This is a genomic window from Pelagibacterium sp. 26DY04 (assembly GCF_031202305.1).
Taxonomy (GTDB): domain Bacteria; phylum Pseudomonadota; class Alphaproteobacteria; order Rhizobiales; family Devosiaceae; genus Pelagibacterium.
The window spans coordinates 913776-1026407 of the sequence record NZ_CP101731.1 but is presented as its reverse complement, the minus strand read 5'-3'; the positions used below and the strand labels follow the sequence as shown (position 1 = coordinate 1026407).

Here is a 112632-nt window from a genome sequence, read left to right as displayed (position 1 = left end):
CCTCTTCAGCGGGACAGATCCTACCACCGGTAATGGGCGCCGCCGCGTTCCTTATGGCCGAGATCATCGGCGTGCCCTATTCGACCATCGCGCTCGCCGCCCTGGTGCCAGGGCTGCTCTACGTCTTCGCGCTGCTTGTCGCGGTGCGGCTCGAGGCGGGCAAGCTGAACCTGGCGCGGGATACGGCTGGGGGCATGGCGTTCCTTTGGGAAACGCTCAAGACCCGCGGCTATCTGTTGGTCCCGCTGATCGGCATCATCGTGCTCATGAGCCTGGGCATGACGCCGACCCGTGCCGCGGTGTTCTGCATCGTGCTGGCGCTGGCGATCAGCCCCTGGCGCAAGGATACGCGGCTGGGTCCGATCGGCCTGGTTCTGGTATGCCGCGATACGCTGATCTCGACCGTTCCCATCATCGCCGCCGTTGCCGCCGCGGGGATCGTAATCGGCGTGCTCAACCTCACGGGCCTGGGGCTGATGCTCTCGAGCCTGATCCTCGAAGTCGGGGCGGGCAATATCTGGCTGATCCTGATCCTCACTGCTCTGGCCTCGTTCGTTCTGGGCATGGGCCTGCCGACCTCGGCCGCCTATCTGCTGCTGGCCGTATTGATCGCGCCGGCGCTCACCCAGCTCGGCCTGCCTGCGATCTCGGCCCATATGTTCATCTTCTACTTCGGGCTCGTTTCGGCCATTACCCCACCCGTGGCGCTGGCCGCCTATGCCGCCGCCTCGATTTCGGGCGCCGGAGCCAACGAGACGGCAGCGGAATCGATCAGGCTGGGGTTCGTCAAACTTCTCGTGCCGTTCCTGTTCGTAACCATGCCGGGCATTTTGATGATCGGCACGCCGGTCCAGATCACGCTCGGGATCGTGTTCGCCACGATTGCGGTGGGCGTCCTTTCGGTGGCGTTCGCGGGCTGGATGGTGCGGCCGATGAGCTGGCTCGAACGGGGCCTGCTGATCGCGGGTGCGCTGCTGGTGTGCTGGCCGACCCCGGTCGATGCCACCGATCCGGTGACGGTCGGCGCACGGGTCATCGGGGTCGTGTTCGTGGCAGTGACGATGTTCCGCGTGGTCACCGCCACTCCGCGCCCGGCGGCGCAAGCCCAGATCAACTAAGCGAGTTCAAGTCGCTTTTTTAGAGCGGCAAGGCGGTTCCCGGTCCATGCGGCCGGGAACCGGCCGTGCCAGACTATCGAGAAAGAGCCCTATGTCGCAAAATCTTCCTCCCCACCCCAACCCCAAAAAGCCCGACCTCGTTCTTCCCGAGGGCGCGTGCGATGCCCATTGCCATGTGTTCGGGCCGGGCAACGTATTCCCCTATTCGGATGCGGCGACCTATCGCCCCGAAGACGCGCCCAAGGAAAAACTGTTCGCGCTGCACCGGCATCTGGGCCTGTCGCGCTCGGTGATCGTGCAGGCCAGCTGCCACGGCACCGACAACCGCGCCATGGTCGATGCGCTCCGGGCGGGTGGCGGCGCCTATCGCGGCATCGCCATGGTCGAGCGGGACGTGAGCGAGGAGGAATTGCGGGCGCTCCACGAAGCGGGTGTGCGTGGGGTTCGGTTCAACTTCGTGGCCCATCTGGGAGAAGCGGCCGACAAGGACGCGGTTCGCGAAATCGTCGCCAAGATCAAGCCGCTCGGCTGGCACATCGTCGTCCACTTCGATTCTCACTGGCTCGAAGATCTCGCCCCCTTCCTCGAGGAACTCGATATCGTGACCGTGATCGACCATATGGGGCGGGTCGATGCCAGCGCGGGCGTGGAACAGCAGGCCTTCCAGTTGCTGCTCCAGCTCATGGAAGACGAGCGCTTCTGGGTGAAGGTTTGCGGCTCGGAACGCATCTCCCGTGCGGGACCGCCATTCCACGACGCCGCCGAATATGGCCGCCTGCTGGTCGAGAAATTTCCCGATCGCGTCCTTTGGGGCACCGATTGGCCGCATCCCAATATCAAAAAGAACATGCCCGACGATGGCGAGTTGGTCGACCTGCTCAAGATCATCGCACCCGGCGCCGACAAACTCGAGGCGCTGCTCGTCACTAATCCGACGCGGCTTTACTGGCCCGAAACTCTGTGACAGCGTGAGGGGCGGGTTACCCCGCCCCCTCTTTCCAAGAAGGCCTGGCAAACACATTGGTCATTCCGGAGCTGAACCTGCGGCATCTGAGGCTCATGCTGAACGTTGCGCAAACCGGCTCGATCACCACCGCCGCCTCGCGATGCAATATCAGCCAGCCCGCCGCGACCCAGGCGCTCAAGAAGCTGGAGGCCGGTTTCGGCCAGCCGCTTTTCGACCGCACCACTAAAGGCATTTTTCCAACCCCGAGCGGCGCCATCCTGACGGCCCGCATCGAACGTGCTTTGGGGCTGCTCGATGCCGCGGCGACCCCCTTCGGCGCGCGCCTCCACCTTACGGCGAGCACAGCGCGTCTCAGGGCCCTGATTGAACTGGCTCATAGCCAGAATTTCAGCCTGGCTGCCCGCAACCTGGGCATTACGCAACCTACCGTGCACCGGGCCATAACCCAGCTCGAACAGGAACTGGGCCGTCCTCTGTTTCGGCGCACGCAGTTCGGGATTGTTCCAACGCGCGTGGGACATCAACTCGCGCAGGCCGCACAATTGGCCTTTGCCGAGCTAGCCCAGGCGCAAATGGAGCTTGAAGAGACGGGAGGGAACGCCCGCCTTACCATCACGATCGGCGGCATGCCGCTTTCACGGGCCTTTCTGCTGCCCAGGGCCATGGCCCAGTTCCAGCGTCGATACCCTCAGGTCAATTTCAGGATCGTCGAGGGCCCGTACGAAACGCTACTCGGGGGGCTATTGCGGGCAGAGATCGATCTGCTGCTCGGCGCGTTGCGGACCCCGCCCCCGGTCGCCGATATCGTCCAGGAGCATCTCTTTGAGGACGAGGTGGTCGTCGTCTCCGGACCCGGTCACCCGCTCGCCGGGGAAGTCGCTCCCGATTTGCGCCAGGCGCTGGACTTTCCCTGGGTGATTCCCTTTTCGGGCACGCCGGCGCGCCAGCACTTCGATGCACAGATCGAACGCGCTGGCCTTCCAACGCCCTTCACCATGGTCGAAACCAGTTCGATGATCCTGATGCGGGAACTCCTCCATCAAGGGCCGTATCTTGGCGTCGTTTCGCGCCTTCAGGCGACCGGTGAAATCGAAAAAGGTCTGATGAGCGCCCTGCCCATCGCAATCGAAGACAGCCGGCGCGCCATCGGACTTACGATGCGCAGCAATTGGCGCCCGACGCCCATGCAGAGGCAATTCCTCGATTCCGTGCGTGGGCAGTTCGGCCACCCGACACCAGCGGGTTAAAATACGTAGCCATCCATAAGCTTGCGCGCCGTGCGCAGAACGCCGGCAGATGCGAGTTCACCGCTCCCGTCGAGCCGGGCGATCACCGTGAATTCCCCTGTGGGATGTTCCACCGAAATCGACTTGTCGGCCCCAGGTCCGATCTTACCGTATCTGGCGGCGGGGCCACTCGGCAGCAGACACGCGCTGGCGACGCTGACGGCGGCCAAGACGCCGATCGCGTCGTGGCATTTATGGGGAATGAAGCTGCGGGTCGAGATCGCGCCGCCATTGGCCGCCGGGCTCACCAGGGTCATCTTGGGAACGGACTTCTCCGAGACATCGCCCAGATTCATCATCGGCCCGACCGCCAGGCGAATCTCCTCGAGCCGCGCTTTCAACGTCTGGTCTGCATCGAGCTCCGCCGGCGCCTCGGTGCCGGTGATCCCGAAATCGGCGGCATCGAGGATGACGCAGGGCATGCCGTTGTCGATCAGCGTCAGTTCGACGCCGTTGACGGTATCGATCGCATTGCCGGTGGGCAGCAGCGCGCCGCAGCTCGAGCCTGCCGTATCCTCGAAGACGATCGGAACAGGCGCCGCAGTGCCGGGCACGCCATCGATCCGGGCTTCCCCGGCATAGTCGACGACGCCGCCTGGGGTGGACACGGTGGCCGTCGCGATCTGACTGGTGTTTTCCATGAAGATGCGAACATCCGTGGTGCCATCCGCGGCCGCAACCAAGCCGCGTTCGATGGCGAAGGGGCCGACCCCGGCAAGAATGTTGCCGCAGTTCTGCGCATCGGTGACGATTGCCTTGTCGACGAACACCTGCAGGAAGAGGTAATCGACATCGACCCCGTCCCGCGTCGAGGGCTTGACCACCGCCACCTTGGAGGTGAGCGGATTGGCTCCGCCCATGCCGTCGATCTGGCGCGGATCGGGCGAGCCCATGATCCGAAGCAGCAACGCGTCGCGGACCGCGGGATCGGCGGGCAGATCCGAGGCGAGAAAATAGCCGCCCTTGGAAGTCCCGCCCCGCATCCACATGACGCGCGTACCGGCCTTAGACATATTTGAGACCCTTTTGCTCAAGGCGCTCGCGCATGCCGTAGATATCGAGGCCTAGCTCACCGGCCACCAGGCGCTTGCGCTTGGCCTCCTCGTTCTCGACGCGTTTGCGGGAGGCTTCGAGCACTTGCGCCGCTTCGTCGCGGCGCACCACGCAAACCCCGTCGTCATCGGCCACGATAACGTCGCCCGGATTGATGTAGGCTCCGGCGCAGACGATCGGCACGTTCACCGATCCGAGTGTTTCCTTAACGGTGCCCTGGGCGAAGATCGCCTTGGACCAGACCGGGAACTTCATGGCGGCGAGATCGGCCACGTCACGCACGCCGGCATCGATGATCAGTCCCTTGCACCCCCTGGCCAGCGCGGAGGTCGCCAGAAGATCGCCGAAATAGCCGGCGTCGGACGGCGAGGTGGGCGCGAGCACCAGAATGTCCCCGTCCTTGATCTGCTCGATGGCCACATGAACCATCCAGTTGTCGCAAGGGGGTGCGGAAATCGTGACCGCAGAAGCGGCAAGCCGGGCGCCCGAATAAATCGGCCGCATATAGGCCGCCAACAGCCCCTTGCGCCCCTGCGCCTCATGCACGGTGGCAACGCCGCATTCGGCCAGTCCGGCGATGATCGCGGGATCGGCCCGCTCGATGTTCTGGACGACGACGCTCATCAGAGTTCATCCACGGTGCGGGGGAAGATCGACTGGAAGCCTTCCGCATATTGGGCCTTGCGGCCTCCCGACTGACCACCGGAATTGCGCATGAAATGATTGGCGCGGTTCTGCGCCACGTTCTCATAATAGCGCCAGAGGTGTTCCTGGCCCTGCATGCACTGAATCGCCGCCCATTTCTTATCCCAGACAGGGGTGATGTCGAGGAAGGTATCGGGCTTCCATTCCATCTGCTCGGTCTGGTGCGGCTCGAACAGGTAGACCTGGGGCGCGCCCAGGATCTTCTCTCCCGGATTGTGCCCCCAGGCCTGGGCGATGGCGCGGCATTCCAAGGTCCACTGCGACACATACATGTGGTCGGTGTTGTAGGGGTCGTATTTGGAATGCGTCATCATAAAGCTGGGCTGGACAGCGCGCATGACGCCCACCAGCCGGTCCTTGGCTTCACGGGTCATTTCCAGCGGATAGTCGCCCAGGTCGAAGAACTCGATGTCGTGAACGTCGAGCGCCTTGGCCGCGTTTTCAGCTTCCTTGCGGCGCTCGGACTTCACGACGTCGAGGGTCATGCCCTCGTTCTTCCAGAGCTTGGCGCTTTCTCCGCGTTCGCCATAGGAAAGGCAAACCACGGTGACGTTATAGCCAAGTGAAGCATGCAGCGCGATCGCACCGCCGCAACGCCACACGAAATCGGCCGAATGCGCGGAAACAACTAAAGCGGTTTTGTTCATCTCTTCTCGTACCCTGTACCTGCATCGATCGGCAGGCGGCGGGGCGCCTGCGCAAAGTTCAGACAACAAGCTAGGGAAGCGCGCAGGAATGGGAAAATAGAATCGCGTCGCGCACCCATAAGTTCCGGCTATAGGGGAAGAAGCGACCACTTCGCGCCATAGACGCCAACGACCCTATCCCTGGGCGGGATGTGCGGGGAGATGATTTGGCTCTTGGAAAGGTTGGCTGGGGCGGCAGGATTCGAACCTGCGAATGTCGGTACCAAAAACCGATGCCTTACCACTTGGCGACGCCCCAAAAGCGGGTTGGTCCTACACTGTTTGCCCGTGCGCCGCAACACTGTCGAACGGGCTTGAACAGGCGCACGACGCACTATATAACGCCCCGAAACGACGACAACGCGCTGGGCGACTTTTCGCCGGACGCCTGCCGACGATGATATCGGAGTATAGCGCAGCCTGGTAGCGCACCTCGTTCGGGACGAGGGGGTCGGGTGTTCGAATCACCCTACTCCGACCACTTTAGACCCGGCTTCGGACAACCGAAGCCGGGTTTTGTTTTTCCCTCTTCGCAGCCTTCAGACGACGCGCTAGAATAGCCGGCGCTCCCGGACCGGGAGTTATGGGGGAACATTCGAAAATGAAGAGATTGCTTGCAGGTGCGGTCGCGCTGGCCGTCGCCGCGACGGCTGCAACGGCATGGGCTCAGAGCTATGACCGCCGAGTCCAGATCGTCAACGCCACATCCGAAACGATGATGTATTTCTATGCTTCGACGGTGGATGCGCCGACCTGGGAAGAAGACATCCTGGGCGATTCCGTGCTGCCGGCCGGCAATGCGGTGGTCATGAACATCGATGATGGCAGCGGCTATTGCCGCTATGATTTCAGAGCGGTTTTTGCCGACGGCACCGAAGCGATCCAAGCCGGCGTCAATGTCTGCGAGGTCGCGACCTTCACCTTTCACGAATGAGGCAATGGCGCGGAGCTCCGCGCCAAACCATCATTGCTGGACGTTGGCGACCGTCTTGTCCAACTCCTCATCGATAGCCTTGCGGCTGTCGATCGACTGGGTCGTGGCGGCCTCCGGGCCGGTGATGAGGCGCGCGCCCTTGGCGTAGGTGATCCAGGCCCAGAGCCAGTTGACCAGCACGTTGATCCGGTTACGGAATCCCACGAGATAGGCGATGTGGACCGCCCCCCACATCATCCAGGCCGGAAAGCCAGTGAGTTCGAACCTGCCGAATTTGCCCACCGCGGCCGAACGGCCAATGGTGGCCATGGTGCCCCAGTCGCGATAGCGGAACTGGCCTTGCGGTGAGCGGCCCTGGCGGGCCCGGATTATCGACTCGGCAACATATTTGCCCTGCTGCTTGGCGACGGGCGCGAGGGCGGGAAGCCGCTTGCCGTCGGCGTCATGGGCGGTGGCGGCATCGCCAATGACATAGACGCCCGGCAGGCTGGGAACCTGCAGGTCCGCGCCCACGCTGACGGTGCCGTTCTTTTCCGTACCGACACCGAGCCATTTGCCGACCGGTGTGGCCTCCACCCCCGCGCACCAGAAGACGTTGGAGGTGGCGATGAAGGTTTCGCCCGCCATGACACCTTCTTCGTCGATCTTTTTGACCGGCGAATTGGTAAGGACCTCGACGCCCAGATCGGTCAGCTTGCGTTCGGTATAGGCACCCAAATGCTTGGGATAAGCGCCCAGCAGGCCGCCAACCGCCTCAACCAGCACGACGCGGGCAGCGCGGGGGTCGATATTGGTGAAATCGCGGGCAAGGGTCGCCTTGGCCAACTCGGCCAGCGCGCCAGCGGTTTCAACGCCGGTGGGACCGCCCCCGATCACCACGAACGTCATCAGCCTTTCGCGCAAAGCCGGATCGTTTGTGGTTTCGGCACGCTCGAAAGCGAGCAGCACGCGGCGGCGGATGTTGACGGCATCGTCAATGGATTTGAGCGCGGGGGCAAAGGACGCCCACTCGTCCTCGTGGCCGAAATAGGTGTATTTCGAGCCTGTGGCGACGATCAGCGCGCTATAGGGAATTTCGTCACCGCTCACGCAGTGTACGATCTTTTTTTCCGTATCGATATCGCCCACTTCCTGCATCATGATCTCGATGGCGCGGCCCTTGCCCGGCGAGAGAACCGAGCGGATGGGGACGGCGATTTCGGCCGGGGAGAGCATGGCCGTCGCGACCTGGTAGAGCAGCGGCTGAAAAAGGTGGTGGTTGCGCTTGTCGATCAGCGTTATCGGCACACCGGCACGGGCGAGGGTCTTGGCCGCGCTCAGGCCGCCAAAGCCTGCTCCGACGATGACAACGCGGCGTTGGTCGTCACTCAATTCTTACTCTGGTCCTTATGGTATATTTCGTGAGCACCATGCTCGGCAGCATCTTTCTGCCGCGGCGTGGCTTTCGACGATTTGTATGCCCCGTAGGCAATCACGATGCCGAGGATGATGGCACCGCCGAGGACCGCGAACAACCAGGGATAGGGAAAGGGATCCATTTTTTTCTCCTGTAACCGTCATTTGCCTGTTGCAAACTCAACGGGGAGAACCCTGACCCGGTTGCAAAAACAAAAAGGGCCGGTCGCCCGACCGGCCCCCTGAAAAATAGGTTCTGGTGCTTATTTGCGTTCGAGCAGGGCCCAGCCGCCGACCACGGTCAACGCCGCAAAGGCCATCTTGACGATATCCCAGACGACGAACGGCTCGATGGCGCCCTTATAGGCGGACAGCACGACATTGCTCTGGTCAATCCAGCCGGCCTGACCGGAAAGCGCCAAAAGCCATAGGAAACCGGCGACGAGGCTCAACATGGCGGCACCGGTCATCACCAGGAAGAGCGGGACAACCTTACGCGAAAGGCCCTTGTCAGCGGCATAACCGATGATAGCGGCCATGGGCAGCCAGCTCAGGATGAACCCGCCGGTGGGGCCCATCAGATAGGGCAGCCCGGCGCCGGCGCCGGCAAAGACGGGAAGCCCGGCAAGGCCCTGGACGAGGTAGAGCGCAACGGTGGCCACGCCCAGGCGTGCACCCAGCGCGGCGGCGAGGGCCGCAACGGCCATAGCCTGAAGGGTGACCGGAACAGGCCAGACTGGCACGTTGATCTTGGCCGAAATGGTGAGCAGCACCGAACCCAGGAAGGCAACCGCAACCGCCGAGACCAGGCGTGCGGCTTGCGAGCGGGGCTGGTAAAGGCCGAGAAGCGTGTTGGAAGTGGCGAAAGTCGTGGCCATAACTTGTCCCTTTGCGTTAAAGCCGAAGCAAGAAGCTTTTGTTCTAGCCAGACATGCGAGCGTGCGCAATGCCCGCCTCCTTTCCCTCCCCGCCCTATTCGACCGACTTTGACCCGCAGACGGGCGAACCGGTGACGATAGTGCCCGGACTGGTGAGGGTGACGGCACCCAATGCGAGCCCCTATACCTTTACCGGCACCAACAGCTTTCTGATCGGCCACAATGCGGTTGCCGTTCTCGATCCCGGCCCTGATGATCCCGTTCACCTCTCGGCGCTGCTCGAAGCCATCGATGGAAGGGCCGTGTTGGCGGTGATTCTTACCCATACGCACCGCGACCATAGCGGCCTGGCGCAGCGGCTGATGGCCAAAACCGGGGCGCCGCTCTGGTCGGGCGGGCCGCACCGGCTGTCGCGGCCGCTCAAGCGGTTTGAGTTCAATCCCTTTGCTCGCTCCGGGGATTTCACGTTGGTGCCCGATCGTACACTTGCCGATGGCGAAACGATCGAGATCGACGGTATCGGCTACAAGGTCGTGGCGACGCCCGGCCATTGCGCCAACCATCTGGCCCTTGCGGCACGAGGCGGAAGCCATCTGTTGGTGGGCGACCACGTCATGGGGTGGAATTCGACCGTCGTGGCGACGCCCGACGGGGATCTGGGCGACTATCTTTCCTCGCTGGATCGGGTGATAGCGCTGCCGCAGACGCGATATGTGCCGGCCCATGGCGGGGAAATCGCCGACGGGCCTGGTTTTGCCCGCGCACTCAAGGCGCACCGGCTGATGCGGAATGGTCAGTTGCTCGACGTCCTGCGGCGAGGGCCGACGACGCTATCTGCGGCGACGCGGGCGATTTATCCGGCGCTCAAGGGCAAGCTGGCGATCGCGGCGCGGCGGACGCTGCTCTCGCACGCCGAATATCTCGAAAGACGCGGCGAAATCCTGCTCGAGCGCGGACTATTGGGCACCCGTCTCGCCCTCCGGCACTAGTCCGGGATCGACCGGCGCGGCCTCGGTTTCGGCCATGTTGTTCTGGATATGAACCGAGACAGCATCATCGAGCGCAAGAAGAAAGCTCTCGATGGCGCGGCCATTGTCGCCCAGATCGTGCAGCACGGGATCGACCGAGGCGGCGCGCAGGTCGATGAGCGCACCGATCGGGTTGGGCACAACGCGAAAAGCGATCTCGTTTTCAAAGCCGAGAAGCGAACGGCGCAGGGCGTTGAACTCACCGGCCTGCTCGGCGGTGGGCGGGGTTGAGGCGATCACCTCCCAGCCATTGGCGCCCGCCAGAGCCTCCCCAAGCGAGAACAGCGTTTGAGGCGGAATGCGGTAGATGCGGGTGATGAGATTGGGAAACGAGATCAGCACCGTCTCGGAATCGACCTGGGATTGACCAGGGTTGGCCATACGCAATTGCGGCGGATTGGACAGGGCGGTAGTGACGTCGGCGGTGGACGGATAGAGCTCGGCCAGCACCGCCGTGACCGCTGCGGGAGCCAGGCACAGAAGGCCCAGTGCGAACCCCACGGTCGCGGGCCCCCAGCCCCTGTCGCCGGTGAACCAGAGGCGGATATAGGCGGCAAGGCCCACAAGGAACGCGGCCGCTGCGCAGAGCGTCCCGATGATCAGGCTGATCTCGAACACGTCCGAAGCGACCTGGCCGATAACATGAAGACCGGCGGAAATAACGATCAGCGCGGCGGCAAAGAGCGCCAGGCGCCGGGCCCAGATCGCGAGCTTGGACGTGCGAACCAGAATGCGCATAGGCTAGGGATAAAGCCGCGTGCGGCCCCAGGACGCATCGGGCGCCGGACGGGAGAAAAGAACCCGGTCATGCAGGCGGAAGGCGCCATCCTTCCAGAATTCGATTTGCAGGGGGATGATACGGAAGCCTGACCAATGCGCCGGGCGATGGATATCGCCGTCCGAAAAGCGTTCGGTGAGGGCATCGACCCGATCCACCAGCACCTGACGGCTTTCGAGCGGGCGGGACTGGTCCGAGGCGTGAGCACCGATGCGCGATTGGGCCGGGCGCGTCGCGAAATAGGCATCGGCTTCGGCGGGTGGAACCTCTTGTGCGATGCCGCGCACGCGCACCTGGCGGCGCAGGCTCTTCCAGTGAAACAGGAGGGCGGCCCGGGGATGGGCGAGCAGTTCACGCCCCTTTGCCGATTCGAAATTGGTGAAGAACACAAAGCCCGCCGGGGAAAAGCCATTCAGCAGGACCATGCGGATATCGGGCAAGCCGGCTTCATCGACGCTTGCGACGGCCATGGCGTTGGGATCGTTCATCTCGCTGGCCCGCGCCTCGTCGAGCCAGAGAGGAAAGAGTTCCATGGGATCGATGTCACCCTTGTGGGCATCGTCAAAGAGCAGATCGGTCAGCGAGGCCATGACGGACAAATCCATCCCTTCTGGACAATAGCGGGGTGCGTGGCCATATAGAACGCAAACCTGCGGCGCTTCAACTGCCCGCAAATAATGGAATCGAAAGGACGTGGCGCCACCGGCCGACCGCCGGGGCGCCCTTTCAAGGTGATTTAAGCGAATGCGCGACCCTTACACAGTACTTGGGGTGCCAAAGAGCGCCAGCGAGAAGGAGATCAAGAGCGCCTATCGCAAGCTGGCCAAGACGCTGCACCCGGACCAGAACCCGAACGACAAGACGGCGCACGAAAAGTTCGCCGAAGTAACGGCCGCATACGACTTCCTGTCCGACAAGACCAAGCGCGGCCAGTATGATCGCGGCGAAATCGATGCCGACGGCAATCCGAAGTTCGCCGGGTTCGGCGGCTTCGACCCTTCAGGCATGCGCGGCGGACGGGCGGGCGCCAGTGCCGGAGGTTTTAATGCCGAGGATATTCTCAAGGAATTCATGAGCGGCTTCGGCGGCGCAAGGCGCTCGGCCGGCGGCAGCCATTTCAGCAGCGGAATGGGCGCGGGCGGTGCGGGATGGGACCCGTTCACCGGCTCGATGGGCGGCGGTGCGCCCGCGGGCGAAGACGTTGTCGTCAACCTCGCCGTTTCACTCGAAGATGCCCACAAGGGCGGCTCGGTGCCTGTGACGCTGCCTTCGGGCAAAACTGTTTCGGTCAAGCTCCCCTCTCCCATCGAAGAAGGCCAGCAGGTTCGCCTGCGCGGCCAGGGACGCCCCTCACCTCTCGGTGGGCAGCCGGGCGATGCGCTGATCACCATCAAATTTGCCAAGCACAAGCAGTTCCGCCGCGACGGCAACGATCTGCGGGTCGATGTGCCGATCACGCTCTATGAGGCCGTGCTTGGCGCCAAGGTGCGTGTACCTACGATCGACGGCGCGGTGGAACTCAACCTGCCGCCAGGCCCTGACACTGGCAAGGCGCTGCGGCTCAAGGGCAAAGGGCTGTTCGGCAAGGGCGATCTCTACGTCAACCTGCGGGTCGTCCTCCCTGAAGGCGGCGACCCCGACCTTGAGAGCCTGATGCGGTTCTGGCGCGACCAGAAGCCTTATAAGGTCCGCGATTAGCCGCGCGGCGCGGCGGCGCGTTCAAGCCTGTCGTTGATCGCTTCGCCCAAGCCGCTATGGGGAATGGGCGCCACGGCTATGGTTTTGGCGCCGGATGCATCGAGACGCGCCAGGAAAGCGAAAAGATTGCGCGCGGCTTCGCGCAGATCGCCCTCTGGCGAGAGGTTGAGGAGCGGGCCGTCATGGGCCGGAGCTTCACCGAAGGCGAGATAGGCTTCGCCCGGAGACGGGGCATTGGCATCAAGCCGCAAGGCCGCGCCCGGGGCGTAGTGGCTTTTGAGCATGCCTGGCGCGGTGATGGCAGCGTCATGCGAGGCCTGGGCAACAGGTCTGCCGAGAGCCGCTTCGATATTCTCCCGTGGCATGGCCCCTGCCCTGAGCTGGGTCACCCTGTCGTCTTCGACCGCCAGGATCGTGGATTCAACCCCGCTGTAGCACGGGCCACCGTCCAGCACGGGGACCGCGCTGCCGAAAGCGGCGCGCACGTGCTCGGCGGTGGTGGGGGAAAGCTTTCCCGAAGGATTGGCCGAGGGGCCGGCGACGGGACGTCCCAGCCCGGAGATCAGATCGCGCGCCATGGGGTGTGCCGGAACGCGAAGGCCCACGGTATTGAGGCCGGCGGTCACGAGGTCGGAAAGACTTCCGCCGGGTTTGACGGGCAAGACGAGCGTCAACGGGCCGGGCCAGAAGATTTCTGCGATCTCCCGCGCCAGGGGGGAGAACACGGCATAGCGCTCGGCCATTTCGAGATCGGCGCAATGGCAGATCAGCGGATTGAAGCGCGGGCGTCCCTTGGTTTCGTAGATCTTGAGCACGGCATTGGAATTGGTGGCATCGGCGCCCAGACCATAGACCGTCTCGGTGGCGAAAGCACAGAGCTCCCCCGCGCGCAGCAATGCGGCGGCCTCCTGAACTGTCTGGGGATCGGTGCGTTCAATAGCCATCGAGGGTGTTTGACAAGCGGTCCGGGCCACGTCAAGAAGAGACGCTAGCCGAGGCCCAAATGACCACGCTTCTCATCAGCCAGACCAATGGCGCCGCGCACCTTACGCCCAAGGGCCATGCCGAACGCCAGGAGCGACTGGAGGCGGCGGCTAAGGCGCTGAGCCACCCGCGCTTTGCCGGACTTGTGCGCGAAGCGGCGCCTGGCGGCGACCTGGAATTGGCCGAGCTGGTGCACAGCCCCAAGGTGATGGGCACCATCCGCGACATACGGCCCGCCGAAGGGATCGGGCAGATCGATGCCGACACCTTCGTTTCCGGCAAAAGCCTCGATGCCTCGGCTACTGCGTTGGGCGGGGTCTTGCGGGCGGTCGAGGCCGTGGTGCTGGGCGAGGCGGATAATGCGTTCGTGCTTTCTCGCCCGCCGGGACATCACGCCGAACGCGAACGCTCGATGGGGTTTTGCCTCGTCAACACCATCGCCATCGCAGCGCGGCAGGCGCAGCGGCTCTATGGGGCCGAGCGGATCGCCATCATCGATTTCGACGTACATCACGGCAATGGGACGCAGGATATATTCGCGGACGATCCAAGCGTTTTCTATGCCTCCTCGCACCAGATGCCGCTTTACCCATGGACCGGGGCGCCGCACGAAACTGGGGTCGGCAATATCGTCAACGTGGCGCTCGACGCGGGGACCGGGGGCGCCGAGATGCGCGCGGCCTACAAGGAGCGCATCCTGCCCGCGCTCGACAATTTCGCGCCGGACCTGATTCTGGTTTCCGCCGGGTTCGACGCCGAGCGCCGCGACCCGCTGGCCCAGCTCGAATGGGTGGGGAGCGACTATGCCTGGCTCACGGGAAAGTTGATGGACATTGCCGCCAAGCGCTGCTCAAACCGATTGGTCTCGATGCTCGAAGGCGGCTACGACCTGGGCGGGCTTGCCTCGGGGGTATCGGCGCATGTAGGCATGCTGCTGACCGGCGAAGCCGGACCCGAACACAACGAACACTAAGGGAGCAGCCATGACCGACATTGCCGATATGAGCTTTGAAGCGGCGCTGGACGAGCTTGAAAAGATCGTCGCGCAGCTCGAAGGCGGCAAGGCCCCGCTGCAGGAATCGATCGCGATCTATGAGCGCGGCGAAGCGCTCAAGCGCCATTGCGAAGCCCTCCTCAAGCAGGCCGAGGCGCGGATCGAAAAGATCACGCTGGCAAGGGATGGAACTCCAACCGGCGTCGAGCCGCTGGATCAATAGCTGGGAATTTAGGCCGTGCTGGCAAAAGTGCGCATCGTTTTGTGGGCCCTGGTGGCCCTCGCCGCGATTTCGGCGACGGTGATCTTCTTTACCCGCCCAATCACGCCGTCCGGCTCGATGTTCGGCGGGCCGTTCGAGATGGTCTCGACGGCGAGTGGGGAGACGTTCACCCAGGACGATCTGGTCGGTACGCCGACGCTGATGTTCTTCGGCTACACCTATTGCCCCGATGTCTGCCCGACGACGCTGGCCGAAGCGACGGGGTGGAAGGAACAGCTCGGGCTCAGTGACGACGAGCTGCGCATCATTTTCGTTTCCGTAGACCCGGCGCGCGATACGCTCGAGCACACCAAGGCCTATCTTTCCAATTTCGGGCCGGAGGTGATGGGGCTCGTGGGCGATGAAGCCCAAACCGAGCAGATCAAGCGCTCCTACGGCGTTTTTTCCGAGAAGGTCGAGTCCGAAAGTACGACCGAGTATCTCGTCAATCATACGGCCTCGGTGTTCATGATCGACGATGAGGGCGAATTCTTCGGCACCATCGCCTGGGGCGAGGACACCGATGCCGCGCTCGACAAGGTGAGACGGCTCACCGAAGCATGAGCCGCATCCGGCTCGACATTGCGCTGGAGCAGCGAGGGCTGGTCCCCTCCCGGGCGCGGGCACGCGATGCCATCTTGCGCGGCACGGTCACCATCAACGGACATCCAGCCTCCAAGCCCAACCAGCAGGTTTCCGAAAGCGACGTCATAGCGCTCGATGATCCTGCCGCAGCGTATGTCTCACGTTCAGCCCTCAAACTCGTTGCCGGGCTTGATAGCACGGGCTTTGACCCACGGGGAAAAGTCTGTCTCGATCTCGGTGCATCCACTGGCGGTTTCACGCAGGTGCTCGCCGAACGGGGAGCTGCCAAGATCTATGCCGTCGATGTCGGGCATGGGCAGTTGCATGCCGATGTGGCTGCACTGCCCAATGTCGTTTCGCTGGAGGGCACCAATGCCCGGGATCTGGGGCCGGAGGTGATCGGCGAGCCGATCGAGATGCTGGTTTGCGACATCAGCTTCGTGTCGCTCACCAAGGTGATCGAGGCACCGTCGGCACTTTGCGTGCCGGGGGCCGAAGCGGTGCTTTTGATCAAGCCGCAATTCGAGGTGGGGCGCGACCACATCGGCAAGGGCGGCATCGTGCGGGCTGGACCGCATGTGGAAGAGGCAATCGCAGCGGTTATCGCAAAAATGTCAAATCTGGGATGGATACTGGTCGCTCGGATGCCCTCCCCGCTCAAGGGCGGTGACGGCAATATCGAGCAACTCGCCGCCTTCAGGCGCGGCTGAACCCGAGACTGGCTGAATGCTGCGGATCGTCGTGGTCCCCTTTGCCCTTGTGCTGCTTTTGACCGGCGCCATCATCACGCCGACGCCGCTGCCGTTCGGCATTCCGATGATGGCGGTGGCGATCTTCTTGCTGATCGGCTCCTCCAAACTCGCCCTGCGGCTGGTGCGTCGGCTGCGCCGGCACTGGGGCTGGCTCGACAGCCTGCTTTCCATGTTCGAGGAACGAACCGCCGGATCGGTGGCGCGCACCTTCCGGCGGTCGCGGCCGAGGCGAAAACCCGCTATTCCGAGATCGTGATCCCGAACGCTTCCAGCCCGATATAGCGGCGCGAGCGCGACGAGAGGGGACGGATGGTCGTGATGCCCAGATCGCGCAGGATCTGCGCGCCGAGGCCGACTTCACGCCATTCGGCTTCGCGGTCGCGGGCCGAGGCGTGGTCCTCGCGCTCGGCAAGCGCTGCCTGGCTATCGTGTGCAACGCCGGCCGTGCCCTCACGCAGATACACGAGGACGCCGCCGGTTCGGGCGAGATCTTCGATGGACTGGTTGAGCTTGGAGGCGCCGCCGAACACGTCGGCGACAATATCCTCGCGCTGCAGGCGCACGGGGGTAGCCTCGGCGGGACTGGGGTTGCCGAAGACCAAGGCCAGGTGCTGCACGCGATCGAAGGGCGTGGAATAGGCGTGGGCGATGGCCCGGCCGGCGATGGTTTCGATATCGAAGGTCGCGACGCGCTCGACCAGTTTTTCGCGGCGCTGGCGATAGGTGATGAGGTCGGCGACCGAGATCAGCGGCAGATCGTGCTTTTGCGCGAAATCGGCAACCTGCTGGCCACGGGTGACTGTGCCGTCATCATTGACCAGCTCGCAAATGACACCGACATCGGGCAACTCGGCAAGCTTGCACAGATCGACGGCCGCTTCGGTGTGGCCCGAGCGCATGAGCACACCGCCGCGCCGGGCGATGAGCGGGAAGATATGGCCGGGGCGGGAGAAATCGTCAGCGCCGATATTGCCATTGGCCAGCGCCCGGACGGTCGCCGTACGGTCATCGGCCGAGATGCCGGTGGTGGTGCCGTGCTTGAAATCGATCGAGACGGTGAAAGCGGTCGTGTGAGCCGAATCGTTGACGGCGACCATGGGATCGAGGCGCAGCTTTGCGGCGCGCTCGCCGGTGATGGGCGCGCAGACGATGCCGGAGGTGTGGCGGACGATGAACGCCATCTGCTCGGGCGTGATGGTCGAGGCGGCGGCGATGATGTCGCCTTCCCCTTCCCGGTCGTGATCGTCGATGACCACGACCATGCCGCCATTTTTCATGGCCGCCAGAGCGGTTTCGACGCGGCGGTCGGATTCACTGGTCATGCGGACTTGTCCCCGGCACGGATCAAGGCCCCCTCACCCGGCCTTTGCTGCGCAAAGCCCGACCTCTCCCCCAAGGGAGAGGTGAAGGTCGGGCGACCGTGAATTGACCCGGTGAGAGGACCTTTCGTGAAACTCATTGGGAAAAACCTACTCCGCCCTCACGCCCGGTTTGGCCGCGATGGCGCAGGAAATGGTCGGCGAGGACGCAGGCCATCATGGCTTCGCCGATGGGGACGGCGCGGATGCCGACGCAAGGGTCGTGACGGCCCTTGGTGATGATGTCGGTATCCTCGTTTCCCGTGGTGACCGTCTGGCGCGGGGTGAGGATGGAGCTTGTGGGCTTGACCGCGAAACGGGCGACGATGGGTTCGCCCGTCGAAATGCCGCCCAAAATGCCGCCGGAGCGGTTGGAGAGGAATTGGGGCAGCGGCCGGTCCGAACGCATCTGGTCGGCGTTTTCCTCGCCGGTCAATTCAGCCGCGCCCATGCCCTCGCCGATCTCGACGCCTTTGACGGCGTTGATCGACATGAAGGCCGAGGCGATATCGGCGGAAAGCTTGCCGTAGATCGGGGCGCCCCAGCCGGCGGGCACGCCTTCGGCAACGACTTCGACCACGGCGCCGACCGATGAGCCGGCCTTGCGGATTCCGTCGAGATATTCCGCCCATGTTTCGGCGGCCCTGGGGTCGGCGCAAAAGAAGGGATTTTCGTCGACCTGATCCCAATCGAAATTGGCATAGTCGATCTTGTGCGGGCCGATCTGGACGAGGGAGGCGCGGATGGAAACCTGCGGGATCACCAGGCGCGCCACGGCGCCGGCGGCGACGCGGGCGGCGGTTTCGCGCGCCGAGGAGCGGCCGCCGCCGCGATAGTCGCGGATGCCGTATTTCTGGTGGTAGGTGTAATCGGCGTGGCCGGGACGGAATTTGTCGCGGATCTCGGAATAGTCCTTGGAGCGCTGATCGGTATTTTCGATCAGCAGCGAAATCGGCGTTCCGGTGGTGCGCAGACCGTCGGTGCGCTCGTCCTCGAAGATGCCGGAGAGGATTTTCACCTCATCGGCCTCGCGGCGCTGGGTGGTGTAGCGCGACTGGCCGGGCTTGCGACGGTCGAGATCGCGCTGGATCACTTCGGCGCTGATGGGGAGATTGGGCGGCACGCCATCGACGACCACCCCGAGCGCGGGCCCATGGCTTTCGCCCCAGGTGGTGAAGCGGAAAAGGTGGCCGAAGGTATTGTCGCTCATTGGGATGCCCCGAAATTGGTGAAGGTGTTCTAGGCAGCGCGGGAAAGCGGGTCAATCGTTCGATGGGAGGAGGTTGTGGTGATTTCCGGGGTTGTCCGCTGGGAGAGGCTGTCCCCTCACCGGCCTGCCGGACACCTCTCCCCGAGGGGGCGAGGTTCGGCACCGTGGCCAAGGGTACGAGCAAGCGCCCGACGGCCATGGGCCTCGGCTGATGATTGGATAGACGGCATGGGGCGATGAACGCCTCGTGCTGTATTTGTTAGTATGAAGCGATCATCGCCCCATGCGCTCGGGATTTTGGGCCTGGTCGTCCTCTCATGCTGGGGCCAATCCCCGCTGGCTTTCGCCAGTACACCCTCGGCCTTACCATGGGCTGGCGCTGGGAACGTTTCTGCCTCCGCTGGGACGACTCCCAACGGACCCGAACCGATCCCGCCCAAACGTTCGTAGCGCTTGCGTCCATATGCGCGGGATCGTGAGGGGGAGTATGGAGGAAGCGCAGAGGGCGGGGATAAGTTTTTTTTGCAAAGAGGGCGTGGAGGCCTTGCGGGTCTCCGGGTCGAGCCCGAAGACGACGAGGTGGGTGGGGCGGCGCGCATACCTCGCCCCGGGTCAAGCCCGGGGTGACACGGTGGGGGTGGAAGAGGTGAGTGAAAGCATCAAACATTTTTCGGCACTCCCACCTCTCGTTCGTCATTGTCGGGCTTGACCCGACAATCCGCAACGCTGCCGGCGGTGCGGGAGAGGTTTGAGGGCACACTCCATGCCAGACCGAATCCCCTACGTCAGCGCGAGTGCCGCGGTGTTCTGATTTCGCCGCGCATGGTGCCGATGGAGAGTTCGAAATTGTCGGCGATACGGCGGGCGCGGATCATGAATTCGTGGGTGATCTCGGGGCTGAAGATCTCGCTCGCGGTCTCTTCGAACAGGGCCAGCCAGCGGTCGAAATGGATGGGCTCGAGCGGGAGGCGGAGGTGCGGGTTGAGGGGGCGGCCGGAATAGCGGCCGGTGCGCAGCATGATCGAGGACCAGAAATCGGTGATCTGGGCAATGTGGTGATCCCAATCGTCAACGGCGCGATTGAAGATCGGGCCAAGCACTTCGTCCTCGCGGGCGCGGCCGTAGAAGGTGGCCACGAGCCGGGCGATATCGGGATCGGTGATGTCGGGATGGGCCGGACCCGGGCGGGTCAGCGGATTGTCGTCCACAAGCTCACCATGTCTTTTGCGCCGCGTGCAGGGTCATGTCGCCGCCGACGAAATGGGCGATGACGCCCTGAGGCGGCTGCCAGTTGAGCACTTCGGCGCGCTCGACACCTTCGACAAGATGGCGGAGGACGCGCAGCACGCCGCCATGGGCGACGATGATGGAATGGTCGGTCAATTCGCGCGCGAAATCGAGGAGCCGCGCGGCCACATCGTCGTAATTTTCACCATTGTCGGGGCGGAACGTCCAGTAGCTTGCATCGCGCTGGCCGGGGGCCAGGGCCTGGCGTTCACGGGCGATCTCGTCGTGCAGCATGCCCTCGAAAGCGCCGAAGGAAATCTCGACCAGCCGCTGGTCGTAGATCACTTCGGGCAGGTCGACATCGAAAGCGGCGCGCATGCGTTCCATGGTCTCGCGGGCGCGACTGAGCGGGGAGGCGTACCAATGGAATTTGCGCGGATCGGCCCCCGCTTCCTCGAGCAGGAAACGCAGAAGGTGGCCGTTGGAATCGGCCTGCTTGCGGCCGGTTTCGTTGAGCGGGATATCGCGGCTGCCCTGGTAGCGGCGTTCGCGGTTCCAGTCGGTTTCGCCGTGGCGCGCGAAATAGAAATCGGGCCAGGTGACCTGGTGCATGGCAGTTCCAAACGGTTGAAGAATGAGGGCGCGGCACCCCGCGCCCCGAAAGGCTTATTCGCCGGCCGGCGCATCCTTGGGCATGGCCTTCATGCCGATGATGTTGTAGCCGGAATCGACATAATGGACTTCGCCGGTCACCGCCGTCGAAAGATCGGAGAGGAGATAGAGGGCAGAATTGCCGACTTCCTCGATGGTGACGTTCTTGCGCAGGGGAGCGTTCTCCTCGTTCCACTTGAGCATTTCGCGCAGATCGGAAATGCCCGAAGCGGCAAGCGTCTTGATGGGGCCGGCGGAAATGGCGTTGACGCGGATATTCTGCGGGCCGAGGTCGGAGGCGAGGTAACGCACCGAGGCTTCGAGCGCGGCCTTGGCGACACCCATGACGTTATAGTTGGGCAGCACCTTTTCGGCGCCGTAATAGGTGAGCGTCAGGATCGAGCCGCCATCTTCCATGAGCGCTTCGGCGCGCTTGGCGAGCGCGGTCAAAGAGAACACCGAGATGTTCATGGTCAGCGCGAAATTGCCCGGAGTGGTGTCGACGTAGCGGCCCTCGAGCTCTTCCTTGTTGGAAAAGCCGATGGCGTGGACGAGGAAATCGAGCTTGCCCCATTTCGATTTCAGCACGTTGAACACCGCGTCCATGGCGTCGGGGTCGGTCACATCGCATGGCAGGACCAGATCGGAGCCGAACTCGGCGGCGATCGGTTCGACGCGGCGGTGCAGCGCCTCGCCCTGATAGGTGAAGGCCATTTCCGCTCCCTGCCCGTGCAGGGCCTTGGCGATGCCATAGGCAATCGAGCGGTTGTTGGCGACGCCCATGATGAGCCCGCGCTTGCCTTCCATCAAACCAGCCATGGTGTTCTCCGGTATCGGTTTCGTTACCGCCGGTTTTGGCACAGGGGATAGGAACGGGCAAGGTGGCACAGGGGTTGGAACATCTGGCCAGTGCCATTTGCCGCATGCGATAATGCGGGCGGATTCGAAGACGGGATTTTCATGACGCTTTCCAGAGACCAGATCGTTCCGGCCCTCATCCAGCTTCTCGGCGCCGAGAGCGTATTGGCCGAGCCAGCCGACATGGCGGGCTATCTCTCCGAACCGCGCCGACGGTTCCACAAAGAGGCGCAGGCGATCGCCCTGCCCCGCACGGTGGCCGAAGTGCAGGCGGTGATGGAGTGGGCCCATGAGGTGGGCGTGCATATCGTGCCGCAGGCGGGCAACACCGGGCTGGTGGGCGGCCAGGTGCCGCTTTATGGCGACGAGGTGATCGTTTCGATCTCCCGGCTCAGGGGCGTGCGATCGGTGGATGCGGCGGCGGGGCATATGACGCTCGACGCGGGGACGACGCTTGAGGAGGCCCATGAGGCCGCCGAGGAAGCCGGGATGATGTTCCCGCTCTATATCGCCTCGCAGGGCTCGGCGCGGATCGGGGGCGTCTTGGGATCGAACGCCGGCGGGGTGCAGGTGCTTTCCTATGGCAATGCGCGGGAATTGTGCCTCGGGGTCGAGGCGGTTTTGGCCGACGGGTCGATCTACAACGGGCTCAATGCGCTGCGGAAGGACAACACCGGATACGACCTCAAGGACCTGCTGGTGGGTTCGGAAGGAACGCTGGGGATCATCACGGCGGCGACGCTGAAGCTTTATCCCAAGCCCGAGACATACGAGACGGCGCTGCTCAATGTGGCTTCGCCACAGGCGGCGCTGGAGGTGTTCGCGCAATTGCGGGCGCGGGCGGGCAATACGCTCACGGCGTTCGAATTGATGCCGCGCATCGGGTTCGAGTTTCAGCTAAAGCACGGCATGATCGCGCAGGACCCGACGGCGGCGGTGTCGGGGTGGTATGTGCTGGCCGAGATTTCGGTGCCCAAGGGTGGCCGGGGCAGCGCGCTGTCCGAGGCGGTCGAGGATATGTTCGAGACCGGACTGGTCGGCAATGGGGTGATTGCGGACTCTCTGGCGCAACGGCAGGCGTTCTGGGTGGCGCGCGAGCAGATGAGCGAGGTGCAATCGCGCGAAGGGGCGTCGATCAAGCACGACGTTTCGGTGCCCGTGGCGGCAGTACCCGAGCTGATCGCACGCGGGAGCGAGGCGGCGGCGCGGGTGGTGCCGGGGATCAGGCCCGTGCCATTCGGGCATTTGGGGGATGGGAACATCCACTTCAATTTCTCGCAACCGGAGGGCGCGGACCCCAAGGCGTTCATGGACGGCGCGGAGGCCGTGCATGAGGTGGTTTACGCCGTGGTGCGCGAGTTGGGCGGATCGGTTTCGGCCGAGCACGGGATCGGGCAGCTCAAGACGGGACTGCTCAAGGCGGTGAAGGATCCGGTGGCGCTCAAGATGATGCGGGCGATCAAATCGGCGCTCGATCCCAAGGGCATTCTCAATCCGGGAAAACTGCTGGGGTAGAAATCGGGGCGGGAATGCATAGATTGGGGCTCAACCTCACAGACCCTAGATTCCCATGCTTCTCGACATCTCTTTTCTCGACGATTCCACGCGCCCGCGCGCGCCCAGGCTCGATACGACGCCGCAACAGAAGGTTTACGGCCAGCATTTGAAGGCGATCCACGATCATCTGCGGCAGAACACCAAGGTGCTGCGCACGATGATCGACGAGATCATGGCGGGCAGGAAGACGGCGGAAGAGGTCGAGGCGGAAGCCGAGGCGCTGACCATGGTCACCAATTTCCGCCGGTTCGGGAATTTGTGCGGCCAGCACTGCCAGGTGGTGCATACGCACCATTCGATCGAGGACGCTGGGTTTTTCCCGGTGCTGTCGCAAAAGGGCGAGGCCTGGAAGAAGGTCACCGACCGGCTTGCCGCCGAGCATGAGGTGGTCCATGCGCTGCTGGTCAAGCTGATCGGGGCGCTCAACACGCTGGTGCGCGAGCCCAATCAGGACAATTTCGCCGCCGCCGTCGAAATCAACGACGCGCTTGAGCGGGTGCTGCTCTCACATCTGAGCTACGAAGAAGATTCGATCGGGGATGCGCTGGGCTATTTCAACATCTGGGCCTGAACTCACCCCTCCTCGGGGAGGGGCGAGTTGGTGACCGAGATGTCGAAAGCTTCGAGAAACTGGCCGGGATCGGTTTCCATCAGCATGAAGGTGGACAGACCTGCCGCCCCCTCCCCGGCCGCCCGGCCTTCGACGATCAACCTGCCGCCCGTCTGGATGAAATCGACCACCGGCTGCCAGAGCGCCTGAAGCTCGGGGGCATCAGTGGTCAAGTCCTCGGACGCGGTCTTGGCCAATTGCGTGCGCGATTCCCGGACTGACAACCCGTCGGCGTAGCCCGCGACTTCGGCGACCAGGTCGATGAAACCTGTGTCGGTGGCTTCGGTCATGAAGGCGGCGAGCCCCAGTTGCAGCGCTGCGCCGAGCATTTCAGCCTCGTCGTAGGAGAACAGCTCCTCGGTGGCGTTGGCGATGGTGACCGAAGAGGTCATCGAACCCAAATCGCCCCATGTGTAGGACATGGAGTCGATCTCGATGGTCTCGGCCTCACGATCCCAATAGATGGCGCCGCTATAGTCTATCGGGGTAGAGGCCAGGCCCATGAGGGCAATGAATTCCTGCTCGGCCGGGTGGTCGAGTTGGAAATTCATCACCTGATCCTGGATGGAAAAGGAAATGCTGGTCGGCAGGCCGTTGAACCATTCGCCCACATCGACGCTCATTTCGCCCAGGCTTAAGGCGATGCGCTCGCCGGAGCTTCCGTCAGCAACGTCCATTTCGACGCCGGAAATCGAAAAGCCCGAGACATGCGGCATGGTCCTGCGAGCGGCTTCAAAGCTCGCGCTTTCGAGATCGAGGTCCTCCAATTGCAGCAGATGGCTGTAATCTGTGGCGCCCCAGCGCGCGGAAGCGATGCTCACCAGGGCCGGCTCCCCATCCTGAAAGCCCGAGACGAAAAGATCGGCGAGTTCGATTTCAGGCCACAGGCCGGGAGTGAAATTGCCCGCCGTCACGCCGCCAATCTGAAAATCTATCGGACGCCCATCTGCATTCGGGCCTTTGCACCGGAAGCCGCCGAACTCCAACCCATCGAGTTGGAAGCTGGACATGAAAGTGAGAACGGCTTCACCTTCCGCATCATCGCCCGCTTCGGCCAGCGCCTCCATGGCCGCCAACTCCTGCGGGTGGATGCTCAATGAGCCCAGATGGGTAGCATTGAATGCGCATTTAGCCTCGTCAGTCTCATGATGACCGCCTGAAAAGCTGAAACTGGAAAAGACGGGGACGAAAGCATCGGTTTCGAGCGGGGCGGTCTGACCGCTCAGGGCGAGGATGGCGCCGATATCGAGATCGGAGATTGTGACCAGCCCGAACTCGCCGATCAATTCTTCGCCTTCGGTGACAGTAATCGAATCGATGGCCGCCGTGCCCGCGACGCCGTCGACAACATTAGCCAGCACCAACTCGGAAAGCACCGTCACGGTGCCGTCGGGCGCAACGGCCTCCAGCCGATCGATGGTTATGGTCAGCGCGTCCAGCGCGGCGAGGCCGTCGAGATCGGCGTCCGGATCGCCATTGAGAATGGCGGTCAACGCGGCTTCGTCGAGGGCAGAATCGGTTACCTCGAAACCCGAGATTTCGATCTCTGCCTCCTGGGCCCAAGCGACCGAGGGCACAAGCGCGAGACCGAGAACAAGCGTTGCGGCGATAGCGCCGGATCGGGGTTTGGTCTGGCGCATGGCACACTCCTTACTGCAAAGGCAGGTGTCTTTGTGCCAGACCGGGTGCACCCTGATCAAGTTTTGGCGGAGAACCCGGTCAGGCCACCATTCCCTCATCGCCGCCATCGGCAGGCTTGAACGAACCGGCAAGGCTGGCCGCATCCTCGACCACTGCTTCGGCAGCGGCGCGCGCTGCCTCGATGGATTCGAAAATCTTGCCATCGAGCGGGAACACGCCGAGCTTGACGGCCATGAAGCGGAAGTCCGTGCCGTTGGGAACAACGACACCCTGGGGTTCACCGGCAACTGAAATAACGATTGGCTTGGTCATGATCGAAACACTCTGCGAAATGCGATGCCGCCCAGCCCAGGGGCGGTGCTAACAGTCTTATGTGAGGGTCTTGTGACGGGGCGGGCGGCGACTTCCGTCAGTCGCGCTTCCGAACCGCAAAAGTGGCGGCCACTTTTTCTGGAAGCGCTCTATTGTCGCGCTACGCGCCACATCCAGGAGCGACACATGAGACCGGTACGTTTGAGATTAAATCGTACGCAGGAGGTCTCGGACGCGGTCAGGCGTGCCCATGCAGTGTGTTTTACCATTTGCCGTTCTCCAGCCTGACCTCGGGGCACCTTAGCTGGTGCCACGAAGCAGAAATAACAAGGCTTGACGAAAAGATCGAGTGCGAATGTGCCAAATCGGCGACCGCTGGCGAAAATTCCTGCCCCCAGAACGGACAATGGAGGAACCGGTTCCGGGCACCGATGTCAAAAAAGGTCGAGCTGCGCCGACTTTTTTCCCTTGACGGTCATGGACTTGTCATTGGTCTCGGGTTGGAGATTCTCGCTGACCGGCTCGATAAGATCGGGACCTTCATTGACGGCGGAATTGACGCGTATCGAGACCGGATGGGAGGCCATCGTTCCTTGTGGCTGCGGGACCACGAACGATTCGACCTCACGGAATCTTACATTGCGGACATCGAGCCATTGGTCGATCTGCTCTCCGCGCATGATGGCGGGCATGCGATCATGGATGTGCTCCACATCCGGGCCGGCGGGGACGGTAATGGTCGCCACCGTATCGATCTCCTCCCCGTCGGGGCCCATCCAGCTCGAATACAGCCCGGCAAGGGCGATCGGCTCGCCGCTCTGGTGCGTGATGTAATAGGGCAGCTTTTTACCGTTCGGCAGCGTCTTCCACTCATAATAGCCCGAGGCCGGCAGGATGCAGCGCTTGTGCCTTACCGCGTCGCGGAAGGCGGGTTTTTCGGCCATGGTTTCAGCCCGGGCGTTGACCAGCAGGGGAAACTCGCGCGGGTCCTTGACCCAATGGGGCACAAGGCCCCAGCGCGCGAGCTTGGCCGTGCGCCGGCTCTCATCGTTCCAGATGGCGATGACGGGTTGAGTCGGGGCAATGTTGTAGCGCGGAACGGAGTGAATTAGGTTGTCCGTCATAAAGATCTGGCGCATCGCCTCATCAGGCAAGGTAACCGCGTATCGACCGCACATGATTCATCGTTCCCGTTCATTGCCCAATATAGACAAGGCAACCGCCAGATGAAGCCCGACGCCTGTTCTATCGGGCTTTTCCACGGAGACGAGGTGCTGCTGATCCAGCGCGCCTACGCTCCTTTCATGGGCCTTTGGACCTTTCCCGGCGGGCGGATGGAGCCTGGCGAGACGCCGATCGATTGCGTGCAGCGCGAGCTGTTCGAGGAAACAAGGCTCATCGTCGCCGATCCCATAGAAGTCCTCGTCGAAACGGTCGGCGAGGCGGAAAGGACCTATAGGCTGATGGTGTTCGCGGCGCGCTGCCCGATTTCGGCGCCGATCACCAGCCCGGAAATCACCGATTGGGAATGGGTGCATGTGGACGAGGTGCAGGCCTATCGCACCACGGAGGGCCTAGATCGAATCGTCAAGGACTGCGCCAGGACGCTGGGGCTTACGGGCATAGAGCCATGAGGCGAATCCGAGCGCTCGGTATGGCGCTGTGCATAGTGATCGCGCCGCTGCCCGTTCTGGCCGTCGACCCGCCCTATCAGGCGCAGATGGAGCGGCTGTCGGAAATCCTGGGCAGCCTTTACATGCTCAGCCCGCTCTGTGGCGACGTCACCACCGACTGGCGTGGGCAGATGGCTGAACTGATCGAACTCGATGAGCCGGACGAGGACCGGCGCGCCAGACTGGCCGGGGCGTTCAACGCCGGTTACGAAGCCTATGCGCGATTCTACCGAAGCTGCACGCCCTCGGCGCAGACGGCGATCGCCCGGCTTTTGGCCGAGGGCGACACGCTGGCGCGGGACATCCACCAGCGCTACGCCGAGTGAGATTTCCCCAATTTGGGGCGCCGCGTTAACCAATTGGTCATTTCCCCTTAGCAGCGCCATAAAGGCATGGTAACTAGCGGCCATGACCACGCGCACCACTTTTCCGTTTCCCACCGAGTCCACCGGCATCGAGGCCGAGCAGGAAGAGCGCCAGATCGCGCTCGAATACCTGGCGGACGCCTGGAATGCGGCCGACAGCGATGGAATCGACACCGAAGCGCTGGCCCATGCGGCGCTCTTCGCGGCGATCGCAACCCTGGTGCGCGATTATGGCGAAGAGGCCGTGGCGCAACTGATCGGCAACATTCCGGATCGAATCAGCAACGGGGAATACACCCTGGATCGCGTCTTGCAGTAGGGCTTCCCCGATCCGGTTTCCTCGCGCAACTTTGTCGGGCGCCGACGCAAGCGTCGGCTTGCACGTTGCGGTATGGAATCAGCAACGGCGAGTATTCCCTGGATCGCGCCTTGCAGTAGGGGCTTCCCCGATCCGGTTTCCTCGCGCAACTTTGTCGGCGCCGACGCAAGCGTCGGCTTGCACGTTGCGGTATCGAATCAGCAACGGCGAGTATTCCCTGGATCGCGTCTTGCAGTAGGGGCTTTCCCGATCCGGTTTCCTCGCGCAACTTTGTCGGGCGCCGACGCAGGGCGTCGGCTTGCACGTTGCGGGTATCGAATCAGCAACGGCGAGTATTCCCTGGATCGCGTCTTGCAGTAGGGGCTGACTGCCAACTCAGCCTCGGCGGCCCGGCGAGGTTCGGCTGCTGGGTTCCCGGGGCCTTTCGACCGTAGGTCTCAAGGCGTTCGTGCGCTGCCAAAGCTCCACCGGAGCTTTGCCTCCGGCCAAGGCCGAATCGCTTCTCACGCCCGGAATGACAGGGATTTGTTTGTGGAGACGGTGGGACTTCCGATGAGGAGTGGTCACGTTCTCCACCCTCTCCTTCGTCACCCTCGGGCTCGAGGGGTGTGGAAACAAACTCCTGCTGAGTTGCGTGGGAGCGTTGCGGGTCTCCGGGTCTAGCCCGAAGACGACGAGGGGAGAGGTGGTGTCCTTCGGGAGAACGCCGTGGCTGGGAGCGCCTGCTAAATTCGACCGCCTGATCGCTGTCCCTAGCGCTTGGCCACCGGCAATCCCTGCACATCCCGCAGCCAGAGTTGGCCGCAGGCGGCGGTGATGTCGCGGCCTTGGGTGTCGCGCACGACGACGGGGATGCCGGCGCGTTCGAGGCCGGCGCGGAACAGCGCGAGGGTGCGGTCATCGGTGCGGCCCAGCGCGATGCCATCGACGGGGTTCCAGCGCATCAGATTGATGCGGGCGGGCTGGTCGGCGAACATGGCGCAGAGCCGGTCGAGATCGGCGCGGGTGTCGTTGATGCCGGGCAGGACGAGATAAACGAAGGTTACGATCCGGTTGTGGCGCTCGGCCCAGGAGCGCGCGCGAGTGACGACTTCGGAGATGTCGTGCTTCTTGCTGCCGGGGATCAGCGTGGCGCGGCTTTCCTGGGTCGTGGCGTGGAGCGAGATGGTGAGGTTGAGCTTCAGATGCTCCTCGCGCAGGGCCTTGAGTGCCTTGGGAATACCGATGGTTGAGACCGTGATGCCCGAGGTGGGGAACGCCATGCCAGCGCGGTCGCGCAGGATGCGAATGGCCTTGAGCACGTTTTCGTAATTGTTGAGCGGTTCGCCAATGCCCATGAAGACGATGCGGTTGACCTTGGGGCCCAGGCGCAGGACCTGTTCGACAATCTCGCCGGACGTGAGATTGCGCTTCAAACCCGCCTGCCCCGAGGCGCAGAAACGGCAGGCGAAGGCGCAGCCGACCTGGGAGGAGACGCAGGCGGTGAAGCCATCATGCCGGCGGATGAGCACGGTTTCGATGGCGTAGCCGTCCGGCAGCGCGAAGAGAAATTTTTCAGACCGCGTGCCGCGCTCGCGCGAGCGCAGGGTGAGACGGCGCAACTCCACCCCCTGCTCTTCGGCCCAACGGCGCAGGGGCTTGGGCAGATCGGCGTGGGGCGTGAAGAGATCGCGATAGGTGATGGGTCGGGCCGAACGCGCGTTGAGGCGCTCGAACGCGGCGCGGTCGAGATCGAGGGCGAACGGAGGTGCAGCGGCGCGCGTTGAAGCGGCCGCGGTTCGGGTGAGAACGGCGGAGGTCATGGGGCATCAGGAGGTTCAGAATTCAGGCTATGCCTGCGATCCTTCATTTATAACCGTTATGACGGTTATATTCAAGCCCGGAGGGTTCAGAGCCGCTTTTCGAAGAAGAAGTCCGGATAGGGATCGTCGTTGTAGCGGTCGATCTCGGTCCAGCCGGATTTGCGATACATCGCTATGGCTTCTGGAAGGGCGCGGTTGGTGTCGAGACGGATGATCGTGTGTCCCAGTTCGCGAGCGGCGTCCTCGGTGGCGGCCATGAGGCGCTTGGCGAGGCCGAGCCCGCGGGCCGAAGGCGCGACCCAGAGGCGTTTGGCCTCGGCGTAATCGATCCCGCCCTTGAGCCCGACACAGCCGATGGGCAGACCATCGGAAAAGGCGACGAGGAAGCTGCCGCGTGGGCGGATCATGTCGTTGGCGTCGGGATCGCGGGACAGCGAAACCTCGAAGCCGTTTTCGAAGCGGCGGGCGAGTTCGGCATAATATTCGCCGAGGCAATAGCGGGCGGGTTCGCAACGGGGATCGACTTCTTCGAACACGATACGATCGCGGCCCAGGGCGGAGGCGACAAGGTCCATGGCGGCGAGCAGCGCTTCAGGGTGCGGGTGGCGGGAGAGGAGGGCTTTGGCGCGGGTGTTGGAGATATTCTCATAGGCCTCGAATTCACGCTGGCCTGCCTGGGTGAGCGCGGCGATGCGGCGGCGGCCGTCGGCGGGATCGGGGCGGGTTTCGATCAGCCCTTCATCCTCAAGGCCACGCAGCAGGCGACTCATGAGGCCGGAATCGAGGCCGAGATAGTCGCGGACTTCGGCTATGTCGGTGCGGCCATGGCCAACGGCGTTCAGGACTCGCGCCGAGCCGAGGGGGCGGCCTCGCCCCAAGAAAGACGTATCGAGGGCGCCGACCTCCGAGGTGACGGCGCGGGAGAAACGGCGGAAGCGGGCGACGGGATCGAGTGACATAATATCTGACTTAGGTCAGATATCCGGCGTCGTCAATCGAATGCGTGATCGGGATAGAGGATTTGCAGCAGGTGCCGGGTCCGGTCGATGACGAAGCTGTTGAGCGCACCCGGCTTGTCGATCAGCCACTGCATGGTGGCGCCCTGGATCACCGATTGAATGAGGCCGGCGGCGGTTTCGGGATCGTGCGGACCAGCGGGAAGACGCTCGAGGATGGCGGCTCGGACGAGATGGTTGCGTTCTTGCGCCAGGGCGTTGAGGCGGTCATCGACCACATCGCTCCATTCGAGCAGCAGGTAACCGGCAAAGCCATCCCCTGCCCCCATGCCGTCGATCAGGTCCTTGAGCATGGTCCAGAGAGGAGTAAGCCCAACATCGTTGGGGGCGGCAGCAAAATAGTCGCGCACCTCCTGGGTGGAGCGCTCCATGACCTTGAGATGCAGGGTCGCCTTGTCCGAGAAGCGCTGGATGAGCGCGGCGCGGGATATGCCGACGGCGTTGGCGACATCGTTCAGGGTGAAGTTGGACGGGCCGCGGGTGAGGAGCACCTGCTGGGCGGCGGCGAGAATGGTGTCGTCGGAATGGAGCTTGGGTCTGGGCATTGCCGTATCCGGTGGTCAGGGCCTTGGATGACAGACAAGCGCCGTCTTTGGCAAGGCTTCAGGAATAGGCATAGCTGGGCGGCACGAAGACGGTGATGGCTTTGGGGCGTATCTCGAAGCGGGCCGGGGTTTCGGTCACGAGGTCTCCATCGAGGTTGACCGGTTGGGGACGCCGGGTGCGGATTTCGAAGACGTCACCCTTTGCCGTGCGAACCTCGGTCCAGGTGCCATGCGTGCCATTGCGGAAGGCGCGGAGCATCAAAAAGAGTTTCAGCACGTCGCCGGTTTCGAGGCTGTAGAGATCGAGCGTGCCGTCATCGATCTTGGCGTCGGCCTCGACCACGGTGCCGCCACCATAATAGCGGCCGTTGCCCACTGCGATCTGGAGCGATTTGACCTTGGTGACCTCGTCGCCTGAGACGATTTCAGCGGAGAAGGGACGCACCGTGGTGACCAGTTGCAGCGCCGTCAGCGCATAGCCGAGCTTGCCCCAGCGGCGTTTGACGTCCGGGGAGAGCTTGTTGGCGAGCTGGGCCGAAAGCCCGATGCTGGCGACGTTGAAGAACGGGCGGCCATTGACCACCCCCACATCGATGGCGCGGGTATGGCCGTCGGCGATGATGTCGGCGGCTTGCTGGAAGCTTTCGGGAATATGCAGCGTGCGGGCAAGATCGTTGGCGGTGCCCATGGGAATGATGCCCATGGGCAGGCCGGTCTCGATGATGGCCGGGGCAGCCGCGTTCATGGTGCCATCACCGCCGCAGACGATGGCGAGATCGACCTCGTGCCGGCGGCGGGCGATGTCGGTGGCCAATTCGTCAGGGGATTTGAACCGCTCCACGGTGACGTCGAGTCCGCGAAAGCGCAACCGCTTGGCGATGGGCTCGACGGCCTGGCTGCCCCGGCGCGCGTTGGGATTGACCAGCATCAGGGCGCGCCGGATTTTCGGAGGGGAAGCTTCAGTCATCAAATCGTTTTCCGGCCACGCGGTGGATCATAAAAGCGAATACCTCGCCTGTTGATCCACCCTATAGGGAGAAATTGCGGCGCGGACGTTACGATTTGGTCATGGCAGGTCTACCAATCAAGGACGATCTTGCCTGCGCCGCCCTGAATGGCGCTTTGGAAGGCGGTATCGAACTGGTCGGCCGGGAAGCGGTTGGTGATGACCGAGCGGATATCGAGGCCCGATTGCAGCATGGCCAGCATCTTATGCCAGGTCTCGAACATTTCGCGGCCGTAGATGCCTTTGATGGTGATCATCTTGAGGACCATCTTTGCGAAATCATATTCGAACGGTTTCGACGGCAGGCCGAGCATGGCGATCTTGCCGCCCATCACCAGATGCTCGGTGAGGCTTGCCATGGCGGCCGGGGCGCCGCTCATTTCGAAGCCCACGTCGAAGCCTTCACTCATGCCGAGGGATTGCGCTACCGCTCGCAGGTCTTCCGAGGTGTTGATGGTGATGACGGTGGGCTCGGTCTTTTTGGCGAGTTCGAGCCGGTTGTCGTTGGGATCGGTGATGACGACGTGACGGGCGCCCACATGCTTGGCGACCGCCGCGCTCATGATGCCGATTGGGCCGGCGCCGGTGATCAGCACGTCCTCGCCTACCAGATCGAAGGCGAGCGCGGTGTGGACCGCATTGCCCAGCGGATCGAGGATCGAGGCGAGTTCGTCATCGACGCTGTCGGGCAAGGGCACGATGTTGAAGGCTGGGATCTTCACATATTCGGCGAAGGCACCGGGGAGGTTGACGCCCACGCCCTTGGTCTCGGGATCGAGATGGAAGCGCCCTGCCCGGCTCGCGCGGGATTTAAAGCCAATCACATGGCCTTCGCCCGAGACGCGCTGGCCGAGCTTGAGATGGCGCACATTGGCGCCCAGTTCGGCGATGGTGCCCGAATATTCGTGGCCGACGGTCATGGGCACGGGGATGACGCTCTGGGCCCATTGGTCCCATTTGTAGATGTGCAGATCGGTGCCGCAGATGCCGGTCTTGGTGACCTTGACCAGCACGTCGTCGGGGCCGATCTCGGGGATGGGAACCTCTTCCATCCACAGGCCCGGCTCGGCCTTGGCTTTGACGAGGGCTTTCATGGTGCGGGTCATGGGTATTCTCCGACGATGGTGTAGGGGGCAAGCGCTGCGCCCCCCTCATCCGTCTCGCTTCGCGAGCCACCTTCTCCCACCAGGGGAGAAGGGTAGACAGTGGCAGCGTTTCGGCTGGAAACTCGAGAGCAGTCAAGGAAGCCCCCTTCTCCCCTGACAGGAAAAGGGCCGGGGATGAGGGGGGCGCTGAGCTTCAGCATCAAATCACCCCAAGCTCTTTCCCCGCACCGACGAAGGCGTCGATGGCGAAGGTGATGTTGTCTTCCGAGAGCCCAGCCGACATCTGGGTGCGGATGCGGGCCTTGCCCTTGGGAACCACGGGGAAGGAGAAGGCCGAGACGAGGACGCCGCGATCCTGGAGAGCCTTGGCCATTTGCTGCGCCTTGACGGCGTCGTAGAGCATGACCGGGATGATCGGGGTTTCGCCCGGAACCAGATCGAAGCCCGCTTCGGTCAGGGCTGTACGGAAACGGGTGGTGTGCGCTTCGAGCCTGGCGCGGCGGTCATCGGCTTTTTCCGCGATCTCGATGGCCTTTATGGCGCCGGCGGCGACCGAGGGCGGCAGGGCGTTGGAAAACAGATAGGGCCGGGCGCGTTGGCGAAGCAGGCCCACCACCGGCTGCGGGCCGGCGATGAAGCCGCCCATGGCGCCACCGAGCGTCTTGCCGAAGGTGCCAGAGATGATGTCGACGCGGTTGCCGGCGCCAGTGAGGGCTGGCGTGCCTCTGCCCTTTTCACCCAGATGGCCAGTGGCGTGGCATTCGTCGATCAGAACAGCGGCCTTGTATTCTTCGGCCAGGTCGCAGATTTCGGGCAGTTTGGCGATGTAGCCATCCATTGAGAACACGCCATCGGTGACGATGAGCTTGAAGCGCGCGCCATCATCATCGGCGGCCTGGAGCTGGAGGCGGAGATCGTCCATGTCCGAAGTCGAAAAGCGGTAGCGCTTGGCTTTGGACAACCGCACGCCGTCGATGATCGAGGCGTGGTTAAGCGTATCGGAGACGACCGCATCTTCCGGACCGAGCAGCGTTTCGAAAATGCCGCCATTGGCATCGAAACATGAGCCGAAAAGGATGGCATCGTCCTTTTCGAGATAGCGCGCCACGGCCTGCTCGAGCTCCTTGTGCAGTTCGTGGGTGCCGCAGATGAAGCGCACGGAGGCCATGCCGGAGCCGTACTTTTCCAGCGCCTGGATGCTGACCTCGACCACTTCAGGATCGTTGGCCAAGCCGAGATAATTGTTGGCGCAGAGATTGACCATGGCGCGCCCGCCGACGGTCACTTCGCCCTGCTGGGGCGAGCCGATCACCATTTCGGATTTGTAGAGTCCCTCGTCGCGAATCTCATCGAGCGTGCGGCTGAGATGCCTGGCAAAGCCGTCCATCATGATGGTCTCTCCTGTTTGCTGGAGGCAATTTCCAATATATCGGATTTCATGTCAACGCTGTTGGAAGAATGCGCGTGAAGCGGCCAGCGTTGCGGGATCAGTTGTAAAGGACGACCAGCCAGCCGCTTGCCACAGCGTCCGAGGTATTGGAAATGGCGTGCGGAACGTCGGCGGCATAGCGGGCAACTTCGCCGACGGTGAGCGCGGTGGTGGTTTCGGCGCTGGTGACGGCCAGCCCGTCGGTCAGCGCCGTTAAGTGCTCGCGGGTGCGCGGGGCGTGGGGCGCGCTGGTCAGCGCCCCACCGGGATCGATCTCGACAAGATACCATTCGGTCTTGCCGGCCAGTGCCGGGGGCGAAAGTATCTTCAGCCGGCACATACCATCGGGCGAGGCGATCAGGGGAACATGATCGGCGGGGACGATATCGATCAGCGCCGATTTGCGCGCCACCGCATCGCCGGAAACCAGATCGGAAAATTCGATGTTGAGCGCCTGGGTGAGGCTCCAGACCACGGCGAAGGTGGGGTTGGTTTCACTGCGCTCGATCTGGCTCAGCATGGAGCGCGAAACCCCCGACAGCCGGGCGAGCTGCTCCAGCGTCAGATGCCGCGCCTTGCGCGCCTGCTGGATCACCGGGCCGATCTGGGGAGGTGTGACATCGCTCATGGCACACAGATAGAGAGGAAAGCGGGACGCCGCAATTCAGATTGGCAGCGGCGCGTCCGATTTGACCTCTTCCATCACCGGATAGGTGCGGGTTTCCGAAACGCCCGGAAGGTTGAGTAGCACGTCGCCAAGGAAGGCGCGGTAGTGGCCCATGTCGGTGACGCGGGCCTTGACGAGATAGTCGAAACCGCCGGCCACCATGTGGCATTCGAGAACTTCCGGCGCCAGACGGACGGCTTTGGAGAATTTGTCGAAGGCGTCGGGGGTGGTCTTGTCGAGGGAGACTTCGACGAACACCAGAAGCTCCAGCCCGACCATATGCGGATCGATGCGGGCGGTGAAACCGGTGATGTAGCCCGCCTTTTGCAGACGCTTCAGACGATCGCTCATCGAGGTGGGTGGCAGGCCGACGCGGGCGGCGAGTTCGGCGTTGGTGATGCGGCCATCCGCCTGGAGTTCGTTGAGAATGCGGCGGTCAGTGCGGTCGAGCTGAGACATGTTCAAATCCTTGGCGGCAGTTCCGTATATTCTACGGAAATGGCTCTTTTTGAACAGTGGTTATCCGGCGGAACTTCTCTAGCTTCGCGAAATTGCCGTCATGCCTATGGAGCCTGAAACACCTATGTCGGACCCTCGACCGTTTGCGCAGTTTTCGGATCGAAAGCTTACTCGCGACAGCGATTTGCGCGAGGCGATCACCTCCGCTTATCGATTGGCTGAAACCGAAGTGGTGCCGCCGCTGATCGAGGCGGCAGCGGTTTCCGCCGAGCAGGCGAAGGCGATCCGGGGCGTTGCCGAAAAGGCGGTCAAGGCCATCCGGGCCAAGGGCGCCGGGGCGGGCGTCGAGGGGCTGATGCATGAATATGCGCTCTCGAGTCAGGAGGGCATTGCGCTGATGTGCCTGGCCGAGGCGCTGCTGCGCACGCCCGACAATTCCACGCGCGACCTGTTGATCGCCGACAAGATCGCGCCGGGCAACTGGCAGAAGCATCTGGGGCTCGATCGCTCGGTGTTCGTCAACGCGGCGACCTGGGGGCTGGTGGTGACCGGCAAACTGGTGACGCCGGTGGATGAAAAAGGGCTCTCCAGCGCCCTCTCCCGGCTCGTTGCCCGTTCCGGCGAGCCGGTGATCCGCGCCGGCGTCAAAATGGCGATGCGCATGCTGGGCGAGCAATTCGTCGCCGGCCAGACCATCGGGGAAGCGCTCAAGCATGCCAGGGATTGGGAGGCCAAGGGGTTCGGCTATTCCTACGACATGCTGGGAGAAGCGGCGACCACGGCAGCCGACGCGGATCGCTACATGGCCGACTATGTCGGGGCGATCAACGCCATCGGCAAGGCCGCCAACAGACGCGGACCCTATGCGGGTCCAGGCATTTCGATCAAGCTTTCAGCGCTCCATCCACGCTATACGCGAGCGCAATACGCGCGCGTGATGGGCGAATTGCTGCCGCGCCTCAAGGAATTGGCCCGGCTGGCCAAGGGTTATGATATCGGGCTCAATATCGATGCCGAGGAGATGGACCGGCTCGAACTCTCGCTCGACCTGCTCGAAGCGCTGGCGACAGATCCGGAATTCGACGGCTGGAACGGCATCGGGTTCGTGGTGCAGGCCTATTCCAAGCGCTGCCCGTTCGTCATCGACTGGATCATCGATCTGGCGCGCCGTTCGGGGCACCGGATCATGGTGCGGCTGGTCAAGGGCGCCTATTGGGACAGCGAGATCAAGCGGGCGCAGCTTGATGGGCAGACCGATTTCCCGGTGTTCACCCGCAAGGTACATACCGATGTGAGCTATCTTGCCTGCGCGAAAAAGCTGCTGGCGGCACGGGAGCTGGTGTTCCCCCAGTTTGCGACTCACAACGCGCAGACCATGGCGACGATCTACACGCTGGCCGGGGCCGACTTCAAAATCGGGGACTATGAGTTCCAGTGCCTGCACGGAATGGGCGAACCGCTCTACGAACAGGTGGTGCCCAAGGACAAGCTCAATCGCCCGTGCCGTATCTATGCGCCAGTGGGGAGCCATGAGACGCTACTGGCTTATCTGGTACGGCGGCTGCTGGAGAACGGGGCAAATTCGAGCTTCGTCAACCAGATCGCCGATGAGGACATTCCGGTCGAAGGGCTGATTGCCGATCCGGTGGAACAGGCGCGGCAGGTTTCCCCGCTCGGGGCGCCGCATGAGCAGATCGACCTGCCCAGGAATATACTCGCCAAAGGCCGCTGCAATTCGCGCGGGCTGGACCTTGCCAATGAGCAGGCGCTGCGCGGGCTCGACAAGCAGTTGCGCGGCAGCCTGAGCCGCGACTGGAAGGCTCGGGCGGACGAGAAAGGCGGGGTTGCGCGCAAGGTGGTGAACCCCGCCGACCATCGCGACGTGGTGGGCGAGGTGATCGAACCCACCGAGGATATGGCGGGCGTGATGGTGACGCGGGCGCTGAAGGCCGCTTCGGCCTGGGCCGGGGTGTCGCCGGCCGAACGAGCCGCCATGCTGCATCGTGCGGCGGGAGCAATGGAAGCACGCATGGAGCTGTTCATGTCGCTCGCCATGCGCGAGGCGGGCAAGACGGCGACAAACGCCATCGCCGAAGTGCGCGAAGCGGTGGATTTCCTGCGCTATTATGGTCAGCAGGTCAAAGAGAGCTTCGCCAATGACACCCACCGCCCGCTGGGACCGGTGGTGTGCATTTCGCCCTGGAACTTCCCGCTGGCCATCTTCACCGGCCAGGTCGCGGCGGCGCTGGCGGCGGGCAATCCGGTGATCGCCAAGCCGGCCGAGGAGACGCCGCTGATCGCGCAACTGGCCGTGGACCTGCTGCATGCGGCGGGCATTCCCGCCGATGTGCTGCAGCTTGCGCCAGGCGACGGCAAGATCGGCGCGGCTCTGGTGGGGCACGAGGCGATTTGCGGGGTGATGTTCACCGGCTCGACCGAGGTGGCGCGGCTGATCCAGAAGCAATTGGCGGGGCGGACGCTTTCCAATGGCGCGCCTGTGCCGCTGATCGCCGAGACGGGCGGGCAGAATGCGCTTGTGGTGGATTCCTCGGCGCTCACCGAACAGGTGGTGCTCGATGTGCTGACCTCGGCCTTCGACAGTGCCGGGCAGCGCTGTTCGGCCCTGCGGGTGCTGTGCCTGCAAGAGGAAGTGGCCGACAAGACGCTGGAGATGATCAAGGGCGCGATGGCTCAGTTGACCATCGGCAATCCGGACCGGCTTGCCACCGATGTGGGGCCGGTGATCACCGCCGAAGCGCGGGACGGCATTAACGCGCATATCGCGGCCATGCAGGACAAGGGGCATGCGGTTACGCAATCGCCGCTGCCGCAGGAGGCCGGGCACGGCACCTTCGTTCCGCCGACGATCATAGAACTCGACGACATCTCCGAATTGGGCCGCGAGGTGTTCGGGCCGGTGCTGCATGTGGTGCGCTTCAAGCGCAGGGCGCTCGGCGCGCTGATCGAGAAGATCAATGCGCTGGGGTATGGGCTGACCTTCGGGCTGCATACGCGCATCGACAGCACCATTGCCGAAGTCACTTCGGCGATCGAGGTGGGCAATATCTATGTCAACCGCAATCAGATCGGTGCCGTTGTGGGCGTGCAGCCCTTTGGCGGGCACGGACTTTCGGGCACCGGCCCCAAGGCGGGCGGGCCGCTCTACCTGCGGCGGCTGGTCGAAACGACGAGTCGAACCGTTTGGGGCCTGCCGGGCCGTGAGCCGGGGCCGACCCTGCTGACGTTGGCCGAGTGGGTACGCGGGCTTGGGCACGGCAAGGTGGCCGAGCAGGTTCTGGCCTATGGCCACCATCCCGCAATCAATGCCTTTGCCGAACTCGACGGCCCGGTGGGCGAACGCAACACCTACCGCACCAAGCCCAAGGGCACAGTGCTGGTTTGCGCCCACAGCCCCGTGGGACTGGCGCATGGGCTGGCGGCAGGGCTGGCTGCCGGCAACAGTGTGCTGGTCCGGCATGGAGCTGAGCTTGCAAGCCTGATGAAACATCTTCCCGAAGACCTGGCGCAGCGAGTCAGAGTGATCGAGGACCTGAGCCCCGGCGCGGCACGAGCAGTGGTGGTTGAAGGTGATGTGAGGGAAATCGCCTGCACCGTGGCAGAATGGGCTGGGCCGATTGTTTCCGTACAGGGTGCGACGACGGAGAGTCTGGCGAGCGGCGAGGCGGTCTTTGCGATCGACCTTCTTGTCGATGAAGTCTCGACCAGCGTCAACACGGCCGCTGCTGGCGGGAACGCATCGCTGATGGCGCTAGCCTAGGACTTGATCGTTTCGCGATGAGGGCTACCTATGCGACTCATGGCATAGGTAGCCGCAACGGCAAGGGACGCTCACATGACAATCGAAAAGCGCGGCGATCGCGTGGCATTCCGCTTCTCCGGTCCTGATGCGACGCGGCTGCTGGGTGACGTGCTGACGCCGCCGGTGCTGGAAGAAAATGGCCCGGCGCGCTGGTTCGCCCTGCTCGCGCCGCAGGGCAAGATCCTCGCCGAGGGGCTGATCGGATGGGCGGACGGCGCCCATTGGGTGGATGTGCATGCATCGGTCGCCGAGAACTTTTTCAAGCGCATGAGGATGTATCGGCTGCGCGCCAAGATGGAGATCGAGTCGCTGGCCGAAACGCACGCGGTCGGCTGGTCGCCCGAAGCACCGGAGACAGGCATCGTCCATTGCGACGGGCGGGCCGAAGGGCTGGGCTATCGGGTCATCGCGCCAATTGCAGAAGCGGAGAGCTGGGACGAAGGCGATGGACAAGCGCGTGCCCGGATCGCGACGGGCATTGCCGAGATGGGCCCCGATTTCGATGCCGAAGATGGATTTCCGCACGACATCGGCATGGATCATCTGGGCGGCGTCGATTTCAAGAAGGGCTGCTATGTCGGCCAGGAGGTCGTCTCGCGCATGCAGCATCGCGGCACCGCCCGGCGGCGGCCGGCGATCGTTTCAGGCATCGCGTCGGGGGCGCGCGGCGATGCCATCATGCTCGATGGCAAAAACGTGGGCACGATCGGCGATGTGGTGGATGGCACGGCAGTGGCGATCGTGCGGATCGACAAGGTGAGCGATCCGAACGCGGCCTCCGTCAATGGCGGGCCAGTCTCGCTTGCCCTGCCCCAATGGGCGCGTTACGATTTTGCGCAATCGGGCAGCGATTCCCAAGATCAATAAGGGCACATCGGGGGCACAATGGCACGCGCACAATCCCGCGCCTGGCAGCGCATGCTTTCGGGCCGCCGTCTCGATCTGCTCGATCCTTCCCCGCTCGATGTGGAGCTTTCCGATATCGCCCATGGCCTGGCGCGCGTTGCCCGCTGGAACGGGCAGACCAAGGGCGATTATGCCTTTTCGGTCGCCCAGCATTCGGTGCTGGTGTTCGAGATCGCCTCGGCAATGGAGCCCGAGATGGACGATCGCGGGCGGCTCTATGCTCTGCTGCATGACGCGCCCGAATATGTGATGGGCGATATCATCTCCCCTTTCAAAGCCGCGATGGGGGGCAACTACCGCGATGTCGAGGCCCGCTTGCTGGGTGCCATCCATGTCCGCTTCGGCCTACCGGCCATCGCGCCGGCCGCACTCGGCAAACTCATCAAGCGCGCCGACCGCGAGGCCGCGTTCTTCGAGGCGGTCAATCTGGCGGGCTTTTCGCCCGATGAAGCGCGCAAGTTCTTCGGTGAACCGACACTGGCGGGCTTTGATCTGCCCGGGTTCGATCGGTTGATCCGGCCGTGGCCCACCCAGCAGGCGCACGATCAGTTCGTGGCGGTGTTCGAGAGCTTGAGCGCTTAACGGGCTCACTGAGCGCGTCGCTACGCCTCTTCTCCCCGAGGGCTGGAACTGGGGCGAGGAGTTCCTGAGCTTCGATTGGAATGCGGTGGATCAGGAAGCTCAGCGCACCCCTCATCCGTCTCGCCCTTCGGCGATCCACCTTCTCCCTCAAGGGGAGAAGGACATCTGGAGCAGGCCTCGATGCGCCATTCCTAATCCGTTCTGGCTCTTACAATTTTAATCTCATTTTACCTGTTAACCCTAGCGCGCGGGAGGCTTTGCGTTAACGGATCGGAAAGGTTGATAAAGCGTTAAGACGCAGCGAAACGGGGAGTCGTCTCATGCGCTTTGATCGTCAGCCACGGCCGAGCCGGACCATCGCCCTGCACTATCGCGTGGGCGCAGTGGCATTGCTGATGCTGGCGGCAATTCTGGGTGCCGGAACGGTGCGCGCCGACGGGCTGATCAACACCGATCCTCCACCGCTTTCCATGCTGGTCAAGTTCGATGACCGGCAATATCAGATCGCATATTCGGACCAGGTTTCTCTCGAGCCGATCTCAACGGCCGTCGTGCGGAAGGTCGGCTATGGCCATGTGACCGAGGTCAACATCGCAACGACCTCCACCGGCACCTATTCGAGCGACGGCCTGGCGTCCCCGCATGTGCTCTATCCGGGGATCGAGGTTGCCCGCGTCTATGAGGATGAAGGCCATTATCACTGGCCGTACCATCAGCCGCCCGGACCGGGCTTTTCGATTTTTTCGCTCGGGCGCGATCCGGTGGGCGGTGGGCTGGTGGTCAATGCGGTCAACGAGCGCGGCGTCCGCTCCTGTTCGGTGAGCGGCTCGTTCGCTTCATGCTACCGCACCTATTGAGCTACCCGAACCGCCAGCCGGCCTTGAATTTATAGAAGACGTGCAGGCCCACCTGGGTCACTTTGTCCATGTTGCGAGCCCAGTGGGGGCGCACATAGGTGGCGTGGTAGTGGGTCGCGTCGGCAACTTCGGTCAGGTAGATTTCCCTGTTGAGCACCGATTGGGTGATTTCCTGCGCCTTGGCCCAGGCCGAAGGTTCGTTGATGCGATCGGGGATGCCGTCGCAGGCGAATGAGAATTGGCAGGCATTGCGGCGATGCTGGTTCTGGTACACCACGCCGCAAATGGTGTCGGGATAGTTGGGGTGCTCGACGCGGTTCATGATGGTCTGAGCCACCGCGACCTGGCCGCGATAGCTCTCGCCGCGCGCCTCGAAATAAATGCCCGTGGACAGGCACCATTGCTCACGCTCGGAATAGGTGTGCTTGGGCGTAAAATCCGTGGCCGGAGTCGTCGACCGACCATAGGCCAGGGTTTCGGGAATGGCAGCGGGACGCGGAATGGTCGGATCGACATCGGCACCATCGGCAAAGGCATCGATGGCCGCCAAGCCGTCGGTGCGCATCGTGCCGGGATCGGCCGCGGCGACCGAGATGCGAGGGCCTTCCTCCGGCGTCTCTTCGTTTTCGGCGACCATCACGCTCGAGCTCTGGGAGACGTAGGGATTGCCGGCATCGCGCGCTGCGGCGATCGAAAGGCGGACCGCGTCGAAGGCCTGGGAAAAGGCGACGAGATTGACTTCGGGCCGTGCACGGTCGGTCTTGTCGGTACGATTGACACCCGAAAACACCGGCGTTTCGAACAGCGCCGCGACAGTGCCGGAGATAACCGGCTCGCCTGATTGATAATCGAGGGATGCTGCCCGTGCGGGAGGTAGGTCCGTCAGCGGATCAACGGCGCGATAGCCACCGGTGCCGGGAACCGAAAACCCGTATGCCGCGGCGGAAAGTGCCACTGCCCCTACGGCTTTCAAAATTCTGCTCGAGGCACGCGCCCGACCGGCACGTACCGGGGAGATTCCGTACGCCATACTAACGCTTTTTCTACGCCACAACCACTGACCCGCCGGCGCTACGCCGAGCACCGGAAACCCTTGATGAATAACGCCATCGTTCCAGTGCCGAAGATGATCTGGCTCGCGATGCAGTTGTGCAACACTAACCCGATCAAATACCGACAATTTCGATGATCGGTTATTAAGGTTAGAAAGGTGTAAACACGGGTAAAACGGCGCGGAAAAGTTCAGAATGCGGCAGAGAAGTGGAAACCAACCTGACCAGGTTGGTTAATTTGACGCATCCGCCTGGGCCAGCACCATGCGCGCGACGGGCACGCGGTAGGGCGAGCAGCTGACGTAGTCGACCTCAAGCCCGGCGAAAAAGCGCAGCGAATTGGTTTCGCCCGCATGCTCGCCGCAGATGCCGACCTTCAGGTGAGGATTGACCGCCCTGCCCCGCTCGATGGCGATCCGGATCAATTCGCCCACGCCGCGCTGGTCGATGGTGACGAACGGATCGACATCGTAAAGCGCGCGACGATGGTAGGTGGCCAGAAACGCCGGCGCATCATCGCGGGAGATGCCGTAGGTGGTCTGAGTCAGATCGTTGGTGCCGAAGGAGATGAAATCCACGTCTCTGGCGATGTCACCGGCCCGCAGGCAGGCGCGCGGCAATTCTATCATGGCGCCGATAGCCAGATTGGCGCCGCGCCGGAACACAGGAGCATTGGCGGCGATATCCATGATCCGTTGCTTGACCCAGGCGACCTCACGCGCGGAGGTGACGAAGGGGACCATGATTTCCAGATTGACCGGCAGATCCTGATTGTCCATGGCCGCTTCGACGCCGGCCACCAGGGCGCGGATCTGCATGGCCAGGATTTCCGGATAGGTGATCACCAGCCGCACGCCTCTGTGGCCCAGCATGGGATTGACCTCGTCGAGCCGCTGCAGACGCGCCTTGAGTGCCTTCAATGACAGGCCGAGCGCCTGGGCGGTATCCTCGATATCGTCCTCGCTGCGCGGCAGGAATTCGTGCAGCGGAGGATCGAACAGGCGGACGGTGACCGGCTTGTTCTGCATGGTCTGGAACAGGGCGGCATAATCGGCGGCCTGATAATCGACCAACCCTTCGAGCGCCGTGGCGCGGTCCTCCTCGTTTTCCGAAAGGATCAGGCGGCGCAGGGCACGCATGCGATCGCCGGAAAAGAACATGTGCTCGGATCGGGCCAGCCCGATACCCTCGGCACCGAAGCTCAGCGCGGTGCGCGCCGCCTCGATGGTTTCGGCATTGGTGCGCACCGAAATGGTGCGGCTATCGTCAGCCCAATCGAGCAGGCGCGAGAGCGCGCCGCCGATATGGGGGCGCGACAGCGGCAAGGCGCCGGCATAGATGGCGCCTTCCGAGCCATCGATGGTGATGCGCTCGCCGGCCGAAACGATCCTGTCGCCAAGCTTGCAGACGCCGTTTTCGATATCGATCTGGAGGTTCCGCAACCCGGCGACGCAAGGCTTGCCGGTAATGCGGGCAACTACAGCGGCGTGACTGGTCATGCCGCCGCGGGCGGTGACGAATCCGGTTGCGGCCTTCATGCCCTCGATATCGCCTGGGCCGGTCTCCATGACCACGAGAATGCAATGGCGTCCGCGCGCCTTGCAGCGGGCGGCATCGTCGGCGGTGAAGACCACCTCGCCACTGGCTGCGCCCGGGGAGACGCCCAGGCCGGACGCGATCGGCGCCGCCCTGTCCTGATCCGTCAGGCGCGGGTGAAGCAGTTGCGGCAATTGCGCGGGGTTGAAGCGCTGAACAGCCTCGCCCGGCGTCCAGACCTTGGCGTCGACGCGTTCGACCGATGCCTCGAGTTGCGCGCCGGCGCTCACCTGTACCGGGCGCGCCGACAGGAATACGGCCCGTCCCGCCTCTATGGCGATAAGGCAGGCCATGTGCTGACCCGACACGGCATCGACGACCCTGATGAGATCGGTGGTATTGGGCGGCAGATCGGGGAGGGACTCGCCAGGCATCGCCACCGGACCCAACCGCCCGGACGCCGTGTTGCGGGTGACGAACCGCTCGAGCTTTCCCGTGGCTGTCGCCTGAACGATCACCACCTGATTGTCGCGCATCTCGCGCTCGGCCTCGGCGGCCCAGCCGGCAGGCTCGGGCCCATAACTGGCAAAAGCGGCGGTGATCGCCTTGCCCAAAGCGCCGCGCGGATCGACGGCTTCGAGCGCGTTGGCGGGGGCGGGAATGTCGGTGCGGGCTGGAGAGAGGCCCGTGATGTAGTGGGGCGCGGACGTACGGACAACGAGCTCGGGCGGGCGGGAGCCGGGGCTCACAAGCTTGAAGAGCGTGGTCACCCAGACCTTGCGCAGCGCATCGGAGCCGGCCTTACGCTCGGATTGCAGTGCATCCCAGGCGGCGCGGGTGATGGCGATGGTCGGAACGACGTCCAGCCCCGCCTCGGCAACGGCATGGAGCCATTTCGCCTTGCCCGCCAAAAGCCGTGCCTGTGCGCGGCTCAGAGAGGGTTTTCCCTGAGCCGGGACGATCGCGAACATCTGATGGGAGGGCGCCACCAAAAGAAAAATCCCAACTGAATCGGTGCCATATTGCCTGCGACGGCCATTTCCGGCAACTGGGCTTGCCGGTTGCAAAAGGTCACATGATGGTGGCTTGACTTGGGCGGTGCCAGCCCGCATGTGAATGCCATGACCGACAAGCCCTCCCTCGAAATCCTTCTGTGCGCGCCGCGCGGCTTTTGCGCGGGCGTCGATCGGGCTATCCAGATCGTCGATCTGGCGCTCAAGAAGTATGGTGCGCCGGTCTATGTGCGCCACGAGATCGTGCACAACAAATTCGTCGTGGACGGCCTGCGCGCCAAGGGCGCGATCTTTGTCGAAGAGCTCGAGGAAATCCCGCAAGGAACCGAGGCGCCGGTGATCTTTTCGGCCCATGGGGTCGCCAAATCGGTGCCGGCCGAGGCCAAGCACCGCAACATGTTCTATCTCGACGCCACCTGCCCCCTGGTCACCAAGGTGCATGTGGAGGCCCAGCGGCATGCGGAAGAAGGACGGGATATCGTTCTGATCGGTCATAAGGGCCACCCGGAAGTCATCGGCACTATGGGCCAGTTGCCGCCGGGGAGGATAAGTCTCATCGAAACGGTCGAGGACGCCGAAGCTTTTACGCCGCGCGATCCCGACAACCTGGCGCTCGTGACGCAGACCACCCTTTCGGTGGACGACACCGGCGCCATCGTGCTGGTTTTGAAGAGCCGGTTCCCGCAGATCGCGGTGCCGCACAAGGAAGACATCTGCTATGCGACCACCAACCGACAGGAAGCGGTGAAGGCCGTGGCGCCGAAGGTGGACGCGATGATCGTCGTGGGTGCGCCCAATTCATCGAACTCGATGCGGCTGGTCGAAGTGGGCGAGCGGGCCGGCTGCAAGGTTTCGGTGCTGGTGCAGCGGGCCGAAGATATCGACTGGAGCCTCTTCGATGGCATCTCCTCGCTGGGGATCACGGCTGGAGCGTCCGCGCCCGAAGCGCTGGTCGAAGAGGTGATCGAGGCCTTTGCCAGCCGGTTCGACGTCAATGTCGAGATCGCGGTGACGGCGGAAGAAAATATCGCCTTCAACATCCCCCGCGTGCTGCGCCAGCTCGAAGAAGCGAGCGGGCGGTGAGCGATACCGTCGTTATCCACACCGACGGCGCGTGTTCGGGCAATCCCGGCCCCGGAGGCTGGGGCGCGGTGCTCGAATATGGCGGGCACGTCAAGGAGTTGAAGGGCGGCGCGGCGGAGACCACCAACAACCAGATGGAACTGACCGCCGCCATCGAAGCGCTCAATGCGCTCAAACGGCCTTGTGCGGTGGAGCTTTATACCGACAGCCAGTATGTCAAGAACGGCATTCAGGGGTGGCTTTTTTCCTGGAAGAAGAATGGCTGGAAGACAGCCGCCAAAAAGCCGGTCAAGAATGTCGAACTCTGGCAGGCGCTCGATGAGGCGGTGAAGCGCCATACGGTGACCTGGCACTGGGTCAAGGGCCATGCCGGCCACGACCTCAACGAGCGCGCCGACCGGCTGGCCAATGAGGGCATGGCGCCGTTCAAGAAGAACGGGAAGGCTGCCGCCGGCTGATCAATGCGCGGCAGGTTTTTGCTTGCGGAACATGCCCAGCACCGGCGCGATGACGTGTTCGGCGACAGGGATGAGGATGAAGCCCAGGATCACGCCCAGAACGCCATAGAGGAATGCTTCGGTGAGCCAGTGGAGGACTCCGGCGATGGCCGGGATCACGCCTTCGACCACATGGGCTATATCGAGGATCACGTGCTCGAGCCAATCAAAGCCCATGCCGGCCAAGCCATGGACGATGATGCCGCCGCCCACCCAGAGCATGGCGGCAGTGCCCACGATGGCAAGGGTTTGCATGAAGCCGGGCATGGCCTTGACGATGCCGCGTCCGAAGGCGCGGCCAAAGCCGGTGCGGCCGTTCTTGGCGAGGTAGACGCCGAAATCGTCGGCCTTGACGATCAGCGCCACGCCGCCATAGACGGCGGCGGTGATGCCGATGGCGACCACGAAGAGGATCACGGCCTGATAGACCACGTTGCCGGCGGGAATGGTCGAGAGGGCGATGGTCATGATCTCGGCCGAGAGGATGAAGTCGGTCTTGATGGCGCCGGCCACCTTTTCTTCTTCCAGAGCCTGGGCGTTGGCGGCTGAGGGCTCGACCTTCTGCTCATGGCCATGGGCCGCGTGCGGCGCGATCATGGCGTAGAGCTTTTCGGCACCCTCGTAGCAGAGATAGGCGCCGCCGATCATCAGCAGCGGATTGATCAGCCAAGGCAGGAAAAACGAAAGGATCAGCGCGGCCGGGAGCAGGAAGATCAGCTTGTTCTTGATCGACCCCAAGGCGATCTTGCCGACGATTGGCAGCTCGCGATCGGCGGAAAAGCCGTGGACATAGCGCGGGGTGACCGCCGCATCGTCGATGACCGCCCCGGCGGCCTTGGCACCCGCCTTCATCGCCTGGCCGGCGATATCGTCGAGGGAAGCAGCGGCGACCTTGGCAAGGGCCGCGACGTCATCGAGAAGGGCGAGAAGACCGACGCTCATGGGATGCTCCGTGTGGCAGGGGCTTAGATAACCAAGTTTCGTTCGACCGGTTCCCTACCCTGCCACCTTACCGAAATCGGCGACAAGATGCATCGTGTCACGCAGGCGAGCGAGAAGGTTGAGGCGGTTGGCGCGGATCGCCGGATCGGGATCGTTGACCAGCACCTTGTCGAAGAACGCATCGACCGGCGCGCGAAGGCCGGCAAGGGCCGTGATGGCGCTGGCGTAATCGTCCTTGGCCAAGCGGGCGGCGACGCCGTCATGAGTCATCCCGATGAGCGATGCGAGTTCACTTTCCTCCGGGGCCATCGGGGCGGCGGAGTCGACATCTCCGGTGTAGGTCTTGCCGTCCTTCTTTTCCTCGGCGGCGAGGATATTGGCGGCGCGCTTATAGCCGGCGAGCAGCGCCTTACCGTCTTCGGTATCGAGGAGCGAGCCGAGAGCATTCACGCGGGCGACGATCTGGAGGATATCGTCGCTGTCGGCCGAGATCACCGCATCGACAAGGTCGTGACGGGCGCCGGAATCGCGGAGCGAGACTTTCAGGCGGTCGTGGAAAAAGGAGAGCAGGTCCGGATCGGAAACGAATTGCTTGAGCGTGATGCGCAGCTTGTTGTCGACGATCAGACGGATCACCCCGAGCGCGGCGCGGCGCAAGGCGTAGGGGTCCTTCGAGCCCGTCGGCTTTTCGTCGATGGCCCAGAAGCCAGCGAGAATATCCAGCTTGTCGGCCAGGGCCACGGCGACCGAAATCGGGTTGGACGGCACGCGATCGGACGGGCCGAGGGGCTTATAGTGTTCCTCGATGGCGGTAGCGACTTCAGGCTTCTCGCCCTGGGCAAGCGCATAGTAGCGGCCCATCAGGCCTTGCAGTTCGGGGAATTCGCCGACCATGCCGGTGGGAAGATCCGCCTTGGCAAGACGGGCGGCGCGCTTGGCGTCTTCCACATCGGCGCCGACCAGCGGGGCGATCTCGGCGGCGAGCTTTTCGATGCGCGCGACGCGCTCGGCCTGGGTGCCGAGCTTGGCGTGGAAGACCACGTCCTCGAGCTTGGGCAAATTGTCGGCGAGCGGAGCTTCGAGGTCGGTTTCGTAGAAGAATTTCGCGTCCGACAGCCGGGCGCGGATAACGCGCTCATTGCCCGCCACGATGGTCTTGCCGTCGTCCTCGGCGATGAGGTTGGAAGTGAGGATGAATTTGTTGGCAAGCTTTCCGGTCGCCGCATCGCGCAAGCAGAAGCATTTCTGGTTGGCGCGGATGGTGGCGATGATCGCCTCCTCGGGCACGGAGAGGAAGGTTTCGTCGAACGTCCCCATCATGACGACCGGCCATTCGACCAGCCCGGCCACCTCTTCGAGGAGGCCTTCATCGACGATCAGGTCCAGCCCCTGGGCGAAAGCGAGCTGTTCGGCGTCGGTTTTGATGATTTCCTTGCGGCGGTAGATATCGAGGACGACCTTGGCCTTTTCGAGCGCCTGCACGTAATCGTCGAAGCGGCGGACCTTGATGGCATCGGGCGCCATGAAGCGGTGGCCGAATGTGGTGTTGCCCGCGGAAATCGCATCGAGTTCGAAGGACACGATTTCGGGCTCCTCACCTTCGGGGCCGAAGGTTGCGGTGATGGCGCGCAGCGGGCGCACCCATTCGAGCCGGCCACTGCCCCAGCGCATGGGCTTGCCCCAGGGGAAGGATCTGACGGTCGAAGGCAGCACGTCCTTGAGGATGTCGAGGGCGGGAGCGCCCTTTTTTTCGATCACCGCGACGTAGAAATCGCCCTTTTTCTCGTCGGACTGGACCTTGGCCTGATCGATGCTTTCGAGACCGGCGGCGCGCAGGAAGCCATCGATCGCCTGCTGCGGTGCGCCGACCTTGGGGCCCTTGCGCTCCTCGCGGGTATCGGGCGAAGCGGCGGGCAGCCCGGTGACCGTCAGGGCGAGGCGGCGCGGGGTCGCGAAGGCGCCAGCGCTTTCATAGACCAGCCCCTTTTCGACCAGCGCATCGGTGACGGCCTTCTTGAGGTCCTCGGCCGCCCGGCGCTGCAGGCGCGCGGGGATTTCCTCGGAGAAAAGCTCAAGCAGCAATTCGGGCATGGTCGGGGCCTTGGAAACTGGAATTCGTGCGGGCCGAACGGGTAGCAGGGGAGCGGGAAAATGTCCATTGGCGCATACGGAGATGGCCGACGGCCATGGGCCTCGGTTGATGATTGGATAGACGGCATGGGGCGATGAACGCCTCGTGCTGAGTTTGTTAGTATGAAGCGATCATCGCCCCATGCGTCCGGGATTTTGGGCCTGGTCGTCCTCTCATGCTGGGGCCAATCCCCGCTGGCTTTCGCCAGTACACCCTCGGCCTTACCGTGGGCTGGCGCTGGGAACGTTTCTGCCTCCGCTGACGCGACCGCCAACGGACCCGAACCGATCCCGCCCAAACGTTCGTAGCGCTTGCGTCCATATGCGCGGGATCGTGAGGGGGAGTATGGGGGAAGTGCAGAGGGCGGGGATAAGTTTTTGCGCGGGTGTTTGTGGAAGCTCAGCGCCCCCCTCATCCCGGGCCCTTCCCCCACCAGGGGAGAAGGGGGCTCTTGGGGAAGCTTTGCGGCTTGGGCTCAGGCGCTGTGATCGCGTTGTCCCTCTTACCCTTCTCCCCCGGTGGGAGAAGGGGCGATTGGCGCAAGCGTTACGGTAAGGATTTCTTCGCTCGTCGTCTCCAGCCTCTCTATCGTCATCGCCTTCGTCCCCGGACTTGATCCGGAGACGAAGGTGACGAAGGGAGGCAGGAGAAAGAGCCGGGAGCGGCGCGCATACCTCGCCCCGGGTCAAGCCCGGGGCGACACGGTGGGAGCGGAGGAGGCGGGTGAAAGCTTCAAACGTCTTTCACTCCAGTTCGTCACCGTCGGCTTGACCCGACAATCCGCAGCGCTGCCTGTGGTGCGGGAGAGGTTTGGGGGACTCACTGCTGATGAGCTGCTTGGAAGCCTTGCGGGTCTTCGGGTCGAGCCCGAAGACGACGAAGTGGAGGTGTGAGTGCGTGTGCTGTGACCCTGCGCTTGCGCTCCGGGCGCGCAGGGGGAGAGGGTGCGGCAAGAGTCGGGAGCCGGCGCGCATACCTTGTCCCGGGTCAAGTCCGGGGACACGGTGGGGGTGGAGGAGGTGAGTGAAAACATCAAACGTTTTTCGGCGCTCCACCTCTCGTTCGTCATTGTCGGGCTTGACCCGACAATCCGCAAGACTGCCGGCGGTGCGGGAGAAGAGCGGGACCTTCAACGGAGAGCGGTTACTGTCCATGCCGCGGCCTGCGCTATGCCTCGGGTGCGCGTTTGCCCGAGAGCAGGGCGTAGATGGCCATGGCGTGGCCGTGGCCGAGGTCGAAATCGGACTTGATCCATTCGACTACCGCGCCGGCCTTGACGCCGGGTTTGAGGCGTCCGTTTTCCGACAGGCCCCGTTCGTCGGCCATGCGCATGAAATCGTCCGGCCCCTGACCGGTTTTGGCCTTGATGGTGTTGAGGTATCCCTGAAACGACATTGCTGTTCCCTTGCGTTGGACGTGTCACACGCCAGGACGTTCCATAGCGCGTACACCCGACAGACGATTGGGAAATTATTCGACGTATCGCGCCAGATTGGCGAGACTGGAGGCAAGGCCGGCGGCGTGGTCGGCTGCCGAGATGCCCGAGGGGACGTTTTCTGCGGTGACGGTCACCAATGTGCTCTCACCCTCGGGTTCGAGCGACCAGGTCATGGTCATGGTGCCGGAAAAGGCATCGTCCTCGGAATCGAAATCGATGTACTGGACGACGCGGCGGCCAGGTTCGAGGGCGCCGTAGCGGGCGGTGGCGATATCGGAGTTCTCAGTGCTCTTGGCCGAGGCTGGCGCGGGATCGCCATAGATCAGTTCCATGCGATAACCGCCGCCCTCGCGGGCATCGAAGGCGTGCATGACCCCACGCATGCCCTCCGGCGGCAGCCAGGCGACAAGCGCGTCGGGATCGATCATGGCGGCGTAGACGAGTTCGGGCGAAGCATGGATAAGGCGCGAAGCAGTATCGGTGCGCCCTGCTCCGGTCATGGCTCAGTAAGCCCGCGCCGTGCAGAATTCGGGGACGCCGAAGAGGATGTCGCGCTCGAGCGAGGCGGGGATGTCGGCGAGCGCAGCTCGGGCGGCTTCCGCGTGGCGTTCGGCCTTGGCCATGGTGTCGCGCAACGTGCCGTAATTGGTGAGGATGGCGCCGATTTCGGCCAGCTCGGCATCGCCGGAGTTGGCGTTGCCAAGCGCGGTTTCGATGGTGCGGCGCTCGGCGGCGGTGGCGTGCTGGAGGGCGAGGATGATCGGCAGGGTCATCTTGCCCTCGCGCAGATCGTCGCCGGTGTTCTTGCCCAGGGCGCCCCGCGCGCCGCCATAATCGAGCACGTCGTCGACGAGCTGGAAGGCCATGCCCAGCTCGCGGCCATAGCTGGCCAGAGCCAGCCGGGCGGTGTTATCGGCTCCGCCGGCCATGGCGCCCACTTCGGTGGCCGCTTCAAAGAGTGTCGCGGTCTTGGCGTGGATGATCTTTTCGTAGTCCTCGGGCGTCGTCGAAAGATCGCCGGCCTTGGCGAGCTGGAAGACCTCGCCCTCGGCGATGATCGCGGCGGCGCGGGACAGCACGCCCAGGGCCTCAAGATCGCCCGATTCCACCATCATCAAAAATGCCTGGCCGAGCAGGAAATCGCCCACCAGCACCGAGGCCTGATTGCCCCAGATGGTGCGGGCGGCGGGGCGGCCCCGGCGCATGTCGCTCTCATCGACCACATCGTCGTGCAGGAGCGTGGCGTTGTGCATGAATTCGACGGCGGCGGCGAAGCGGATTTCATTGCCATGGGCGCGGCCGAACAGGGCGGAAGCGGCCAGGGTGAGCATGGGGCGCAGGCGCTTGCCGCCGGCCTCGATCAGGTGATTGGCGACTTCGGGCACCATATCCACCGGGCTATCGGAGCGCGACAGAATCAGGCGATTGACCGCCTCCATGCCTGCGGCGGTTGCCCCGGTCAGGTGATCGATCACAGCCGAGGCATCGTCCACGGGTCTGGGCGCCAGATTCTCAACCGCCATGAGCCTACATTCTCCAGTAAGGCGCGCGCTGGCCCGCCTTGACGCAGTGATTTAATACTGGCCCGAACACCAGCAGGACTGTTGCGCCTATGTCGGTAAACCAGCCGCCCGGATTTGTAAAACGCCAAGAGCGCAAGGCGGATGCGTTTCTTGGTGGTAAATTGTCGATAATCCAGCCCGAAAAGGGATTCCGCGCGGGGCTCGACTCGGTGCTGCTGGGGGCCAGCGTGCCCGAGGGGACGCATCGACTGCTCGACCTGGGCGCCGGCGTCGGGGTGGCAGCACTCTGCGCCCTCGCCCATTCGGATGCCCTTTCGGCAACGCTTGTCGAAAACAATGGCGACATGGCCGCGCTGGCGACGGAAAACATCGCCGCCAACGGCCTTTCGGACCGCGCCGGGGTTCTGGAAATCAACGCCACGGCCACAGGAGCCGAACGCAGGGCGCTGGGGTTGGCCACCGACAGCTTCGACGTTGTGATCGCCAATCCGCCGTTTTTCGAGGCCGGAACGCAGGCGCCCGATCCGGGCCGGGCGGCGGCGCGGCACACGGATGGCGAAGTGGGCGGCTGGATACGCACGGCGGTCTCGTGCGCCCATGCCAAGGGCGAGGTGATCTTCGTCCATCTCGCCCAGGTGCTGCCGCAACTTCTGGCTGCGTTCGATGCGCGCATGGGCGCAATAAACGTGCTGCCGATCGCATCACGCCCAGGCCAGCCGGCCAGCCGCGTTCTCGTGCGGGGGCGAAAGGGCTCGCGCGCGCCCATGCGGCTGCTGCCGCCACTGGTGGTGCATGGGGAAAGCGGCAACGGGTTTGCCGAACCGGTGCGATCGATCCTGCGCGGAGAGGCGCGGCTGGACTGGCACGAATAGAAATCAATGCCTAAATGGAAGCGATAAAGCCCCGCTGGAGAGGATGATGACCGCATTGGCCGACACCGAAACCGACGCCCCCAAGCGTCCCTGGTATAAAAGGCTGTTCGGCAATAGAGGGCCGATCATTCCCGTGGTGCGGCTACAGGGAGTGATTTCCCACGAACTCAAGCCTGGCCGGCTCAACATCGCCAGCGTCGCGCCGATGCTCAAGAAGGCGTTTGCGATCAAGAAGGCGCCGGTGGTGGCGATCGTCGTCAACTCGCCGGGCGGATCGGCGGTGCAATCGCGGCTGATCGCCGAGCACATCCGCCAGCTTGCGGCGGAAAACGACAAGAAGGTGCTGGTCTTCGTCGAGGATGCGGCCGCTTCGGGCGGCTATTTCATCGCGACGGCCGGCGATGAGATCATCGCCGACCCCTCCTCGCTGGTGGGCTCGATCGGGGTGATCTATGCGGGGTTCGGGTTCGTCGAGGCGCTGGAAAAGCTTGGCGTCACGCGCCGGCTCTATACGGCGGGGCAGAACAAATCGACGCTCGATCCCTTCCTGCCGGAGAAGGAGGAGGATATCGAGCGGATCAAGCGGATGGAGCTCGATATCCACGAAGTGTTCATCGACTACGTCAAGGCGCGGCGCGGGGGCAAGATCGCCCTGCCCGACGACGAGGTGTTCACAGGCGAATTCTGGACGGCCAAGCGCGGCGTGGCGATGGGGCTGGTGGATGCGCTGGGCGATCTGCACGGCACGCTGCGCGAGCGGTTCGGCAAGGACTACCAGGTCAAGCCGATCAGCCAGAAGAAGGGACTGATCCAGCTTCCGAGCTTCGGGCTCTCCGCGAGCCTTTCGCCCGATCTGGCCGGCGAGTTGCTGGCCCGGGTGGAGGACCGGGCGCTCTGGTCACGTCTGGGGCTGTGATATGTCGCTGAGCTTTCTCGTCACATTGCTGGTGGTGCTGCTGATCGGACTGGGCGTTCGGTCGATCCTGCGCGATTGGCGCAAGAAATTCGCCGAGGACGATGCCCAGACCGAAGCGCGGCGGCGGGCGCAGATCGAGCGCAACAAGGCCGAGGTCAAATCGGGCGGCGTCGTGACGCTCGAGCGCGGCGAGGACGGGGTCTACCGGCCGGGGAAGGAATAGCGCGCGCTTGACCTCTTCGTGAGCCGCAACTACGGTCGCGCCGCTTTCCCCAACGCCATGGTTTTGGACCCCCGATGAGCAACGCGCCCCAGCCCCATATGGACCCCAGGAATTCGTTCCAGGGGCTTATCCTGACCCTGCAGAAGTTCTGGGCGGATCAGGGCTGCGTCATTCTGCAACCCTATGACATGCAGATGGGCGCCGGGACGTTCCATACGGCGACGACCTTGCGGGCGCTGGGGCCCAAGCCGTGGAACGCGGCCTATGTGCAGCCGTCGCGCCGGCCGACGGACGGGCGGTATGGGGAAAACCCCAACCGGCTGCAGCACTATTATCAGTTCCAGGTGATTTTGAAGCCCTCGCCGGCCAATATCCAGGAGCTCTACCTGCAATCGCTGGCCGCGATCGGGCTCGATGCCAAGCTGCACGACATCCGGTTCGTCGAGGACGATTGGGAAAGCCCCACGCTGGGCGCCTGGGGGCTGGGCTGGGAGTGCTGGTGCGACGGCATGGAAGTGAGCCAGTTCACCTATTTCCAGCAGGTGGCCGGGTTCGAATGCTCGCCCGTACCCGGCGAGATCACCTACGGACTGGAACGGCTCGCCATGTATGTGCAGGGGGTAGAGAACGTCTACGACCTCAATTTCAACGGCCGCGAGGGGGACCGCAAGGTCACCTATGGCGATGTGTTCCTGCAAAACGAGCAGGAGTTCTCGAAATACAATTTCGAGGCCGCCGATACCGAGATGCTGTTCCGGCACTTCAAGGATGCCGAGGATGAATGCAAGACGATCCTTGCCAAGGGGGTGGATGGCGAGCGCCAGACCATGGCGGTGCCGGCCTATGAACAGGTGATCAAGGCCAGCCACACCTTCAACCTGCTCGACGCGCGCGGGGTGATCTCGGTGACCGAGCGGCAGAGCTATATCCTGCGCATTCGCGAATTGGCCAAGGCCTGCGGCGAGGCGTGGCTGAAAACCGCCGGCGGCGGGGCAGCCTAAAGCCGGTCGTTCCAACCCGTTGATATTACGCGCCCATGGTGCCACTCTCCCCGCATCGGGGACGCGGGCGAAAGAGTGCGGCGATGGAATGGATTATCCTGATCTTGGCCGTGGCCGTTATCGGCTACGCCATCTATGTCTACAACATGCTGGTGCGGAACCGGCAGCTTGTGGGTGAGGGCTGGTCGGGAATCGATGTGCAGCTCAAGCGCCGCGCCGATCTCATTCCCAACATGCTCGAAACCGTCAAAGGCTATATGGCCCATGAGCGCGAGACGCTGCAGGCGGTGACCGATGCGCGTGCCGCGGTGCAGGCGGCGCAGAACGGATCGCCCGCCGAGCGCGGCCAGGCCGAAGGGCTTCTGTCGGGCGCGCTGGGGCGGCTGTTTGCCGTGGCGGAGGCCTATCCCGACCTCAAGGCCAACACCAATTTCATCGAATTCCAGACCGCGCTCCAGACGGTGGAAGACGAAATCCAGATGTCGCGGCGCTATTACAATGGCGCGGTTCGCAATCTCAATATCGCCGTGGAATCGTTCCCTTCCAATCTGGTTGCCGGCACGTTCCGGTTCGAAAAGGCCGAATATTTCGAGCTGGAGAACGAAGCCGATCGCGCGGTTCCGCAGGTCAAATTCTGACGGCAATGGTGCGACTGCTTTTCGCCCTGCTGCTCGTCCTTACCGCCGGCCCGGTGCTGGCGCGAGAGGAAATCCGGCAGTTCGACGTGACCTTCGAGGTCGCGGCGGATGGCTCGGTCACCATTACCGAGGCGATCACCGTCAACGCCGAGGGCAACAGCATAAGGCGCGGCATTTTCCGCGACGTGCCGACGCGCCTTGCCACCCCCGATGGCCGGACGATCCGGCTGCCGTTCGAGGTGATCTCGGTGACGCGCAACGGGGCGAGCGAGCCCTATGAGGTCGAAGGCATCGATGGCGGACAGCGGATCCGGATCGGGTCGGCAGACGCCCTGCTCCGCCCCGGCATTCACGAGTACCAGATCACCTATCGCATGGGCCGGGCGGCGCGCATGTTCGCCGATCATGACGAATTCTATTGGAACGCGACGGGCAATTACTGGGACTTCCCCATCGTGCGGGCCAGCGCGCTGGTGGTCCTGCCTGAGGGAGCGAACATCACCGAACTCAACGCCTATACCAGCGAATTCGGCGTCAGAAGCTCCGACAATTCGGCTGTGCGGATCGACGACCGGCGCGCGCGCTTTACCGTCACCCGGACGCTGGCACCGCGCGAAGGGCTGACCGTTTCGGTGGCGTTCGAAAAGGGAATACTGACGCCGCCGCAGGGCACCGATGCCGCCCTGTTCTGGCTCTCGGACTATCGCGACTATGTGGCGCCGCTGGTGCTGCTGCTGATCGTCGTCGCCTATAACGCATTGGCGTGGAATGCCGTCGGGCGTGATCCGGCCAAGGGCGTCATCATCCCGCGCTTTTACCCGCCCAAGGATTTTTCGCCGGCGCTGGTTCACTATGTCCACCGCATGGGCTGGGGCAAATCGGGCTGGACTGCCTTTTCGGCGGCGCTGGTCTCGCTGGCGGTCAAGGAACTCGTCGAGATCGGCAAGGCGGGCAAAAAGACCACTCTGACGGTCACCGGCAAGCAGCCGGCCGGAGCGCTGCCGCCCGGCGAGGCGGTGATTTTCGGCGACCTCAAGGCCATGAGCCCGATAACGATCGACAAGACCTCCGGCCCGCGCCTCAACAAGATCCGCTCCGCCTTTATCGCCGCGCTCGAGGCCGAGAACCGCCGGGTCTATTTCAACAACCATCTGGTCTATACGATTATCGGGGTGGCGATCGGGCTCGCCAGCCTGGTTATCATGGTGCTGTTGGGCGTGCTCGATCCGGTCTTCGTGTTCGTTGCCGCCTTTGCCGCGATCTTTCTTTCAAGCGTCGGGCTGGGCGCGCGCACCCTCTGGCAGGGAAGAGGCATCGGGCGGTTTCTGGCGGCGGCCATTGTGGGCATCTTCCTGTTCAATGCGGGCGCCTTCGCCGTCGATGTTTTCGACGCCCGCTGGATCGACTTTCCCTTCGTTGCAGCCATCACCATCATTGCGGTGACCCTGCTTTTCGGCATCCTGATGCGCGCACCCACCGTGCATGGACGCAAGGTCATGGACGAGATCGAGGGGTTCAGGATGTATCTCGATACGGCTGAAAAGGAGCGGCTCAACTTCCAGGACGAGCCCGAAATGAGCGTCGCCCGCTTTGAGACCATCCTCCCCTATGCCATGGCGCTGGGCGTGGAAAAGCCCTGGTCGGAGCGATTCGAGAACGACCTCTCCCGCAGCGCGGTCCGGGATGCGCCGGCCGGGTACTCTCCGCATTGGTATAGCGGCGGGAATTTCTCGGCGGGCAGTTTCGCTCAGACCATGGGCGGGGTCGCCACCGGATTGAGTGCGGCCATGATCGCCTCCCAGCCCCAGGCTTCGAGTTCGTCGGGCACGGGCGGTGGCGGATTTTCCGGCGGTGGCGGTGGCGGCGGCGGCGGTGGCGGCTGGTAGACGCCGGCGATCACTATAGCCGACCGAAACCGTTCGAGGAGCAACCGATGCACCAGGGCCAGATCGAATACGACCTGACGCGGGTTGAGTGCGCGGTCGGCGAGCAATTTCCCCACCTCAGAGGCAAGACAATCACCCGGCTCGTCACGCCAGGCACGACGAACGCGATTTTCCGCGTGGGCTGCAACGTCGCGGCCCGTTTCCCGCTGCGGCCCGACGATCCCGAACGCCACGCCGCAACGCTTCATGATGAAGCGCTGGCGATGCGCGAGTTCGGTCTGCATTGTCGGGTGGAGACCCCCCAGCCTCTGGGGATTGGCACGCCCGGGCCGGGCATCCCCTTGGCGTGGTCGCTCCAGACATGGATCGAAGGTGCGGTGGTTACCCCCGATAGTCATGCCAACAGCGAGACCTTTGCCGCCGACCTTGGCACGCTGGTGCGGGCACTCCGAGCGGCGGATTTGCGCGGAAGGCAGTTTGCGGGGACCGGGCGCGGCGGCCATCTTCCCGATCACGACCGCTGGATGGCGGAATGCTTTGAAAAGAGCGCGGGCCTTCTCGATGTCGACCGCTTGAGACAGATGTGGCGACGGTTTCGCGCCCTGCCCGGGCCTACGCGCTTTACCATGAGTCATAAAGATCTGATTCCGCCAAACCTGCTTGCCGATGGCGATCATCTCGCAGGGGTACTCGACATCGGAGGCTTTGGCCCCGCCGACGCGGCTCTCGATCTGGTCGTGGCCTGGCATACGCTTAACGAGCGCTGCCGGAGCCTGTTTCGCGGCATTGTGAACGACGATCCGATCGAGTGGAAACGTGGCGCGGCCTGGGCGTTTCAGCAGGCCATGGGGCTGGCCTGGTATTATCGCGAAACCAACCCCGCCATGAGCGCTCTCGGCCGTTCAACTCTTGCGAGATTGCTGGCCGATCCTGAGGTCGGCGGGGTTTAGGCATCCAGCAGCGGGGTTGCCGCTACCCAATAGCCGGCGAATGTTTCCCGCAGATCGTGGGCGGCCTGGTGTGCAGCGGCGGCGCTGCCGTAGAGGCCGAAGCAGGTGGCGCCCGAGCCGGACATGCGGGCGGTGACACAGCCCGGCGTTGTGGCGATGGCCGCAATGATGGTGCCGATGGCGGGCACCAGTTCGGTGGCCGGCTCTTCGAGGTCGTTGCGGGTATCGGCAAGCCAGAGCGAGAGCAGCGCAGCCCGCTCGAGCGGATCGGGCATGTCCGGCATCGGCGGATTGTGCTTTTTGGAGAGCTTGCGGAATACGTCCGGGGTGGAGACTTCCTCGAGCGGATTGACCAGGACCAGATGCATCTGAGGAAAATCCGGCAGGGGGGTGATTTCCTCGCCGATGCCGCCAACCTCGCAGGGGCGGCTCAAGAGACACATGGGCACGTCGGCCCCCAGCGTTGCCGCCAGGGCGAAAAGCTCGGCATCGGCGGGCGGGGTTTGGCTCATACGGGCGAGGATGCGCAGCACCGCCGCCGCATCGGCCGAGCCGCCACCCAGCCCGGCCGCGACGGGCAGGTGCTTTTCGAGATGGATCTCGATGCCTTCTGGCAGGTGATCGGGGAAACGCGCGCGATATTTTTCCAGCGCCCGCAAAACGAGATTGGAGCGGCCATTGGGCAGGTCGGCGCCGAACGGGCCCGACAGTGTCAGCCGGTCGCGCCGGGCTGGCGTGGCGGTCACCAGATCGGCCAGTTCGGTAAAGACGCAGAGCGTATGGAGAAGGTGAAAGCCGTCCTCGCGCCGGCCCACGACGTGCAATGCAAGATTGACCTTGGCCGGGGCGGGCTCGCTGAGCGGTTCGCGCATCAATCCTCTATCGGCGCGTCCGGGTCGAGCCCGTTGAGCAATTTGGGCGTCGCCCGCTCGGTGACCACTCCATCCTCATCGACATCGATGGCGATACGCCACTGGAACATGGCCTCGCGCTCACGCCCCGCCGTCCAGTAGACATCGCCGAGGTGATCGTTGATCTCGGGATCGGCGGGCAGGATCTGCACCGCCTTTTCGAGCACCTCGACGGCCTCATCGACCCGCCCGAGCTTGTAGAAGGCCCAGCCCAGGCTATCGACGATGTAGCCGTTCATGGGCGCCAGTTCGACGGCCCGCTCGATCATGCCGAGCGCTTCCTCGAGGTTCATGCCGCGATCGACCCAGGAATAGCCAAGATAGTTGAGAACGTCGGGGTGGTTGGGAAACAGCTCGAGCGCCTGGAGGAAATCGGCTTCGGCCAAATCCCACTCCCCGGCTCGCTCATAGGCGATGCCGCGGACGTAGAAGAAGCGCCAATCGTTGCGGCGCGGCGAGTCGAGCCGCTCGATGATCTCCGAATAGGCGGCGGCGGCTTCTTCCCAGCGCTGGTCATAGCGCAGGGTGTCGCCCAAAATGCCGAAGACTTCCTGATTGTCGGGGTACGAACGAGTGATGTTCTGGAGGCGGGAAATCGCCGCGTCCCGGTTGCCGCGCAGATCGAAATTTTCCGCAAGCCGCACCAGCGCGTTCACGTAGAGGGGCGAATCGGACGGCACGGCGGAGAATATCTCGTCGGCGGTATCGTACTGGCCGGCGCTGGCGAGCAGTTCGCCCAGCGAGATCGAAATGATCGAGGCTTCGGGGTCGAGATAGGTGGCAAGCTGGAGGAACCCGACGCCAAGTTGGAGCGAGCCATCGCGGGCCAGCGCTGTGCCAAGCCCGTGCAGCATTTCGGCAGCGCCCGATTGTACAGAGCCGGCGAAAAGCCCGGGGCGGCGACCCTCGGCGATGGGGTCGCGCAGGACGTCGACCACAGGATGCTCGATACCCTGGGAAGCAAAATGGTCGAGCACGGCCTGGGCGTCCTCGAACCGGCCGGCATTGCCGAGAATGCGGATATAGGCCTCGGCGATCCGGGGCACGAGCGGGTCGATCTCGTAGGCCTGGCGGGCAAGTTCGATCGCCGTTTCCCGGTCACCGGCCACATCGGCGATGATGGCGCGGTGGAAGACGATGAATTCATCGAACCCACCCTGGGCCACCCTGTCGAGAATGTCGTTGGCGGCGGCGAGATCGCCTTCGCCCACCTTGGCCCAGGCGCGCGTGATGCCGCCGATGATGCCGATCAGCGAAGCCTCGGGAACGCGCGACAGCATCTGGTCGGCAGAAGCATAGCGCCGCTGCTTGAGGGCCACCGTGCCCAGCACCAGATGCGCCAGCTCGTCATCGGGGTTGAGGTCGAGCACGTGCTGGGCCATCGAGGCGGCTTCGGAAATGTTTCCAGCCAGGAGGTAAGCGAGGAAAGCCTGGCTCGAATAGATCTCGTTGTCCCAATCGGCGCGGGCGGCCTCCACGAACAGCGATGCCGCGCGGTCCGCATCGAGGGCGTCCAGGGCGGCGAGGCCGGCGAGATAGCTGCCCACCGCGCTGCCGCCGGGGGCGGTCTGCAGCACTTCCTGCTGCGCCAGGGGCGAGGATACCGGAACGCTGATGGAAAGCGCGGCAACGATCAGTACGTGGATCGGCCGTTTGAAGAGGTTTAGCACGATTGTTCCCGAACTCCTCGCTTGCGGGCCTTATACCCTCGGTTCGATAGCCAAACGCGGCAAGATTGTCGATTGTTGGGCGTATCGGTTAACGTGATCTTTTCCCGCAAACGCGCCCGCGCTGCAAGCGCGGGAGGCATCACATTCCCGAGTAGTTGGGGCCGCTTCCCCCTTCGGGGGGGACCCAGTTGATGTTTTGCGCCGGGTCCTTGATGTCGCAGGTCTTGCAGTGCACGCAGTTCTGGGCGTGGATGCGGAAAACCGGCTCTCCCCCCTCCTCGGTCACCTCGTAGACGCCGGCCGGGCAATAAAGCGGCGCGGGCTCGCCATATTTGGGCAGGTTGTCGCGAATCGGAATGTCGGGGTCGGTGAGGCGCAGGTGAACCGGCTGGTCCTCGTCATGGGCGATGTTGGCGCGGTAAACCGATTCGGAGCGCGAGAAGGTGGTCTTGCCGTCCGGACGGGGGTAAGCGATCGGGGTCACTTCGGAGATCGGCTTGAGCCTGGCGAAATCGGGCTTATCGGAAACCAGCCGGCCCAGCGGGGAGTGCCTGGCGAGGCTCGACACCCACATGTCGGCACCCGCCAGCCCCACGCCGGCGTAAATCCCGAGCTTGGACCAGAGCGGCTTTACCGCCCGGACCGGGTAGAGATCGTCGCGGATGCCGCTCGATAGCACCGCCTCGTTCAGCGTCTCGATGGCATCGTTGGCGCGGCCGACCGCGATGGCGGCGGCGACTTCCCGCGCGGCGGCCATGCCCGAGCGGATGGCGTTGTGGATGGCCTTGAGGCGCGGCACGTTCATGAAGCCCGCCGAACAGCCGATGAGCGCGCCGCCGGGAAAGGCGAGCTTAGGGATCGATTGCCAGCCGCCCGAGGTGAGTGCCCGGGCCCCATAGGAGATGCAGGTCGCGCCTTCGAGGAGACCGGCGATCCGGGGATGGCGCTTGAAGCGCTGGAACTCGTCATAAGGCGAGAATGTGGGGTTTTCGTAGTCGAGATGGGCGACCAGCCCGAGATAGATGCGGTTGTCGCCGGCATGGTAGCAGAACCCGCCGCCGCTGGTGGCGCTGTCGAGGGGATAGCCCATGAAGTGCTCGACCTTGCCAGGCTGGTGCCTTGCCGGATCGATCTCCCAGATTTCCTTGATGCCCAGACCGTATTTCTGCGGCGCACGGCCCTCGTCGAGCCCGAACTTGCGGATCAGGCGCTTGGCGAGCGAGCCGCGCGCGCCTTCGGCAATCAGGGTGTATTTGGCGCGCAGTTCTATGCCGGGGGTGAAGGTGGGCTTTGGCGTGCCGTCGCGGGCGATGCCCATATCGCCGGTGACGATGCCGAGGATTTCGCCATTCGCGCCGGTGATGAAATCCGCGGCGGCGGTGCCGGGGAAAATATCCACGCCCAGCGCCTCGGCGCGCTCGGCCAGCCAGCGGCAGAGATCGCCCAGCGAGATGATCACCGCACCCTTGGTCTTCATGATCGGCGGAATCAGCAGGTTGGGAAAGGTGATCGCCGATTTTTCGGTGAGGTAGACGAAACTGTCCTCGGTGACCGCGGGCCCCACCGGCGCACCCTGCTCGCGCCAATCGGGGATGAGCGCATCGAGCCCGGCGGGATCCATGACGGCGCCCGAAAGGATGTGTCCGCCGATATCGGCGGATTTTTCCACGACGACGATTTCGAGATCGGGCGAATTCTGTTTGAGCGCGATGGCGGCGGAAAGACCGGCGGGGCCGGCGCCGACGATCACCACGCCGGTTTCCATGGTCTCGCGTTCGATCGCGTCGGTCATCGTTTGGCATCCCGAGTGAGGTGGCAGGCTTTGCGCCGGTGTGACATAACAAGGATCGCCATGGCAAATCGACAGCTAAATCGCGAGGAAATTCTGGCCGCGCTCGACTGGTACGTCGCAGCGGGGGTGGATATTGCCGTGGGCGAGGTGCCGGTGGACCGGTTCGCGCAGTCCGCGATCAAGCCCGCTGCGTCGGTGCGCCGGGTGCTGCCCACCCCCGCGCCGCAGCCTGCGGGCCGGCCTGTCCCGGCGGCGCCGGCAGCGGGGACGGCCGATGCGGACCCCGACCAGGCGCGGGCGCTGGCAGCGAGTGCCGGAACGCTCGACCATTTGCGTGAGATGCTGGCCGATTTCGATGGTTGTGGGCTCAAGCTTCGGGCGACCAATCTCGTCTTTGCCGATGGCAACCCCGAGGCCGACATCATGCTGGTCGGCGAAGCGCCGGGACGCGACGAGGATCTGCAGGGCAAGCCGTTCGTCGGGCGCTCGGGGCAATTGCTCGACAGAATGCTGGGCGCGATCGGGCTGGACCGCACCAAGGTCTATATCGCCAACACAGTGCCCTGGCGTCCGCCGGGGAACCGCACGCCCTCCCCCTCCGAGGTCGCCGTCTGCCTGCCGTTTCTCTACCGGCAGATCGAACTGGTGGCGCCCAAGGTGCTGGTCGCGCTGGGCGGCGCCTCGGCTTCGACGCTGTTTGAAACCGATACCGGGATCACCCGCCTGCGCGGGCAATGGCGGGATTTGACCATCGGCGCGCACACCATGCGCGCTGTCGCAACGCTTCACCCCGCCTATCTGCTGCGCCAGCCGGCCGCCAAGCGGCTGGCCTGGCAGGACCTGCTCTCGATCAAGGGCGCGCTGGGCCAATAGCCCGCAGCGGAGCCAATCGGCTTCGAGTGCCGTTAGGGCCTTATGCGCTTTTCAAATATATTGTAACTTACGGAATTACATAATATACCGTTACAACATAACGGCTCAGCAATGGACCGGCTCATCGTTCAGCTTACGGAGTTTCTTCCCATGGATCATGACGTCATCATCGTCGGCGGCAGCTATTCGGGCATGGCCGCCGGCCTTCAGCTCCTGCGGGCACGACGGCGCGTGCTGGTGATCGACGCCGGCGAGCGGCGCAATCGCTTCGCCAGCCATTCGCATGGATTTCTGACCCAGGACGGCACGCCACCCGAGGTGATTGCAGCCAAGGCGCGCGAGCAGCTTGAGGCCTATCCCACGCTTGAGTGGCGGGAAACTAAAGCCACCGCCGCGCGCCAGATCGATGGCGGCTTTGCGATCGAAACCGAAGGCGGCGAAACCGTCACCGCACGCCGGCTTGTCCTTGCGCTGGGTGTTTCTGATGCGCTTCCCGAGATCGAAGGGCTTAAGGAGCGCTGGGGCAAGCACGTTTTCCATTGCCCCTATTGCCATGGCTACGAACTCAACCAAGGGCGGATCGGAGTGATCGCCGTGGGCGAATTGTCCATGCATCAGGGCACCATGCTTCCCGACTGGGGCGACACCACCTTTTTGATCAATGGATCGTTCGAGCCCAATCACGAGCAGATGCAGATGCTCGAACAGCGCGGCGCCAAGACCGAGACGGGCAAGATCGTCCGCATCAGCGGTGAGGCCGATGTCGAATTGGAGGATGGACGCGTCTTGAATTTCGATGGCCTGTTCGTCGCCTCCCAGATCGCTCCCTCGAGCCCGCTTGCCGAGCAACTCGGCTGCGATTTCGAGGATTCGCCCATCGGCCGCCACATCACGACCAATCAAATGAAGGAAACCAGCGTGCCCTTCGTCTTCGCCTGCGGCGATGCCGCCCGCATGGCCGGCTCGATCGCGCTGGCCGTGGGCGACGGCGCCCAGGCCGGCGCCGGCGTGCATCACTCGCTGATGTTCAGATAGCCAGCGCTATGCCGGGCTCGACACCTTGCGCACCTTGGCCCTGTCGAGCCCGAGCCTGTGCTCGCGATAGATGATGAAGATGCCGGCGGCCGTGACGATCGTACCGCCGATCAGCATTTCGACCGTGGGAATTTCCCCAAACACCAGGAAGCCGACGGCAATCGAGAGCACCATCGAGGAATATTCGAAAGGGGCGACTGTGGTGATGTCGGCGTGGCGGTAGCTTTCCGTCAGAAGGATCTGGGCCACCCCGCCCGCGATTCCCGCCGCAATGAGGATCAGCGCCTCCTCGATGCTGAGCGGCACCCAGCCCAACGGGATCGACGCCAGCCCGATCACCGCCGAGACGATCGAGAAATAGATCACGATGGTCGAGCTGCGCTCGGTCTTGACCAGATTGCGGACCGTGAGCATGGCGGTGGCCGAGATCATGCACGCGACGAAGGCTGCCACCGCGCCCTCGGCCTGCGGGCCCCAGCCGGTCATGCCGCCCGAAAAGAAGGTGAGGCGCGGCCACATTATGATGATGACGCCCACCAGCCCCACCACCACCGCGGTCCAGCGGAACAGTCTGATCTTTTCGTGCAGGAAAACCGCCGAGAAGATGACGATGAACAGCGGCGTCGCATAGTTGATGGTCGTCGCCTCGGGCAAGGGAAGCCGGGTCAGGGCGAAAAAGATCAGCAGCATCGCCGCCGTGCCGATGACGCCGCGGAAGATGTGAGCGCCCAGCCTGCTGGTCTTGAAGCCCGAGACGAGCTCCCCGCGCAGGCCAAGGAGCACGAAGACCGGGATCAACGCGAAGGCCGACCGGAAAAAGATGAGCTGCCCCACCGGCACCCCTTCGGCGCCCTTGATGATGGCGCTCATGGCGACAAAGATGAAAACCGAAGCGATCTTGAGCCCGATGCCGATCATCACCCCCGACCGGCGCGGCTGGGGAACCGAAGCCGGTTGGGATGCGGAGGGCGATTGAAGAGGTTTGGACACCGGCAATGCTTTCGAGGCAGGATGGCCCGAAAAGGGCGGAATACCAGGGTATCGCTAGACCCGTTTACAAGAGGTGACAAGCCGCGCCAGGCAAATTTGAGGAGTGGTCGAACGAATTGGCGCCCCGTCACGTTTGGCCGGTAGGCAGTGCTGAAAAGACGCGCTAGTCTCGCCCTTAATCAAGAGAGCCAATCAAGGTCCCCATGTCGCAAATCATCAAGATCTTAGCCCTTCTGCTGTCCTCGGCCCTTCTGATGATCGCGGGCGGCATGCATGGACTGATCCTGCCGGTACGCGGTTCGGAAGAAGGGTTCTCGCTATTGGCGCTGGGCCTGATCGGCACGGGCTGGTCGATCGGGTTCATTTCCGGTTCGATCGCGGTGCCCCATCTCGTGCGGCAGGTGGGCCACATCCGCTCCTACGCGGTGATGGCGGCGGTCGCGTGCATGACGATCCTGCTCAATCTCATTTTCATCCACGACTGGGCGTGGATCTTCCTGCGCATTTTCTCCGGCTTCTGCTTTGCCGGCGCGGCGATGGTCGTTGAAAGCTGGCTCAACGAAGTCTCAGACAATGAGAGCCGGGGAACGACCTTTTCCATCTATGTGAGCGTCACGCTCTTTGCCTCGACGGCCGGGCAGATGATCATCGCGGCGACCGGCGTTGCCGGTTATATCCCATTCGTTCTCGCGGCGCTTGCCTATATCGGGGCGGTGCTGCCCACGGCGGTGACCCGCACGCCACAGCCCGCGCCGCTGCAGGCGGTGAGCCTCGATGTCGGGCTGCTCTACAAGACCTCGCCCATCGCCGTCGTCGCCGCCTTTTCCATCGGCATGGCCAATGGCGCCTTCGGCACGCTGGCGCCGGTCTATGGCATCGAGCGCGGGTTTTCGACGGCGGCCATTGCCTATCTCATGAGTCTCGCCATCGTCGCGGGCGCCATCGCCCAGGTGCCGCTGGGGCGGCTTTCGGACCGGATCGACCGGCGCAAGGTGATGATGGGCGTGGCGCTGATCGGCGTTACGGCGGGGATTTTGACCATCGTCATCAATCCGGGCGAGAACGCCCTGCTCTACGCATTCTTCGCGCTTTATGGCCTGGCCGCCTATTCGCTTTACGCCATCGCCGTCGCCCATGCCAACGACTTTGCCGATGAGGGGAGCTTTGCCAAGGTGGCCTCGGGCATGCTCGTGGTTCTGGGTTCGGGCCAAATGCTGGGGCCGATCGTCGCCTCGCAGATGATGCAGATGTTCGGCCCCGCCGCCATGTTCGCCGTTCCGGTGCTGTTCCATGGCCTTCTCGCGGTCACCGCCTATCTGCGCATGCAGGCGCGCGAAGCGGCGCCGGCCGAAGACCGGGCGCCGTTCCAGCCCATGCCGTCCGAGCGGATCGTCACCGGCGAGACGGTGGCGCTCGATCCGCGTTCGGACGAAAATGGCGTGCAAATCGATGATTCCACTCCCGCGCCACAGGCAGGTTGAGCCATGTTTCCTTTCAAGATCGATGAGAGCCACCCCTTCGTTCCGGTCACCTTCGCGGTGCTGGCGGTGTCGGACACAAGGACGCTGGAAACCGATACGTCGGGGGCGCTGCTTACCGAACTGATCGAAGGCTGTGGACATCGCGTTTTCGAACGCGCCGTGGTCAGGGACGACCGCGAGGCCATCGCCGCGCAGGTCAAGGCGTGGGTCGCCCAAGAGGGGATCGATGTGGTTCTGACCACCGGCGGAACGGGCTTTTCCGGCCGGGACGTGACGCCCGAGGCGATCGAACCGCTGTTTACCAAGCGCATGGACGGATTTTCCGTGCTGTTCCACCAATATTCGGCGACCACCATCGGCACCTCGACCATCCAGTCGCGCGCGACGGCGGGGCTGATCGGCACGACCTTCGTCTTCTGCCTGCCGGGCTCGCGCGGCGCCTGCCGCGATGCCTGGGAAGCGATCCTCAAATACCAGTTCGACAGCCGGCATGTGCCCTGCAACTTCATCGAAGTGATGCCAAGGCTGAACGAATAGGGCATTTTTTTGGCGATCGCGCTCGCGAACCGCAAAAGTGAAAATCACTTTTGCTGCTCACGCTCCATAAACGCCGCCGCCCGATTGTTCTTGTTTTGTTCCTTAAGAGTCGTTAAAGATTCATGGAACGGACAAGTCGCGATTCGGCTTGTCCTGATGAGGCAAGCGGAGCTGCGACGATGGCTGATCTTGGTGCGAATTCGGGACATGGCGAAGCGCGGCGGCGGTTGTTCGGCACGCGGGACATGGACCTTTTGAGTCGGCCCATGCTGGATTCGCCAAAGCTGCGCGGCCGCGGGGCCACCTCGAACGAGGGCGGCCGGTTCGAGGTCCATAAGCGCGAGATGTTCGCCGATGGCTGGGAGCCCGAGCCGGAGGAAGATTTCGAAACGCGCGAGCATATCGAGCGCGCCAAATCGATCATCACCCGCAACGTCTCGCCCGATATCGGGTTCGACCGCTCGATCAATCCCTATCGCGGCTGCGAGCATGGGTGTTCCTATTGCTTCGCGCGGCCGACCCATGCCTATCTCGGCCATTCGGCGGGCATCGATTTCGAGCGCGACATCTATATCAAGGTGAACGCCGCCGAATTGCTGCGGGCCGAATTGGCCAATCCGCGCTACAAGCCCAAGCCTATCGCCATCGGCACCAATACCGACCCCTACCAGCCGCTCGAGCGCAAATACAAGGTGATGCGCTCGGTGCTCAAGGTGCTGCTCGAAGCAAGGCATCCGGTGACGATCGTCACTAAATCGGCGCTGATCGTGCGCGACCTCGATATCCTCACCAAGCTCAACAAGCTCGGGCTGGTGTCGGTGGGGATTTCGGTCACGTCCATGGACCACAAGCTCTCGCGTTTCATGGAGCCGCGCGCCTCGACCCCCTCGCGCCGGCTGGAGGCGATCAGGCTGCTCTCTGAATCCGGCATTCCGACGCGGATCATGGCCGCGCCGATGATCCCGGCCGTCAACGATCATGAGCTGGAGCGTATTCTCGATGCCGGCAAGGCGCAGGGGGCTTCCACCGCGTCGATGATCCTGTTGCGCCTGCCGGGCGAGGTGCGCGACATCTTCCGCGAATGGCTGCTCAAGAACTACCCCGACAAGGTCAAGCACGTGATGAATCTGGTGCGCGACTATCGCGGCGGACGCGACAACGATCCGCGCTTCGGAACGCGCTTTACAGGCGAAGGGCCCTATGCCGTGCTCATGCAGCAACGCTTCGAAAAGGCGCGGGCACGGCTGGGTCTCGATGAGGCGATGACGCCGCTGCGGACCGATCTGTTCGTTCACCCGCAAAAGGAAACGGCGCAGTTGAGCCTGTTCTGACGGGAGGTCGAGATGACGGACGCGGCGACGCTGGCACAGGAATTCTGGTGGCGCATGGGCACCAATGAATGGTCGCTCGCCGCCGCCCTCTTTGCTGACGGCATCGAGATCGTCTGGCCACAATCGGGCGAGGTGATCGGTTCGGCCGAGGATTTCATCGCCATCAACGCCAATTATCCCGCGCATGGGAAATGGACGTTCAAGGTCCGCCGGGTGCTGGGCAATGGCGGGCATGCGATAACCGAGACGGAGATTTCGGACGGCAAGATCACAGCGCTTGCGGTGTCGATCTTCGAATGTGCCGATGATCGGATCGTGAGGATCACCGAATACTGGCCGGAACCCTTCGAGGCGCCGGCATGGCGGAAGCAATGGGTGACCATCCGGCGCGATTGAGGGCTTTATCGCCAGACGAAAATCGGCACCCTAGCAGCATGCCGAAGACTGATTCGCAGACCACCATCATTGACGTGCCCAGCTATGAGCTGGAAGCCGCCGCGCTTGCGGGCGGGCGCACGATGGTGGCTGGAATCGACGAGGCGGGACGCGGGCCCCTCGCCGGACCGGTGGTCGCGGCAGCGGTCGTATTGGATCGGAACGCGATCCCCGAGGGGCTGAACGACTCCAAGAAGCTGACGGAAGAAAAGCGCGAAGAGCTTTTCGAGCAGATCATGGCCAGCGCGCAGGTCGGTTTCTGTTCTGCCTCGGTCGAAGTGATCGACAGGCTCAACATTCGCGGCGCCACCCTTTGGGCCATGTGCCGCGCGCTCGATGCCCTGCCGGTCAAGCCGGACCTGGCGCTGATCGATGGCCGCGACGTTCCCGAGGGGCTTTCCTGTGCCGGGCAATTCGTCATCGGCGGCGATGGCAAGAGTCTTTCGATCGCCGCCGCCTCTATCGTCGCCAAGGTGGTGCGCGACCGCATGTGCCACGTGATGGATTGCGGCGTGCCGCACTACAATTTCGCCCAGCACAAGGGCTACTCCACCCCCATGCACCTTGAAGCCTTGGCCGCCCACGGCCCCTGCGACCTCCACCGCATGAGCTTTGCGCCGGTGCTGGCGGCACGCCGGTAGCGGCAACCCTCTCTGAAATAATCGGCGCTCTTGTCGGTACGGAGGCCTCCTGTGCGTCCTGGTATCGATGAGGCCGCATGGACACCTCATCGGCACGCAAGTTCCAAGGAGGATACCATGTTCAAGCCCCTGCTCGGCGTTATCGCCGCCGCCGGTCTCGCCTTTGGCGGGCCAGCTTTTGCTCAATCACCATCATCAGCTACGGAGGGCCAGGCAATGCCTACGCCTACGGAAAGCGGCTACGCCCCGGTCAATGGCGTCGAGGTCTATTATGCCGTCTACGGAACGGGAGAACCTCTCGTCCTGCTCCATGGCGGGCTCATGACGATAGAAAGTTTCGGCCCGGTGCTCACCGCACTGGCCGAGGGCCGGCAAGTGATCGGCGTCGAGCTGCAGGCCCACGGCCATACGCTGCCCTTCGACCGGCCGATGACCTGGGAAGCGATGGCGACCGACATCGCCGAACTCATCGGATATCTCGGGCACGAAAAGGCCGATATCATGGGTTATTCGCTCGGCGCCGGCGTTGCCCTACGCACGGCGATCGATCATCCCGAGGTCGTCGACAGGCTCGTAGCCGTTTCGACTCCCTACGCCTTTTCGGGCTGGCACGACTACAACCGCGAAGGCATGCAGGCGATGGGCCCCGAACTCGCCGAAGGCATGATGGCCTCCCCCATCTATCAGGCCTATGAGGAGGTTGCGCCCGATTCGGACAACTTCCCGCGCCTGCTCGAGCAGATGGGCGGGTTCATCGGCAATGACTACGATTGGTCCGGCGAGGTCGGCGACATCAGCGCACCCACGCTTTTGGTCTATGCCGACTATGACGCCGTCAAGATCGCCCACGCAGCGGCGTTCTTCGAACTGTTAGGCGGCGGCCAGGCAGATGCCGGCTGGGACGGATCGGGCATGACGCCGAACCGCTTTGCAGTGATCCACAGCGCCACCCATTATAATATCGGCGCCGATCCGCGCCTTGCGGAGACGGTCATCCCGTTCCTCGATGCAGAAAACTGAACCCGTCCCTCCCCGGTCGGTCACGCCGGCCGGGGTCCGCTAACGCCTCGTTAACCGTACCGTTTAGCCGCCACTTAACCCTAACGCCGTACAACTGCTCCATTAGTTTTGCGTTAGGGTTATCAGTATGTTGCGTACCGGTTCAGCGGCGCGGAAGCGCGTCGGAGAGGCTTTCGAGAGCCACCTGCCCATCGACACGATCCTGGTTGGTGACTGCATCGCGCATATGAATGCGCTGCCCGAGGCCTCGGTGGACCTGATCTTTGCCGATCCCCCCTATAACCTCCAGCTCGAAGAGGGTCTTACCCGCCCCGACCAGACCAAGGTCGACGCGGTCGATGATGATTGGGACAAGTTCGAAAGCTTCGCGCACTACGACAAGTTCACCCGCGAATGGCTTTCCGCCGCGCGGCGGATTTTGAAGCCGGACGGCGCGATCTGGGTGATCGGATCCTACCACAACATCTTCCGCGTGGGCAGCGCGCTGCAAGATCTTGGCTTCTGGATGCTCAACGACATCGTCTGGCGCAAGGCCAACCCGATGCCGAACTTCCGCGGCACCCGGTTCACCAACGCCCATGAGACGCTGATCTGGGCCTCGCGCAGCCAGAAGAGCCGGCCGACCTTCAACTATGAAGCGCTCAAGCTCTCCAATGACGACACGCAGATGCGGTCGGACTGGCTGTTCCCGATCTGCACCGGCGGCGAGCGTTTGAAGGACGCGAACGACGAAAAGGTGCATCCCACGCAAAAGCCCGAGGCGCTGCTTTATCGCGTGTTGATGGCAACGACCAAACCCGGCGACGTGGTGCTCGATCCCTTTTTCGGCACCGGCACGACGGGCGCCGTGGCCAAGAAACTGGGGCGGCGGTTCATCGGCATCGAACGCGAAAACGCCTATATAAACGCAGCTTTGAAACGCATTGCGGCCATTAAACCGCACGATTCCCATGCGATCGAAACCACAGTGCCCAAGCGCGCCGCCCCCAGGATTCCGTTCGGTTCGTTGATCGAACAGGGGCTGATTGCACCGGGCACGAAACTTTTCGACGCCGGCAGGCGTTATTCTGCCGTGGTTCGTGTCGATGGTTCGCTGGTCAGCGACGACAAGAGTGGCTCCATCCACCGGGTCGGCGCTCTGGTGCAGGGTTTTGAAGCCTGCAACGGCTGGACCTTCTGGCACTTCGAGGATCGGGGCCGCCTGGCTCCCATCGATGATCTGCGCGAACGCGTTCGCGCCTCGATGCTCAAGCTTTCTGCCTGATTTCGACCTCCAATCAGTCAGGCATTCTCGCCCCCGGTGTTCACGCCGGGGGCGCTTTTTTTGGCCTCACGGGCCGCACCGCGAAAGTCATGACGGGCTAAAACCGCCCTGTGACTTTCGCTGGCCCTCCGGCGGGGCGCGCGAAACGTCGCGCGGGGTCCTCGGCTCGCCTCGTCCTCTTTGGCCTCACGGGCCGCACCGCGAAAGTCATGACGGGCTAAAACCGCCCTATGACTTTCGCTGGCCCTCCGGCGGGGCGCGCGAAACGTCGCGCGGGGTCCTCGGCTCGCCTCGTCCTGGCGAGACCGCTAAACCTCTCCAACGCTCCCAACCTTGAGCACCTTGCGGAACAGGCTCGGCAGCGCTTCTTCCTCCAGCCGGGTTTCATCGGCCCACCAGCCCTCATCGAGCGGTTGATCGGTGGCGATCGTCCAAACCCTCAGGGTGAGATGGAAGTGGGTGAAGGTGTGCTCCACCGTTCCCGCCTCCCGCCAATCTCCGGCGAAAGGAAATTCAACCACCGCTGCGGTATCGGTCCAGGCGCTGCCGGGCACTTCGGTCATCTTGGCCAGCATGCCCTTGGGGCCGCGCTGGCGCACGAACACCTTGCCGTCATCGCGAATGACGAAAGCGTGGCCGTGCCGATGCGGTTTTTCCGCCTTGACGGGAGGCACCGGAAAGGCGAGCGGATTGGCTTTGCGCGTTCCGGCACAGCCCGGCTCGAGCGGACAGATGAGACAATTGACGCGGCGTGGGGCGCAGATGGTGGCGCCAAGGTCCATCATCGCCTGGGCGAAATCCCCTGCCCGTTCCGGAACGGCGGCCTGAACCGTGGCGCGCACCAGCGGCTTTTCATGCCGCACCGGCCTTTCGAGCGCCAGATAGCGCGCGACCACGCGATCCACATTGCCGTCGACCACAGCGACGCGCTCGTCATGGCAGATCGCGGCGATGGCCGCGCTGGTGTAGTCCCCTATGCCCGGCAAATCGCGTAACGCGGCAGCGCCTGTTGGGAAAACGCCGCCATGGCGTTCCACCACCGCGACGGCGCAGGCATGGAGGTTCCGGGCGCGGGCATAGTAGCCAAGTCCGGCCCACTGGACGAGGACATCGTCGAGCGGGGCGGCGGCGAGGTCCTGGACGGTCGGCCATAGGCCGGTGAAGGCCGCGAAATATTTGCGCACCGCCGCGATGGTCGTCTGTTGCAGCATGATTTCGCTCAACCAGACGAAATAGGGATTTGGCTTGACACCCCTTGCCCGGTCCGCGGGAGAAACGCGCCAGGGAAGCAGGCGCGCGTGCCTGTCATACCAGGCGAGCACGGCCTGGGCATCGATGGCGGAAGAGGGAGAGTGTTGCGCGGGGGCGGTCTGGGCCATAATGAGGTGGTATAAGCTTAGCAAACCTTGGCGCAAGCATGGCCGGCAAATCTTCACCACCAAAGCGCAAGAACCGCACGGTCCAATTGAGCGACGTCATCGACGGCATGCTCGATCCCGCCCTGCGCCGGCGCGGATTTGCCAATCGCGAGCTCATCGTCAATTGGGCCAGCATCGTCGCCGCGCCCTGGGATCGGGCCACGCTGCCTGACAAGCTGGTCTGGCCGCGCAAGGATCGCCCCGACCCCGAGGGGGCAGTGCTGTATCTGCGCTGCCTTGAAAGCCATAAGGTGATGCTGCCCCATGAGGCGCCGGCGATCGCCATGGCGATCAACCGCTATTTCGGCTATCTTCTGATCCGCAGCGTGAGGCTGTCGCTGAACCCGCTGTCATTGCCGCAGGCCCCGGCCGGTCCGGCCAGGCGAGAACTCAGCGCGCAGGCCAAGGGACGGATCACCGAACAGACCCGTGATATCGAAGATCCGGAGCTTCGGGCGGCGCTGGAAAAGCTCGGGCGCGGTATTCTGGGCAAGGGGAAACATTGATCGCGGGCGATTTTTCACCCCCATGTGAACGGTTTGCCCCCTTGCCGCCGGAGTCTTGCCGTGTAGTGTGCGCGCATGATCGTTGAGCCATTAAGGAGTAAGCCGTTGTCGCTCAATCGCAGAAGCCTGTTGGTCGCCGGATCCAGCGTCGGCCTTGCAACCCTGGTCTACGGATGCAGCGACTCGAGCGCGGAAGCCGAGGTTACCGCCAACGTCGTCACCGAGACCGAACCGGCGGCCGAAGGTGAGGTCGAGCTCTATGACGGTTCGCAGGTCGAGCCGATCAATGGCGACCCGATCAACAATCCGCCGCTTCCCGACCGCCCCATGGGCGGCGTCGACGCCACGGTGACGATCGTCGAATATGTGTCGCCGACCTGCCCGCACTGCGCCAACTTCCACATGACGGCGCTGCCGCAGCTCAAGGAAGAATATATCGATACCGGCCGCATCCGATTCATCGCCCGTCCCTTCCGCCGCAACGTGCTCGACCTTGCCGTGTTCATGGTGGCCGAGGCTGCCGGCAACCAGTACAACGAAGTGCTTTCCGCCTACATGGAAACCCAGAACGTCTGGGCCGCGAGCGAAAATCCGCGCCAGGCGATCTTCGAAGTGGCCGAACAGTTCGGGTTTACACAGGAAAGGTTCGAGGAAATCTTGACCGACGAAGAATTGTTGGCTGCATTGGAAGCAACCCGCGAGCAGGCGCTGGAGCTGGGGCTGCAAGGCACGCCGACCTTCTTTATCAACGGCGAGAAATTCGAAGGCAATGCCACGTACGAGACGCTTTCCGCCGAAATCGAGGAACGCCTCTAGTCACCGCCTTTTCGGGGCGCGTGAATGAAATTCTCGCGCCTCAAGCTCTTAGGTTTCAAATCCTTCACCGATCCCGTCGAACTCGTGCTCGAACCCGGCATCACCGGGGTCGTCGGGCCCAACGGGTGCGGGAAATCCAATCTCGTGGAAGCCCTGCGCTGGGTGATGGGCGAAAGCTCGTACAAGGCCATGCGCGCCTCGGGAATGGACGATGTGATCTTTTCGGGCTCGGGCAATCGCCCGGCCCGCAATTCGGCCGAAGTCACCGTCGTTCTCGACAACACCGACCGCACCGCGCCCCAGCAGTTCAACACCGCCGATCTCATCGAAATCACCCGCCGCATCGAGCGCGAACAGGGATCGGTCTATCGCGTCAACGGCCGCGAAGTGCGCGCCCGCGACGTGCAGTTGATGTTCGCCGATGCCTCGACCGGCTCGCGTTCACCGGCCATGGTGCGGCAGGGGCAGATCGGGGAACTGATCGCCGCCAAGCCGACCCAGCGCCGGGCGCTGCTTGAGGAAGCCGCGGGCATTTCGGGGCTGCATTCGCGCCGGCATGAGGCCGAATTGCGCCTCAAGGCGGCCGAACAAAATCTTGAGCGCGTCGACGACATCATTGCCCAGGTCGAGGTGCAGCTTGAAACCCTCAAGCGGCAGGCGCGGCAGGCGACGCGGTATCGCGCGCTTTCGGGCGATATCCGGCGGGCCGAGGCCACGCTCTACCACATCCGCTGGGTCAAGGCCCGCTATGCCGAAAAGGAAACCGAGGCGCAGCAGGGCCGGCTGATCAGCCAATTGGCCGAAGCGAGCCATCTCGAACATCAGGCCAAGAAGGTCGTCGAGGCCATGGACGCCGAACTGCAACCGCTGCGCGATGCCGACGCGGCGGCGGGGGCGGTGCTGCAGCGGCTGACCATCCTGCGCGGGCAGCTCGAGGAGGAATTGCGGCGGGCCAATTCGCGGCGCGCCGAACTCGACGATCGTCTCAAGCAGATCGATACCGACGTGGCGCGCGAAGCGGCGCTGATTTCCGACAGCGATGGGTTGATTGAAACGCTCGAAGGCGAGCGGATCGAACTGGTCGAAGCGGCCGAAGCGGAAAGCGAGGCCAGTGAAATGGCGCGCGCCCAGGCCGAGGAGGCCCGCGCCGCGCTGGACGAGGCGGAAGCGGCGGCGCGAGAAGCGGCCGACGCCGTGGCCTCGATCCGCGCGCAGCGGGCGCAGGCGACCCGCGCCGCCGATGAGGCGAGCCAGCGGGTGGCGCGATTGCAGACCCAGCAGGCCGATATCGCGCGGGACGTGGCGGCGCTCGAAGCCAGCCTTGCGGCCGATCACACGGTGGCCGAGCGGCAGGCGGCGCTCGATGAAGTGCTCGAAGCCTTCGCCATTGCCGAAGCGGAAGTGGAGCAGGCCGAAATCGAAGCCGCCGAGGCGGTGGCGACGCTTGAAACCGCCCAGCCCGAGCTGGCCGATATCGAAGGCAAGCTCAACCGGCTCGAAAGCGAGGCCGAGACGCTGGCGCGGGTGCTCAATGTCGATGGCGGCTCGCTCTGGCCGGCGATTGTCGACGCGCTCAAGGTCGCTGCCGGCATGGAAACTGCGCTGGGCGCGGCACTGGGAGACGATCTCGAGGCGTCCGATGACACGGCTGCGCCGCTCTATTGGACCCAGACCGGGACCGCCGGCGACGATCCGGCTTTGCCCGAAGGCATCACCCCGCTTTCGGCCCATGTTTCGGGAACGCCGCTGCTCAAGCGCCGGCTGGACCAGATCGGCCTTGTGGAAAACGCCGCCGAAGGCGCTCGGCTGATGGGTGCGCTCAAGCCCGGTCAGCGGCTGGTGAGCCGGGATGGCGGGCTGTGGCGCTGGGACGGTTTCGTCGCCAAGCCCGATGCGCCCACTCCCGCCGCGCAAAGACTGGCTCAGCGCAACCGGCTGGCCGACCTCGATAGCGAAATTGCCGGACTTCGTGCGGCGCGCGGCGACGCGCAAGGCCGGGTCGCCGCGCTGCGGGCGCGGGTGGAAACCGCGCGGGAAAGCGAGGTGGCGCGGCGGAACGCCTGGCGCGAAGCCCAGCGCGGCATTGCCGCCGCCCAGGCCGGGCTCGACGCTGCCGAAAAGAACCTCGCACAACTCTCCACACGCCGGGCAACGCTGACCGAATCCCAGGCCCGGATCGAGGAGAACCTTGCCGAGGCCATGGCCATCGCAGAGGAGGCGCAGGCAGCGCTTGCAGAGTTGGGCGCCGAGGGCGACGCCATCCGCGAGGCGGAAAGCCGGCAGCGGGCGCTGGCCAATCTGCGCGAGGCTGCCGAGCAGGCGCGCGTACGGCTGGCAGGGTTCGAGAGCGCCTCGCAGATGCGGACCTCGCGGCTGTCCCGCATCGGGCAGGAGCTGGAAAGCTGGCAGCGCCGCAGGGCGGGCGCGCAGAGCCAGATCGAAACGCTCGAACGTCGGCGGGGCGAGATCGAGGCGCAGATCACCGAACTCAACGCCACGCCCGACGCGTTCGACCTGAAGCGCGCCGAACTCGACGACCAGATCGAGGACGCCGAACACGCCCGCAAGCGGGCCTCGGACAAGCTGGCCGAAGCGCAGACTGCCTTCCGCGAGGCGGACAAGGCGGCGCGGCTGGCTGCCGAAGGCCTTGCCGACACCCGCGCGGAAATGGCGCGCGTCGAGGAGCGCCTCAAGGGCAATATCTCCGCCCGGCAGCAGATCGAGCGGCAGATCGGGGAAATCCTCGGGATCTCCGCGGACAGGACGGCGGAAGCCGCCGGGATCAAGCCCGAAGCGGCGCTTCCCGAGGAAGCGGCCACCGAGGCGCGGGTGGACCGGCTCAAAGCCGAGCGCGAGCGCCTGGGCGGGGTCAACCTCATGGCCGAGCAGGAGGCCACCGAGGTTCAGGACAAGCTCGACAAGATGGTGGCCGATCGCGAGGACCTGATCGCGGCGATCGCCAAGCTTCGGACCGGCATTTCCAATCTCAACCGCGAGGGCCGCGCGCGGCTCAACGAGGCGTTCGAGAAGGTGAACGCCCATTTCCGCGAGCTGTTCACCACGCTCTTCGGCGGCGGCACGGCCGAACTCACCTTCGTTGAAAGCGACGATCCGCTCGAAGCGGGACTCGAAATCATCGCGCGCCCGCCAGGCAAGAAGCCCCAGACCATGACGCTGCTCTCGGGCGGCGAGCAGGCGCTGACGGCGATGAGCCTGATCTTTGCGGTGTTCCTGACCAACCCCGCGCCGATCTGCGTGCTCGACGAGGTGGACGCTCCGCTCGACGACGCCAATGTGGAGCGGTTCTGCAACCTGCTCGATTCCATGCGCCAGCGCACCGAGACGCGTTTCGTCGTTGTCACCCACAACCCCATCACCATGAGCCGCATGGACCGGCTGTTCGGCGTCACCATGCCCGAACGCGGCGTGAGCCAATTGGTGTCGGTCGATCTGCGCACCGCCGAAACTTTCCTGGAGGCAAGTTGATGACACCCGAATTGGCAGATACGGCAATCATCATCGCCCGCATCCTTGTGGGCGCACTGTTCATCATTGGCGGCCTGCGCCACTTTCCGGTGCTCGACGCCATGACCGCGGCCATGAAGGAGCGCGGCGTGCCCCAGGCGCGGCTGGTGCTGATCGTGGGATCGATCTACCAGATCGTGCTGGGAATCACGTTGGCGCTCGGCCTGTTCGCGGCGGCATCGGCCCTGGGGCTGATCCTCTTCACCGTGCTCGCGACGGTCATGATGCTCAATTTCTGGGATAAGGAAGGGCCGCAGCGGGCGGCGCTCTTTAACGGCTTCATGTCGAACGTCGCCATCATCGGCGGGCTCCTGGCCCTGGCGGCAACCGGCTAAGAGAATCCCTTCGGCGTCATCGTGCGACCACAATCGGGGTGTTGACGCAATGCCGCACCTGCACCGTGGCGCATCAAGTTATTGATATGTCTCGACAATTTGCCGATCACACCAGCTTGACACCATAGGGAGCCGCCACTATGGTGCGCGCGACTTTGAAGGCACCCTCTTGCCGGGTGTCCTGCCTGGCTGGAGCGGTGGTTTGAAGTGACCAATCCGAACGAAAATCCGGCTGGAAAATCGCCTTCCCCGCCCCCGTCGGAGACATCCGATCTGGCGGCGCGGATCAGGAAGGCGCAGGAGGCGCGGGCTGCAGCCAACGGCACCCAGCACGCGTCCCGGCAGGGAGACATGTCGACGCTGGCGCGCGGTTTGCGCATCGGCGCCGAGTTCGTGGCAGCCATTCTGGTTGGCTCGGGTATCGGCTACCTGATCGATATGTTTGCCGGCACGGCACCATGGGCTCTGCTCATCATGTTCATGGTGGGTTTTGCCGCTGGAATTGTTAACGTCACTCGTGTAGTGGCGGAGCTGAATGCGAACAAGACCGCGTCACAAGACGCGGATGATATGGACTGAAGGGCGAGATAGGGGCTTAGACCTTGGCGAACGATCCGATTCACCAATTTGTCATCTACGACATCTTCACCCTCGGGACCATTGGCGGCGACGGCACCGAAGGCAGCGGCATCACCCTTTCGTTCACCAATTCGTCGCTGTTCATGGTGCTGACGACGCTGACGATCTGCACCTATCTGATCCTGTCGACCCGCCGCCGGGGCCTGGTGCCCAATCGCTGGCAGCTCACCAGCGAGATGGCGTATGAATTCGTGGCCAACATGGTCCGAAGTGGCGCGGGCACCGAAGGGATGAAGTTCTTCCCCTTCGTTTTCTCGCTGTTCACCTTCATCTTCATCGGCAACATGTTCGGCATGGTGCCCTATTTCTACACCTTCACCAGCCAGATCATCGTGACCTTCGCGCTCGCCATGCTGGTGATGACGGTGGTCGTCGCCTACGGCTTCATCAAGAACGGCCCGAAATTCCTCAAGCTCTTCGTGCCGTCCGGCGTGCCGGGCTATATCGTGCCCATCGTCACCCCGATTGAAGTGATCTCGTTCCTTTCGCGTCCGATTTCGCTCTCGGTTCGTCTCTTCGGAAACATGCTCGCCGGCCACATCACCCTCAAGGTGTTCACCGGCTTTGTGGTCTCGCTCGCTTCGCTCGGCGCGGTCGGCGTGGCTGGCGCGGTTCTGCCGCTCATCATGGGCGTTGCGATCACTGCCCTCGAATTCATGGTATCCACGGTTCAGGCTTACGTCTTTGCCGTGCTGACCTCCATGTACCTCAACGATGCGATCCATCCGTCGCATTGATCTCCAATAGACCTCGTTAAGTTCTAAGGCTTTGAAAGGATCACAAAATGGAAGCTGAAGCCGCAAAGTACATTGGTGCCGGTATCGCCTGTTTCGGCATGGCGGGCGCCGCCATCGGCGTGGCCAACATCTTCGGGAGCTTCCTCTCGGGTGCCCTGCGCAACCCGTCGGCTGCTCCCAGCCAGTCCGGTAACCTGATCTTCGGCTTCGCCGTGACCGAAGCTCTGGGCATCTTCTCGTTCCTGGTTGCCCTTCTGCTCCTGTTCGCGGTCTAATTACCACGAACAGTCCGATGAAAGGCGGCCGGAGCACGCTTCGGCTGCCTCGTCATGTGCCGGCTCGTCAGCCGGCCCACCAAATTTTGCAATTGGCGGATAGCGCATGATTAGCCAGGTCCAGGCTCAGGAAACGGAAGTCGAAGAGGCCGTAGAGCCGCTCGAATCCAACATCATCTCGCTCGAAGAGTCTCCGGACGGCGAAACGCACGAAGTGGTCGGCGCCGGTGGCGAAGAGCACGTCACGGGCGTGTTCCCGCCTTTCGATGCGACCACTTTTCCCTCCCAGCTTCTGTGGCTGGCGATCACCTTTGCGGCACTCTACTTCATCATGAAGAAGGTCGCCCTGCCCCGGATCGGCGAAATCCTCGAGGAACGCCGCGACCGGATCGAAGGCGATCTGGCAGAGGCGGAGCGCCTGCGCCAGAAGACGGACCAGGCCATCGCCTCCTATGAGGCAGCGCTTGCCGAGGCGCGGTCGAACGCTCACGGGATCGCCGAGGCGGCCCGTGCCGAGAACAAGGAAAAGCTCGACGCGGCCCGCGCCAAGGTCGAAGCCAATCTCACCAAGAAGGTGGCCGAAGCCGAAGCCCGGATCGCCGCAACCAAGGCCGAAGCCCTGGGCAGTGTGGATGAGATCGCCACCGAGACAGCCCAGGCCGTCGTTGCCCAGCTCGTGGGCAATGTCTCGGCCGCGGATGCCCGTGAAGCGGTCACCAAGGTCAGCAAGGAGTAATCGGAAATGGAACTCGATGCCACTTTCTGGGCCTTCATCGCACTGCTGATCTTTTTTGCGATCGTCATCTACTTCAAGGTTCCGGGCCTCATCACCCGCGCCCTGGACGCCCGGATCGCCAGGATCGAGGCGGATCTGGAAGAAGCCAAGCGGCTGCGCGAGGAAGCTCAGGCCCTGCTGGCCGAATACGAGCGCAAGCGCAAGGCTGCCGAAAGCGAAGCCGAAGAGATCGTCGCCGCGGCCAAGGATGAGGCCGAGCGCATGACGGCAGAGGCGGAAGAAGCACTCCAGGACATGGTGGCACGCCGCACCAGGGCCGTCGAAGACAAGATCGCCCAGGCTGAGGCTCAGGCGCTTTCCGAAGTGCGGGCCCGTTCGGCGGACGTCGCCATCGAAGCGGCGCGGCTGTTGCTTGCCAACCAGGCCAAGGAAAACGGCGCCAATCTGATCGACCAGTCGATCAAGGAAGTCGGCAGCCGGCTCAATTGAGCTGCACGCAATCGCAAATCGAGAGCGGGCCCGGCGCGGCCCGCTTTTTTATGCACTCACAAAGGAGAGAACCATGAGCATCGAACGTCTTCATTCCGGCCCGCGCATGAGCCAGGCGGTCAAGCACGGCAACACCCTCTATCTGGCCGGTCAGGTGGCCAAGGACGAATTTGCGACCATCGAGGAGCAGACGGCCCAGGTTCTCGAAAAGATCGACGCTCTTCTCTCCGAAGCGGGCAGCACGAAATCCAAGGTGCTCTCGGTGCAGGTGCTGCTGTCCAACATCGCAGACTTCGCAGCGATGAACTCGGTCTATGACAAGTGGATAGATCCGGCCAATCCGCCGGCCCGCGCATGCTATGAGGCTCGCCTTGCCTCGCCCAATCTGCGCGTGGAAATCATCGCGGTCGCCGCGCTGGATTGATCCCGGCCCACCCAGCTCATCCAAGGAAAAAGGCGGCTAGATGCCGCCTTTTTTCATGCCCAATCGACCCAGCGGCCGTGATAGTCCGATAGCCCCACCGTCTCCTGCTCGCCTCCCGGCCAGACGGTCTGCTTGAGCACGGCGCCGGCGGGGTGATCTTCGGCTTCCATATACATCCAGACCAGCGGACTGTCGGCCGTCGCATTGGCGCCGGCCGCTTCGACCGCAGCCGTTATCCGCGCCTTGGTTTCCTCGGGCAGATATTGCCACACGATGGTGTGGAAAAAGACCCGTGCCACGCCCGGCTCGGGCGCTTCGCCCAGCCGCGCCTCTACCCAATCGGCCGCATCGGCCTTCTCCACCGCGTAGGGCACCGAGGCAGCCGCTGAGAGCGCGGCCGAGACACGTCCGATACGGTTATGCTGATCGGCCCAGATATAGGCCAGTTGCCGCTCCACGCTGTCGGGATTGTGCGGATCGAGCGGATTGCGGTCGCAACCGGCGCGGCTGACGATTTTCAGGTCGGCATCCAGCGATGGAACATGGCCGCGCCATTCGCTCTCGATATGGACGAGCGCGTTGCTGTCGCCCCACTCGCGATCATCGCCCAACAGGTAGTGGTAGGTATCGAAGAAGAGGTTGAGCCCCGCGCTCGCCCCGATCTCATAGAGCGCCAGCGGCAGTTTCAGGCTCTCGGTGAGCCGCAGCGACATGCCCAGGAGCGGCGAGGAACGCATCACCTCGTTGGTCTGGGGCGGGCTGTCGAGAAAATCGTGCAGGAAATCGTCGTGCTTTTCGATGGCCTTCTCGATGGCGTCCCAAAGCTGATCGGGCTTGGCCTCGAGGGGCGGATAAAGCTGGGCCAGATCGCGGGCCCGCCCCGAACGCACCAGCGCGTGAAGCGCGCCGGTCGCCCGCAGGGCAATGGCATCGGCCCGCGCCGATTCGGGCCAGTTGAGGATGCGCGCGCCGAATCGCGACGAATCGGTCAGCCTTTCGGCGAGCAGATCACAGAGTGTGGCGGTGAAGGGTGAGCCCAGGATTCGGCAGGCCTCGGCCTGAAACCTGAAGGTTTCAAGCACGTGGGGGTTCATATTCGACATCGACGCCCTCCGACTTGTACCCTCGAAGTTTAAGGGCTTTACCGGAGCCGTAAAAGGTGTTTTTGCCTCCCCGCGCCATCGCGGGGAGGCTGTAGGCCTATTCGGCGGCCTGACGATCATCGGCTGGCGCCGACCACTTCAGACGCGGCTGGCGCGCCGCGCGCGTCTCGTCGAGCCGACGCAGCGGGGCGCGGGTGGGGGCGGAGGTGAAGCGGGCCGCATTGCCGTTCCTGGCGTCTTCGGCCAGCTCGCGCATGGTCGCAGCGAAGGTATCGAGCGTCTGAAGCGATTCGCTTTCGGTGGGCTCGATCAACATGGCCCCATGCACGACGAGCGGGAAATACATGGTCATGGGATGGAAGCCCTCATCGATCATCGCCTTGGCGAAATCGAGGGTGGAGACCCCTGTGCCCTTCAAGAACTCGTCGTCGAACAGCACTTCGTGCATCACCGGCTGGCCGTTGAAGGGTGCCGAGAACAGATCCTGCAGGCGTGCCTTGAGGTAGTTGGCGTTGAGCACGGCATCGCGCGCCGCCTGGGCCAGACCGTCGGCGCCGTGGCTAAGCATATAGGTCAGCGCCCGCACATACATGCCCATCTGGCCGTGGAAGGCCGTCAGGCGCCCGAAGGCATCGCCCTGGACATGTTCGACCAGCTCGATGGTCTCGCCGTCCTTGCGCAGGAACGGAACCGGCGCGAAGGGCGCCAACGCTTCGGAAAGCACCACCGGGCCGGCGCCCGGCCCCCCGCCGCCGTGAGGCGTCGAGAAGGTCTTGTGGAGGTTGATGTGCATGGCATCGATGCCGAGATCCCCCGGCCGCACCACGCCCATGATGGCGTTGAAATTGGCGCCGTCACAGTAGAAATAGGCACCGGCCTCGTGGACCGCCTGGGCGATCTCGATGATCTGGGATTCGAACAGCCCGCAGGTGTTGGGATTGGTGAGCATGATCGCCGCGACATCGTCCGAGAGCGCGGCCTTGACCGCCTCGACATCGACGGTGCCGTTCTCATTGGCGTCGATCGACTTGACCGAATAGCCCAGGAACGCGGCGGTCGCGGGGTTGGTGCCGTGGGCGCTTTCGGGAACGAGAACGACCTTGCGATGCCCCTGCCCCTTGGCCTCGTGGGCGGCCTTGATCGCCATCATGCCACAGAGTTCGCCATGAGCACCGGCCTTGGGCGAGAGCGATACGGCGGCGGTGTTGGTCAGCTCCATCAGCCAGTGGCTGAGCTCAGACATGACCGCCAGCGCGCCCTGCACCGTCGATGTGGGCTGGAGCGGATGGACGTCAGCAAAGCCGGGCAGCCGGGCCATTTTCTCGTTCAATCGCGGATTGTGCTTCATGGTGCACGAACCGAGCGGATACATGCCGGAATCGATGGAATAATTGCGGCGCGACAGCCGCACATAGTGGCGCATGGCTTCCGGCTCGGTCAGCCCCGGCAGGTCCAGCTCGCTCTTGCGGCGCAGCCCGCCCAGACGATCGTCGGAGACCTCGACATCGGGCAGATCGACGCCCGAATGGTCGCGATCGCCGATCTCGAACAGCAGCGGCTCGGCGGGAAGCAGCGCCGAAGCGCCGCCGGAAGCGGCGAGATTATCGGCAGCCGGGGCGGTCGGGCGCCCTTGGGTGTTCATGCTCATGCCAGTTCTCCCTTGAGGGCGTCGACCAGGGCGGCGATGTCGGCATCGGTCGTGAGTTCGGTCGCGGCGAGGATGAGGAGGTTTTCGACCTCGGGCTTGTCCGGTTCGAGCCGCGACACCGGCAGGCCGGCGAGAATGCCGTTGGCCGCCAGCGCCTCGACGACGGGAGCGGCGGGCACCGGCAGGCGAACCGTCATCTCGTTGAAGAAGCTCTCGTTGAGCACTTCGAGTCCTGCCCCGGCCAAAGCGTCGGCGAGCGCGATGGCGCGTGAATGGTTGAGCTTGGCGAGGCGCGTGAGCCCCTTTTCCCCAAGCAGGGAAAGGTGGATCGAGAACGCCAGGGCGCAGAGGCCGGAATTGGTGCAGATGTTGGACGTCGCCTTTTCACGGCGGATGTGCTGCTCGCGGGTCGAGAGCGTCAAAACGAAGCCCCGTTGGCCATCGGCATCGACGGTTTCGCCACAGAGCCGGCCGGGCATCTGGCGCACGAATTTCTCGCGGCAGGCGAGCAGGCCGACATAAGGCCCGCCGAAGGTCAGCGGATTGCCCAGCGACTGGCCCTCGGCCACCACGATATCGGCACCGAGCGCGCCGGGTGCCTCAAGGAGCCCGAGCGAGACGATCTCGGTGACCACGACGATCAGCAGCGCGCCCTTGGCATGCGCGGCTTCGGCGAGCTTGGAGACGTTGCGGATGTGGCCGTAGAAATCGGGGGTTTGGATCACGATGGCGGCGGTGTCGTCATCGATATGGTCGATGATATCGCCCTGCCCTTCCGGCGAGGGCGAAAGGCATTCCAGCCCCTCCTCGCCCGAGAGGTAGGTCACCACCGTGTCGCGATATTGCGGATGCAGGCCGCCCGAGAGGAATACCTTGTTCTTGCGCGTGATGCGCCGCGCCATCAGCACCGCTTCGGCGGTCGCGGTCGAGCCGTCATACATCGACGCGTTGGCCACATCCATGCCGGTCAGATGCGCCACCTGGGTCTGGAACTCAAAGAGCATCTGCAGCGTGCCCTGGGAGATTTCCGGCTGGTAAGGCGTATAGGCGGTGAGCCATTCCGAACGCTGGATCAGGTGATCGACGGTGGCCGGCACATGGTGGCGATAGGCGCCGGCGCCCACGAAGAACGGGCCGTCGCCCGCCGCGTGATTGCGGTTCGCCAGGGCGCGCATATGCGCCTCGACGGCGAATTCGGGCTGATGGTCCGGCAAATCGGGGCTGAAGGTCCCCAGCACCGATTTGGGCACGGCGGCAAACAGATCGTCGATCGATGATGCACCGATCGTTGCCAGCATGTGCTGGCGATCGGCGGCGGAATGGGGGAGATAGCGCATCGCGGCTCCGAGAATAAAAATTATGCCGTGTGGTCGGCGTAGGCGGCCTCGTCCATGAGGCCTTCGAGTTCGGCCTCGTCGGCGAGTTCGAGCTTGAAGATCCAGCCGGCGGCGGCAGGGTCGGAATTGATGAGGCCGGGCTCGTCGGAAAGCGCCTCGTTGATCTCGGTCACGGTGCCGGACACGGGCGCGTAGATTTCCGAAGCGGCCTTGACCGATTCGACGACGGCAACCTCGTCGCCCTTCTTGAAGCTCGCCCCGACCGCAGGCAGTTCCACGAAGACGATGTCGCCGAGCTGTTCCTGGGCGTAGTTGGAAATGCCCACGGTGCCGATCTTGCCTTCGGTGCGGACATATTCGTGGTCGGTGGTGTAGCGGGTGGTCATGGTGAGGTCCCCTTGTGGGTTAGGCCGGTTTGCGGAAATAGCGCTGCGGAACGAATGGCATTTTGACGATAGTGCCGGCGATGGGCTTGCCGCGCACCATCGCCGTCACGGCTTCACCCTCGCGGGCGATCTCGGCGGGCACATAGCCCATGGCAATCGAGGCCTGAGCGGTGGGCGCGAACGTGCCCGAGGTGATCTTTCCGATCACATTGCCATCGGCATCGACCAGTTCTGCGCCCTCGCGCACGGGCTGGCGGCCCTCGAAACGGATGCCCACGCGCCTGGCCTTTGCGCCCTCGGCAATCGTCGCCAGAACCGCGTCGGCGCCGGTAAAGCCGCCCTCGGTGCGGCGGCGTTTGCCGATGGCAAAGAGCAGGCCGGCGGAGACCGGATCGACAGTGTCGGTCATATCGTGCCCGTAAAGGCAGAGCCCGGCTTCGAGCCGCAGGCTGTCGCGCGCGCCCAGCCCTGCCGGCTCGACAAGCGGATCGGCGATCAGCAGATCGAAAAGCGCCGGAGCATCTTGATTGGCGATGGAGAGCTCGAACCCATCCTCGCCGGTATAGCCCGAGCGCGAGACGTTCACAGCAAAGCCGCCGACGGTCGCCGGGCCGGCCTGCATGAAGCCGAGCGTCTCGGTGATGTCGGTGTGCTTTGCCAGCACCTCGGCGGCGCGCGGTCCTTGCAGGGCTATGAGCGAAAGATCGTCGCGAAGGTCGAAGGCGATATCGGCGGGCGCCTTGGCGCGCATGAAGTCGAGGTCGTGATGCTTGCGGGCGGCGTTGACCACCATGAACATCACGCCATCGGGCGCCTGCCCTTCGGCCGGGCGGGTGATGATCAGATCGTCCTCGATGCCGCCTTGATCGTTGAGCAGCACCGTATAGCGCATTTCGCCGGGCGCGAGCGAAGCCAGGTCGGCTGGCGTCAGGGCTTCGAGGGCGGCAATGGTGGTCGCGTGATCGGGGCCGGTGACCACGACCTGTCCCATATGGGAGACATCGAACAGGCTCGCCGCCTCGCGCGTGTGATTGTGCTCGGCGACGATCCCGGCATATTGCACGGGCAAGGCATAGCCGCCGAATTCGACGATCCGTCCGCCCGCAGCGACGTGACGGTCATAGAGCGCCGTTTTGAGAAGTTCGGTTGAAGGCCCATCGGCCATGTCGGTCTCTCCGGTTCAACTTACAGGCGGCACCAGACGATGCGGCTAAGCGCAGCGCATCGTAGCGTGGTGCCCCCTCTGTCGGTCAACCTGAGAGATTTCCCGGAGCCTTGCCGCTCCAGTTACGCCCGTCGGTGGGGAGCTCAAGCTCCCGCTTTCCAGAGTTCGGACCGATGCACGTCCTGCTTGCGCAGCCCGGCACGGCCCTGTTTTTGCCTGTCGCGTTGCCGAACCGGAAAACCGGTATCCAGTTTTCCTGGCAACGCTTCTAGCTCAGCGGTCCCTTTTGCCTGAGAGTTTCCGGGGCGGTTGCTCCTTCGGCGTCCCGGCTCGGTGGCCGGGATCTCTCCCGCTGATGGCCGGGACCATGAAAGAAAGCCCCGACGCCGTCAATCGCTTTTATGCGGCGCAGCTCTGTCGATAAAAAGTGCTCCCCACCTTTCGGCATACGGCGCTAGTTGTCGAAACCCACCCAAATCGTGATGGATTCGCCCCCAACATAGGGAATGGCGACGTTTTCGATGGTGTGGCTGAATTCGTTGGCGCTCGAGGGGCTGGTTGCCACGGCGATGTCGTAGCGTTCGGAAAACACCGCCAGGTCGTCGCGTTGCACGGCAAAGCGCAAGGGCACGGTGATGTTGCCCGCGCTCCCGGCCGGACCGACGATAACCCGGCCCACCGCACCCATGCGCACGGTGATCAACCCGTTGGAGACCACGCAATTGCGCGACACCCGGTCGATCACCCCCTGATAGCGCAGCGCGCTCGGGTCGGACGTGCGGTTGCCGGCATATGAGCGGTAGAATTCAGCGCCTTCCCGAATGCGGATGGGTGGGCATTCAGTGGCAATCGCCGGCATGGCGCCGCTCGCCGCCTGGGCGATCTGGGACTGGCTGGCGTTGACGTTGGCATAGCTTGCATCGCTGCTGCCGCCGAACATCGAACCCATGGAACATCCGGCCAAAAGCACTGCCAGTGCCGTGCCGGTCGCGATACGCCAGACAGTGCGAACCATAGCGCCCTTCCTCTCTCTCTTTATCAGGCCGACAGCGCTTCGAGCATAGCCGGAGCGCCGGAACTGGTCACCTCGCCCGGTGCGCCTTCGACATTGACGGCCTCAACGATACCATTGCGGATCAATAGTGACGAACGCGTAAAGCGCACGCCGAGCCCACCGGCGGACAGATCGCGCTCGAGCCCGAGTTCGGCCGCGAGCTTGCCCAGACCATCGGCGATGAATTCGAGCGTCCCGAGCGCGCCGGACGCTTCGGCCCAGGCTTTGACCACGTGATGATCGTTGACGGTGCCGCAGACGATCTTGTCGACCCCCGCCGCCTTGAGGTCGTCGGCGGCGGCGAGGTAACCGGGAAGATGGTTGAGGTGGCAGGTGGGGGTGAAGGCACCTGGAACGGTGAAGAAAACCACGGTGCCCGAGCCCAGGATATCGGCGCTTGTCGTATCGGTTACGCCGCTTTCGGTGACGTGCTTGACGGGCACCGAAGGAATGGGCTGGCCGGGCTCGATGGTCATTGGAAATCCTCACAAAAGCAATGGTCGTGCAGACACAGGAGGAATACGGCCAGACTAAGGTTTGCCGGCCGGTCGCCCTATGCTGCGGGATATATTCTTCTTAGGAGAATTCCGGCGGCGCGTCGAGGCTGCCGGCTGTCTCTCACACGTTCCCGGCGATGGTCAGCGGCCGCAGGATTTCGAACGGGCCATCGGGGGTATCGAAAGTGAACCGCGCCTGCGCGCCGGCAATGTCTTCGGCCTCGAACCGCCCCAGCAGCGGGAACGACAGCGTGCCCCCGTCCGGCGAGAGTTCCGGCTCCCCGAAAAGAAGGTTGGACCCGGCGATCTCGGCGATCATTGAGGCAGGATCGAACCGGCTGTCCTCGAGATCGACCAATATCGCCCCCTCCTGTGCGTCGAAAGAGGCCTTACCGAGCAGGCCTTCCCCGTCATGGGGCAAGGGAACATTGGCCAGGGCCTGGCGGATTCGCAGATCGCTGGTGCTGTCGGGCGCATCGAGCGCAGGCGCGAGTTCGAACCGCGTAGAGACCGGCACGCAGATGTCCGAGCATACGCCCATGGCTACGTCCGCGACGAACTTGGGGGCATCGCCCTCCACGGCCACTTGGAAGGGAATGAGAACGCGGCCGTAAAAGGCATGATCGAGATAGCCACCGGCGGTCTCACGCTTGGGATAGGGCCAGGCGATATCGATCTCCCCGATGCCCTCGGAGCCGGCGGTATCGAAAGTGAGCGGCAGGCCGGATTCGCCCGGCACGCGCCAATAGGTCTTGGTGGTTGCGGGCATATCCACCTCGAGCCCCATCCACACCGTTCCCTCCGGGGTGACGACATCGGCGGAAACCAGCCGCAAGGAAACCTCGGGGGCGACTTCCACCCAATCGGTCTGGGCGGCCGAGGCCGGGGCAGCGCAAGCCAGCAGGAGGGCGATGGGAAGTGCTCTTTTCATGGGCACGATCATTAGTCCAGCATACAAACGGGTGAAAGAGGCGAACGATCATCGCTTCGTGATCTTTAGACGATTTGAATATGGCAGGAAAAACTTTAGGCTGAAGACGCGGCGGGCAGAAAGCGAGCTGAGTATGGACACGCTCAAAGGACAGTTTCTGGTTGCAACGCCGGATATGGGCGACGAACGGTTCGCCGAAACGGTGGTGTACCTGATCGCCCATGGGGAGGATGGCGCCATGGGGCTGGTCATCAACCAGCCCATGGAAGACATGCATCTTTCCGACATCCTTGCCGAACTCGAGCTGGGCGACGAAGAAGAAAGCATCCGCATTCCCGACCGCATGATGCGCCAGGACGTCTTCAAAGGCGGGCCGGTCGATTCGAGCCGCGGGTTCGTGCTCCACACCTCGGATTATTTCCGGGACGGCAATTCCTATCCCGTCGATGGCGATATCTGCCTTACGGCAACGCTCGACGTTCTGCGCGCCATGATGCAAGGGAAAGGCCCCAGGCACAGCCTTTTGGCGCTGGGCTATTGCGGCTGGAGCGCAGGCCAGCTCGAAGAGGAATTGCGCCAGAACGGCTGGCTGACCACGGCCCGGTCCGACGATCTCCTGTTTTCCGTGCCGGCCAGAAAGAAGTACGACGCCGCGCTCGCAGCTATGGGCGTGACCCGCGCGACCCTCAGCCCGACATCGGGCAACGCGTAGGTCGAATCGAAATTCAGCGCTCCAGGCTGGCGCTGTTCCCGAATCCAGCGCCAGCGAAGCGCTCTAACGTCGATGGTTCTCGGCCCTAGCCCCCGATCTGCGCCTGCAACCGGCGCTGGAGTTCGGCACCCGACATCGCCGCGCCGAAGGCAAAACCCTGGGCATAGCGGCAATTGAGGCTCTTGAGCCGCGCGATCTCATCCTCGGTCTCGACCCCTTCGGCCACCAGCGACAGATCGAGTTCGCGCGCCAGCGTCACCACCGATCCGATGATGGGGATCTGAGTGTGCGAGATGCCGCTATCGTCGCGGATCTGCACGAAGGGCGCGGGGAGCTTGATCGTGTCGAACGGGAAGCGGTGGAGATAGGAGAGCGAGGAATACCCCGTCCCGAAATCGTCGAGCGCCAGCCCAAGCCCCAGGGCCTTGAAGGCTTCGAGCATATAGACGGCGTGCTCGGGATTGCCCATCACCTGGCTTTCGGTGATCTCGAGCTTCATGTGCCGCGCGACCGATTTGTTCTGGGCCACCAGCGTGCGCATGTCGTTGAGCAAGGTTTCGCTGGTTAGCTGCGCCGCCGAGAGATTGACCGAGATGTAGAACTCCTCGGGCAGCTTCATCGACGTCGTCCATTGCCGCGCCTGTTCGGCCGCTTCCTCGAAGGCGAGGCGGCCGAGCTTTTCGATCTGCCCGGTACGCTCGGCGAGCGGAATGAACGCGTTGGGGCTGACCTGGCCGCGGCCGGGATGGTTCCAGCGCATCAGCGCCTCGGCCGCGACGATCCTGTTGGAATTCTGGATGTCGACGATGGGCTGGTAGAGAAGCTGCAGATCGCGCCGCTCCAGCGCGTCCTTGAGATCGTCTTCGAGCGCCTGGGCATAGACGGCGATGGACCGGGTCGCGGCGCGGAAGGCCTCGATGCGGTCGCCGCCATGGCGCTTGGCGTAGTGCATGGCCAGTTCGGCATCGCGCAGCACGTCTTCGGCATCGACGGGCTTGTTGTCGTAGATGGTGATCCCGATCGAGGCGGTGAGCGTCATGTCGCTATCGCCGAAATTAAACGGGTTGCGCAGTGCCTTGCGCATCTGCTCGGCAACGTCGGCGATCTTTGAGGCCGACTGCTCGGACAGGAGCACCACGGCGAACTGGTCGCCCGAAATGCGCGCCAGGGTATCGAGCGGACGCAGCAGGCGTGACAGGCGGCGCGAGACGGCGAGCAGCAGCGAATCGGCCGCCATATGCCCGATGCGCTCGTCGATATCGGTGAATTTATCCAGATCGATGAGGAAGACGGCAGGCTTGACCTCGTTGAACTCACGCGAGCGCAACAGGGCACGCTCCAGCCGGTCGAGGAAAAGCTGCCGGTTGGGCAGGCCCGTGAGGCTGTCATGGATGGCGTCGTGCAGCAGCCGGTCGCGCGCGGCGCGCTCGTCGGTCACGTCCTGGAGCGTGCCCACGATGCGGTTGACCTGATTGTCGCCGCCCAGCACGGGTTTGACCCGCATGCGGAAGGCGCGATAGCTGCCGTCGAACCCGGCGATGCGGATATCGGAATTGACCTTGCCGCGCTTGAGTTCGATCAGGGTGTCGAGCGCGGTGCGGAAGCGGTCTCGGTCCTCGGGGTGCACGCGGTCGAGCCAGCGCTTGATGGCTCCGCGCAGCGCCCCCTTGCGTTCGCCGAGGCGCAGAGCCAGCTCCTCGGAGACGTTGACCCGGTCGCGGTCGATATTCCAGTCGAAGACGAAATCGCCCGAGCCGGTCATGGCCAGCGCCCGGCGCTCCACTTCCGAAAGCGCGCCGATCGACACCTGTCCGTCGGAAAAGGCGTGCTGGACGGCGGTGAAACCCAACAGCATCACGATCAAGACCAGGCCGCCCGATACCGCCGATTGGGCGATATCGTTGGAGACCTGCCCGGAAACCACCATCCAGGCATAGACCAGCCAGGCCAGATAGATCACCCAGGTCGGAACGAGCAGCACCGCCCTGTCATAGCCCCTGATCGAGAGCAGCAGGATGAGGAACAGCCCCATGAGCCCGATCAGCGCCAGCGATGTCCGCGCTATGCCCGCCGCCAGCGCCGGGTTGAAGAACGCATAGACAAACAACGCGAGGAATATGGCCGACAGCCCCAGCGCCATATGCGTGAAGCGGAAATGCCATCGGTGCAGGTTGAGATAGATGAACAGGAACCCGAACAGGGTCGTGGCCAGGGCGGCCTCCGCCGCCGCCCGGAAGGGCTGGATTTCGGCGTTCGAAACACCCAGCAGCGGGCCGAAAATGCCGAAATCGATGAGCAGATAGGCAAGCACCGCCCAGGCGAGCAGCGCGGTGGCCGGAAACACACCCCTGCCCTTGACCACGAACATGATGGTCAGAAACACCGCCGCGAGGCTGGAAATCCCCAGCACCGTGCCCCGGAACAGGGTGAAGGAGTTGATGTAATCGCGATAGGCATCCGGCTCCCAAAGGTAAAGCTCGGGCAGTGTTTCGGACGTGAGTTCGGCCACCAGCGTAACGGTCGCGCCCGGATCGATGACGATGTCGAAGACATCGGCCTCCGAATCGGGCACCCGCTCGGGCCGCAAGCCGTGGCTGGGCGTGAGCGCGGTGATGCGGCCGGCGCCGAGATCGGGATGGAACACGCCCGAGCCGGGCAGGCGGAAATAGGGCGCGACCAGCAGGCGCTCGATCTGCACGTCGCTTTCGTTGCGCAGCGCGAAAACCGCCCAATTGGGATTGGCGCCCTCGGTGATCGAGATCACCTCGATCCGGCGGATGATCCCATCCTCGCCGGGCGCCGTGCTGATCTGCACCCGGCCTTCCTCGCCGGGGAGCACGTCGATGGCCGCGCCGAGATTGACCGCGTTGATGCCCTCGGGGATCGTCACCACTTCGAAGGCCGCCGCCCTGCCCGTCGCTCCGGCCAATGCTGCAATCAGCATCGCGAGAATGACGAAATAACGGGCGGGATTGAAAGACATAAATTAACGATCCTGAAACGGGTATTCAGTGGTAGCGGGATTTCTTAGGCTTTGGCAATCAAGCTGGCCGCTGTTTCAAAAGCATTGTCACAGTTTCAAACCGCGTTGCCTGATCGGGATCAGCCGGCCAAACCGTTGTAGTGCTCGCGGGTGAGCGCAAACAGCAGATGATCCCTCCACTCGCCATTGATCTGGAGATAATGCTCGGCAATACCGATCTCGCGAAATCCGTTGGCCGCAAGGACCCGGCGCGAGGCGGTATTGTCGGGGAGGCAGGCCGCCTCGATGCGATGGAGCGCCAAGGTGTCGAACACAAACGGCAAGATCAGGGCAACCGATCGGGTCATGATGCCTTTTCCCGCGAATTCGGCCCCCATCCAATAGCCCAACGTGACGTTCTGGAAGGCGCGCCGGCGCACATTGGAAAGCGTCAGCCCGCCGACCAGGGTCGAGCGCCGGCCGACCAGGGTAAAGATGAAGAAGGAAAATTCGGTCCCATAGAGCGCATCGCGCCGATTGCGCCGGACCCGGGAGATGAAGCTGCGCGCGGAAAGTTCTGCTTCGGACCAGCGCGGCTCGAATGGGGTCAGAAATGAGCGGCTCGCGACGCGCAGGTTGCGCCAGGCCTGGAAATCGTTCTGCCGCGGCGAGCGGATCAGCAAGCCATCGCCACGGATTTCCGGTGTGGTCTGGCGTATGGAAGCGAAGGTGAACACGGGAGGCCGGCCCCCTTATTTCAGGCTTGCCACTATACGATCATAATCGGGCATGCGCTCCACCGGTCCAATTCCGGCAACGGCCGGCTTGGCATCGCCAAAGATCTGTCCCGCCACATGCCGCACGCGCTCGGCGTCGATACGGTTGATACGATCGACGGTTTCCTGCAGCGGGATCGGGCGCCCCCAGAGGATCTGCTGGCGGGCAAGCTGTCCGGCGCGCGAGGACGGGCTTTCCAGCGACATCAGCAGCCCGGCGCGGATCTGCGCGCGCACGCGGCTGACTTCGGCATCGGTGATATCGCGGGTCGATTTCTGCAACTCTTCGAGCATCACCGGCAACAGCTCTTCGACATCCTCGGCGCCGGTGGCCGCCGCCACTCCGAACACGCCACTGTCGGCAAATGCCCAGTGAAACGCGTAAACCGAATAGCAGAGCCCGCGCCGCTCGCGCACCTCCTGGAACAAGCGCGAGCTCATGCCGCCGCCCAGGATCGAGGAGAGAATCTGCGCGGCATAGAAGCCGTCGGAATTGTACGCCCGCCCTTCGAGGCCCAGAACGATATGGGCCTGTTCGTGGTCGGAGACTTCCTTGAACTCGCCCCCGACATATTGAGCCTTCTCGGGCGCCGGCGCGCCGGTGGATTTTAGATCGTGAAAGCGGTCATTGGCGAGATCGACCAATTGGTCGTGATCCACATTGCCGGCCGCCGATATCACCATGCGGTCGCCCACATAATGGCTCTCGAGATAGGCGCGGATCGTATCGGGATTGAACCCGCGCACCGAAGATTCGGTCCCGAGGATGGTGCGCCCGATCGGCTGATCGGGATAGGCGGCTTCCTGGAACAAATCGAAGACGTGATCGTCGGGATTGTCGTGGGTGGCCCCGATCTCCTGGCAAATCACCCGCTGCTCGCGCGCCAATTCGGCCGCGTCGAACACGGAATTCTGCAGGATATCGGCGAGAATGTCGGCGGCAAGGCCAACATCGTCCTTGAGCACGCGCGCGAAATAGCCGGTGTGCTCGATCGAGGTCGCCGCGTTGATATCGCCGCCCACCGATTCGATGGTTTCGGCGATCTCACGGGCCGAGCGGGTGGAGGTTCCCTTGAACGCCATATGCTCGAGCAGATGGGAAACGCCATGTTGATCGGCGGTTTCGCTGCGCGAACCGGACTTGACCCAGACGCCGAGCGCGGCACTTTCCAGATGCGGCATGGCGTCGGTGATAACGGTCATCCCATTATCGAGGGTCGTGGTGCGGACGGTCAAAGTCTATTCCTCCCAGGCGCGGCTGTTGGCGCGGATGAAGTCCTTAACGGCGTTTTCCTCGTTGGCGAGCACGGTGAAGCGCTCTTCGCGCTGGCCGAGGTCGGCCATGTGGGCCGGCAACTCGGGATGGCGCCCCGTCGCCGCTTCCACAGTTTCGGGAAATTTGGCCGGATGGGCGGTCGAGAGCGTCACCAGCGGCGTGTGGCCGAAATTGAAGCCCCGCGCAACCGCGACACCCACGGCCGTATGCGGATCGATGAGATATCCGGAGCGCTTGAGCACGTCGGCGATAATCGCCTTGGTCGCCGTCTCATCGGCCATGCCCGAGCCGAACTCCTCGCGGATCGTTTCCAGCCCGTTCTCGGGAATGGAAAAGCCGCCCGACTGGGCCAGCGAAGCGAAAAGCCCCGCCGTCTTTTCCCCGTCCCGGTCCAGCGCTTCGAACAGCAGGCGTTCGAAGTTCGAGGAGACCTCGATATCCATCGAGGGGCTGACGGTTTGCGTCACGCCGCGCTTTTCGTACCGGCCGATATTGACCGCGCGGCGCAGGATGTCGTTGGAATTGGTGGCGATCACCAGCTTTTCGACGGGCAGCCCCATGCACTTGGCGACATAGCCGGCGAAAATATCGCCGAAATTGCCGGTCGGGACCACGAACGTCACCTTGCGGTGAGGCGCCCCCAGCGCGACGGCGGCTGAGAAATAGTAGACGACCTGCGCGGCGATGCGGCCCCAATTGATGGAATTGACCCCGCTCAACCTCGCGCCATCGCGGAAGCCATGATCGTTGAACATGGCTTTGACGATGGCCTGGCAATCGTCGAACGTTCCCTCGACGGCGATGTTGAAGACGTTCTCGTCGAGAACAGTCGTCATCTGCCGGCGCTGAATTTCCGAGGTGCGGCCCTTGGGATGCAGAATGAAGATATCGGTATTCTGCCGCCCGCGGAACGCTTCGATCGCCGCCGATCCGGTGTCCCCGGAAGTCGCGCCGACGATCGTGGCGCGCTGGCCGCGCTGGCCGAGAATGTGGTCGACCACCCGCGCCAGGAACTGCATGGCCACGTCCTTGAAGGCCAGGGTGGGCCCGTGCCAGAGCTCGAGGACGAAATGGCCCGGTTCGAGTTCGACCAATGGCGTCACCGAGGGGTGATTGAACCCGGCATAGGCCGATTTGATCATCGCCTTGAGATCGTCGGCGGCAATCTCGTCGCCCACGAATTTGGACAGCACGGCAAACGCAACGTCCTGATAGGGACGATTGCCGAAATTGTGGATTTCCTCTGCGGTAAACTGCGGCCAGCTTTCCGGGACATAGAGGCCGCCATCACGCGCAAGTCCCGTGAGGACGACGTCACAGAAACCGAGCGTCGGCGCTTGGCCGCGCGTGCTGACATACCGCATTAGATGAAAAACCTCCGAGACACGGCACGCACCCTAATTGCCCTTTTCCTCAGGAGCAAGATTTCTGGACTTGCGCTGGCGCCAGATCCAAAACCCCAGCATTACCGGGGTGATGGCGGCGAAAAGGTACCAGGTGCCGGCATATTCGAGATGGCGATTGGGGAAGGTTATCTGCGTCTCGCCGCCCTGCGGCAGCTCTCCAGCAGGCCCCGCCACCAGATCGATGGTTACGGGCGCCACCGGGACGCCGGGGTCGAGAAAGGCGGCAAGGCGCTCGGGATCACGCACCCATTCGCGGCGCGCATCCAGATCGGACGCGGGCGTAAAGCTGTTGGGCTGTTCCGGGCGGCGGGCCACGCCTTCGATTGTCGTGGTCCCCTGCGGTCCATCACCCCCATCGGCATAACTCTCGGCAACGGCTTCGGGAACAAAGCCGCGATTGACCCAGACCACGCCGCCATCTTCGAGCGTGAACGGCGCCATGACCCAATAGCCGACCCCGCCGTAACGGCCCACCGGATCTGGCAGATTGGTGAAAATCAGTACGGTCCGGGCGTGGTCATAGGTGCCGGTCGCGGTAACCGGACGGTAGTCGAGCGCCTCGGCGTCGAGGCCCGCCCAAGACCCTTGCTCGGGAAACGCGGCAGCGGGCTGATCGAAGCGTTCTTCGACAGCGGCGATCAACGCTTCCTTTTCACCCAGGCGCTGGACCTGCCAGTTTCCCAGCGTGATGAACAGCGCCATCAACACCAGCATCAACACCACAAAACTGATCTGGCCGAGGCTCCAGCGACGCTGGGGGCGAACCGCTTCGATCATTGGTGAACGCCTCGTTGGTGGAACGTTTCCAGCCTGCCGACTGGCTTCGGCGGCACCGCGGCACCGCGCCCGGAGCTTACCGCTGGGCCGGTAAAAAGATGGCCCTCGCCACTGCGCGAACCGCGGCCCTTAATGCCGGTCGCGAGCGGAGAAGGCCCCCAGAAACGTTCAAGCATGTAATTTGCCGGGCCACTGGAAAGCGGCCCGGCCTTTCTCAAGATCAGTGGTGAGCGATCGTCGCGCCCCAGGAGCCCCAGACATAGATCGAGGCGAACAGGAACAGCCAGACGACGTCAACGAAGTGCCAGTACCAGGCGGCGAATTCGAAGCCCAGGTGCTGCTTGGGCGTGAACTGGCCGCGATAGGCACGGATCAGGCACACCAGCAGGAAGATGGTTCCGATGAAGACGTGGAAGCCATGGAAGCCGGTCGCCATGAAGAAGGTGGCGCCATAGATGTTGCCCGAGAAGTCGAAATGGGCCTGGGTGTATTCGAGCACCTGCACGCAGGAGAACAGCGCACCGAGCAGGACGGTGATGACGAGACCCCATTTCAGCCCCTGCCGGTCGCCTTCCAGAAGCGCATGGTGCGCCCAGGTGACGGTGGTGCCCGAAAGCAGCAGGACCAAGGTGTTGAACAGCGGAAGGTGCCAGGGATCGAAAACTTCGACGCCCTGCGGAGGCCAAACGCCGCCGGTGAAGGCCACACGGCCAACCTGGGCAATTTCGTCGGGATAGAAGGCCGCGTCGAAATAGGCCCAGAACCAGGCAACGAAGAACATCACTTCCGAGGCGATGAACAGGATCATGCCATAGCGGTGATGGAGCTGCACGACCGGGGTATGGAAGCCGGTTTCGGCCTCCTTCACCACGTCCGCCCACCAGGCGAACATGGTGTAGAGCACGCCGACGAGGCCGGCGGCGAACAGCCAGGGCACGCCACCATGCATCCACATGATGGCGCCGACGGCCATGACGAAGGCGGACACCGAGCCGATGAACGGCCAGGGGCTCAAATCTACCAGGTGGTAGTCATGGTTCTTTGCATGGGCTGCCATTTTTAGGTCTATCCCCCGTTAGGAATCGTGAAACGTATAAGACAGCGTAATCTCGCGGATTGTACGCAATTCGGAATTCTCGTCGAGATCGGGATCGACGAAATAGGTGACCGGCATCTCGACCGTGCCGCCAGGCGGAATGGTCTGCTCGGTAAAGCAGAAGCATTCGATCTTGTTGAAATAGACCCCGGCGGAATCAGGGGTCACGTTGAAGCTCGCCGTCGTTTGCAGCGGTTCGTCGCTCAGATTGGTCGCGCGGTAGACGACGGTGCTGACCGTGCCGATCGGGTTTGTTTCGATCCGGGCCGGCTCGACCTGGAGCGGCATGCCGCGATCTATGGTGGCATCGAAACGCACGCCCATCTCGCGGGCGATGACGCCTCGCACATTGCCATCGGAAACCTGCGTCGTCCCGCCATAGCCGGTCACCCGGCAGAAGATGTCGTAGAGCGGCACGGCGGCAAAGGAGAGCCCGAGCATGAATAGTCCCATGCCCACGAGCCAGGCGAGCGTGCGCTTATTGGACGACTGGGTATGATCGGGGGTCGCTATGCTCATGGCTCACAGGTCCCGCACAAGCACGTCCGGACCAAGCTTTGCGATGGTAATCGCATAAAAAATGGCGACCAGAACGGCAAGTGCGATGCCGATCGCGATGGAGCGCTTGCGGCGGCGCTTCATGAACGCTTCGCGCTGTTCTTGGCTCATGTTCTGTTCGACGGTCATCACAGGACTCCAAACCATCTGATCAGGCCAACATCGGCCAGCAGGGCTACGAACAGCACAAACAAATACAGCAAGGAATAGGTGAAAAGGACGCGGGCGCGGCGCTTCATCTCAACGCCTTCGGAAAAGCGCACACGAATGGCGAGAGCCGAGAAAGCCGTTCCGAGAATTGCTGCGGGAACGGCATAGAACCATCCCACGAGCCCGGTCAGCACCGGTCCGAAGCCCACGATCGTCAGCAGAACGGTGTAGATGACGATCTGGTTCTGCGTCGCGCGCTCCCCGGCCACGTTGGGCAGCATGGGGATGCCGGCCGCTTCGTAGTCGCCCTTCTTGTAGAGCGCCAGCGCCCAGAAGTGCGGCGGGGTCCACAGGAAGATGATCAGGAACAGGATGACGGCATCGAGCGAGACCGAGCCGGTGACCGCCGCCCAGCCGATCATCGGCGGAAAGGCGCCGGCGGCGCCGCCGATCACGATGTTCTGCGGCGTCGAGCGCTTGAGCCACATCGTATAGATAACGGCGTAAAAGAAAATGGTGAAGGCCAGCAGCCCCGCCGCGAGCCAGTTGGTTGCAAGCCCGAGCGTGGCGACCGAAAAGCCCGACAGGGCGAGGCCAAACACCAGCGCATCTTCACGGCTGACGCGGCCGGCCGGGATCGGACGATTCACGGTGCGGCTCATGACCGCGTCGATATCGGCGTCGTACCACATGTTGAGCGCGCCGGACGCACCGCCCCCGATGGCGATGCACAGGATGGCGATAAAACCGATAACGGGATTGATGCCGCCTGGGGCGACGAGCATGCCGACAAAGCCGGTGAACACGACAAGCTGCATCACCCGGGGCTTTAGCAGCTCCAGATAATCCTCCACGCGGCCGCCAAGCTGGACGGAAGTGGTTTCGGTGTTGTCGTCAACGTAAGCCAAGGTGAGGCCGGGCTCCGGTTTGAAATTAAAACGCAACCCGGCGAACCGGGTTGCGAAGGGTCGGTTCTTTGTGGCGCCGGCTTACTTGAAGCGCGGCAGGGTTTCGAACTGGTGGAACGGCGGAGGCGAGCTCAGGGTCCACTCCAGCGTCGTCGCACCTTCACCCCAGGGGTTGTCCGCTGCCTTACGCTTGCGGGCGAACGCCTCGAAGATCGAGTAGAAGAACACCGCAAGGCCGATAACGGTCACGACATAACCCCAGGACGAGACGTTGTTCCACAGCGCGTAGCTGTCGGGGTAGTCGATGTAGCGGCGCGGCATGCCGGCAAGGCCGAGGAAGTGCTGCGGGAAGAAGATCAGGTTCACGCCGACGAACATGATCCAGAAGTGCAGCTTGCCCAGCAGTTCGCTGTACATCACGCCGAACATCTTGGGGAACCAGTAGTACCAGCCCGCAAAGATGGTGAACACGGCGCCCAGCGAGAGCACGTAGTGGAAGTGCGCGACCACGTAATAGGTGTCGTGCAGCGCACGGTCGGCACCCGCATTGGCCAGCACCACACCGGTCACACCGCCAACGGTGAACAGGAAGATGAAGCCGATGGCCCACAGCATGGGCGTGGTCATGCGGATCGAGCCGCCCCACATGGTCGCGATCCACGAGAAGATCTTGATGCCGGTGGGCACCGCGATGATCATGGTTGCGGCAGTGAAGTAACGCTGGGTGTTGAGCGAGATACCCGAGGTGTACATGTGGTGCGCCCAGACGACGAACCCGACCGCGCCGATCGCGACCATGGCCAGCACCATGCCCAGGTAACCGAAGATGGGCTTGCGCGAGAAGGTCGAGATGATGTGGCTGATGATGCCGAAGCCCGGCAGGATCATGATGTACACTTCAGGGTGACCGAAGAACCAGAACAGGTGCTGGAACAGGATCGGGTCACCGCCGCCGGCCGGATCGAAGAAGGCCGTGCCGAAATTGCGGTCGGTCAGCAGCATGGTGATGGCGCCAGCCAGGACCGGCAGAGCCAGAAGCAGCAGGAACGCGGTCACCAGCACCGCCCAGGCAAAGAGCGGCATCTTGAACATGGTCATGCCCGGGGCGCGCATGTTCAGGATGGTGGTGATGAAGTTGATGGCACCAAGGATCGAGGACGCACCGGCGATGTGGAGCGAAAGGATCGCATAGTCCATGGCCGGGCCAGGCTGGCCGGAGGTCGAGAACGGCGGATAGATGGTCCAGCCGCCGCCGGTGCCCATGGCGCCCGGAGGGCCTTCCATGAACAGGCTCATGAGCAGCAGCAGGAAGGCGGGAACCAGCAGCCAGAACGAGATGTTGTTCATGCGCGGAAACGCCATGTCCGGCGCGCCGATCATCAGCGGCACGAAATAGTTGGCAAAGCCGCCGATCACGGCCGGCATGACAACGAAGAACACCATGATCAGCCCGTGGGCCGTGGTGAACACGTTGAACATGTGCTTGCCGGCATCGAGCGCGGCATTGCCGTCGATGCCATAAACCATCTGCGCGAGACCGGGGAAAATCTGAATGCCCGGTTCGGCCAGTTCCCAGCGCATGAAGCCGGAAAGCGCGCCGCCGATGACGCCCGCCACGATCGCGAAGATCAGGTAGAGAAGGCCGATGTCCTTGTGGTTGGTCGAATAGACCCACCGCTTCCAGCCGGAGGGAACTCCGTGTGCGGCATCGGAATGAGCTGCGTGAGCTTGTGCCATGTTGTTAACCTCTTATTCTCTGCCGCTTACTCGATCGAAGCCAGCAGCGTGCTGTTGGCATCGGCGAGGCTGCCTTCCTGGGCAGCGGCCAGCCACGCATCGAACTGTTCCTGCTCAACGACGCGCACGGCGATCGGCATGAACGCGTGATCCTTGCCGCACAACTCCGAGCACTGGCCGTAATAGATACCGGTCTCGCGAGCGTTGAACCAGGTTTCGTTGTTCCGGCTGGTCACGGCGTCGGTCTTGATGCCGAAGGACGGGACGGCGAAGGCGTGCAGCACGTCGGCGGCGGTAACCAGGAGACGGACGGTAGTGTTGACCGGCACGATCAGTTCGTTATCGACCGCCAGGAGGCGAGGCTGATCGGGCTTCTGCTCGGCGCGCTGCTCTTCATTGAGCATCACGGAGACGAAGTCGACGTCCTGGTCCATGTATTCATAGCCCCAGTACCACTGGTAGCCGGTGACCTTGATCGTAAGCTCGGGCGCGGGCACTTCGAGATCGCCGCCGAAGATCTGCGAACCGAGATAGCGGCGCTCGCCGTCCGGGATGGTCTGCTGATCGGCCAGAACGCCGAAGGAGGGGATGGCGATCACGAAAAGCAGCAGGACGGGAACGACGGTCCAGACGACTTCCACCAGGGTGTTATGGGTGACCTTGGAGGGGACGGGATTGGCGCGCTGGTTGAAGCGCACGATCACAACGATCAGAAGCGCGAGCACCACTAGCACGATCGCGGTGATGATCCACATAAGCAGATTGTCATGGAAGGCGATGATCGAATCCATGATCGGGGTCACCGATGGCTGCAAGCCGATCTGACCGGGAACGGCATGGCCCGCCTCCTGGGCCGAAGCGATTGCCGGGATCAGCGCAAACAGCAGCGCAGCGAGTGAGGCTCTGACCAGACGGAAAGAAAATCCTGTCACCTGGACTTCTCCTGAACGTAATTGTTTTTTGCGCTCCCTAGCATGTCCGCTCCGCGTGGCAAATGGCGCCCGCTCCCGACTCATGACTGGGGTGCAGATTTTTCTGCGGGCAGCTAAACCACATCCTTCCGAGCAAGGCAATTGATCCCGAGAGCACATTTTGTGCGTCAAATTGCGCCAAAGGCGCCTTAAGCCCGCCCCAGTTGTGCGATTTGTGACCGGTTTGGCGACCTTATGTTGACAAGGACCGCCAGCCTGCCCGACACATCAGGCAATCGTCCCGACGTCCGGGTCGCCAGGAGACAAGAGCTTTTCATGCGCCACATCGCCACTTTCGCCGCAGCCCTTATCGCCTCTTTTTCCCTTGCCGCACCGGCCGGCGCGCAGGGAACAGTGCGCTCCGAGCACGGCGATTGGCAGATGAGCTGCGATCTGGTGCCTGGCGCGCTCGAAGAGCAATGCGCCCTGATCCAGAACGTCACCGCCGAAGACCAGCCCAACGTGGCCCTCTCGGTGATCGCGCTCAAGACCGCCGATCAGGAGGCGCGCCTGCTGCGCGTGCTCGCGCCCCTGGGCGTGCTGCTGCCCAACGGGCTGGGGCTCAATATCGATGGGGAAGATCTTGGGCGCGTTGCCTTCGTGCGCTGCCTGCCCAATGGATGCGTTGCCGAAGTGGTCATGGACGACGAATTGATGACCCAGCTCTCCGAAGGCGAGAACGCGATCTTCATCGTTTTCAGAACGCCCGAGGAAGGAATCGGCATCCCCGTCTCGCTCGCCGGCTTCCAGGAGGGCTTCGAAGCCCTGCCTTAAACTGCCTGATCGCGATTCGAGGCACAAAAAAGCCGGACCGCACGCGGTCCGGCTGGGCTAGAAAACAAGGCCAAAGGCAAATCAGGCCCTGCCTTCTTTCGGGCTCTCTTTGGAGGGGCGCGGACGCACCGGCAAAATACGCCGCACCAAGAGCCCGATCAGGGCTTCAGCAAGGGGTCACCGAAGCCATTGAATGGCACGCGCATTGCGGCGTGCGTCCAGAAACTCTCCGGCGGCGGCGGCGCCATGACGAAGAGCTTCCGCGATATCGTAGCGGGTCAACCCCATGTCGCTGAGCAGGGATTCATCCATCTGCATCATCGAGCGCAGGGTCGAACGGCGCATACCGGCGCCGGCGCGGGATTTGAAAGAGAACAGGGCCATGATCTACTCCATCACCCCATTTCCTCTATCGGACTGGTAGAGTTTATGGGCGGCTGCGTTGTTGCAAGCGGTATGTAGGCACTTGCCTTCCATTATTCAAACAAATAGATTTCATTTAATCGATCAAAATTCGTGATGGAAAAGGCAATGGCTGCTCCGCTTGATCTCGATCAGTTGCAGACCTTCTGCGCCATCGCCGATTGCGCCAGTTTCACCGAGGCGGCCCGGCGGGTTTACAAGACCCAGTCGGCGGTTTCGATGCAGATCAAGCGGCTCGAGGAGCGGCTGGGCCAGCCCCTGTTCCTGCGTGACGGACGGCGCGTGTCGCTGACCACCGAGGGCGAAGCGCTCTACGCGCGGGCCCGGCGCATGCTCAAGATCAATGCCGAGATCATCGACATGTTCTCCAAGGACGATCTTGTCGGCAATATCCGGTTCGGGGTGCCCGACGACTATGCGGTCAAGCTCCTCCCGGTGATCCTTTCGAGCTTCCAGCGCACCCATCCGCGCATCACCGTCGATGTCCGCTGCCAGCCTTCCGAGGAGCTTTTGTCCGGCATGCGCTCGGGGCGTTACGACATCATCGTGTTCACGCAAGGGACGATGCACGAATTCGGCGAGCTGTTCCGCACCGAAAAGATGTATTGGGTGGCCAGCCATGGCGGACGGGCGCTGGCTTCCGATCCCCTCCCCCTGGCCTGCGGCCCGTCCTTTTGCACCTGGCGCGCCGATGCGGTCGAGGCGCTCAACAGGATCAACCGCGACTTCCGCGTCGCCTACACGTCCTCGAACGCCACCGCCATCTCCTCGGCGGTGCTCTCGGATCTCGCCGTCGGCTTCCTGCCCGAAAGCGCCCTGCAGCCAGGAATGCGGGTGATCTCGCAGGATCAGGGCCTGCCGCGTTTGAACGACGCCCAGATCGCCCTCCTGCGCGCCTCGCACGCCTATGGCGGCATCTACGACGCACTGGCGACCCATATCGTCGAAAGCATGGGCAACCTGCCCGGCTCCTATTACGGCCGCGAGGCAACGGAGAGCACGGCAGCCGAGTAGTTGAGTGAGTGACTCTCTCTCCTCTCTCCTCTCTCCTCTCTCCTCTCTCCTCTCTCCTCTCTCCTCTCTCCTCTCTCCTCTCTCCTCTCTCCTCTCTCCCTTACTCCATTCTCCACCCGTGTCGCCCCGGGCTTGACCCGGGGCAAGGTATGCGCGCCGCTCCCGGATCTTGCCGTACCCTGTCCCTCGCCCTCTCCCTTTCCTTCCGGCCGCCTCTCGCCGCCCCCACCGTTGCGGCTCCCCTGTACCCTCCTCTTCGTCGTCTTCGTCCCCGGACTTGATCCGGGATTGACCCGGAGACCCGCAAGGTTTTCCAAGCAGCTCATCAGAAGTGCGTCCCCCAATCTCTCCCGCACCACAGGCAGCGCTGCGGATTGTCGGGTTCAGCCCGACAATGACGAGGAGAGGCTGGAAAGGACGAGCGACGAGATTCTCGCCGTAACGCTCCCCCAAGAACTCCTTCTCCCCTTGAGGGAGAAGGGTAAGAGGGACAACGCGATCACAGCGCCTGAGCCTCAGCCGTAGCGTTCCCCCAAGAGCCCCCTTCTCCCCTGGTGGGAGAAGGGCCGGGGATGAGGGGGGCGCTGAGCTTGCGTCATGGCAAGAGCCGGAAACGGCGCGCATACCTTGCCCCGGGTCAAGCCCGGGGTGACACGGTGAGGGTGAGGCAGGGCACAGCCCCGCCTCCGCCCTCACCACGCTCCACCACCAAGGTCTCCAACAGCCCAACTGCTTATCCCCACCAGCACACCACCCCCAATCGTCATCCCGGCCTTGAGCCGGGATCCAGTACACTCAGTGCCTGAGCCCTAGCCGCAACGCTCCCCAAGAGCCCCCTTCTCCCCTGGTGGGAGAAGGGCCGCGAATGAGGGCGGCGCTGAGCTTCCACAGACACCGGCGCCAAAAAACTTATCCCCGCCCCCTGCGCTTGCCCCATACTCCCCCTCACGACCCCGCGCATATGGACGCAAGCGCTACGAACGTTTGGGCGGGATCGGTTCGGGTTCCTCACGGGTCGCCGTGGGGAAGGCCCAAAGCGGACAGATGGCCGGATGTGGATAAAAGGTGTGAGCGGACCACCAATCCAATCACTCCCACGTCGCACCGGGGAAACCCGGAGGGGCAGCGAGGGGACGGCCGGGAGGTTGGCAGAAAAAGTGGTTCCCACTTTTTCGGTTCGACCAACCGACCCACTAAAAACTCTCAACAACCCCCAGCCCGAGAAGCCGCCATAAGCCCAAAATCCCGGACGCATGGGGCGATGATCGCTTCATACTAACAAATACAGTGCGGAGCGTTCATCGCCCCATGCCGTCTATTGAAATCGCGATGACCCGAAGGCTCAGCCGGAGGGCGATTTGGCACGGCCTTACGCGGCCCTCGCCATGCCGTAGTCGGAGAAAACCCGCGAAATGTCGCCCTTCCACTCGCCGTGGTAGAGATCGAGCAGCCGTTCGGCAGGTGTCTCGCCGACTTCGAGCGTATAGTCGAGCGGCTTGAGGAATACCGCTTCGTCCGCCCCTTCCCAATTGTGTTTGTCGCGCGCCTTGAGCCCGGCGCGGGCGATGGCCACCGCTTCCCTCGCGATCTCGAACACGGTTCCATCGCGGAACGGCGTCTTGAGCGCTGTCTTGGGCACGCCGAGCCGCAGGGCCTGCCGCTCCTCTTCGGTCCAGTCCTTGACCAGGTCCCAGGCCGCATCGAGGGCGGTATCATCGTAAAGCAGCCCCACCCAGAAGGCCGGCAGCGCGCAGATGCCCTGCCAGGGGGCGCCATCGGCGCCGCGCATTTCGAGATACTGCTTCATGCGCACTTCGGGAAAGAGCGTCGAAAGGTGGTCTTCCCAATCCTTGAGCGTGGGCTTTTCGCCCGGAAGCTGAGGCAGCTTGCCATCGAGGAAGGCTCGGAAGCTTTCCCCGGCGCAGTTGATGTACTGCCCGTTGCGGATGACGAAATACATCGGCACGTCGAGGGCATAATCCACATAGCGCTCGAACCCCATGCCGTCTTCGAAGGCGAAGGGCAGCATGCCGGTGCGGTCATTGTCGGTGTTGAGCCAGATGTGCGACCGGAACGACAGCAAACCGTTGGGCTTGCCCTCAAGGAAAGGCGAATTGGCGAAAAGCGCCGTGGCGATCGGCTGCAGCGCCAGGCTGACGCGGAGCTTTTTGACCATATCGGCTTCCGAGGCGAAGTCGAGATTGACCTGCACTGTGGCCGAGCGGAACATCATCGAGGTGCCCAGCGTGCCCACCTTTTCCATATAGGGCTTCATGATGCCGTAACGCGATTTGGGCATGGCGGGGATTTCGTCGAGCGTCCAGGTGGGCGTCACCCCGATGCCGAGGAAATCGATCCCCATGGGCTCGGTGAACTTGCGCAGAAGCTTCAAGTGCTCGTTGGCTTCGGTGCAAGTCTGGTGGATGGTTTCGAGCGGAGCGCCCGAAAGCTCGAACTGGCCGCCCGGCTCGAGCGAGATGGCGCCGCCGCCCAGAGGATTGTTGAGCCCGATCACCTTGTCGCGATCGTAATACGGCAGCCAGGCGGTTTCGGTCTGGACCTTGTCGAGCAGCGCGCCGATGCCGTTCTCGCCCTCATACGGTACAGGTTTGAAACCGTCGCGATAGAAGGTGAACTTCTCGTGCTCGGTGCCGATGCGCCATTCCGATTTCGGCTTGGAGCCGCGAGAGATCGCTTCGATCAATTGGGAGCGCGATTCGATCGTGGGCGACGGCTTTTCGGCCATGAAGTACCTCGGAATGTAATGCATGGGCATGAGGGCCATGCCAGAGCCCGCGACAATAGCGGGCGTTCGTTCCAGATCAATACCCTTTATCGTAACCTTACGATAAAAACCTTTCTACCAATCACCTGCCGCCGCCTGAATCAGCGCAAGCGCGGCCACCGCCGCCGTATCGGCCCGCAGGATTCGCGGCCCCAGGCTGATCGGCTCGACGAAGTCCGATGCCAGCAATCGATCGCGTTCCTCATCGGCGAAACCGCCTTCGGGGCCGATCAGCAGACCCAAGCGCTTGCCCTTGAGCCCGTTCAACGTCTCGAGCGGCGAAGAGGATGCGGCGGCCTCGTCACAAAAGATCAGCATGCGGTCGCCATGCGTCTGGTTCCATTCCGAAAGGAGCTTGTCGAAGCCGATCTCGGGCGCGATCTCGGGCACGCTCAAGACCTCGCATTGCTGCGCGGCCTCTACGGCATGCGCCCTGAGCTTTACGGGGTTGAGCCGTGGGTTTTGCACATAGCGGGTGATCACCGGCTGGATGATCCCCGCCCCCATCTCGGTCGCCTTCTGGATTTCGTAGTCGAGCCGCTTGATCGGAGCGAAGCCGAACCAGAGATCGTTGGCCGGCGTCTGTTCGGCGGACTGTTCGATAAGCCGCAGGGAAACGAGCTTTTTGCTCACCTGCGTGATTTCGGCGAGGAACGCCCCGTCGCGGCCATTGAAGACCACGCAATTGTCCCCTGCCCCGCGGCGCAGCACGTTGACCAGGTGATTTGTCTGGTCCTTGTCGAGCGCCACTTCGGCGCCGGTCTGCAAGGGGACTTCGAGAAAGAGACGCGGCAGGGTCTTGTGAGTGCGGGGCATGGGAGGTGGTTGACTTGAACTTGAGAGCGATTAGTGCCTTTGTGCCAGACAACGCTCCGGCACAAAAGGCCATCCATGCAGCACGAGAACACCGGAACCGTCGCCGATGCGGTCAAGGGCAATTGGGTGGATCGGTATGCCCCGGCCCAGGCCAAACCTTATCTGCGCATGTCGCGGCTCGACCGCCCCATCGGCTATCAGCTCCTTTTCTGGCCCTGCGCTTTCGCCTTGGGCCTGGCGAGCCTTGCAACCGACACCGGCTTCAATTGGTGGCATCTGGTTCTGTTTTTCATCGGCGCCATCGCCATGCGCGGGGCCGGCTGCACCTTCAACGACATCGTCGATCGCGATATCGACGACAAGGTGGCCCGCACGCGCTCGCGGCCCATTCCGTCGGGGCAGGTCAGCGTCAAGCAGGCGGCGGCTTGGCTCGTGGCCCAATCGCTGGTCGGGCTGGCGGTACTCGTCCAGTTCAACACCTTTGCCATTCTCGTCGGCATCGCATCGCTCGTCCTGGTCGCCATTTATCCATTCATGAAGCGGGTCACGTATTGGCCGCAGCTCTTTCTGGGCCTCGCCTTTTCATGGGGCGCACTGATGGGCTGGGCGACCGAAACCAGCACTCTCGCCTGGCCCGCCGTGGTGCTTTATCTCGGCTGCATTGCCTGGACCATCGGTTACGACACCATCTATGCGCTGCAGGACGTGGAAGACGATGCGCTGATCGGGGTCAAATCCACGGCCCGTCTGGCCGGCGCCAATGTGCGTCCGTTCGTTGCGGTATTTTACGCATTGGCCGCGGCGCTATGGGCAATCGCTGCCTTGATGGTCGGCGCGAGCTGGGTATTTTTCGTGCTGTTTCTCGTGCCTGTCGCCATGCTTGCCTGGCAGGTGATCACGATCGAGCGCACCAACGGTGCGCGCAGCCTGATGCTGTTCAAGTCCAATCACTGGCTGGGCCTGGCGTTCACCGCGGCCCTGGTTCTCGCGAGCCTTCTTTAAAAGCACAAAACCCCGCCGGTGGCGGGGAGTGCCTCTGGACTTGGAGGTCAGAGGAAAATCGTTCAGCCGATCTGTTCGCCCGGCTTGCGGCGGCGGGCGAAGCGGGTGCGGCGTTCGGCTTCGGCCGAGAGCATGCGGCGCGAACTCGACGTGCCGACCATCACCCCATCGATCTGCTGGGAGTAGGCGACGAGCGAACCGTCTCCGGTGCGAATATAGAGCGGCAGACGCAGCTTGCGCCCCCAGTTCTGCCATTCGGCGACCACGTTGGAATTGCCGGCTTCTTCGAAGATGCGATAGTTGAATTCCTCGTCGGGATGAATGAGCTCAATGGCGCTCATCAGATCGCCATCCTCGGAAATGCGAGTGGAAACGGCCACCCCGACATATTCGGCGACCGGCACCTTGAGCTTGACCGTGACGCCGCTCTTGTCGAGCTTGCGCCGGACGGTAACGGTCATCGCCTCAGCGCGCGGACCGTTGTCATTGGCGGGGTTGTGCCTGAGATGGCGGGGATAGACCGCGCCCTTCAAAAGCGTCGATGGAAAACCATCGACAATTACGCCGAGAACCATATTCAGCCTTCCTGTCAACTTTCGAGAGCTTTTTGTTTTTGGTGCTCTCGTTTTGTTGCTCCCACTCTAGTCGGGCCCTCTCATCATCGGCTTAAAAAACGGGGTTAAGTTTGTCTTGTCTCGAAATGGGTTA

At 63.4% G+C, this 112632-nt stretch carries 112 protein-coding genes, 2 tRNA genes and 2 riboswitches (1 of these 116 cut by a window edge); of the genes, 53 read left to right on the top strand and 61 right to left on the bottom strand.

Annotation, left to right across the window (positions count from 1 at the left end):
• From NO932_RS04840 to NO932_RS04830, 3 genes are all read left to right on the top strand, one after another.
• On the top strand, positions 1-1118 hold the 3' portion of the coding sequence (locus NO932_RS04840) for a TRAP transporter fused permease subunit (RefSeq protein WP_309209963.1). It extends 829 nt beyond the left edge of the window; the window shows 1118 of its 1947 coding nt (coding positions 830-1947); the start codon falls outside the window, past its left edge; the stop codon is at positions 1116-1118.
• A 91-nt stretch (positions 1119-1209) separates the two neighbouring features.
• Positions 1210-2082, top strand: a complete 873-nt coding sequence (locus NO932_RS04835) for an amidohydrolase family protein (RefSeq protein WP_309209962.1) — start codon at positions 1210-1212, stop codon at positions 2080-2082.
• Positions 2083-2177: 95 nt separating this feature from the next.
• Positions 2178-3332, top strand: coding sequence for a LysR family transcriptional regulator (locus NO932_RS04830; RefSeq protein WP_309209961.1), 1155 nt, complete (start codon positions 2178-2180; stop codon positions 3330-3332).
• On the opposite strand, the gene NO932_RS04825 is transcribed toward NO932_RS04830, so the two are convergent.
• From NO932_RS04825 to NO932_RS04810, 4 genes are all read right to left on the bottom strand, one after another.
• A complete protein-coding gene (locus NO932_RS04825; protein ID WP_309209959.1) occupies positions 3329-4384 on the bottom strand; it encodes a 4-oxalomesaconate tautomerase in 1056 nt (351 codons plus the stop codon). The two genes, NO932_RS04830 and NO932_RS04825, sit on opposite strands and share 4 nt — an antisense overlap.
• The gene (locus NO932_RS04820; RefSeq protein WP_309209958.1) at positions 4377-5048 is read right to left on the bottom strand and encodes a 4-carboxy-4-hydroxy-2-oxoadipate aldolase/oxaloacetate decarboxylase; all 672 of its coding nucleotides are present in this window, start codon (positions 5046-5048) and stop codon (positions 4377-4379) included. The genes NO932_RS04825 and NO932_RS04820 overlap by 8 nt, the downstream gene beginning before the upstream one ends.
• Positions 5048-5776: a PIG-L deacetylase family protein gene (locus tag NO932_RS04815; protein ID WP_309162253.1), complete on the bottom strand. Its 729-nt coding sequence runs from the start codon at positions 5774-5776 to the stop codon at positions 5048-5050. Before NO932_RS04815 ends, NO932_RS04820 begins: the two co-directional genes overlap by 1 nt.
• Positions 5777-5999: 223 nt before the next feature.
• A tRNA-Gln gene (locus tag NO932_RS04810) sits at positions 6000-6074 on the bottom strand.
• Between the two features lie 145 nt (positions 6075-6219).
• On the opposite strand from NO932_RS04810, the gene NO932_RS04805 reads away from it, so the two are divergent.
• Together NO932_RS04805 and NO932_RS04800 are read left to right on the top strand one after the other, a co-directional pair.
• Positions 6220-6296: transfer RNA gene (locus tag NO932_RS04805), tRNA-Pro, on the top strand.
• Between the two features lie 120 nt (positions 6297-6416).
• Positions 6417-6749: a hypothetical protein gene (locus NO932_RS04800; RefSeq protein ID WP_309209957.1), complete on the top strand. Its 333-nt coding sequence runs from the start codon at positions 6417-6419 to the stop codon at positions 6747-6749.
• A 30-nt stretch (positions 6750-6779) separates the two neighbouring features.
• Here NO932_RS04800 and NO932_RS04795 read toward each other — a convergent pair whose 3' ends face one another.
• The 3 genes from NO932_RS04795 to NO932_RS04785 all read right to left on the bottom strand — a co-directional run bounded on the left by NO932_RS04795 (position 6780) and on the right by NO932_RS04785 (position 9022).
• On the bottom strand, positions 6780-8120 hold the full coding sequence (locus tag NO932_RS04795; RefSeq protein WP_309209956.1) for an NAD(P)/FAD-dependent oxidoreductase: 1341 nt from the start codon (positions 8118-8120) through the stop codon (positions 6780-6782).
• On the bottom strand, positions 8117-8287 hold the full coding sequence (locus NO932_RS04790) for a hypothetical protein (protein WP_309209955.1): 171 nt from the start codon (positions 8285-8287) through the stop codon (positions 8117-8119). Before NO932_RS04790 ends, NO932_RS04795 begins: the two co-directional genes overlap by 4 nt.
• Before the next feature lie 120 nt (positions 8288-8407).
• The gene (locus NO932_RS04785) at positions 8408-9022 is read right to left on the bottom strand and encodes a biotin transporter BioY (protein WP_309162257.1); all 615 of its coding nucleotides are present in this window, start codon (positions 9020-9022) and stop codon (positions 8408-8410) included.
• A 68-nt stretch (positions 9023-9090) separates the two neighbouring features.
• Here NO932_RS04785 and NO932_RS04780 point away from each other — a divergent pair, with 68 nt between their 5' ends.
• A complete protein-coding gene (locus tag NO932_RS04780) occupies positions 9091-10011 on the top strand; it encodes an MBL fold metallo-hydrolase (protein ID WP_309209954.1) in 921 nt (306 codons plus the stop codon).
• Here the strand turns inward: NO932_RS04780 and NO932_RS04775 are convergent.
• Positions 9979-10788, bottom strand: a complete 810-nt coding sequence (locus NO932_RS04775; protein ID WP_309209953.1) for a DUF1499 domain-containing protein — start codon at positions 10786-10788, stop codon at positions 9979-9981. The genes NO932_RS04780 and NO932_RS04775 overlap by 33 nt on opposite strands.
• Before the next feature lie 3 nt (positions 10789-10791).
• Positions 10792-11418, bottom strand: coding sequence for a pyridoxamine 5'-phosphate oxidase (gene pdxH, locus NO932_RS04770; protein ID WP_309209952.1), 627 nt, complete (start codon positions 11416-11418; stop codon positions 10792-10794).
• 154 nt (positions 11419-11572) lie between these two features.
• Here pdxH and NO932_RS04765 point away from each other — a divergent pair, with 154 nt between their 5' ends.
• Positions 11573-12526 carry a J domain-containing protein gene (locus tag NO932_RS04765; RefSeq protein WP_309209950.1) on the top strand — a complete coding sequence of 318 codons (954 nt, stop codon included), beginning with the start codon at positions 11573-11575 and terminating at the stop codon, positions 12524-12526.
• On the opposite strand, the gene NO932_RS04760 is transcribed toward NO932_RS04765, so the two are convergent.
• The gene (locus NO932_RS04760) at positions 12523-13470 is read right to left on the bottom strand and encodes an L-threonylcarbamoyladenylate synthase (RefSeq protein ID WP_309209948.1); all 948 of its coding nucleotides are present in this window, start codon (positions 13468-13470) and stop codon (positions 12523-12525) included. The genes NO932_RS04765 and NO932_RS04760 overlap by 4 nt on opposite strands.
• Positions 13471-13529: 59 nt before the next feature.
• On the opposite strand from NO932_RS04760, the gene NO932_RS04755 reads away from it, so the two are divergent.
• Genes NO932_RS04755 through NO932_RS04735 form a run of 5 tightly spaced genes read left to right on the top strand, consistent with a single transcriptional unit; the run spans position 13530 to position 16359 of the window.
• Positions 13530-14483, top strand: coding sequence for a histone deacetylase family protein (locus NO932_RS04755; RefSeq protein WP_309209947.1), 954 nt, complete (start codon positions 13530-13532; stop codon positions 14481-14483).
• A gap of 10 nt (positions 14484-14493) precedes the next feature.
• Positions 14494-14727, top strand: coding sequence for an exodeoxyribonuclease VII small subunit (locus NO932_RS04750; RefSeq protein WP_309162268.1), 234 nt, complete (start codon positions 14494-14496; stop codon positions 14725-14727).
• A 15-nt stretch (positions 14728-14742) separates the two neighbouring features.
• The gene (locus tag NO932_RS04745) at positions 14743-15330 is read left to right on the top strand and encodes an SCO family protein (protein ID WP_309209945.1); all 588 of its coding nucleotides are present in this window, start codon (positions 14743-14745) and stop codon (positions 15328-15330) included.
• On the top strand, positions 15327-16061 hold the full coding sequence (locus NO932_RS04740) for a TlyA family RNA methyltransferase (RefSeq protein ID WP_309209944.1): 735 nt from the start codon (positions 15327-15329) through the stop codon (positions 16059-16061). Before NO932_RS04745 ends, NO932_RS04740 begins: the two co-directional genes overlap by 4 nt.
• A gap of 16 nt (positions 16062-16077) precedes the next feature.
• Positions 16078-16359 carry a hypothetical protein gene (locus NO932_RS04735; protein WP_309209943.1) on the top strand — a complete coding sequence of 94 codons (282 nt, stop codon included), beginning with the start codon at positions 16078-16080 and terminating at the stop codon, positions 16357-16359.
• Here NO932_RS04735 and ribB read toward each other — a convergent pair.
• The 5 genes from ribB to fabI all read right to left on the bottom strand — a co-directional run bounded on the left by ribB (position 16343) and on the right by fabI (position 21368).
• Positions 16343-17425, bottom strand: a complete 1083-nt coding sequence (gene ribB, locus NO932_RS04730) for a 3,4-dihydroxy-2-butanone-4-phosphate synthase (RefSeq protein ID WP_309209942.1) — start codon at positions 17423-17425, stop codon at positions 16343-16345. The two genes, NO932_RS04735 and ribB, sit on opposite strands and share 17 nt — an antisense overlap.
• A 133-nt stretch (positions 17426-17558) precedes the next feature.
• Positions 17559-18671: a chorismate synthase gene (aroC, locus tag NO932_RS04725; protein WP_309209941.1), complete on the bottom strand. Its 1113-nt coding sequence runs from the start codon at positions 18669-18671 to the stop codon at positions 17559-17561.
• Positions 18672-19456: 785 nt separating this feature from the next.
• A complete protein-coding gene (locus NO932_RS04720; protein ID WP_309209940.1) occupies positions 19457-19879 on the bottom strand; it encodes a group III truncated hemoglobin in 423 nt (140 codons plus the stop codon).
• 4 nt (positions 19880-19883) lie between these two features.
• Complete coding sequence (locus NO932_RS04715) at positions 19884-20510, bottom strand: histidine phosphatase family protein (RefSeq protein WP_309209939.1); 627 nt, start codon at positions 20508-20510, stop codon at positions 19884-19886.
• Between the two features lie 54 nt (positions 20511-20564).
• Entirely contained in the window at positions 20565-21368 is an 804-nt protein-coding gene (gene fabI / locus NO932_RS04710) for an enoyl-ACP reductase FabI (RefSeq protein ID WP_309209938.1), read from the bottom strand.
• 141 nt (positions 21369-21509) lie between these two features.
• Here fabI and NO932_RS04705 point away from each other — a divergent pair, with 141 nt between their 5' ends.
• Positions 21510-22922, top strand: a complete 1413-nt coding sequence (locus NO932_RS04705; protein ID WP_309209937.1) for an FAD-binding oxidoreductase — start codon at positions 21510-21512, stop codon at positions 22920-22922.
• Positions 22923-22977: 55 nt separating this feature from the next.
• The gene (locus NO932_RS04700; RefSeq protein ID WP_309209935.1) at positions 22978-23535 is read left to right on the top strand and encodes a hemerythrin domain-containing protein; all 558 of its coding nucleotides are present in this window, start codon (positions 22978-22980) and stop codon (positions 23533-23535) included.
• A gap of 2 nt (positions 23536-23537) precedes the next feature.
• Here NO932_RS04700 and NO932_RS04695 read toward each other — a convergent pair whose 3' ends face one another.
• The 3 genes from NO932_RS04695 to NO932_RS04685 all read right to left on the bottom strand — a co-directional run bounded on the left by NO932_RS04695 (position 23538) and on the right by NO932_RS04685 (position 26666).
• Complete coding sequence (locus NO932_RS04695; protein ID WP_309209934.1) at positions 23538-25214, bottom strand: hypothetical protein; 1677 nt, start codon at positions 25212-25214, stop codon at positions 23538-23540.
• Between the two features lie 79 nt (positions 25215-25293).
• On the bottom strand, positions 25294-25527 hold the full coding sequence (locus NO932_RS04690) for a hypothetical protein (RefSeq protein ID WP_309162281.1): 234 nt from the start codon (positions 25525-25527) through the stop codon (positions 25294-25296).
• Between the two features lie 434 nt (positions 25528-25961).
• A complete protein-coding gene (locus NO932_RS04685; RefSeq protein WP_309209932.1) occupies positions 25962-26666 on the bottom strand; it encodes an SOS response-associated peptidase in 705 nt (234 codons plus the stop codon).
• Between the two features lie 87 nt (positions 26667-26753).
• Here NO932_RS04685 and NO932_RS04680 point away from each other — a divergent pair, with 87 nt between their 5' ends.
• The 3 genes from NO932_RS04680 to NO932_RS04670 all read left to right on the top strand — a co-directional run bounded on the left by NO932_RS04680 (position 26754) and on the right by NO932_RS04670 (position 27884).
• Entirely contained in the window at positions 26754-27161 is a 408-nt protein-coding gene (locus NO932_RS04680; protein WP_309209931.1) for an NUDIX domain-containing protein, read from the top strand.
• Complete coding sequence (locus NO932_RS04675; protein WP_309209930.1) at positions 27158-27526, top strand: TIGR02301 family protein; 369 nt, start codon at positions 27158-27160, stop codon at positions 27524-27526. The genes NO932_RS04680 and NO932_RS04675 overlap by 4 nt, the downstream gene beginning before the upstream one ends.
• A gap of 82 nt (positions 27527-27608) precedes the next feature.
• Positions 27609-27884 (top strand): hypothetical protein, encoded by a 276-nt coding sequence (locus NO932_RS04670; protein WP_309209929.1) that lies wholly within the window; start codon positions 27609-27611, stop codon positions 27882-27884.
• A gap of 752 nt (positions 27885-28636) precedes the next feature.
• On the opposite strand, the gene rlmN is transcribed toward NO932_RS04670, so the two are convergent.
• The 8 genes from rlmN to NO932_RS04630 form a co-directional block, all read right to left on the bottom strand.
• Positions 28637-29686, bottom strand: coding sequence for a 23S rRNA (adenine(2503)-C(2))-methyltransferase RlmN (rlmN, locus tag NO932_RS04665; protein WP_309209928.1), 1050 nt, complete (start codon positions 29684-29686; stop codon positions 28637-28639).
• Positions 29687-29772: 86 nt separating this feature from the next.
• A complete protein-coding gene (locus NO932_RS04660) occupies positions 29773-30645 on the bottom strand; it encodes a helix-turn-helix domain-containing GNAT family N-acetyltransferase (RefSeq protein ID WP_309209927.1) in 873 nt (290 codons plus the stop codon).
• Positions 30646-30677: 32 nt separating this feature from the next.
• Positions 30678-31247: a TetR/AcrR family transcriptional regulator gene (locus tag NO932_RS04655; protein WP_309209926.1), complete on the bottom strand. Its 570-nt coding sequence runs from the start codon at positions 31245-31247 to the stop codon at positions 30678-30680.
• A gap of 58 nt (positions 31248-31305) precedes the next feature.
• On the bottom strand, positions 31306-32214 hold the full coding sequence (locus NO932_RS04650) for a lipid kinase (RefSeq protein WP_309209924.1): 909 nt from the start codon (positions 32212-32214) through the stop codon (positions 31306-31308).
• A gap of 110 nt (positions 32215-32324) precedes the next feature.
• Complete coding sequence (gene tdh, locus NO932_RS04645; protein ID WP_309209923.1) at positions 32325-33359, bottom strand: L-threonine 3-dehydrogenase; 1035 nt, start codon at positions 33357-33359, stop codon at positions 32325-32327.
• Between the two features lie 199 nt (positions 33360-33558).
• Positions 33559-34749 (bottom strand): glycine C-acetyltransferase, encoded by a 1191-nt coding sequence (locus NO932_RS04640; RefSeq protein ID WP_309209922.1) that lies wholly within the window; start codon positions 34747-34749, stop codon positions 33559-33561.
• Between the two features lie 97 nt (positions 34750-34846).
• Positions 34847-35416 carry an XRE family transcriptional regulator gene (locus NO932_RS04635; RefSeq protein ID WP_309209921.1) on the bottom strand — a complete coding sequence of 190 codons (570 nt, stop codon included), beginning with the start codon at positions 35414-35416 and terminating at the stop codon, positions 34847-34849.
• 36 nt (positions 35417-35452) lie between these two features.
• Positions 35453-35914 (bottom strand): Lrp/AsnC ligand binding domain-containing protein, encoded by a 462-nt coding sequence (locus NO932_RS04630; RefSeq protein ID WP_309209920.1) that lies wholly within the window; start codon positions 35912-35914, stop codon positions 35453-35455.
• Between the two features lie 124 nt (positions 35915-36038).
• On the opposite strand from NO932_RS04630, the gene putA reads away from it, so the two are divergent.
• The 4 genes from putA to NO932_RS04610 all read left to right on the top strand — a co-directional run bounded on the left by putA (position 36039) and on the right by NO932_RS04610 (position 42079).
• Positions 36039-39692 carry a trifunctional transcriptional regulator/proline dehydrogenase/L-glutamate gamma-semialdehyde dehydrogenase gene (gene putA / locus NO932_RS04625; protein WP_309209919.1) on the top strand — a complete coding sequence of 1218 codons (3654 nt, stop codon included), beginning with the start codon at positions 36039-36041 and terminating at the stop codon, positions 39690-39692.
• 75 nt (positions 39693-39767) lie between these two features.
• A complete protein-coding gene (locus tag NO932_RS04620) occupies positions 39768-40601 on the top strand; it encodes a folate-binding protein (protein ID WP_309209918.1) in 834 nt (277 codons plus the stop codon).
• 18 nt (positions 40602-40619) lie between these two features.
• Positions 40620-41222, top strand: a complete 603-nt coding sequence (locus NO932_RS04615) for an HD family hydrolase (RefSeq protein ID WP_309209917.1) — start codon at positions 40620-40622, stop codon at positions 41220-41222.
• Between the two features lie 320 nt (positions 41223-41542).
• Positions 41543-42079, top strand: coding sequence for a hypothetical protein (locus NO932_RS04610; protein ID WP_309209916.1), 537 nt, complete (start codon positions 41543-41545; stop codon positions 42077-42079).
• A gap of 1 nt (position 42080) precedes the next feature.
• Here the strand turns inward: NO932_RS04610 and NO932_RS04605 are convergent, their stop codons facing one another.
• Positions 42081-43034, bottom strand: coding sequence for a cell wall hydrolase (locus NO932_RS04605; protein WP_309162302.1), 954 nt, complete (start codon positions 43032-43034; stop codon positions 42081-42083).
• A 330-nt stretch (positions 43035-43364) separates the two neighbouring features.
• Complete coding sequence (locus NO932_RS04600; RefSeq protein WP_309209914.1) at positions 43365-45638, bottom strand: putative PEP-binding protein; 2274 nt, start codon at positions 45636-45638, stop codon at positions 43365-43367.
• A 150-nt stretch (positions 45639-45788) separates the two neighbouring features.
• Here NO932_RS04600 and ispH point away from each other — a divergent pair, with 150 nt between their 5' ends.
• Together ispH and rnhA are read left to right on the top strand one after the other, a co-directional pair.
• Positions 45789-46763, top strand: a complete 975-nt coding sequence (gene ispH / locus NO932_RS04595; protein ID WP_309209912.1) for a 4-hydroxy-3-methylbut-2-enyl diphosphate reductase — start codon at positions 45789-45791, stop codon at positions 46761-46763.
• A complete protein-coding gene (gene rnhA, locus NO932_RS04590; protein ID WP_309209911.1) occupies positions 46760-47221 on the top strand; it encodes a ribonuclease HI in 462 nt (153 codons plus the stop codon). Before ispH ends, rnhA begins: the two co-directional genes overlap by 4 nt.
• On the opposite strand, the gene NO932_RS04585 is transcribed toward rnhA, so the two are convergent.
• The 5 genes from NO932_RS04585 to NO932_RS04565 form a co-directional block, all read right to left on the bottom strand.
• Positions 47222-48202 carry a DUF808 domain-containing protein gene (locus NO932_RS04585; RefSeq protein ID WP_309209910.1) on the bottom strand — a complete coding sequence of 327 codons (981 nt, stop codon included), beginning with the start codon at positions 48200-48202 and terminating at the stop codon, positions 47222-47224.
• Between the two features lie 54 nt (positions 48203-48256).
• Positions 48257-50293, bottom strand: a complete 2037-nt coding sequence (gene glyS / locus NO932_RS04580; protein WP_309209909.1) for a glycine--tRNA ligase subunit beta — start codon at positions 50291-50293, stop codon at positions 48257-48259.
• 1207 nt (positions 50294-51500) lie between these two features.
• Positions 51501-51728 carry a DUF4287 domain-containing protein gene (locus tag NO932_RS04575; protein WP_309209908.1) on the bottom strand — a complete coding sequence of 76 codons (228 nt, stop codon included), beginning with the start codon at positions 51726-51728 and terminating at the stop codon, positions 51501-51503.
• A 75-nt stretch (positions 51729-51803) separates the two neighbouring features.
• Entirely contained in the window at positions 51804-52271 is a 468-nt protein-coding gene (locus tag NO932_RS04570) for an SRPBCC family protein (RefSeq protein WP_309209907.1), read from the bottom strand.
• 3 nt (positions 52272-52274) lie between these two features.
• Positions 52275-53294, bottom strand: coding sequence for a polyprenyl synthetase family protein (locus tag NO932_RS04565; RefSeq protein WP_309209906.1), 1020 nt, complete (start codon positions 53292-53294; stop codon positions 52275-52277).
• 161 nt (positions 53295-53455) lie between these two features.
• Between NO932_RS04565 and NO932_RS04560 the strand changes: the two genes are divergently transcribed.
• The 7 genes from NO932_RS04560 (at position 53456) to NO932_RS04530 (ending at position 59780) form a co-directional block, all read left to right on the top strand.
• Positions 53456-54166, top strand: a complete 711-nt coding sequence (locus tag NO932_RS04560) for a methyltransferase (RefSeq protein WP_309209904.1) — start codon at positions 53456-53458, stop codon at positions 54164-54166.
• 46 nt (positions 54167-54212) lie between these two features.
• Entirely contained in the window at positions 54213-55082 is an 870-nt protein-coding gene (locus NO932_RS04555) for a S49 family peptidase (protein ID WP_309210982.1), read from the top strand.
• Between the two features lies 1 nt (position 55083).
• Positions 55084-55305, top strand: a complete 222-nt coding sequence (locus NO932_RS04550; protein ID WP_309162317.1) for a hypothetical protein — start codon at positions 55084-55086, stop codon at positions 55303-55305.
• Between the two features lie 74 nt (positions 55306-55379).
• Complete coding sequence (locus NO932_RS04545; protein ID WP_309209903.1) at positions 55380-56306, top strand: glycine--tRNA ligase subunit alpha; 927 nt, start codon at positions 55380-55382, stop codon at positions 56304-56306.
• Between the two features lie 83 nt (positions 56307-56389).
• Positions 56390-56944 (top strand): LemA family protein, encoded by a 555-nt coding sequence (locus NO932_RS04540; protein ID WP_309209902.1) that lies wholly within the window; start codon positions 56390-56392, stop codon positions 56942-56944.
• A 5-nt stretch (positions 56945-56949) separates the two neighbouring features.
• Positions 56950-58830 carry a DUF2207 domain-containing protein gene (locus NO932_RS04535; RefSeq protein WP_309209900.1) on the top strand — a complete coding sequence of 627 codons (1881 nt, stop codon included), beginning with the start codon at positions 56950-56952 and terminating at the stop codon, positions 58828-58830.
• 47 nt (positions 58831-58877) lie between these two features.
• Complete coding sequence (locus tag NO932_RS04530; protein WP_309209899.1) at positions 58878-59780, top strand: phosphotransferase; 903 nt, start codon at positions 58878-58880, stop codon at positions 59778-59780.
• Here NO932_RS04530 and NO932_RS04525 read toward each other — a convergent pair.
• The 3 genes from NO932_RS04525 to NO932_RS04515 all read right to left on the bottom strand — a co-directional run bounded on the left by NO932_RS04525 (position 59777) and on the right by NO932_RS04515 (position 64153).
• Positions 59777-60652, bottom strand: coding sequence for a 4-(cytidine 5'-diphospho)-2-C-methyl-D-erythritol kinase (locus NO932_RS04525; RefSeq protein ID WP_309209898.1), 876 nt, complete (start codon positions 60650-60652; stop codon positions 59777-59779). The genes NO932_RS04530 and NO932_RS04525 overlap by 4 nt on opposite strands.
• Positions 60652-62361, bottom strand: coding sequence for a tetratricopeptide repeat protein (locus tag NO932_RS04520; protein ID WP_309209896.1), 1710 nt, complete (start codon positions 62359-62361; stop codon positions 60652-60654). The genes NO932_RS04525 and NO932_RS04520 overlap by 1 nt, the downstream gene beginning before the upstream one ends.
• A gap of 139 nt (positions 62362-62500) precedes the next feature.
• Positions 62501-64153, bottom strand: a complete 1653-nt coding sequence (locus NO932_RS04515; RefSeq protein ID WP_309209895.1) for an electron transfer flavoprotein-ubiquinone oxidoreductase — start codon at positions 64151-64153, stop codon at positions 62501-62503.
• 60 nt (positions 64154-64213) lie between these two features.
• Between NO932_RS04515 and NO932_RS04510 the strand changes: the two genes are divergently transcribed.
• Both NO932_RS04510 and NO932_RS04505 read left to right on the top strand, forming a co-directional pair.
• Positions 64214-65026, top strand: a complete 813-nt coding sequence (locus tag NO932_RS04510; RefSeq protein ID WP_309209893.1) for a uracil-DNA glycosylase — start codon at positions 64214-64216, stop codon at positions 65024-65026.
• Between the two features lie 150 nt (positions 65027-65176).
• Positions 65177-66061, top strand: a complete 885-nt coding sequence (locus NO932_RS04505) for an NAD(P)/FAD-dependent oxidoreductase (protein ID WP_309209891.1) — start codon at positions 65177-65179, stop codon at positions 66059-66061.
• A 6-nt stretch (positions 66062-66067) separates the two neighbouring features.
• Here the strand turns inward: NO932_RS04505 and NO932_RS04500 are convergent, their stop codons facing one another.
• The gene (locus tag NO932_RS04500; protein WP_309210981.1) at positions 66068-66979 is read right to left on the bottom strand and encodes a DMT family transporter; all 912 of its coding nucleotides are present in this window, start codon (positions 66977-66979) and stop codon (positions 66068-66070) included.
• Between the two features lie 275 nt (positions 66980-67254).
• Here NO932_RS04500 and NO932_RS04495 point away from each other — a divergent pair, with 275 nt between their 5' ends.
• The 7 genes from NO932_RS04495 (at position 67255) to NO932_RS04465 (ending at position 73760) form a co-directional block, all read left to right on the top strand.
• Entirely contained in the window at positions 67255-68532 is a 1278-nt protein-coding gene (locus NO932_RS04495; RefSeq protein WP_309209889.1) for an MFS transporter, read from the top strand.
• Positions 68533-68535: 3 nt separating this feature from the next.
• Positions 68536-69069, top strand: coding sequence for a molybdenum cofactor biosynthesis protein B (gene moaB / locus NO932_RS04490; RefSeq protein ID WP_309209887.1), 534 nt, complete (start codon positions 68536-68538; stop codon positions 69067-69069).
• 245 nt (positions 69070-69314) lie between these two features.
• Positions 69315-70400, top strand: coding sequence for a PA0069 family radical SAM protein (locus NO932_RS04485; RefSeq protein ID WP_309163645.1), 1086 nt, complete (start codon positions 69315-69317; stop codon positions 70398-70400).
• Positions 70401-70412: 12 nt separating this feature from the next.
• Positions 70413-70796 (top strand): nuclear transport factor 2 family protein, encoded by a 384-nt coding sequence (locus tag NO932_RS04480; RefSeq protein ID WP_309209885.1) that lies wholly within the window; start codon positions 70413-70415, stop codon positions 70794-70796.
• 38 nt (positions 70797-70834) lie between these two features.
• Positions 70835-71476 (top strand): ribonuclease HII, encoded by a 642-nt coding sequence (locus NO932_RS04475; RefSeq protein ID WP_309162337.1) that lies wholly within the window; start codon positions 70835-70837, stop codon positions 71474-71476.
• A 216-nt stretch (positions 71477-71692) separates the two neighbouring features.
• Complete coding sequence (locus tag NO932_RS04470) at positions 71693-72496, top strand: alpha/beta hydrolase (RefSeq protein ID WP_309209883.1); 804 nt, start codon at positions 71693-71695, stop codon at positions 72494-72496.
• 127 nt (positions 72497-72623) lie between these two features.
• Positions 72624-73760, top strand: a complete 1137-nt coding sequence (locus NO932_RS04465; RefSeq protein WP_309209882.1) for a site-specific DNA-methyltransferase — start codon at positions 72624-72626, stop codon at positions 73758-73760.
• Positions 73761-74068: 308 nt separating this feature from the next.
• Here the strand turns inward: NO932_RS04465 and NO932_RS04460 are convergent, their stop codons facing one another.
• Positions 74069-75139, bottom strand: coding sequence for an A/G-specific adenine glycosylase (locus NO932_RS04460; protein ID WP_309209880.1), 1071 nt, complete (start codon positions 75137-75139; stop codon positions 74069-74071).
• A gap of 38 nt (positions 75140-75177) precedes the next feature.
• Here NO932_RS04460 and NO932_RS04455 point away from each other — a divergent pair, with 38 nt between their 5' ends.
• The 10 genes from NO932_RS04455 (at position 75178) to NO932_RS04410 (ending at position 83660) form a co-directional block, all read left to right on the top strand.
• The gene (locus tag NO932_RS04455) at positions 75178-75684 is read left to right on the top strand and encodes a DciA family protein (protein ID WP_309209878.1); all 507 of its coding nucleotides are present in this window, start codon (positions 75178-75180) and stop codon (positions 75682-75684) included.
• 105 nt (positions 75685-75789) lie between these two features.
• Positions 75790-76500, top strand: coding sequence for a DsbA family protein (locus NO932_RS04450; RefSeq protein WP_309162343.1), 711 nt, complete (start codon positions 75790-75792; stop codon positions 76498-76500).
• Between the two features lie 24 nt (positions 76501-76524).
• Positions 76525-79986, top strand: a complete 3462-nt coding sequence (locus tag NO932_RS04445) for a chromosome segregation SMC family protein (RefSeq protein ID WP_309209876.1) — start codon at positions 76525-76527, stop codon at positions 79984-79986.
• Entirely contained in the window at positions 79986-80360 is a 375-nt protein-coding gene (locus NO932_RS04440) for a DoxX family protein (RefSeq protein ID WP_309209874.1), read from the top strand. Before NO932_RS04445 ends, NO932_RS04440 begins: the two co-directional genes overlap by 1 nt.
• 207 nt (positions 80361-80567) lie before the next feature.
• Positions 80568-80939, top strand: a complete 372-nt coding sequence (locus NO932_RS04435) for an AtpZ/AtpI family protein (protein WP_309209873.1) — start codon at positions 80568-80570, stop codon at positions 80937-80939.
• Between the two features lie 23 nt (positions 80940-80962).
• Complete coding sequence (locus tag NO932_RS04430) at positions 80963-81736, top strand: F0F1 ATP synthase subunit A (RefSeq protein ID WP_309209871.1); 774 nt, start codon at positions 80963-80965, stop codon at positions 81734-81736.
• A 47-nt stretch (positions 81737-81783) separates the two neighbouring features.
• Complete coding sequence (locus NO932_RS04425; protein ID WP_090593351.1) at positions 81784-82011, top strand: F0F1 ATP synthase subunit C; 228 nt, start codon at positions 81784-81786, stop codon at positions 82009-82011.
• 106 nt (positions 82012-82117) lie between these two features.
• Positions 82118-82747, top strand: a complete 630-nt coding sequence (locus NO932_RS04420) for a F0F1 ATP synthase subunit B (protein WP_309162348.1) — start codon at positions 82118-82120, stop codon at positions 82745-82747.
• A 6-nt stretch (positions 82748-82753) separates the two neighbouring features.
• Positions 82754-83236: an ATP F0F1 synthase subunit B gene (locus NO932_RS04415; protein ID WP_309162349.1), complete on the top strand. Its 483-nt coding sequence runs from the start codon at positions 82754-82756 to the stop codon at positions 83234-83236.
• Positions 83237-83309: 73 nt separating this feature from the next.
• On the top strand, positions 83310-83660 hold the full coding sequence (locus NO932_RS04410) for a RidA family protein (protein ID WP_309162350.1): 351 nt from the start codon (positions 83310-83312) through the stop codon (positions 83658-83660).
• A 53-nt stretch (positions 83661-83713) separates the two neighbouring features.
• On the opposite strand, the gene NO932_RS04405 is transcribed toward NO932_RS04410, so the two are convergent.
• The 8 genes from NO932_RS04405 to NO932_RS04370 all read right to left on the bottom strand — a co-directional run bounded on the left by NO932_RS04405 (position 83714) and on the right by NO932_RS04370 (position 91781).
• Complete coding sequence (locus tag NO932_RS04405; RefSeq protein WP_309209868.1) at positions 83714-84763, bottom strand: DUF2332 domain-containing protein; 1050 nt, start codon at positions 84761-84763, stop codon at positions 83714-83716.
• Between the two features lie 97 nt (positions 84764-84860).
• Positions 84861-86411: an aminomethyl-transferring glycine dehydrogenase subunit GcvPB gene (gcvPB, locus tag NO932_RS04400; protein ID WP_309209867.1), complete on the bottom strand. Its 1551-nt coding sequence runs from the start codon at positions 86409-86411 to the stop codon at positions 84861-84863.
• Positions 86408-87748, bottom strand: a complete 1341-nt coding sequence (gene gcvPA, locus NO932_RS04395) for an aminomethyl-transferring glycine dehydrogenase subunit GcvPA (RefSeq protein WP_309209866.1) — start codon at positions 87746-87748, stop codon at positions 86408-86410. The genes gcvPB and gcvPA overlap by 4 nt, the downstream gene beginning before the upstream one ends.
• A gap of 20 nt (positions 87749-87768) precedes the next feature.
• On the bottom strand, positions 87769-88134 hold the full coding sequence (gene gcvH / locus NO932_RS04390; RefSeq protein ID WP_309209865.1) for a glycine cleavage system protein GcvH: 366 nt from the start codon (positions 88132-88134) through the stop codon (positions 87769-87771).
• Positions 88135-88153: 19 nt separating this feature from the next.
• Positions 88154-89299 (bottom strand): glycine cleavage system aminomethyltransferase GcvT, encoded by a 1146-nt coding sequence (gcvT, locus tag NO932_RS04385; protein WP_309209864.1) that lies wholly within the window; start codon positions 89297-89299, stop codon positions 88154-88156.
• 68 nt (positions 89300-89367) lie between these two features.
• Positions 89368-89471: riboswitch (glycine riboswitch) on the bottom strand.
• 95 nt (positions 89472-89566) lie between these two features.
• Positions 89567-89661: riboswitch (glycine riboswitch) on the bottom strand.
• Between the two features lie 92 nt (positions 89662-89753).
• Positions 89754-90314, bottom strand: a complete 561-nt coding sequence (locus tag NO932_RS04380) for a hypothetical protein (protein ID WP_309209863.1) — start codon at positions 90312-90314, stop codon at positions 89754-89756.
• Positions 90315-90337: 23 nt separating this feature from the next.
• Positions 90338-90829 (bottom strand): redoxin family protein, encoded by a 492-nt coding sequence (locus NO932_RS04375; protein WP_309209862.1) that lies wholly within the window; start codon positions 90827-90829, stop codon positions 90338-90340.
• A 142-nt stretch (positions 90830-90971) separates the two neighbouring features.
• The gene (locus tag NO932_RS04370) at positions 90972-91781 is read right to left on the bottom strand and encodes a protein-disulfide reductase DsbD domain-containing protein (protein WP_309209861.1); all 810 of its coding nucleotides are present in this window, start codon (positions 91779-91781) and stop codon (positions 90972-90974) included.
• A gap of 133 nt (positions 91782-91914) precedes the next feature.
• Here NO932_RS04370 and NO932_RS04365 point away from each other — a divergent pair, with 133 nt between their 5' ends.
• Positions 91915-92493 (top strand): YqgE/AlgH family protein, encoded by a 579-nt coding sequence (locus NO932_RS04365; protein ID WP_309162360.1) that lies wholly within the window; start codon positions 91915-91917, stop codon positions 92491-92493.
• A gap of 85 nt (positions 92494-92578) precedes the next feature.
• Here the strand turns inward: NO932_RS04365 and NO932_RS04360 are convergent, their stop codons facing one another.
• From NO932_RS04360 to coxB, 11 genes are all read right to left on the bottom strand, one after another.
• Positions 92579-95476 (bottom strand): EAL domain-containing protein, encoded by a 2898-nt coding sequence (locus NO932_RS04360; protein ID WP_309209860.1) that lies wholly within the window; start codon positions 95474-95476, stop codon positions 92579-92581.
• 119 nt (positions 95477-95595) lie between these two features.
• Positions 95596-96192, bottom strand: coding sequence for a GNAT family protein (locus NO932_RS04355; RefSeq protein WP_309162362.1), 597 nt, complete (start codon positions 96190-96192; stop codon positions 95596-95598).
• Positions 96193-96207: 15 nt separating this feature from the next.
• A complete protein-coding gene (locus tag NO932_RS04350; protein ID WP_309209859.1) occupies positions 96208-97467 on the bottom strand; it encodes a pitrilysin family protein in 1260 nt (419 codons plus the stop codon).
• Between the two features lie 3 nt (positions 97468-97470).
• The gene (gene thrC / locus NO932_RS04345; RefSeq protein ID WP_309209857.1) at positions 97471-98871 is read right to left on the bottom strand and encodes a threonine synthase; all 1401 of its coding nucleotides are present in this window, start codon (positions 98869-98871) and stop codon (positions 97471-97473) included.
• A gap of 33 nt (positions 98872-98904) precedes the next feature.
• Positions 98905-99690 carry an SURF1 family protein gene (locus NO932_RS04340; protein ID WP_309209855.1) on the bottom strand — a complete coding sequence of 262 codons (786 nt, stop codon included), beginning with the start codon at positions 99688-99690 and terminating at the stop codon, positions 98905-98907.
• 220 nt (positions 99691-99910) lie between these two features.
• Complete coding sequence (locus NO932_RS04335) at positions 99911-100747, bottom strand: cytochrome c oxidase subunit 3 (protein ID WP_309162367.1); 837 nt, start codon at positions 100745-100747, stop codon at positions 99911-99913.
• Positions 100748-100765: 18 nt separating this feature from the next.
• Positions 100766-101305, bottom strand: coding sequence for a cytochrome c oxidase assembly protein (locus tag NO932_RS04330; protein WP_309209854.1), 540 nt, complete (start codon positions 101303-101305; stop codon positions 100766-100768).
• 3 nt (positions 101306-101308) lie between these two features.
• A complete protein-coding gene (locus NO932_RS04325) occupies positions 101309-101473 on the bottom strand; it encodes a hypothetical protein (RefSeq protein WP_309162371.1) in 165 nt (54 codons plus the stop codon).
• Positions 101473-102402: a heme o synthase gene (locus NO932_RS04320; RefSeq protein WP_309209853.1), complete on the bottom strand. Its 930-nt coding sequence runs from the start codon at positions 102400-102402 to the stop codon at positions 101473-101475. The genes NO932_RS04325 and NO932_RS04320 overlap by 1 nt, the downstream gene beginning before the upstream one ends.
• Before the next feature lie 81 nt (positions 102403-102483).
• Complete coding sequence (ctaD, locus tag NO932_RS04315; RefSeq protein ID WP_309162373.1) at positions 102484-104139, bottom strand: cytochrome c oxidase subunit I; 1656 nt, start codon at positions 104137-104139, stop codon at positions 102484-102486.
• Positions 104140-104165: 26 nt separating this feature from the next.
• The gene (gene coxB / locus NO932_RS04310) at positions 104166-105071 is read right to left on the bottom strand and encodes a cytochrome c oxidase subunit II (RefSeq protein WP_309162375.1); all 906 of its coding nucleotides are present in this window, start codon (positions 105069-105071) and stop codon (positions 104166-104168) included.
• Between the two features lie 315 nt (positions 105072-105386).
• Between coxB and NO932_RS04305 the strand changes: the two genes are divergently transcribed.
• Positions 105387-105884 (top strand): invasion associated locus B family protein, encoded by a 498-nt coding sequence (locus tag NO932_RS04305; RefSeq protein ID WP_309209852.1) that lies wholly within the window; start codon positions 105387-105389, stop codon positions 105882-105884.
• A 177-nt stretch (positions 105885-106061) separates the two neighbouring features.
• Here NO932_RS04305 and NO932_RS04300 read toward each other — a convergent pair whose 3' ends face one another.
• A complete protein-coding gene (locus NO932_RS04300; protein ID WP_309209851.1) occupies positions 106062-106268 on the bottom strand; it encodes a DUF1127 domain-containing protein in 207 nt (68 codons plus the stop codon).
• Between the two features lie 147 nt (positions 106269-106415).
• Between NO932_RS04300 and NO932_RS04295 the strand changes: the two genes are divergently transcribed.
• Positions 106416-107321 carry a LysR family transcriptional regulator gene (locus NO932_RS04295; RefSeq protein ID WP_309162378.1) on the top strand — a complete coding sequence of 302 codons (906 nt, stop codon included), beginning with the start codon at positions 106416-106418 and terminating at the stop codon, positions 107319-107321.
• Between the two features lie 1369 nt (positions 107322-108690).
• Here the strand turns inward: NO932_RS04295 and NO932_RS04290 are convergent.
• On the bottom strand, positions 108691-110067 hold the full coding sequence (locus tag NO932_RS04290; RefSeq protein ID WP_309209850.1) for a glutamate--cysteine ligase: 1377 nt from the start codon (positions 110065-110067) through the stop codon (positions 108691-108693).
• 114 nt (positions 110068-110181) lie between these two features.
• Positions 110182-110922: a 16S rRNA (uracil(1498)-N(3))-methyltransferase gene (locus NO932_RS04285; RefSeq protein ID WP_309209849.1), complete on the bottom strand. Its 741-nt coding sequence runs from the start codon at positions 110920-110922 to the stop codon at positions 110182-110184.
• A 75-nt stretch (positions 110923-110997) separates the two neighbouring features.
• Here NO932_RS04285 and ubiA point away from each other — a divergent pair, with 75 nt between their 5' ends.
• A complete protein-coding gene (ubiA, locus tag NO932_RS04280; RefSeq protein ID WP_309209848.1) occupies positions 110998-111924 on the top strand; it encodes a 4-hydroxybenzoate octaprenyltransferase in 927 nt (308 codons plus the stop codon).
• Between the two features lie 62 nt (positions 111925-111986).
• Here ubiA and NO932_RS04275 read toward each other — a convergent pair whose 3' ends face one another.
• Positions 111987-112499, bottom strand: coding sequence for a DUF6101 family protein (locus NO932_RS04275; RefSeq protein WP_309209846.1), 513 nt, complete (start codon positions 112497-112499; stop codon positions 111987-111989).
• Between the last annotated feature and the right edge of the window lie 133 nt (positions 112500-112632).

Excerpts from the sequence above, each read along its gene's own strand:
- NO932_RS04835 (WP_309209962.1), top strand. The coding sequence starts at position 1,210 with ATGTCGCAAAATCTTCCTCCCCACCCCAACCCCAAAAAGCCCGACCTC.
- NO932_RS04830 (WP_309209961.1), top strand. The coding sequence starts at position 2,178 with ATGCTGAACGTTGCGCAAACCGGCTCGATCACCACCGCCGCCTCGCGA.
- NO932_RS04825 (WP_309209959.1), bottom strand. The coding sequence starts at position 4,384 with ATGTCTAAGGCCGGTACGCGCGTCATGTGGATGCGGGGCGGGACTTCC.
- NO932_RS04820 (WP_309209958.1), bottom strand. The coding sequence starts at position 5,048 with ATGAGCGTCGTCGTCCAGAACATCGAGCGGGCCGATCCCGCGATCATC.
- NO932_RS04815 (WP_309162253.1), bottom strand. The coding sequence starts at position 5,776 with ATGAACAAAACCGCTTTAGTTGTTTCCGCGCATTCGGCCGATTTCGTG.
- NO932_RS04800 (WP_309209957.1), top strand. The coding sequence starts at position 6,417 with ATGAAGAGATTGCTTGCAGGTGCGGTCGCGCTGGCCGTCGCCGCGACG.
- NO932_RS04790 (WP_309209955.1), bottom strand. The coding sequence starts at position 8,287 with ATGGATCCCTTTCCCTATCCCTGGTTGTTCGCGGTCCTCGGCGGTGCC.
- NO932_RS04785 (WP_309162257.1), bottom strand. The coding sequence starts at position 9,022 with ATGGCCACGACTTTCGCCACTTCCAACACGCTTCTCGGCCTTTACCAG.
- NO932_RS04780 (WP_309209954.1), top strand. The coding sequence starts at position 9,091 with ATGCCCGCCTCCTTTCCCTCCCCGCCCTATTCGACCGACTTTGACCCG.
- NO932_RS04775 (WP_309209953.1), bottom strand. The coding sequence starts at position 10,788 with ATGCGCATTCTGGTTCGCACGTCCAAGCTCGCGATCTGGGCCCGGCGC.
- pdxH (WP_309209952.1), bottom strand. The coding sequence starts at position 11,418 with ATGGCCTCGCTGACCGATCTGCTCTTTGACGATGCCCACAAGGGTGAC.
- NO932_RS04765 (WP_309209950.1), top strand. The coding sequence starts at position 11,573 with ATGCGCGACCCTTACACAGTACTTGGGGTGCCAAAGAGCGCCAGCGAG.
- NO932_RS04760 (WP_309209948.1), bottom strand. The coding sequence starts at position 13,470 with ATGGCTATTGAACGCACCGATCCCCAGACAGTTCAGGAGGCCGCCGCA.
- NO932_RS04755 (WP_309209947.1), top strand. The coding sequence starts at position 13,530 with ATGACCACGCTTCTCATCAGCCAGACCAATGGCGCCGCGCACCTTACG.
- NO932_RS04750 (WP_309162268.1), top strand. The coding sequence starts at position 14,494 with ATGACCGACATTGCCGATATGAGCTTTGAAGCGGCGCTGGACGAGCTT.
- NO932_RS04740 (WP_309209944.1), top strand. The coding sequence starts at position 15,327 with ATGAGCCGCATCCGGCTCGACATTGCGCTGGAGCAGCGAGGGCTGGTC.
- NO932_RS04735 (WP_309209943.1), top strand. The coding sequence starts at position 16,078 with ATGCTGCGGATCGTCGTGGTCCCCTTTGCCCTTGTGCTGCTTTTGACC.
- ribB (WP_309209942.1), bottom strand. The coding sequence starts at position 17,425 with ATGACCAGTGAATCCGACCGCCGCGTCGAAACCGCTCTGGCGGCCATG.
- aroC (WP_309209941.1), bottom strand. The coding sequence starts at position 18,671 with ATGAGCGACAATACCTTCGGCCACCTTTTCCGCTTCACCACCTGGGGC.
- NO932_RS04715 (WP_309209939.1), bottom strand. The coding sequence starts at position 20,510 with ATGCACCAGGTCACCTGGCCCGATTTCTATTTCGCGCGCCACGGCGAA.
- fabI (WP_309209938.1), bottom strand. The coding sequence starts at position 21,368 with ATGGCTGGTTTGATGGAAGGCAAGCGCGGGCTCATCATGGGCGTCGCC.
- NO932_RS04705 (WP_309209937.1), top strand. The coding sequence starts at position 21,510 with ATGACGCTTTCCAGAGACCAGATCGTTCCGGCCCTCATCCAGCTTCTC.
- NO932_RS04700 (WP_309209935.1), top strand. The coding sequence starts at position 22,978 with ATGCTTCTCGACATCTCTTTTCTCGACGATTCCACGCGCCCGCGCGCG.
- NO932_RS04695 (WP_309209934.1), bottom strand. The coding sequence starts at position 25,214 with ATGCGCCAGACCAAACCCCGATCCGGCGCTATCGCCGCAACGCTTGTT.
- NO932_RS04690 (WP_309162281.1), bottom strand. The coding sequence starts at position 25,527 with ATGACCAAGCCAATCGTTATTTCAGTTGCCGGTGAACCCCAGGGTGTC.
- NO932_RS04685 (WP_309209932.1), bottom strand. The coding sequence starts at position 26,666 with ATGCGCCAGATCTTTATGACGGACAACCTAATTCACTCCGTTCCGCGC.
- NO932_RS04680 (WP_309209931.1), top strand. The coding sequence starts at position 26,754 with ATGAAGCCCGACGCCTGTTCTATCGGGCTTTTCCACGGAGACGAGGTG.
- NO932_RS04675 (WP_309209930.1), top strand. The coding sequence starts at position 27,158 with ATGAGGCGAATCCGAGCGCTCGGTATGGCGCTGTGCATAGTGATCGCG.
- NO932_RS04670 (WP_309209929.1), top strand. The coding sequence starts at position 27,609 with ATGACCACGCGCACCACTTTTCCGTTTCCCACCGAGTCCACCGGCATC.
- rlmN (WP_309209928.1), bottom strand. The coding sequence starts at position 29,686 with ATGACCTCCGCCGTTCTCACCCGAACCGCGGCCGCTTCAACGCGCGCC.
- NO932_RS04660 (WP_309209927.1), bottom strand. The coding sequence starts at position 30,645 with ATGTCACTCGATCCCGTCGCCCGCTTCCGCCGTTTCTCCCGCGCCGTC.
- NO932_RS04655 (WP_309209926.1), bottom strand. The coding sequence starts at position 31,247 with ATGCCCAGACCCAAGCTCCATTCCGACGACACCATTCTCGCCGCCGCC.
- NO932_RS04650 (WP_309209924.1), bottom strand. The coding sequence starts at position 32,214 with ATGACTGAAGCTTCCCCTCCGAAAATCCGGCGCGCCCTGATGCTGGTC.
- tdh (WP_309209923.1), bottom strand. The coding sequence starts at position 33,359 with ATGACCCGCACCATGAAAGCCCTCGTCAAAGCCAAGGCCGAGCCGGGC.
- NO932_RS04640 (WP_309209922.1), bottom strand. The coding sequence starts at position 34,749 with ATGATGGACGGCTTTGCCAGGCATCTCAGCCGCACGCTCGATGAGATT.
- NO932_RS04635 (WP_309209921.1), bottom strand. The coding sequence starts at position 35,416 with ATGAGCGATGTCACACCTCCCCAGATCGGCCCGGTGATCCAGCAGGCG.
- NO932_RS04630 (WP_309209920.1), bottom strand. The coding sequence starts at position 35,914 with ATGTCTCAGCTCGACCGCACTGACCGCCGCATTCTCAACGAACTCCAG.
- putA (WP_309209919.1), top strand. The coding sequence starts at position 36,039 with ATGTCGGACCCTCGACCGTTTGCGCAGTTTTCGGATCGAAAGCTTACT.
- NO932_RS04620 (WP_309209918.1), top strand. The coding sequence starts at position 39,768 with ATGACAATCGAAAAGCGCGGCGATCGCGTGGCATTCCGCTTCTCCGGT.
- NO932_RS04615 (WP_309209917.1), top strand. The coding sequence starts at position 40,620 with ATGGCACGCGCACAATCCCGCGCCTGGCAGCGCATGCTTTCGGGCCGC.
- NO932_RS04610 (WP_309209916.1), top strand. The coding sequence starts at position 41,543 with ATGCGCTTTGATCGTCAGCCACGGCCGAGCCGGACCATCGCCCTGCAC.
- NO932_RS04600 (WP_309209914.1), bottom strand. The coding sequence starts at position 45,638 with ATGTTCGCGATCGTCCCGGCTCAGGGAAAACCCTCTCTGAGCCGCGCA.
- ispH (WP_309209912.1), top strand. The coding sequence starts at position 45,789 with ATGACCGACAAGCCCTCCCTCGAAATCCTTCTGTGCGCGCCGCGCGGC.
- NO932_RS04585 (WP_309209910.1), bottom strand. The coding sequence starts at position 48,202 with ATGAGCGTCGGTCTTCTCGCCCTTCTCGATGACGTCGCGGCCCTTGCC.
- glyS (WP_309209909.1), bottom strand. The coding sequence starts at position 50,293 with ATGCCCGAATTGCTGCTTGAGCTTTTCTCCGAGGAAATCCCCGCGCGC.
- NO932_RS04575 (WP_309209908.1), bottom strand. The coding sequence starts at position 51,728 with ATGTCGTTTCAGGGATACCTCAACACCATCAAGGCCAAAACCGGTCAG.
- NO932_RS04570 (WP_309209907.1), bottom strand. The coding sequence starts at position 52,271 with ATGACCGGAGCAGGGCGCACCGATACTGCTTCGCGCCTTATCCATGCT.
- NO932_RS04565 (WP_309209906.1), bottom strand. The coding sequence starts at position 53,294 with ATGGCGGTTGAGAATCTGGCGCCCAGACCCGTGGACGATGCCTCGGCT.
- NO932_RS04555 (WP_309210982.1), top strand. The coding sequence starts at position 54,213 with ATGACCGCATTGGCCGACACCGAAACCGACGCCCCCAAGCGTCCCTGG.
- NO932_RS04550 (WP_309162317.1), top strand. The coding sequence starts at position 55,084 with ATGTCGCTGAGCTTTCTCGTCACATTGCTGGTGGTGCTGCTGATCGGA.
- NO932_RS04545 (WP_309209903.1), top strand. The coding sequence starts at position 55,380 with ATGAGCAACGCGCCCCAGCCCCATATGGACCCCAGGAATTCGTTCCAG.
- NO932_RS04540 (WP_309209902.1), top strand. The coding sequence starts at position 56,390 with ATGGAATGGATTATCCTGATCTTGGCCGTGGCCGTTATCGGCTACGCC.
- NO932_RS04535 (WP_309209900.1), top strand. The coding sequence starts at position 56,950 with ATGGTGCGACTGCTTTTCGCCCTGCTGCTCGTCCTTACCGCCGGCCCG.
- NO932_RS04530 (WP_309209899.1), top strand. The coding sequence starts at position 58,878 with ATGCACCAGGGCCAGATCGAATACGACCTGACGCGGGTTGAGTGCGCG.
- NO932_RS04525 (WP_309209898.1), bottom strand. The coding sequence starts at position 60,652 with ATGCGCGAACCGCTCAGCGAGCCCGCCCCGGCCAAGGTCAATCTTGCA.
- NO932_RS04515 (WP_309209895.1), bottom strand. The coding sequence starts at position 64,153 with ATGACCGACGCGATCGAACGCGAGACCATGGAAACCGGCGTGGTGATC.
- NO932_RS04510 (WP_309209893.1), top strand. The coding sequence starts at position 64,214 with ATGGCAAATCGACAGCTAAATCGCGAGGAAATTCTGGCCGCGCTCGAC.
- NO932_RS04505 (WP_309209891.1), top strand. The coding sequence starts at position 65,177 with ATGGATCATGACGTCATCATCGTCGGCGGCAGCTATTCGGGCATGGCC.
- NO932_RS04500 (WP_309210981.1), bottom strand. The coding sequence starts at position 66,979 with ATGATCGGCATCGGGCTCAAGATCGCTTCGGTTTTCATCTTTGTCGCC.
- NO932_RS04495 (WP_309209889.1), top strand. The coding sequence starts at position 67,255 with ATGTCGCAAATCATCAAGATCTTAGCCCTTCTGCTGTCCTCGGCCCTT.
- moaB (WP_309209887.1), top strand. The coding sequence starts at position 68,536 with ATGTTTCCTTTCAAGATCGATGAGAGCCACCCCTTCGTTCCGGTCACC.
- NO932_RS04485 (WP_309163645.1), top strand. The coding sequence starts at position 69,315 with ATGGACCTTTTGAGTCGGCCCATGCTGGATTCGCCAAAGCTGCGCGGC.
- NO932_RS04480 (WP_309209885.1), top strand. The coding sequence starts at position 70,413 with ATGACGGACGCGGCGACGCTGGCACAGGAATTCTGGTGGCGCATGGGC.
- NO932_RS04475 (WP_309162337.1), top strand. The coding sequence starts at position 70,835 with ATGCCGAAGACTGATTCGCAGACCACCATCATTGACGTGCCCAGCTAT.
- NO932_RS04470 (WP_309209883.1), top strand. The coding sequence starts at position 71,693 with ATGCCTACGCCTACGGAAAGCGGCTACGCCCCGGTCAATGGCGTCGAG.
- NO932_RS04465 (WP_309209882.1), top strand. The coding sequence starts at position 72,624 with ATGTTGCGTACCGGTTCAGCGGCGCGGAAGCGCGTCGGAGAGGCTTTC.
- NO932_RS04460 (WP_309209880.1), bottom strand. The coding sequence starts at position 75,139 with ATGGCCCAGACCGCCCCCGCGCAACACTCTCCCTCTTCCGCCATCGAT.
- NO932_RS04455 (WP_309209878.1), top strand. The coding sequence starts at position 75,178 with ATGGCCGGCAAATCTTCACCACCAAAGCGCAAGAACCGCACGGTCCAA.
- NO932_RS04445 (WP_309209876.1), top strand. The coding sequence starts at position 76,525 with ATGAAATTCTCGCGCCTCAAGCTCTTAGGTTTCAAATCCTTCACCGAT.
- NO932_RS04440 (WP_309209874.1), top strand. The coding sequence starts at position 79,986 with ATGACACCCGAATTGGCAGATACGGCAATCATCATCGCCCGCATCCTT.
- NO932_RS04425 (WP_090593351.1), top strand. The coding sequence starts at position 81,784 with ATGGAAGCTGAAGCCGCAAAGTACATTGGTGCCGGTATCGCCTGTTTC.
- NO932_RS04420 (WP_309162348.1), top strand. The coding sequence starts at position 82,118 with ATGATTAGCCAGGTCCAGGCTCAGGAAACGGAAGTCGAAGAGGCCGTA.
- NO932_RS04415 (WP_309162349.1), top strand. The coding sequence starts at position 82,754 with ATGGAACTCGATGCCACTTTCTGGGCCTTCATCGCACTGCTGATCTTT.
- NO932_RS04410 (WP_309162350.1), top strand. The coding sequence starts at position 83,310 with ATGAGCATCGAACGTCTTCATTCCGGCCCGCGCATGAGCCAGGCGGTC.
- NO932_RS04405 (WP_309209868.1), bottom strand. The coding sequence starts at position 84,763 with ATGTCGAATATGAACCCCCACGTGCTTGAAACCTTCAGGTTTCAGGCC.
- gcvPB (WP_309209867.1), bottom strand. The coding sequence starts at position 86,411 with ATGAGCATGAACACCCAAGGGCGCCCGACCGCCCCGGCTGCCGATAAT.
- gcvPA (WP_309209866.1), bottom strand. The coding sequence starts at position 87,748 with ATGCGCTATCTCCCCCATTCCGCCGCCGATCGCCAGCACATGCTGGCA.
- gcvH (WP_309209865.1), bottom strand. The coding sequence starts at position 88,134 with ATGACCACCCGCTACACCACCGACCACGAATATGTCCGCACCGAAGGC.
- gcvT (WP_309209864.1), bottom strand. The coding sequence starts at position 89,299 with ATGGCCGATGGGCCTTCAACCGAACTTCTCAAAACGGCGCTCTATGAC.
- NO932_RS04380 (WP_309209863.1), bottom strand. The coding sequence starts at position 90,314 with ATGGTTCGCACTGTCTGGCGTATCGCGACCGGCACGGCACTGGCAGTG.
- NO932_RS04375 (WP_309209862.1), bottom strand. The coding sequence starts at position 90,829 with ATGACCATCGAGCCCGGCCAGCCCATTCCTTCGGTGCCCGTCAAGCAC.
- NO932_RS04370 (WP_309209861.1), bottom strand. The coding sequence starts at position 91,781 with ATGAAAAGAGCACTTCCCATCGCCCTCCTGCTGGCTTGCGCTGCCCCG.
- NO932_RS04365 (WP_309162360.1), top strand. The coding sequence starts at position 91,915 with ATGGACACGCTCAAAGGACAGTTTCTGGTTGCAACGCCGGATATGGGC.
- NO932_RS04360 (WP_309209860.1), bottom strand. The coding sequence starts at position 95,476 with ATGTCTTTCAATCCCGCCCGTTATTTCGTCATTCTCGCGATGCTGATT.
- thrC (WP_309209857.1), bottom strand. The coding sequence starts at position 98,871 with ATGCGGTATGTCAGCACGCGCGGCCAAGCGCCGACGCTCGGTTTCTGT.
- NO932_RS04340 (WP_309209855.1), bottom strand. The coding sequence starts at position 99,690 with ATGATCGAAGCGGTTCGCCCCCAGCGTCGCTGGAGCCTCGGCCAGATC.
- NO932_RS04335 (WP_309162367.1), bottom strand. The coding sequence starts at position 100,747 with ATGGCAGCCCATGCAAAGAACCATGACTACCACCTGGTAGATTTGAGC.
- NO932_RS04330 (WP_309209854.1), bottom strand. The coding sequence starts at position 101,305 with ATGAGCATAGCGACCCCCGATCATACCCAGTCGTCCAATAAGCGCACG.
- NO932_RS04325 (WP_309162371.1), bottom strand. The coding sequence starts at position 101,473 with ATGACCGTCGAACAGAACATGAGCCAAGAACAGCGCGAAGCGTTCATG.
- ctaD (WP_309162373.1), bottom strand. The coding sequence starts at position 104,139 with ATGGCACAAGCTCACGCAGCTCATTCCGATGCCGCACACGGAGTTCCC.
- NO932_RS04305 (WP_309209852.1), top strand. The coding sequence starts at position 105,387 with ATGCGCCACATCGCCACTTTCGCCGCAGCCCTTATCGCCTCTTTTTCC.
- NO932_RS04300 (WP_309209851.1), bottom strand. The coding sequence starts at position 106,268 with ATGGCCCTGTTCTCTTTCAAATCCCGCGCCGGCGCCGGTATGCGCCGT.
- NO932_RS04295 (WP_309162378.1), top strand. The coding sequence starts at position 106,416 with ATGGCTGCTCCGCTTGATCTCGATCAGTTGCAGACCTTCTGCGCCATC.
- NO932_RS04290 (WP_309209850.1), bottom strand. The coding sequence starts at position 110,067 with ATGGCCGAAAAGCCGTCGCCCACGATCGAATCGCGCTCCCAATTGATC.
- NO932_RS04285 (WP_309209849.1), bottom strand. The coding sequence starts at position 110,922 with ATGCCCCGCACTCACAAGACCCTGCCGCGTCTCTTTCTCGAAGTCCCC.
- ubiA (WP_309209848.1), top strand. The coding sequence starts at position 110,998 with ATGCAGCACGAGAACACCGGAACCGTCGCCGATGCGGTCAAGGGCAAT.
- NO932_RS04275 (WP_309209846.1), bottom strand. The coding sequence starts at position 112,499 with ATGGTTCTCGGCGTAATTGTCGATGGTTTTCCATCGACGCTTTTGAAG.